Genomic DNA, 115,343 nt, shown 5'->3' on the forward strand with positions numbered 1-115,343 from the left:
ATCTTGAGTAAACTGACTAACAGCCGCTTGTAATGCCTGAAATCCGGCCTGATAGTTTTCGCTTAATGCGCTGGCACTACTTCCTTGTGCTTTCGAAGGACCTAAGTACATATCAATACTCATCGCTGTTCTCCTTGTCTGCTAGTACTCTCTTTTTTTCGTAAAATAGTTCATCTTGACGATCTTCTATTTTTCTCTGTTCTTTATGTAATTGCTCTTTTTGATCCTCTAAATGATACAATATCCCTTGCTGCTTCTGCTTACTTTGCCACTGCAGCTCTTCTATTTCATCCCTATCTTCTCCAATAAAATGATCCAAACGATCCATCAGCTGATTGCCTTGAAAGAAAAGTTCGTGATAATTTTCTTCGATCCTTTGTGTATCTCGTTGGACTTGGATCATTTCGTCTAATTCATGTTCAATTTTCCGTTCCTCTACTAATAAATCATCCCATCTTGACTGGTGTTCATTCATACATTCACCTCGATCCGCGCATCATTTTACGAATCGTTGCATCCGCTTCATCAAATTCTGCTGCCACGCTCTTTATATTATTGGCATCTGTTGCAATGGCTGCGCTGATCGTCTGTACCATAGACTGCACCTCTTTCATGGCATTTTTTGCCGCTGTATTTCCTGAAACGGTTGACTGTTCGTCTGTTACAACAGACTGCTGGCTGTTCAGGTCGTCCATCGCAGAAAAGATCCCTCTTGCGAGTTCTCCAGCAACTGCACTATTGCTACTAATCGGTTCCATCAAATCAACCCACTTTCTAAATTAATTATCATTATGATAATTATAGATTACCATAAGAGTTGTCTAAACTTTTTTCAGAAATTTCGCGATAGATAATCATTTCGTTTATATAGTAATTTTTAACGGACTCAGTAGCATTTATTCCATCTTTTCATCTGTTGAACTTCTCGAATAAAAGTGGATTTTGTTGCTTGTTCGCCTTGATTCTCGCTGTCGATTTATTTATACTTAGTGTATAGAATGGAAATAAAAAAGCTGAGTAAGTCCTGATTCAGAACATCACTCAACTTTATGACAATTTAATCTTTGGCACCTTTTTGTTTGGCTGGAACCGAACGAAAATGGTCTTGAAAACAGCAACCACTGTCCGTGCAAGTTTGCCAATAGTAAATGAATCACTAGCTTTTTTGTTGTGTCTCTTTTTGAGCGACAACTAGAAAAGAATGCTAGGTTTCTTTGAGATACTATTGACTTATTCAGGTATTGGACATTGCGCCAATGCCTTTTTTGTTTCTATTCTATGGTTGATTTTTTTCTAAAGTAACAATGTACGGAGTTAAAAATAGAAAAATAAAAAACGGCACCTTACAACCTGACTGGAATCACGTTGCAAGGCCCCGAATAAACAGCAACCACTGCTTATCCGAGTTGCCGATAGCGCGTACTGAAGTACTCGCATGTTTTATTGTACTGAATTTTGATTGATTTGACTAGGGATATTAGCAGATTCTTTCATTTTTCTGGCGATTTCATGCGTTCTTTGACGAACTATTGCACACGATGAGGCACAGATAGGTCTGATCGTTTTTTATTTTCCTGTTGGTTTTTACAAAAAAAGGAATGGATGTGTAGTGATGAGTAAAGAACAGAATTTGAAAGCAGTACCTTATCAGGATATTTTGGATGTGCGGAGTGAGTTGATCAAGCTTCGGTCTTGGCAGAAGTCGTTGGTTTATTTGGATGAGTTTTTTGATGGGAAGGTTACGAGGAATAAGAAGGATATACAGATGCGGTATTATTCTTGTCAGCAGTTGTATCAGGTATTTTCTGGGGATTTTGAGGAGGTTTTGAAGGAGAGTGAGGAGATTGTGGGGAGGATGATGCAGAGGAGAAAAACTTGAACCAGAACTCATAAAATACAAAAAAGCTGAACTTTTTCAGCTTTTTTTACTATATTTAGAAAATCTTATTTACCAAAAAAATTACATACATTCTAAAATAATTTAGACTGACAATCTTGCATTTAACATATTTATTAAACCATCTTTTATATCCATATATCTATCTAAAAGACCATAAGATTCTAAAACGCATTTATCAAAATCAATTCTTTCTTCCAATTCTAACATTGAAATTGTATCACCTATTTCGTATTTTTTTACAAAACTGAACTTATACAATATTTTTTTTACTTCATCTTCATTCAGCTTATATGGATTTAGCATCTGCATCTTTTGAATATTGTTTTTAGATAAATCTAAAGCACCTAATCCTCTACCGAAACCAGAAGCTTCAATTAAAAACAAACCAATAACTGAGTTTAAAAGTGCATGTAATAATTCTACATTATCATTTGCTTTTTTTCTATTTAATCCAATTAATCGCTGATTGATAAAGGATGGATTTTCTAACTTTGCCCAAAATAATCTTTCCCCAGGATTTAGTGAAGTTACGAACTCAGCGACAGCACCTGTTGTTCTCATTTCATACCACATCAAGTCATTAGTTTCTAAAACCTCTTTTAACGGTCTACCAACTTTATTTACTCCAAATTCAAAACGCTTAATCCAATTTATAGCTCCAAAATGCCCCAATAATTTTAATTCATTCAAAGTTTTTGAACAACAAAAAGCCATACCATCGGTGTTTGTTTCATAAGAATTAATACTTCTAGAACTTTTAAGGATTGGTTTTAAATAACAATTTTCTATTTCTGATTCATTATCGGGGTAAAATAATTCATCCCATCCTCTTCTCATTCCTCTAATAACTGAAAATACATTAGATATAGAAATTAATTGCCCTTCAAGTTCATCAATCCATGAAACATTATAGAATAATGAATTTAAAGATAAATTCATTCCCATATACTGCTCAATTTTATCTGTTGCATACTCTGTTATTTGTAGAATCTCATTTGAGGATGATATCAACAAATTATTTGATATTTTTCTGATGTCCTCGTCAGTTAGATTATCTAAATTTTCACATAATAAAGCAAATTGTACCTTATCAGTTTGTAACTCACGTTGTGTTTCCTTTTTCTCTAAAATCAGTATCGATGACATTACTTCTGCATTTGGGAACCATCTTCCTCTACCTGAAATTATAATTGCTTTTATATTATAGTATAAAGATAAAGCCTTATAAAATTTTTTTCCTGACTGAGTACCTAACCATGAATTAGAAGTTACTACACCAACTCTTCCGTTATTTGCTAATATTTTATTTAAATATAAGACTATATAAAAATAGAAATCAGATCTTCTATCTAAAATTAATTCTTTGTTAGAAAATTCATAAACTTCATTATTTATCTCATTTATGTAACTATTTTCTGATTCATCAATTATTTCAAATGGAACAAATGGAAGATTTGATACTATATTTTTGTATTTAGGTAACTCATATTCTATTTCATTTCCAGTTTCAGGAGAAACTATTTTAATTTTAGTATTTTCTGAAAGAGAAAAAACATTTTTTTGAAAAACTTTATTGATAAGATTCATAGATGTCTGAGTAGTTAGAGTCATATTGGCAACTTGTAGTGGAAAAAGCATTTTATCTGATGCCCATATTTTATCGTGTGCTTCTCGTTCTGTCATATTTGAATTAATCATTAATTCCATTAATACCTTAGGGATGATTCCAGTTCCACAACAAGGATCAATCGAATGATCTTCAATATTAAGGACTGTAGAATAAACTAATAGTTTAGCTAGTTTTTCTGGTGTCGTATATTGACCTATTATTTCTCTTTTAAATTGAGCAATAGAAGTCTCAAGTAACTTTTGTAACATTTCATGTGGTAAGTACTTACCATTCAAAAATGTATTAAATTCAATAAACCTATGCCACACATGTCTAGGTAAATATTCATTATATTTCTGCGGTTCAAAAATAGTGTAAAAATCACTTGTCTTAGTTATTCTCTTAAAAATATTATTAACTTCATCTGGATGTGTATCGAATGAAATATTTTCAAGTTCTCTAGCAATATTATGAGTTTCCATAATAATATGACCAAATATAAATCTTGTAAGCCAATTTAGAATAACATTTTTAGAATAAGCTACATATCCATCATACTCATCCATTAAATACTCATTTTTTGAATCCAACCACCAGTTTGAAATCTCTATATCAATTAACCTATTTTTTTGCGATTCACTTTTTAAATATGCAGCTACATCATTCTTAAAATCAGAAATTAGATAAGATATGACGTTTTGAGATATTTCGCTCAGTTCCCTCTCAACTATCTCACCAGAAATGTAAAAATTATTTATTTCAACTAGAAATTGTTTCAAAAAATTTTTCCATATACTTTCTTTAGTTTTAACTTCTATACGGCTAGTTATAGAATTTAGATTATTCCATTGTTTTTTCACAACCCAATTACCATTATCTTTCACATAAAGTACTACATCATGAAAATTCCATAATACTGTACTATTCAACCCTAACTTATCAGCTTTAAATTGCGCATCTTCAATATAAGCTGTATCGAATACTGAAACGTCTGGCATTTTTAATTCCCATCCCTGTAGGATTAGATTTTTGTTATCATCAGCGTATAACAAAACATCTGGAAACATAATTTTTCTAGCATCAGCACTCTGCGAATTATTTATAGTAGTTTCACCACCAGCTCTTTTTATAACTATGCTCACCGTTGAAACATATTGATTTATATTAGATATTAAATCAATAGCAGCACTTCTTTCATTTTCATTCATATTCGCAACCATTAATATTTATTCCTCCTTAAATAAATTTGCTTTAATTATACTGTCCTTTTTATCACTTGAATCTTCCAATAAATAATATGCTTCCAAAACTCTATTTTTTGCAATTTCTACATAACTTGTATTATCGTCCTTAAATCTATTACTTTCACTATCCTTATCTATTCCAATAAAATTTCGTCCTTCTTTAACAGCACTTACCAAAAAAGACCCACTTCCACACGTGTTATCTAATATTGTATCACCAATATTAGTATAGGTATTAATCAAATATCTACCTAAATCAACTGGTTTTTGAGTCGGATGATAGACATTTCCTTCCGACTCTGCCGTTTTAAAATATATAATATCTGTAGGATATCTTTGACCATCACTTTTTACTTCTGATGGAGAAAAATCCCCATAACTTCCCGTTAACTGGTTTTTTCTTGTCCCTTTATTGTAAGGGGTTCCGTTCCCCATTTGTGGATTGTATGTGGGTTGCTTCTTATAAAAAACACATATATCCTCATATTTTCTTAATGGTTGCTTTTTTGCATTTAGAAAATTTGTTGCTTTTGATTTTTCCCAAACTAGTTTGTATTTAAACATTTTAGGATTACTAAGCATCAATTCTGCGGTGAACATCCCACTAGATGTCAATACAATTGCCCCATTTTTCTTAATAATTCGGTTATATTCTTTCCATAATAAATCCAAAGAAATTACACTATCCCAATTATTTTGAGTATGACCATATGGTAAATCACATAAAACCATATCAATTGACTCGTCATCAATCTTTTTCATAACTTCTATGCTATCGCCTACTATAACGTTATTTATAAAATTTTTATTTTTCATATAAAACCTCACTATATCAATTTTTAGTTTCAAACTTAAAAAAATAAAATTTTCTATCTTGGTTTGAATCTTTTTAAAGTACTTCAAACTAAAATATACAGTTCATTCTGAATATTTACAAGTATTTTTAAAATATGATTACAAATAAAAAAAGACTTATCATTAAAATGACAATGGTATAAAAATAGCAGACTTATTTATAATAATTTCAAACAAAAAAACTCTAGCTAGCATCTTACCCTTTTTTCCAAACAATTCATATTAAACAAAATGGTTTATTCAACATTGGCAAACACCATATACTTGTTTGTGCCAAGTCCATACTACACACAATACAGTCATTCAAATTTTATTTTTAGTTTAAGCTATTTAAATTAATCTTTCATTGTTTAACATAATTTTTTATCTTGATAGGATCAGCAAAAGTGAATAGATCCTCTTCATATAGATTAGTGCCTTGAAAAATCCAAATTATGCTATGCAAATGATTAAAAAAAGGAATCAGATACTCAATTTAAATCTCTTTTCTTAAGTAATATTTCTTCGACTTTTTATTATATTTATCTAAGTCACTCTTGGCTAACTTATCAGAGATATCCATCTTGATTGAAAGAGAATATCTTTTTAAAACTGTACTTTTCTGATCACAAAATTTTAAATGACTTTCAATTATCTGCTTTATTTTAAATAATTCAGAAATATAACATGCCGAAAGTACCCGTAAGTAGATAATCTTGTTATGCATTATCGTTTTTCAATATATATAACTAGATTATTTTTTAAACTTCACTTTTTGGAAGTAACATAAAACTTTTTTCATATGAAATAAAGTTAAAGTATAAGCTTTATTATTAATCCCTGAACCTACACTTTTGGATATCTAAAAAAAGCTTAAGCTTATTAGTAGACTCTTTAGCAATACTTCAAATAGCACTAAATATATTAAAAATGAATTTGTCCATAATCTTCCAAATAAAATTATTTTAGCTTAAATCAATTCAGACAAAATAAAAAGCTAGAAACACTGTTATATCAGCATTCCTAGCCCATATTATAGGTCTAGCCAACAGACCCTTCCATCTCATAACTAATCAATCGATTCAACTCAACCGCATACTCCATCGGCAATTCCTTCGTAAACGGCTCTACAAATCCCATAACGATCATCTCAGTCGCTTCTTGCTCTGACAAACCACGGCTCATAAGATAATAAAGCTGTTCTTCTGAAATTTTCGAAACCTTCGCTTCATGCTCCAACGCCACTTGACTGTTATGGATCTCATTAAACGGAATCGTATCTGATTTCGATTTATCATCCATGATGATCGTGTCACACTCAATGTGTGAAATCGAACCAGCACTATCTTTGGCGAAGGTTACTTGTCCACGGTAGTTCACTTCTCCGCCATCTTTGGCGATCGATTTTGAAACGATCGAGCTTGATGTGTTTGGTGCGTTATGAATCATTTTTGCCCCTGTATCTTGGATTTGGTTTTCGCCGGCGAATGCGATTGATAGCATCGTGCCGCGTGCGCCTTTTCCATCTAGATAGACACTTGGGTATTTCATCGTTGCTTTTGCTCCTAGGTTTCCATCGATCCACTCAACGGTTGCACCTTCGTAAGCTTTGGCACGTTTGGTTACTAGGTTGTATACGTTATCTGACCAGTTTTGGATCGTTGTGTAACGTGTATAGGCATCTTTATGGGTAAAGATCTCAACGATCGCTGCGTGTAAGCTATTGCTTGTGTACGTAGGTGCGGTACAGCCTTCTACGTAGTGAACACTTGCGCCTTCATCCACAATGATCAACGTACGTTCAAATTGTCCTGTGTTTTCCGCATTGATCCGGAAGTAGGTTTGTAATGGGACATCTACGCGAACGCCTTTCGGTACATAGATAAAGGTTCCACCAGACCAAACAGCAGAGTTTAGTGCTGCTAATTTGTTATCTGTTGGTGGCACTAATTTTGAGAAGTATTTCTTGAATAAATCAGGGTATTCTTTCAACGCTGAATCTGTATCGGTAAAGATGATCCCTAATTTTTGGAATTCTTCTTTCATATTGTGGTAAACCACTTCTGATTCGTACTGCGCTGAAGCTCCAGCTAGGTAAGCACGTTCAGCTTCTGGTATCCCGATTTTTTCAAAGGTTTCTTTGATTTTATCTGGTACATCGTCCCAGTCACGAGCAGGTTTATCGCTGGCTCTTTGGAAATATTTGATCTTATCAAAATCGATATCTGATAAATCCGGTCCCCATTCCTGCATTTTCATTTTATTGAATTGTTCTAATGATTTTAAACGGAATTCTAGCATCCATTCTGGTTCTTCTTTTTTACGTGAAATTTCTCTAACGACTTCCTCTGTTAGTCCATCTCCCGTACTGAAGATTGGTTTCACATCATCGTGGAAACCAAATTTATATTCTTCTAACTCTGGTACGTTGCTCATTATTTCACCTTCCCTTAAATATAAGTTCGAACTAAAAGGAAACAACGTTCCTCTTGATTTGTATTTTTATTCTTCGCAGTGTAATTGTCCTGCAGTTCCTTGTCCGTCATTTTCCACTGCTTGCTCTAATGCTTTCCACGCTAATGTGGCGCATTTGATCCGTGCTGGGAATTTCGCTACGCCGCCAAGCATCGCTGCATCACCGAGTTTTTCTTCATCTGATACCTCATTGCCTTGCACCAATTGGGAGAAATCTTCCGCAAGCTGCTCTGCTTCAGTTAAGCTTTTTCCGATGACTGCATCGGTCATCATGCTGGCACTTGCGGTGCTGATCGAACAGCCGCTGCCGTTAAAGGCGATATCTTTGATGATATTATCCTGGATATCCAGCTGTAATTCGATCACATCACCGCACGTCGGATTGTTCATTTCGATTGTCTGACTTGACGCATCCAAGCTTCCATGATGATGGGGATGGCTAGAATGATCTAAGATCACTTGACGGTATAAATTATCTAATTTAGAGAGAGCCATGTTGGAAAAACTCCTTTGTCGCTAAAATTGCTTCGATCAATCGATCCGCGTCTGCTTTTGTATTATAGAGATAAAAGCTTGCTCTAGCTGTTGCTGCTACGTCTAAATATTTCAGTAATGGCTGGGCACAATGATGTCCTGCCCGAACTGCCACACCTTCCATATCTAAAGCTGTCGCTGTATCATGAGGATGCAGTCCATCTAAATTAAACGCGATCACACCTGTATGATGCGCAGGATCTTGTGGTCCATACACCGTTAAACCATCGATCGCTAACAATTTTGGCAATACATACTCTACTAATTCTGCTTCATGTTGATGGACATTATCTAAACCGATCTCGTTGAGAAAATCGATTGCGGCACCCAAAGCGATCGCGCCGCCAATATTTGGCGTTCCTGCTTCGAACTTCCATGGCAATTCTTTCCATGTACTATCATACAAATTCACAAAATCGATCATTTCTCCGCCAAATTCGATGGGCTCCATTTTCTCCAGCAATTCGCGTTTTCCATATAATACACCAATTCCAGTTGGGGCGCACATTTTATGTCCGCTAAAAGCATAAAAATCCGCATCGATGGCTTGAACATCCACCGACATATGAGGAACAGCTTGCGCACCATCGACAACTAAGACAGCACCATGACTGTGCGCTAATTCAGCTAGTTCTTTAACTGGATTGATCACACCTAAGACGTTAGAGACATGAGCGATAGAAACGATCTTGGTTTTGTCTGTGATTTGTTGTTTCGCACTTTCCATATCTAAAAAGCCGTCTGCTGTAATCTCGATATATTTCAAGGTTGCGCCTTTGCGTTCTGCTAGTTGTTGCCAAGGGATAATATTAGAGTGATGTTCCATGTAAGAAATCACGATTTCATCACCGGCTACTACTGCTAAATCACCATAGCTTTTTGCGACCCAGTTCAAGCTAGTCGTTGTGCCTCGCGTGAATAATGTTTCAGCTGTTTCTTTAGCATTGATAAAAGCTCTAACTTTTTCACGAGCCGCTTCATAATCTTTTGTTGCCCGTTCAGCTAAAGTATGCACACCACGATGGACATTGGCGTTATCATGTTCGTAATAATAAGTCAGTCTATCTAAAACTGCTTTCGGTTTTTGAGTTGTTGCTGCATTATCCAGATAAACAAGCGGCTCGTCATTTACTTCTTGAAACAAGATGGGAAACTGTTGCCGAATCTTATCTGCGTTTATCATGCATTCAACTTCCCTTCAATAACATCTACAAATTCTTTTTGGACTTCTTTGACTGGGATCGCTGTGATCACTGAGCCTAAGAAACCACGAATGACCAAACGTTCTGCTTCTTCTTTGCGTAGACCACGACTCATTAAATAGTACATTTCTTCTGGATCGACACGACCAACACTGGCCGCATGTCCTGCAGTTACTTCATTTTCATCGATCAATAAAATTGGGTTCGCATCACCACGGGCTTTGTCAGAAAGCATCAAGACACGGCTTTCTTGTTGCGCATCTGCTCCTTTAGCCCCTTTTAAGATATGACCGATTCCGTTGAAGGTCAATGTTCCTTTTTCACGAATAACTCCGTGTTGTAAAATGTGCCCTACAGAATGAGAGGCTTTATTGGTTACACGCGTATCGATTCCTTGTGTTTGTTTGCCGGCACTGATTGCCACAACTTTGACTTCTGAGTGAGAGCCTTCGCCTACTAAGTCAGAATCAAAATCAGCAACCACATCGCCATCATTCATGACACCGATCGCCCAGTCAACTGAGGCATCGCGCATGATATGACCACGACGGTTCATATAAGTCGAAAGGTTTTCACCTAATTGATCGACTGCTGAATACTTCACTTTTGAGCCAGCTTTGGCAATCACTTCAACAATGATGTTTGCCGAAACTTTTGCTTTACGTTCGCCGATCGTTTGGAATCGTTCTAAATAACTAAATTCACTATGCTCATCTGCAATGATCAAGACATGTTTGAAGAAGGGTTGTTCACTATCTGAATCTTGGATAAAGATCGATTCGATCGGTTCTTCGATCACGACATTTTTGGGTACATATAAGAACACACCGCTATTCATGAACGCTGTATGAAAAGCTGTCAGCTTGTCTTCGTCCATCTCCACAGCTTTTGTCATATAGTATTCTTTGACTAGATCACCATGTTCCTGCATCGCAGTGAACAGATCAGTGAAGATCACGCCTTGGTCAGCTAATTTTGCTGAAAGCTGTTCAAATGCTGTGATCGATCCTTGCTGTACGATGACTGGATTGTCTTTCATTGCATCAAAACTAGGGATATTCATCGCTTGTGGTGTATATTCATCTGTATTTACGTTAAACAAAGGCCAACGGTGAAATTTCACCCGTTCGATCTTTGGTAATTCTAAGTGTTCAGCTTTTTCTAAAGCCGCTGCGCGCAAGTCCGTCATCCATGAGGGTTCTTCGTTACGTGCTGAAAAAGCTTTGATGTCGTCAAGATAATTTGCTGTTGTGATATCTTTCATTTATCTTGTCCTCCTTACGCTTCTTCTTTGTATTCGATACCTAATTCTTCACTGATTCCAGCATAGCCTTCTGCTTCTAAACGTTTTGCAAGATCAGCGCCGCCTGTTTTTACGACACGGCCTTCCATCATGATATGCACCACATCAGGTGTGATGTAATTCAATAGACGTTGGTAGTGAGTGATGATCAATGCGCCAAAGTTTTCGCCGCGCATTTCGTTTACGCCTTTTGAGACAACTTTTAGCGCATCGATATCTAGACCAGAATCGATTTCATCTAAAATAGCAAATGTTGGTTCCAACATTAATAATTGTAAAATTTCATTACGTTTCTTTTCTCCGCCTGAGAAGCCTTCATTCAAATAACGTTCAGCCATTTCTTCCGGCATATTTAGTAGTTCCATTTTTTTATCTAATTTTTTGATGAACTGCATCACAGAAATTTTGTCGTCTTCATCACGTTTGGCATTGATCGCCGCACGCATGAATTCAGCATTTGTGATACCAGGAATTTCACTTGGGTATTGCATCGCTAAAAATAGACCTAAACGCGCACGTTCATCTACTTCAAGTTCTAAGACATTTTCGCCATCAAAAAGAATTTCACCTTCTGTGACTTCGTAATTTGGATTTCCCATGATCGCAGCAGATAATGTCGATTTACCTGTTCCGTTTGGTCCCATGATCGCGTGGATCTCTCCTGTTTTCATGGTCAGGTTCACACCTTTTAAAATCTTCTTATCTTCGATTGATACGTGTAAATTTTTAATCTCTAAAACGGACATGTATAATTCCCTCCAACTTAAAAATAATTATTTTATCGTTCTCATTCATTTTATCCTAATTGAGAATGATAAGCAATCTCTTTACTAGAATAATTCTTAATTACTAGAGGTTTTCTTTGTGAAAAAATGGACTTATTTAGAATCTTTCTAAAGTGAATCTCTTCTTATCGTCTATAAAACAGCTAACCCAAATCATTTTTGACAAACAAAAAAAGAAAGTTCTTCTACATTAAGCAGAAGCCCTTCCTTTTTCTTCTAAATTATTGAGGAATAATTGAGATGTATGTTCCAGTGATCTGAACTTTAGACATACTATCTATATTCGGTAACGCTGCCCAGTTAGGCACTGGTGCACGGTCAGCTTTTACATGTAAAACTGTTCCGCCAGGTAATCCTTCTGTCACGGCCATTGTCGTTTTATAAACAGGTGTTAAGCCATTCACTCTTTGAATGTTGAATGCCCAAATTTTAGTATTACCATTAAAGTAAGATTCTCTTGGTGAATAGGTTCCTTCAAAATCAAAAATCCGATCCTTCACAACATAGGCTGCTTGGATTTTTTGTGTATTTGCCGTTACATGCGCATACTGGATCTCTCCAGAATAATCAGCATAGCTAAAACCAGTTGCACTCGTTCCAGAAAATACACCAGAATAGATTCTTTTCCACTCACCCTCTGAATTAAACGTGAAGGTCGCTCCTTGATTCAAATCATATTCACTTGCCTCCGCACTTGAACTAGTTCCAACAACAGCAAAACAAATTGCCATCATCGAAACAAAAAATAAAACAATGTTGCTTTTTTTCATGTTAACCTCTCCTTTTTTATAAATGTGCACTAGATGAGACTATCATAAAAAAACATTCAAATCAACTTAAAGAACAAAATTATTATTTTAAAATAATAAATAAATTACAATAAACATGTCTTTTTTATAGAGTATTCTGAGTAGACAAAAAAAGCTGAACTACAACTTGACAGAGCGTAGTTCAGCTGTTTCTATTTTGTTTACTTATCTACAGGTTTCACTGAGCCATCCCATTTTTCAAGAATCCAGTCTTGGATTTCTTTACTATGCAAGGCGTCGACCAATTTTTTGATTTTATCACTATCTTTATCTTCTGAACGAACTGCAACGATATTCACATATGGCGAGTTATCTTTTTCAAGCAAGACAGAATCTTTCAATGGATTCAAGCCTGCACTGTATGCAAAGTTGGCATTGATCGCAACAAGGTCAGCTTCATCATTGTTATACGTTGTTGTTAAGACTTCAGGGTTGATGTTATGAATAAACTTCAAGTTTTTAGGATTTTTGTCGATATCTTCAAATGTTGCTGTTTCTAGATCAACACCATCTTTGACCGTTACTAAATCCGCATCTTGTAAAATCGTGATGATTCGGCCCCAGTCTGATTCTGAGTTAGAGGTGATGATCGTCGCGCCATCTTTCAAATCCTTGATATCTTTGATACGTTTTGAGTATAAGCCCATTGGCTCGATATGGATACCGCCCGCATTGGCGAAATCATATTTGTTTTCTTTTACTTGTAGATTGAAGTATGGAATATGTTGGAAGTAGTTTGCATCGATATCGCCTTCTGCCAAGTTTTTGTTTGGTAAAATGTAATCATCGAATTGAACGATTTCCAAATCAACGCCTTCTTTTTTAAGGATTGGTTTTACTTGCTCCAAAATTTCTGCGTGTGGAGAAGCAGATGCGCCGACTTTTAAAACAGAAGATTCTTTGTCTGATCCCGCAGTTTTACTATCATCTGTTTTACTATTTCCGCCACCACATGCTGCTAAACTAACTGCAACGACTGCCAATGCTGCTAAACCGAATAATTTCTTTTTCATCTTTATTTCCTCCAATTATTTTCTATATTAATTGCTTATCGTTTGTCTGAACGTTTTACCAATTGATCACCGACAAATTGAATGATAAACACAATCATCAAAATTAAGATCGTTGCTACAAGTGTTACTGTATTATTGTTCCGGCTAAACCCTTCTTGGTAAGCTAACCCGCCAAGGCCACCACCACCGATGATTCCGGCCATTGCCGTAAATCCGATCATCGTGATCGTTGTTAACGTGATTCCTGATAGTAATGCTGGTTTGCTTTCCGGGATCAAGACTTTAAAAATCTTTTGAAGTTTAGAAGCCCCCATCGCATCAGCAGCTTCTAATACACCACTATCCACTTCACGAAAGGCAATTTCAACTAATCTAGCATAAAAGGGTGCTGCAGATACGATCAATGATGGGATAGCCGCTTTTGCACCGATCCCTGTTCCCACTAATTTCCGAGAGAAATCCATCAACAAGATGATCAATACAATATAAGGAATCGAGCGGAAAACATTACTAACAACGGATAACACACTATAGCTGATTTTCGCTAGAGGAGACTTGTTGCGGCTCAAACTATATAACAGCAATCCTAACAAGAATCCGATAATAATGACAAAAATCATTGCAACGACTGTCATAAACAATGTATCGACCGCCGCTTGTTTCATTGACTCTGGGTTCACCCGGCTAAAATTCAAGTACTTTTCAACAAATGTTTCATTCGCCACGGTGAATCACCTCCAACCCAACTTCTTTTTCTGTGAAGAAAGCGAGTGTCTTTTCGACTTCACTTTGTTCTCCTAAAACCATGACCGTCAAGGTTCCAAAGGCGCCTTCTTTCGCTTGCTGTACTTGACCTTGAACGACATTGATGTCAACGTTGAACTGACGAATCGCTTGAGAAATCACTGGTTCATTGGCATTGTCTCCGCTAAACTGAAGCGTAACGACTAAACCTGCTGGATTTTCTTTGATCAACTCACCAAGTAGCTCTTCTGTGTCTTCTTTTGGCTCAAGTTCTTGTTGAACAAAACGTTTTGTGACAGCTTGTTGGGGATTTCTGAAGACTTCTAATACGTCTCCTTCTTCCACGATTTGTCCAAGCTCCATTACAGCTACCTTATTACAAATTTTACGGATCACATGCATTTCGTGTGTGATCAGTACGATGGTTAGATTCAATGTTTTATTGATTTCAAGTAGTAGATCCAATACTTCGTCTGTTGTTTGCGGATCTAAGGCGCTGGTTGCTTCATCACAAAGTAAGATCTCTGGATTATTTGCCAATGCTCTGGCGATCCCCACCCGTTGTTTTTGGCCACCGGACAACTGACTTGGATAGGCATCTCCTCTGCCTTCTAAACCGACTAAAGTCAAAAGCTCCTGTGCTCGCTCTTTTCTACTGCTTTTAGGCACTCCGGCTAATTCTAACGGCAACATGATATTTTCTAAAATCGTTCTTGACCATAGCAGATTGAAGTGTTGGAAAATCATGCCGATCTTCTTGCGGAACTGACGAAGTTCACGATTCGCCATTTGCGCGACATTGTGTCCTTGGATGTTTACTTCTCCTTCTGTTGGCAGTTCCAAGCCATTTAACAGACGAACCAAGGTACTCTTTCCTGCTCCAGAGTAACCTACGATACCATAAATGTCGCCCTGCTCAACAGATAAAGACACATCATTGACGGCCGTTACTTGCCCGTTTTTACCGGAAAATTGTTTTTTTACGTGTTGTAATTCAATTAGAGGCATTTTTCCCCCTCGACTTTCTTTTGTTTTGCTTGTTTAAGTATACTATATGTTTGGCTGTATGGTTAGACTTATCTTGGTGATCGAGCGTGTGTTTTAAACTATGGATACTTTGATTTTTTGATTCTAGTACCTTCAATGAAAGATTGGCTTGTTTCACTAGTAACGTAACTTCGCTCACTTTGTTCGCCAAGTATTGTTCAACATCTGCTCTGACCTAAACTGTTCTTTGTTTCACTAGTAATGTAACTTCGCTCACTTTGTTCGCCAAGTACTGTTCAACATCAGGTTACTAAGTAACCTGTGTTGAACATGCAAAAAGCTTCCGCCCTTGTGTCTTATTCGACAAAAGGACGAAAGCTTGTCTTTCGTGTTACCACCTTGATTTACTATCATTTCACAATAATAGCCTTATACAGTACTTGAATTCGTATACTGTGGTGCTGTAACGGGCACACCCGTAATAAGTTTACTCATGCTCACTTATTCTGCTCAAAGACCATCTTCCATATCAATCACGTTGCCTATTTTCAGCAAACAAGGCTCTCTTTAAAACACTTTTGACATGTACTCTTCTTTTCAAAGCTTTCAATTTATATTGATGAAATTATAGCAACAACCAAAACACTTGTCAAACATTTTTATGCTTATACTAGCTCTTCTTCGTTAACGTTAGTTAAAACAGCGATCCATGCATTCGTTTGATTAGGGTCATCAAGGACACTTGGCTCATTTTCAGCAGCTTCATTGATAGAAGCAACCGTTCCAGTTACCGGTGAACTAAATTCACTCACTGCTTTTTCTGCTTCCACTTCAATCAAGGAATCACCTTTTTTTAATTCTTGACCCACTTTTGGTAATGTTGCAAAAGTGATATTGCCTAATTCTTCTTGCGCTTCATTTGTCAGGCCTACCTTGTATCCTTCAGCGGTTTTCAAGACCCATAAGTTATCAATGATTTTTACTTCTTCAGCCATTATTGAATAGCTCCTTCGTAATCAGATTCTTTAAATCCGTTCGCTAAAAATTGATCTCCTTTAACAAAAATCGGACGTTTGATCAACATACCGTCTGTCGCTAAAAGCTCGCTGGCTTCTTTGATCGAAAAGTCATTGACTTTGTCTTTCAAGCCTTGTTCTCTATAACGAACACCGCTTGTATTGAAGAAACGACGAACAGGCAGATCACTTTGCTCCATCCAACTTGCTAACTGTTTCGCTGTTGGCGGATTTTCGATCATATCGATCGTTTCATAGTTGACCTTTTTTTCATCTAACCAAGCCTTTGCTTTTTTACATGTTGAACACTTTGGATACCAGAAAAATGTATACATTCTAACGCCCTCTTTCGTTTAATATTCTTCGATCACTGCTTCTTTTTGATATTTCATGGACATGATCAAACCTACGCCCAGCATATTTCCTAAAATAGATGAACCACCCTGACTAATAAATGGCAACGGAATCCCTGTCAATGGCAGAAGTCCAATGTTTGCACCGATATTTTCAAATACGTGGAATAAGATCATCATGATGATCCCTGTCGCAATATAGGCATAAAATTCATTATTCGTCTCAAAACAAACTTTGATCATGCGGTAAATCAAGATAAAGTATAGCAAAATAATAAAACATCCGCCAATGAAACCAAAGTTTTCTCCCACAACCGTGAAAATCATATCTGATTCTCTGACCGGCACATACACATCGCTATTATTGAAACCTTTACCAAATAATCCGCCTGAACCAATAGCAGTCAACGCAAGCGCTGGTTGCTGCGAACGATTTGGATCATGATGAAACGGCTTCATCCATAAGTCGATCCGTTCAAACTGATAAGACTTAAATCCAACCGAATAAAGAAACTCACGCCCTGCTGTCGTTGTCACAAGGTAAATCGTTCCAGCCCCAATCAAGATAGCTACTAAAAACGTCGGTAAAATAATTTTCCAAGAAATCCCTGACATCAAGAAAACGCCACTGAAAATGGCTAAGAAAACCAACATCGTTCCAAAGTCATCTTGTAGTAAAATCAAAATCAGAACAGGCAGCGTCACCAACAGCATCTTACCGATCAACCAAAAATCAGATTTCAATGTCCGATCAACGTTCTTCACATTATGCATTGTGACAATATAAGCTAGCATCAAAATAAAAGCAATTTTCATCAATTCAGATGGCTGAAATGTTGTACCACCAAAAGAAATCCAGTTTTTAGACCCTGTTTGAGACTCTAAATAAGGATCATAAAACTTGAGCAATAGACCCATCATCACAAGACCAATGGCGTAAAAAATCGGTGTCAATCGCCAAAGTAACTTCGAGTTAAAATGCATCACCACAACGATACTGATGCCGCCAACAAGGTACCATAGTCCTTGTTTCATCAACATATTCCCTATCTCAGGCCGTAACGGATCATTGCTCAATGCTACATATAATGAAAGTATTCCTATGATCGACAGAAGAAAAACAGGTAAGATCACTCCGTAGTCGATTCGATTATCTAAGTTATTTAGTAATTTATTTTTATTCATTCGTCATCCCTTTTCCTTGAATCATACGCTTTTTATTATAACTTTCTATGGATAGAAAAGAAAGTGTAGACTTGAGGATTTTGGAAAAACTTTAGAGAATCAGCTTTAAAAAAGAGCATGCGAAACAGAAGTAACTACTACACTATGCTTCGATCCTATCAGTTCAGGGATACAATTTCACTATTGTTCAAGGAACAAAATGAAGCTAGTAAAATTAATTCTACATGCTAAAGCATCACAAGTTGAAAGCTTCAAAAATAAGCTGAAATCCACAAAAATTTGTAAAACAATTTTCGTGAATTCCAGCTTATTTCTCAGAGTTGAACACTTCTGTCCCACACTCTCTCATTTTTACAAATATTTAATTAGACAAAATCTTAGATTGCCTGCAGCACCTTTCTATCCATCTCACTTAAGATGCCGTCCAGCGCATTTTCCAAATGTTCGTCCAAAAGAAGCTCTACCTGTTTCTCATTTTTTGTTTTCATATAATAGTAAAGTTTCACATGGTCTTCGATCGCATTCGCTCTTCGATCATTCGAATGCACAGATAGCTCTCTAAAATAACTTAAATAGTTCTGGATGTTTTCCCTTGTATCTCTAAGTCGAAACAACTGACTCTTAGAGTAAATAAATTCGTTGAATTCAGTGAATATTGAAGCCAACTCCTCACCGTTTTCTCCCTGCTTTTGCATGAGCGACACGATTTGTTCGAACTCTTCAAAATCACGATCATTCATTTCGTGCATTGCAGTGATCGTTGCTAATCGATCCAACGATTTTCTAATGGTGAAAATTTCATACGCATCTTTGCTCGTGATTCCTTTGACGATCATCCCGCTCCCCGGCACATATTCTAAGAGGTTTTCATCATGAAGACGTTGCAGGGCGGAACGTAAGGGTGTTCTACTGATACTCACTTTGTTGCAAAGAAATAATTCATTGATCCTCGTCCCTGCTGGAATCTCTCCATTTAAGATCGTTTTTTTCAATGCTGAATACACCACTGTTTTCAATGATTTTGTGCTACTGAAGTCTAAGTTTTCTGCAACAATTTCAGCTACATCTATCATATGTGTCATTTAGTTTGCTCCTATTTGTTTTTTAGCTTAGTTTGTTTCTTAGTACCATTGGTAGAATCCCTTGATTTCGGTAATAATCGATCTCTGTTTCTGACTCAAATCTTGCACGTACTTTAAATCCAGTCACATCGCCATTTGGGCTTGTCGCGCTAACACTAATGATGTCATTTGGTTTGATCGAGTCATCGATAATGAAGTCAAAGCTTTCCTCGCCAGTCAATCCTAAACTATCTGCATCCTGTCCCTCAATAAATTGAAGTGGTAAAACGCCCATCATCAATAGATTCGAACGATGGATTCGTTCAAAACTTTTAGCGATCACTGTATTCACACCAAGCAGCCGAACACCTTTCGCTGCCCAATCTCTAGAAGAACCCATGCCATAGTCTTCTCCAGCTAAGATAAGCAAACCAACATCCTCTTTAAGATATTTTTCACTTGCATCAAATATCGTCAAGATCTCTCCAGTTGGAAAATGTTTTGTATATCCGCCTTCTTTCCCATCGGCTAATTCATTACGTAATCGAATGTTATTCAGTGTTCCGCGTACCATCACTTCGTGATTGCCGCGTCGACTGCCGTAAGAGTTAAAAGCTTGAGGTCGCACACCGTGTTCTGTCAAATATTTACCCGCAGGTGACTGTAACGGAATCGAGCCCACTGGAGAAAGGTGATCCGTCGTGATCGAATCGCCCAATTTAGCCAATACTCGTTGATTTTTTAAAGCTTGAATCGGCTGAGCTTGAGATTCCAGAGCTTCAAAATAAGGCGGATTGGCAATATAAGTCGATTTTTCATCCCATTCATAGGTCATCGATGGTGTTGTTTCAATATTGTTCCAGTGTTGATTTGAGTTGAACACAGAACCATATTCTTCTTTGTATAGGTCTGTTTTGACATAACGATTGATCAACTGTTCCACTTCTTCATTGCTCGGCATGATGTCTTTTAGATAGACTGGCGCACCTTCTGAATCAAAGCCTAATGGTTCTGTTGTCAGATCAACATTGACATTTCCGGCTAGAGCATAGGCAATCACTAAGTGCGGTGCTGCTAGATAGCCTGCTTTTACATCGGCATGGATACGTCCTTCAAAATTACGATTGCCGCTGAGGACAGCTGAAACAAGTAAATTTTCATCTTGGATCACTTGGCTGATCGTTTCATCCAGTGGTCCAGAGTTTCCAACACAGGTCATACAGCCATAACCAATCACATCAAACCCTAGTTTTTCTAAGTACGGAAGTAATCCAGCATCTTCAAAGTAACGTGTTGCTACTTTTGAACCAGGCGACAATGATGTCTTCACGTATCGTTTCACTGATAACCCTTTTTCAACTGCTTTTTTTGCAAGTAGTCCTGCACTAAGCATGATGAACGGATTACTTGTATTTGTACAACTTGTGATCGAAGCAATAACGACTGCTCCTGTTTCGATCGTCTCTTGTGTACCATCTTCATAGTTGATCGTTGCTTGTTTCTTTTCTTCTCCTGCTGCTAAACCATACCCGCTGTTCCCATTAGGCTTCGTAAGCGAATCGATGAATCCTTGTTTGACTTTTGATAGCGGCACTAAATCTTGCGGACGTTTGGGCCCTGCTAAGCTTGGTTCGATGTCGCTTAGGTTCAATTCGATGATTTCTGTATAGTCTGCTTCTTTCGCAGCGTCATAAAATAGCTGATTTTCTTTTACATAGGCTTCAATGATCGCTCGTTGTTCAGGATCTCTTCCGCTGAAATCTAAATAGTTGAGTGTTTCTTGATCGATCGGGAAAAATCCGCAAGTTGCTCCATATTCAGGTGCCATATTTGCTACAACAGAACGATCCGATACAGTCAAATGAGCGAGACCTTCACCAAAGTATTCAATAAATTTTCCAACAACATTTTTTTCTCGTAATAGCTGCGTAAGCGTCAAAGCTAAATCTGTAGCAGTCGCGCCATTTTTAAGTGACCCAGTTAAACGAACACCAATAACATCAGGTGTCGTTAAGTAGCATGGCTGTCCTAACATTCCTGCCTCTGCTTCGATGCCGCCAACTCCCCAGCCTAGAACACCGAGTGCATTGATCATTGTTGTATGTGAATCTGTCCCCACTAAAGTATCTGGGAAAAGAAGGTTTTCGTTTTTAGTGTCTCTTTCCGTTACGACATCCACCAGATATTCTAAATTGACTTGGTGAACGATCCCGGTTGCCGGTGGAACCACTCTAAACGAATCAAAGGATTGCTCTGCCCATTTAAAGAAACTATAGCGTTCCATATTTCGCGCAAATTCCAGCTCTTCATTTTTCTGAAATGCTGTTTTTGAACCTGCAAAATCAACTTGAACTGAATGATCGATCACTAAATCAACAGGAATTTCTGGATTGATGATATTGGGATCCTGGCCAAAATCCTTCACCGCTTTTCTCAAAGAAGCTAAGTCTACGATCGCAGCTCCTCCAGTCAAATCTTGTAAAATAACTCGACCTGGTTTAAAAGGAATTTCGGTTTTTTGACTATTCGGTAAGTTCCAATCCACTAATTGATGAACGACTTTATCACCTTCCGCTGTTTCCTGACGTAAAATATTTTCCAGTAAAATTCTGATGGAATATGGCAGACGGGAAATATCGGCCCCCGTTTTTTCAGCCAATGCCTTTAAACTAAAAAAAGTGTACTCCTTGTTTTGAATTATTATTGTTCTTTTCATCGAGTGACCTCCAAAAAATGTTGTTTTAATATGAAAATACTTTATGATTGATAGTAAAGAAACAGATGAAAGGGGTATCTATTTCATGGAAATAAAAGATTTTGAGTATATTCGTGCAATTTTAGAATTTGAAAATTTGACCAAAGCAGCTGAATCTCTGTACATTACGCAGCCTTCTTTAAGCATGTATTTAAAAAATATGGAAGAGCGTCTAGGTTTTCAAGTGTTTCAGGTCATCGGTAAAAAATTTTCTTTGACCCTATTAGGTGAAGAATATCTAGCAGCCGGATTAAGCATCCTTGAAATCAAAGATAATTTCCAAAGTAAGCTGGAAACAATGTTGGAACAACGCTATGGTAAAATCCGATTAGCGATTCCTTTATTACGCAGTTCCTATTTGCTGCCTGAAATATTGCCTAAATTCAATACGCTTTACCCAAATGTTCAAATTGAATTGAGTGAGGATGCTTCTGTTGTTCTTGAGAAGAAAATACAAGATGGGCGTGCAGATATTATTATCATGAATAAACCTGACCGTTTCTTAAATATGGACTACGAAATCGTCCGTAGAGAAAAAATATTGCTGGCTGTTCCAAGATCATTTCTTACAGCAGATCTTCTTCCAGAAAAATCTCAACCCAAATATCCCTATTTTGATTTACGACAGCTTAAAGATGAGCGGTTTATTTTGCATTTTCCCAACCAAAGGACAGGTCAAATGGCCGAAAAAATTTTCCGCTATTATCAAATCAAACCCAAGAATGTATTTTACACAAAAAATATCGAAACAGCGCTCAATCTAACAGTTGCTGGATATGGAGTATCCTTCGTTTACGAAAACCATGTAGAACACCTGAATCTAAAAGAACGCCCCTATTTCTTTTCGATCAGCCAGCCAGATGAACATTTATTTTCTACAGAAGTGCTGATCGGTTATCGTAAAAATCGGATACTCCCACCCTATACACGTGAATTTATTGACCTTTGTAAAACATTAATTTAAAAATGGCAAAGGAATAGCCCCGGTCAAGATCGCGATCGCTAATTGAATGAAGTAGCTGGGGATTCCCCATTTTAAGTATTCTTTTTGGTAATCTCCAAAGCTGACTTCTGTACGATCAACTAATACGTAAAGGAACGCCACTAAAGGACTGGCAAAACGCACAGCTTGCCCGATCAGTGAAGCTACCCCAATATTTACTGGACTCGCGCCAAATGTGTACGCAATCGGTGCGATCACAGGCAAAATACCAAAGTAAAACGCATCATTCGGTAAGAAAAACAGCCCCGGTAAAGAAATCAACGCCAGTAAAAGAGGAATATAGCCGCCCATACTTTCAGGCAGTAAGGAAACGATATGCTGCGCAATTCCTTCACTCATTCCACTACCATTCAGCACACCCATAATAACACCTGCACCAAAAACTAAACTCACAGGTCCTAAAGCTTCTGAACCATTTGCCGTCAATCTTTGCGCTTGAAGCACAGGATTTTTGTAGTTAACGATCAATGCGATACTCGTTCCAACTAAGAAGAGTATTCCACCGTTGACAGTATCCAATATCAGTAACGCCATGATGAAAATCGTCAAAATAAAGTTGAACAGTAATAGTTTGGGCCGTTTCAAGCTCTCTGGATCTTCATCTAGAGAAGACATGATAGCCGTTAAATCTTCATCCGTGACAATACTTTTCTCTGCCGTATAGCCTAATCTTACACGCTCTTTTTTTCCGTAACTATAAGCCATATACGCTGTAAGGAACATCGCTCCGATCATTCCAGGAATCAAAGGTAAGAAAAATTCTTTAGGCCCAATATTCAGCACCGGCATGGCCCTAGCCATCGGTCCACTCCACGGCACTAAATTCATGATCGAATTAGGTATGGCAATCAATACTGCCAAGTAGAGCTGCCGCATCTTCATTTTTTTGAATAGAGATAAAACTGCTGCAGTAACGATCAATACAGTTGTTGTTCCGTCACCGTCTAAAGAAACGATCATCGAAATAACTGCTGTAGCTACACAAAGTCTAAGAGGATCTCCTTTTGCCCACTTGATCAAGACTTTACTTAACGGATCAAAAAGACCAACATCTAACATGATCGAGAAGTATAAAATAGCAAATAACAATAAAGTGATCGTCGGTGCGACACCTGATTTCACTTTGCCTCCGGCAAGTTGATAATATAACCCTTCATATATCCACTCAAATACATTTAAGAATGATTGCCCTGTATATCCCGCTGCAATAAACCCGAATGCCAATGGTACAAGAATCAGCCCTGCAAAAGGGGAGATTTTTTTCGAAAGTAATAGTGCCATAAATACAATAATCATCAAATATCCCAATAAAGCCAACATACTCTTTTCATCTCCTTTTTAATCTAAAAAAATACCGTACCCGTTAAAATCTTTCTTGCTGTTCTATAAGATGATATAGAACGAATGATTGCGTCACCTTCTTTTGGTTCTTCATAATCGATAGTAGTTTCGATCAAGCCATCGCCATGACCAAAGCATAATTTCGTTTGATGGTTCGACTGATTCTCTTTTTTAAGAAGCAGATTTGGAATCGTACCAGCTATCACACAAGCTGCTGCAGTACAAAGTGCGCCTGTCAAAGCAATCGTTTTGTGCGCTTTTTGCATACTCATCATTCGAACAGCTAAGTCGTAGCTATCTGATGGAATCGTTTCACCACTGACAGTTGTGTAGGTTCCAGCTTTACCCACTAAAGTCAGTTTAGGTACTCCCGGCGATTCTTTTGCGCTTTGATCTGCCGCTTTGACGAACCCTAGTTTTTCTGCTGCTGCTCCTCTGATTTTTTCCAGTAAAGCTAATCGGTCGTCACTACTATCTATTTCCGAAGCGCTTTCTTTTCCAGTCAAACCAACCCGATCTGCTTCTACAAAAACGAGAGGATTTGCTGCATCAATGATCGATACCTCTATTTCACCTAATCCTTCGATCGTTAATGTATCTACTACATTGCCCGTTGGTAATAGTTTTCCAGTCATTGAACCAGCAGGATCAATAAATTCCAACTCGATTTTTAATCCGCTCCCAGGTACTCCAGATATTTTGAAGTCGCCTTCATAACTTAATTTTCCGTCGGGCGTAGGAATATGCTCATAGATCACTTTCTTTGTATTCGTGTTATATACTTTAACGGTCGTTATCGGATCAGTCGTTTTTACTAAACCGCTTTCAATTGCGAATACACCAACAGCTGAAGAAATATTTCCGCAATTCCCAGCGTAAGAGACGATCGGCTTATCGATCGCTACTTGAGCGAATGTATAATTTACATCCCACGCTTCTTTTTCTTCAGGTGAGATGATGGCAACCTTACTTGTAGTAGAAACAGCTCCACCTAAGCCATCAATTTGTCTTACATCCGGACTGCCCATTATCTTAAGAAGAACATCATCATAGTTTTCACCAAATTCAGCTAAGTCCTTTTCAAATAAAAAGACACCTTTACTCGTCCCTCCTCTATAAATACTACAATCGATTTTTTTCAATACTATCACTCCTATCTGACATCATTATATGTTTGAAAGAATCCGAAGTACAATCAATGTTTTTGATAATAACCATCAGTGATACTTATTATCAGTTACCGATAGATCAGCGATCAAAAAACAGGCAAGTTTCATTTAATTAAGAAACCTGCCTGTCGTTATTTACAATAAATCATCTATTTACGCTTCTACTATCTCTTTTGCTTTAGCTTTTTTCATTTGACTATAGCAAATGTTCAAAACTAGTCCGATACAAGCAACAACAATTGCAACATAAAACGCATTGGTAAAGCTACCGCCGCTAGCTGAAGCCATACTAACTGCTACTCTCGGTGCAAAAAAAGCAGCTGTAGAGTAACCAATAAATACTATACCGTAATTGACTCCTTGATTGACGGGACCATAATTTTCCATAACAATCGGCGGAAAAACACCCATCACACCGCCAAAACATAATCCTAATGCAATAATTCCAATAGCAAATCCTAGCTGACTCGATAAGACAGTCAATACGATCAACGCCGCAATGATCACACTTAAAATAATATTCAATGTCTTATTTCGACCTAATTTATCAGAGACAGTTCCCCACAAAACGCGGCCAGCACAATTGCTCAATGAATATAAGCTTACATAAAAGGCGGCAGTTCCTGCACTCAAGCCAAACATCTGCTGCCCGATCACAGAAGCATTTGAAGCGATCATTAAACCAGAAAACGCTCCAGTGCATAACATAAAGAAAATCAAATAAAAATAAGGAGAGCGCAGCATTTGTTTCCAATTTTTATTGATCATTTTCCCACCACGCATCATTTCAGATGGTGTAAAGCCTTCAGGTACATAATTTGCGGGAGCCGTCTTAATGAAAAAACTGGCGATCACGATAACGATGATATAGGCAATCCCTAATGATCGAAATGCATAAAATACATCGTTGTTTTCGATAAAATAGTTACCTATCGGAGCAGCTATGATCGCTACTCCACCCATTCCCGCCGTAATAATCCCTGAAGCTAAACCTTTTTTATCCGGAAATAGCTTGATCGTATTACTAAGACAACCAGAATAGGCTAAGCCTTGACCAAAGCCGCCAATAAGTCCGTAAGTCAAATACAGCATTCCTGTACTTGTCACAAAACCAGTCAATAAGAAACCTAATCCAAATAATACGCCGCCAATAACGATCGCCCACTTGGCTAATCCTTTATCTGTAAGAAATCCGCCAAAAATCATAGGAATCGGACCTATCGCTGCATTTATCGTAAAAGCAAGCATGATCTCAGTCATCGTCCAGCCTTTTTCAACGCTTAACGGACCTGCAAAAACACTAAATGCATAGACTGCACCTGTACATAATAATACAGCTGTGGAAGCAATCAGCACTTGCCATCGATTTACTTTAGCATTCATTTTTACTCCTCCATATCTCTCATTAGGTTAGTCTGTCTGTGTATCTTTTAATGCTGTTTTTCCTGCAATTCGGCCAAATGTAAAGATATCTGTCAATGAATTTCCGCCCAATCGGTTGCCTGCGTGAATTCCTCCCGCTACTTCTCCAGCAGCATAAAGTCCCGGAATGATCTTTCCTGATTTATCTAAAACATGTGTTTCAGTGTCGATTTTTAGCCCGCCCATCGTATGATGCACTGCTGGTTTTCTTGGTGTAGCATAAAATGGCGCAACTGCTACTTTTAGATCAAATACATCTTTTCCAAATTCTGGATCGTTTCCTTGATCGACATAACGATTATAGTTATCAATAGTTTCTACAAATACAGCAGGGTCCATGCCAAGTTGTTCAGCTAATCCTTCTAATGTGTCAGAACAGAACAAGGTTCCTGCCTCTACCTGACGATCGATTTTTTCTTGTGTCGTGTTGTATGCAGTCTTTTTGATTTCATCATCTGCGATCAAGTAAAACAGTCCGCCATTGTCGATCGCTGCTTGAGTCAAGGCATCTCGGCTGCCATATTCGTTCACAAAACGTTTTCCTTTTTGATTGACCATTACAAAGTTTTGCGGCGGTACCTGCAATCCACTAAACAAAGCTCCGGTTTCCGGATCAGAGACTGGCATCATCTGAGAAAAACCCATTCCAACAAGATCTGCACCAGCACTTTGGCCTAAAAGAATACCATCTCCTGTAATGGCTGGGGAATTGGATGTTTTGATGTCATCATCGATTTCGGTCCAGTAAGTATTGTACTCTTTCAGCATTTTCGTGTTTGCCCCAAATCCTCCAGAAGCCAGCACAACAGCATCGGCATGAACTGTTACGCTTTGACCGCCAGCTCCTGAACCAATGATTCCAGTAATCTTACCATTCTCAATAATCAGTTCATCTACAGCTGTATCTGTAATAATTGTTCCACCATTCGTTTCAACAAACGATTGAAGGGCTGAAACAAATGCATAGCCTTCGTTTTTCAACGGCTTATGTCCACGGCGCCACAATGCACCAACTGGCATAGTCACATCCTCTGCATCAAATTCAACACCGATCTCTTCTAACCATTTAACGGAATCAAGGGCTTGATCTGTAAGGATTTTTACTAGATCATACTGGCCATAGATCACATTTCCTTCTTGGTCTGTTCGTTTTCCTCCAAGATAGGTCTGCATCCGATGGAAAATTGCAGAATCGAATAAATAACCTGTTTTTCCTTTATTTTCATTTAGATAGGCGTCGATTTGTTGTTTCAGTAATCGGAAATCTTCTATATATTCTGGATCGATCGACTCTTCATCGATCTCAGCCATTTCTCTCAGCGTATGGCTTTCTCCTGAAATCGCCTCAAATGTATTTTGCCATTCTGGATCAGCAGCATTCATCGGACCACCTGTACGAACGGTATTTCCACCAACTGCTGGAAATTTTTCGACAACGATGACTTTCTTTCCTTCCTGAAGAACACTTGCTGCTGCAGCTAATCCAGCTCCACCAGCACCCACGACCACTACATCAGTTGTATATTCAGCATCTTCTGCTACAGTACTTGGTGCCTTTGGACGTTTTCTAAGAACATCTGGGTTTGCTCCAGCCATTTTGACCGCTTTTGCCACACCATCGATCACACCATTACTCGTTACAGAAGCACCAGAAAGTACATCGACATTCAATGTCTGTCCTTCCAAAATCTGTGTCGGAATCCTTGTAAACACGACATCTGCAATGCCTTCTGATTCTCCAGTCGTATCAATATCGATCGACTCGATTCGATCAGTCGTCAACGTAACGACCATCGGCAGATCACCATTATGTCCCGGCGCAGTAACCGTATAGTCTCCTGGTTCAAAAGTCACATCTTCTGGAACATTCAATAAATTAGCAATTTCTGTAAAGCGCATAAAACGCCAGAAACAGCTTTCCAAGAAATCGATCGTACGCTCCTCTTTGATATTTCCTTCCACATCAAACGCTTGATGCGCACGCCCCAGCAAGAATTCAGAGCCAGGCATGACAGTCGCATTGACTCCTGGAGCATCTAAAATTTGACGTAAATGAAGCTGTGCGCGAGAAGAACCTTGCACGTCATACGATGCTCCAACGATCATCACCGGCTTCCCGTCAAATGGATGAAGATTGAAAGATAACCACTCAAGGATGCTTTTAAGGGCTGAAGGAATGGAATGGTTATGTTCTGGAGTAGCAATGATGACACCATCTGCTTCGGTAATTTTACGGTTGAATTCCTGAATGATCTCACTATTTGATTGGTCATTTGTCTCATTAAACATTGGCACGTTTGTCAATTCTAAAATTTCAATCTCTGCTTTATTACTGAAATGCTTCTGCATAAACTGTAAAAGTAGACGATTATATGATTCTTGTGCATTTGTCCCTACGATCCCGATAAATTTCATGCTTTTTCTCCCCCATCAGCAAGTTGTTCCCATGTAAATTTTCTATTTTGTTCCGTTTTAAAGCGATGATCTTTGACAAGTTGATTGGTAATTGAGACGAATAAACAAAATTCTTCAAAACATTCGTCTAATTCTTTCACTTTTTCTGAATAAATCAACTCTCCATTTTCATCAAAAGCTTGTAGAGAATGTCCTAGTAAGAACTCTGAACCAGGCATGATTCTAGCTTTCAGCTCTGGTGCATCTAAAATTTGACGTAAATGAGCTTGAGCTCTTGAAGAACCGAGTGACCCATGTGAGGCACCGACCACCATCACAGGTTTATCGATCAAGGGTCTTGTTGTATACGAAAGCCATTCGATCAAACTTTTTAATACAGCAGGAATCGAATGATCATATTCTGGCGTACTGATGATCACCCCATCTGCCTCGTTGATTTTTTCTGATAATACTCTAATTCCTTCTGGAGCAACCTTATCCTTTGGTTCATTAAACGCTGGAAAATCACCGATTTCACAAATTTCGATCTCAGCAGTTTCTGAAAAATGATTACGCATAAATTGTAGTAATTTACGGTTTGTTGATTGAGCGGAATTTGTTCCTACGATCCCAATAAATTTCATAATATACCTTCTTCCTTATTGTGAAACATTGCACATAAAAACTCAAAAAAATAAATAGTAAAAGTCAGTCATTTCAAAATGAAATAAAAATCGGTATAAAACCAAGAGAATTCCGTAAGTAAACTGTTTTTATGTGTATTTCTGTTTCTATAAGCAGTGTAAATCAGAAAAAAACATTTGTGAAATATTTATTTAATTATCAAACTATAAGTATTTTGTTATAATAAAAAGAAAAAGATCTAGGAGTAAAAAATGACCTCTATTTATTCATCGAACATGCTGCAGTATCTCGATATGCTCTTAAAACATGGAAACTATACAAAAGCAGCCAAAGATCTGTATATTTCTCAGCCTTATCTTACGCAAACGATCAAAAAGGTCGAACTAGAATTAGAGATCGATATTATTAATCGACAAGCTTCACCGTTACAGTTGACCGAAGCCGGAAAAGTTTATTATCACTATTTGCAATCGCTAGAAACAGAGCAGGACCGCTTTCGAAAAAAAATTTCAGCTTATGCTCCACAAGAACAGACCGTTATTCGAATTGGGGTTTTATCCAGTTTAGGGACCTATCTATTGCCTTTGTTTCTCCCCGACTTCTTAAAAAAGCATCCTGAAATCAGCATTCAGATCATCGAGTCTGTACCCGAACAAACTGAAGAAAAAATTATTGCTAAGGAGCTTGATTTTTTTATAGGGCAAAATCCAGAGTCGATTTCACCAAAGCTTACTGTTTATAGTAAAGGACCACACGGGTATTATGCAGTCATTCCTAAAACATCGAAGCTATATCAAAAAAATCAGACCGTACTTAAACCAAATACACTTTCGATCAAACAATTACTCCAAGAACCGCTGATTTTAACGACACGCGGCTCAGCAATCAGACGTCAAATAGATTATTTATTACAAAAATTCAAAATCAAGCCGGCGATTCTCTTAGAAAGCAATAATATTTTTACTATTTTAGAGCTAGCTAAACAAAGTGTGGGTTTGACTTTCATTCCTGAAAGTGTTCGTATTTCTAAATTAGATGGCCCTTATAACATTTATTCTATGCCTTTAGAACTCTTGTCACTAGACTATTTCATCGCTCATTCCGCTGATAAAACGATGCGTCCGATCGAAAAAGAACTAGTCGATTGCTTTTTAGATCAGTTAGCTATCGATTTAAAGACAAAATAAAAAGACCAGAACATAACTAGATATTGACAGTTAAATGCTAAAACGAAAGCTTTAACATTTGATTGTCAATATACTTAACGAGTGATGATCTGGTCTTTTGAATGACAGATCAACGATCCATCCTCTAAGATATTACGTGTTCGAGTACTCCAGTTAATCCTTGTGTATGTGCCATACGGCCATCCGTCGTGATGACTAAGCCTTCTATTTCTTTTTGCCGCGAAAGAAAAGCAATCACTTCTGCTGCTCTTTTTCCATATAAACGCGTTGTCCAAATTTCGCCATCCAGTGATAGCTTTGAAACGATCGTTAAACTAGCAAGATCCGTTTCAATGGGATAGCCTGTCTCACTGCTAAAGATATGATGATAATTTTTTCCTTGCCATTCAAATTTCCGTTCATAAATTCCTGAAGTCACGACTGACTGATCTTTGATTTTGAGCACTGCCGCATGATTTCCTCGCGGTAAAAATGGATTTTGAAGCCCAATTCGCCAATATCCATCCTCATGATGAGGTGATTCTCCAAATGTCAGAACATTGCCTCCTAGATCAATAAAAGCTGCTTTTGCCCCTTCATTTTTAAAATGATGAATGATTTGATCCGCAAAATAGCCTTTAGCTAGAGCACCAAGGTCGATCGCCATACCGGAATTTTTAAGAAAGACAGTTGTTTCAGCTTCATTCAATTCGATATTTTTGGGATCGATCAAAGAGAGTAATGCCTCAATTCTTTTATCCGATGGATGAGCAGCATTGGAAAAACCGATCCGCCATTCCTGAACCATTGGACCAATAGCAATATTTAAAAAGCTATTTTCTGCTAAGCTGTGTTGTTTTCCGATTTTTATCAGCTCAAATAAGTCTAAATCTGTTCTTACTGGAGCAATCCCTGCTTGCTGATTGATCTTCATTAAATTAGAACTTGAATCATTTGCGCTAAACCGTTTTTCATAATCCATCAATCTTTTCTGTGCCTCTTTTAAGAGCACCTCAGGATTTTCATGCTGTACCCATATTTGGATCACAGTGCCCATTAAATGGATCGTACATTTCTCTTCCCTCACCCAATCCCTCTCTTCTTATGGTCAACTCACTAAATAGCAAAATAGTGAAAACAACTTCATTTTAGACTTCACCTTTTTAACTAGTAAAAGTATACTCTTTACATAAAAGTAGAGCAATAAATACTTATATCTATCAATTTCATAAAAATTATATGTTTAGTATATCTCTTATTAAATAAACTTCAGGAAAATAATCAAAAAACAGGATTTTTTTTATTAAAAATGACTTTCCCAGCGTCTTTTCTCATGATATATTAATATTGTAAATATGTTGTTCTATCGTTTCGTATAAAAAAGGAGGAAATTATGAAAAAGAAGATGTTAGGGATTTTCTTTGGTTTTGTGATGATCGTCAGTACAGTCTGCTCAATCGATACTGTAAGCGCTACACCTATTGACAACGTAACTTATACTGTCCATGGACAGGACTATGGTTGGCAAAAACAAGTATCTAACGGAACTATGGCTGGCTCAACTGGTAAAAACAAGCGGTTGGAAGCTATGAAACTCAATGTTACTGGTGACGGCGGCATCACATACCAATTACATGGACAAGACTATGGCTGGCAAAGCTGGAAAAAAGATGGCGAGCTAGGTGGAAGTACAGGTACTGGAAAAAGAGTCGAAGCTCTTAAAATTCAATTAACTGGTAATCTTAAAAATAAATATGATATTTATTATCGAGTTCATGGACAAGATTATGGCTGGCAGGAATGGAAACGAAATGGCGAGCTTGCTGGCACAACGGGCAAAAAGAAAAAGGTAGAAGCAATAGAAATTCGTCTAGTTGCTAAGACTCCACAGGTTTACTACTCTGCTCATGGTCAAGACTACGGTTGGCAAAGTCAAGTGGGTGATGGTATCACTGCTGGTACAACTGGAAAAAATAAACGTGTGGAAGCATTAAAAATCAATACAACTGGTGATGGTGGTATCAGCTATCAAGTCCACGGACAGGACTATGGTTGGCAGACTTGGAAAAGCGATGGTGCCCTTGGCGGTACTTCCGGACAAAAAAAGCGCGTAGAAGCCATTAAGATTGAATTAACCGGGAATTTAAAGCAAACACATGATGTCTACTATCGAGTCCACGGACAAGATTATGGCTGGCAAGGTTGGAAGAAAAATGCTGAACTAGCCGGCAGTATTGGACAAAAGAAAAAGTTAGAAGCCATTGAGATCAAACTTGTTGAAAAAGAAACGATTCCTGTTACTGAAATCGACATGAGCGTCACGAAAGCAAACTTGATCGTTGGTGAAAAAACAACCGCACCTGCTTTTGTCTACCCTAGAAATGCGACAGATAAGTCTATCACATACAGCAGCAGTAACCCTGCTATCGCGACGATCGATCAGCTAGGCAACATCACAGCTGTTGGGGTAGGTTCTACAACGATCACAGCAACGTCTCACAACGGGATCAAAAAAAGTCAAACCGTAACGGTGAGCGCAAAATCAACACTCACATTTAATTACAAAGATACAGATAACAACGTTCTTCAATCTACAACTAGCGACACACAAGCAGTCGGCACAACCAAAACATATAATGCACCATCGATCAAAGGTTATACGGCGCAAGAGCCAAGTTCCCAAACAATAACTTTTACAGAAAATGATCAGCAAGCAACATTTATCTATAAGAAAAACGAAGTAGTTATGCATACGCTTACGATCAATTATGTTTACAATAACAATACCATGATTCGATTACCTGAGATCATTGAAATTCCAGAAGGCGAAACGTATACTGCTATTGCCCCTGAATTTGATGAATGTACACTCAAAGGGGATACGTCTCAAACAATTACGAATATGAGTGCCGACCAAAGCATCACTTTCACCTATCAGATGACTTTGAAAACTGCGGGTGAACAAAATATCGAACTGGTTCTAGCCTACTTGATCAATCAATATCGATTAGAGAACGGAAAAGCTGAAATGACTCATGATGCTCTTTATCAATTAGGCAACAGAAATCGAGCAAGAGAGTTATCAACGTCGTTTACTCCCCTTCGTCCAGATGGCAGATCGTTTAAGACGGTGATTCAGGAAACTGGGATCGATATGGCGAAACATAACCCAACAGTCCAAGCTATTGGAAACATGACTGATGTAGGTAAGCCTGTTGCCTCAGGACATGCCGAAGATATGGCGAAAGAGATCCTTGATTTTTGGAAGAATGATCCAACAGATAATGCTGCCCTTCTTGCAGAAGAGCTCAATGAATTTTCAGTGGGTGTCTATCTTTTACCGACAAATGATTTAGGGGCTCATTCAATGTACTTTGTGTTTATAGGTGGAGTTGGAGAATAAATTTCCATATTTTTATTTAACTGGAAAATGGAATGAAATCTTTTAATTTTACAGATAAAAAGAATCATTTCGTAATTTTTTAAATACGTACAGGTGGATCACTTTAGTAAAGTTGCTTATCTTTAAGATAACTTAATTACAGTGGTCCATTAATGTCTAACAAAATATATATTAACGATAGTTTAAAATAATTTTTTTAATATTCAAGTAGAAAAGTTTAGATAGTATGTGTAAGATTATTACGAGGAAAATACAACTTTACGATGATAATATTCGAATTTCTGTCGCTATAGTATCAACACACCAATGAAAATGAACACCTTAAAGTTAAAATTTAAATTCTTTATGTCAAACGATATGTTATAATTTATTCAATGGAATATTTCATATTAAGTATCATCATTATCTTTTTAGCTATTATTACGAATCTATAAAATATAAATTCAAATTTGAAATCGTGGAGGTTGTGCTATGGGTATTCTGGATTTTCTAAAGATAAATTCAATTAGACAGGAAAATGAAAATTTAAATAAGCAACTTGAATCGTTAAAAAATGAAAAAATGTCTTTCGAACAAATGAGTACTCTTGAATTACAAGAAAATATACTAAACAAAAAATCTACACTAAAGCTATTAGAAAACAGAATTCAAGAATTAAACACTGAACAATTAAAACTAGAACAATACATAAATGAGAAAAAAATTCAAATTGCTAATATTGAAAAAGAACTAATAAGTAGTTCTGAATATATTGAAATGGAAAGTTTTGGACTATATAAGCCTAGATATGATTTCGCGAGTTCTATTGGCTATAAAGAACGATTAGAAACTGTAAGACAATTACAAAAAATAATGATAAAAGAAAAAACTGCAGTACATTATTTTGAAGATTGGACAGTTGACGGGAGCAAAGCTAAAGGACGTAAAATGACTAATGACAATATTAAACTAATACTACGTTCTTTTAACAATGAATGTGAAGCATCAATTAATAAAATAAAGTACAATAATTTGACCAATGCAGAAAAAAGAATTTATAAATCATTTGAGCAATTAAATAAACTAAATCAATCAGTAAGAGTTTCACTGAGCGATCAGTATCTCGACCTTAAAATTCAAGAATTGCATTTAGCTTATGAATATGAACAAAAGAAGCAAGAAGAAAAAGAAGAGTTACGTGAACAGCGCGAACGTGAGCGTGAAGAAAAAGCTCTGCAAAAGGAAATACTTAACAAGAAAAAAGTAATTGACAAAGATATACAACACTATGAAAAGATGATTAAAGAACTGCAAACTAAAATATTAAGTAGCGAATTAGATGAAGAAAAACACAGTATAAATCTACAGATTGCGGATCTTGAACTACAGATATCAGAAAAAGACAAAGAAAAATCTGAATTAGATTATCGTAATGCACATGCTTCAGCAGGTTATGTTTATATTATAAGCAATATAGGTGCATTTGGTAAAGATGTAGTGAAAATTGGCGTAACACGTCGACTCGAACCTTTAGAGCGGATCAGTGAACTTAGTAGTGCATCTGTTCCTTTCAAATTTGATGTTCATGCACTTATTTTTAGTTACGAAGCTTATCAATTAGAAGCTGAGCTACATGCTTATTTTCAAGACTATAGAATAAATAAAGTCAACAGTCGAAAAGAATTTTTTAAAGTATCCATTGATATGATAGAAAACAAACTTTCTGAGTTTAAAAATTTGACTATTGACTTCCAAAAAGTAGCAGACGCAGAAGAATATCGCCAATCTCAAGCTTTCAATAAATAATTGCTAAGTTTGTTTCTTGAAGGCGAAGCATATAAAAACTTTTTTTACTTATCCTTCAAGGATCCTACTAAAAATAGTAAAAGCGAAGAAAAATAAGTTAGGTACATTCTATATATAAAAAAAGACGGATAAACCAGAGCTTTACAGCATCGATTTATCCGTCTTTTAATTAGTGCCAGCTGCAGGGATCGAACCTGTGACCTATGCGTTACGAGTGCATTGCTCTACCAACTGAGCTAAGCTGGCGACACAAACAAAATTATAAAACGAATCTGTTTTTTTGTAAAGTCTTTGGATGTATTTTCTTCAAAAATCAGACTTGTGAATTTTTTCTTCAAATGTGGTATAATAGAAGTAGTTAAGAAAGGAAGTTTTTTATAAATGTCTAATTTCGGTAACTTTAATCGCCCTGTCGTGCCTTCTTCTGAAGGGGAATTATTCACTGTTGATACTCAAGTCACTTTCTTGATGCATGGCCAACAACAAACTGGAATCATCACTAAGCAACTTAGTAATTCCGCTGTTGTAGAAATTGATGAAAACTCTGATAACACTGACTTGATGGTCAAAAGCAACGGAGTCATCGTCATCAATTACAAAAAATTACAAAAAGTCTAACTACTTCCATCCAAACAATCTTGGATGGATTTTTTTTCATAAAAAAAACCATAACAGATGTTGTAAATAAAACGAATCTGCTATGGTTTATTTTATTATTTAGTTCCGAATAAACGGTCACCGGCATCGCCCAAGCCTGGAACGATGTAGCCATTTTCATCTAATTTTTCGTCTAAAGCAGCTGTGTAGATATCAATATCTGGATGAGCTTCTTGTAACGCTTTGACCCCTTCCGGCGCTGCAACTAAGCAGACGAATTTGATGTTGCTGCCGCCGCGTTTTTTCAATGCATCGATTGCCATGATCGCTGAACCACCTGTCGCTAACATCGGATCAACAACGAATAATTGACGAACATCGATATCTTCCGGCATTTTTACGAAATACTCCACAGGTTCTAATGTATCGTGGTCGCGGTACAAACCGATATGTCCAACTTTAGCTGCTGGAATCAATTCCAAAATACCATCTACCATTCCAATACCTGCACGTAAAATCGGTACGATCGCTACCTTTTTACCAGTTAATGTTTTTTGTGTTGATTTACAGATAGGTGTCTCAATAACGACATCTTCTAACGGCATATCTCTTGATACTTCATAGGCCATCAACATCGCAATCTCATTCACGACTTCACGAAAAACCTTTGTTCCACAATCCTTATCTCTAATGATTGTTAATTTGTGTTGGATCAGCGGATGATCGATTACTTGGAATTTTCCCATGTTCATTCTCCTTCAATAATTTATTCCTTCCTATTGTAAAACAAAATCGAGCGATTGACTAGTCAATCACTCGAATCTTTTACTTATAAAGTGGATATTTTTTTGTCAGCTCACTCACAGATGCACGAACTTCTGATAGTGTCACTTCATTTTCATGATCTTTTAAGACTTTTACGATCAATTTAGCCACTTCTACACAATCATCTTCTTTGAAGCCGCGAGTTGTGATTGCAGGAGTACCGATTCGGATCCCGCTTGTTTTGAATGGGCTAAGTTGCTCAAATGGAATCGAGTTTTTGTTTGCAGTGATGTTCACACTATCCAAAATCGCTTCCGCTTCTTTTCCGTTCAAACCAAAACCAGAGACGTCGATCAATAATAAATGATTATCTGTCGAACCGCTCACTAAACGAGCTTCTGGTGCTTGATTGAAAACTTTTGTCATTGCTTTGGCATTCTCGATCACTTGTTCACTGTATTCTTTAAAGCTGATATCCAGCGCTTCTTTAAAGGCAACTGCTTTACCAGCGATGACATGTTCTAATGGTCCGCCCTGAATCCCAGGGAATATATTGCTATTGATTTTTTTAGCTAAGTCTTCATCGTTGGTCAAAATCAACCCGCCGCGAGGACCGCGTAATGTTTTATGTGTTGTTGAAGTCGTGATATCTGCATAAGGTACTGGATTTGGATGAAGGCCTGCTGCAACTAAGCCGGCAATATGAGCCATATCCACCATTAATTTTGCTCCAACTTCATCTGCGATTTCGCGGAATTTAGCAAAATCGATGATTCTAGAATAGGCACTTGCACCAGCAACGATCAATTTTGGTTGATGTTCACGTGCTAAAATTCGTACGACATTATAATCGATCACTTCTGTGGTCGGATCCACACCATAACTAACAAAGTTATAGGTTTTTCCACTGAAATTCACTGGTGATCCATGTGTTAAATGTCCTCCCGCAGACAAATCCATGCCCAACACCGTGTCCCCTGGCTCGATCAATGAAAGATAAGCTGCTGTATTCGCTTGTGAGCCTGAGTGCGGCTGTACATTCGCAAACTTAGCACCAAACAGCTCTTTTGCACGATCGATCGCTAAATCTTCAACGATATCGATAAACTCACAGCCGCCATAATATCGTTTGCCCGGATAACCTTCAGCATATTTGTTCGTTAAAATACTTCCTTGTGCCGCCATTACTCCTTTTGAAACAACATTCTCAGATGCGATCAGCTCCAAATTGTTTTCTTGACGGTCATTTTCTTTCGCGATTGCCTCCCATAAATCAGGATCAAATGTTTTATAATCCATTAAACAAGCCTCCATTTCATTCAGATGTCTCGATTGTATCATACTTAAATGCTCTCTACTCGAAAATAGAATCTTTTTTTAAAATTTTTTGGTTTGCAGCTTTTTTCAACCGGTTCATGTAAGCGATCCCTAGGCCAGTCTCCGGAAATCCCTGAGCAAAAATAACATCGATCTCTGTCTCATCCAGTGCTCTCAAACCAGCAAATAACCACTTTGTCGCTGACTCTACGGAAGGTTGCCCGAATGAAAAAGTCTCATTGACTTTTTTGGTCTCAACGATGATCTGATCATCTGCAAAAAGGCCAACTCTTTTATGGTTCTTGAATGCCCAATCGATTGCTTGATCAAACACCTCTAAACCGCCCTCAATGATCCAAACAGGTACATCTGGAGAATAATGCTTGTATTTCATTCCAGGAGCTTTAGGTGCTTCATTTTCGCTGATCAAGTGCTGATCGATCGCCACCTGTCCAATGACTGCTTCCAACTGTTCTTTCGTGACTGCCCCGGGTCGGAGTATCACTGGGACGCCGTCAGAAGAAGTCAAATCTAAAACAGTAGATTCTACCCCGATTTGAGTGGGTCCATCATCTAATATACCAGCAATTTTTCCTTCAAGATCATGATAAACATGATCGGCAGTTGTAGGACTTGGTTTTCCAGAAGTATTGGCACTTGGTCCAACAATAGGCACACCTGCTTTTTTGATCAAATTGACCGTCTGCTGATTATTCGGCATACGAAAAGCAACGGTCTGCAATCCGCCTGTAACTGTTTTTGAAAAGGCAGCTGGTTTTACATTGAAGATCATCGTTAGCGGTCCCGGCCAAAAAGCGTTTACTAATGCTGCCGTTTGCTTTGGAAAATCAGTGACGTACTCTTTGACCATCTCAAAATCACTGACATGGACGATCAGCGGATTATCACTGGGACGCCCCTTGACAGCATAAACCTGTTTGACTGCTGACTCATTCAAGGCATTGGCGCCAAGACCGTAAACGGTCTCAGTCGGAAAGGCAATGAGCTCCCCTTGGCGAAGCAAATTTGCCGCTTGCTCTATTTCATCAACTGTAAATAGTTTTGTTTCCACATTTTCACCCCGCTTTTTCATCTGGTGTGACTGCTACCATTCGATCATTACCAGATAAGTCTTTAAGTACTCGAACGACATGTCCAGGAAAAGCCTGCTGAAATAATTCTTTCACTGCTTTCCCTTGCTGGAATCCGATTTCTAAATATATTTTCCCTTTAGGTGCTAAAATCTTCGGTACTTCTTGTGCCAAACGCTGATAAATAGCCAAACCGTCCTGCTCTGCAAAAAGAGCTGTTTTAGGTTCAAACGTGCGGACACTTTCATCCATCAAGCGCCACTCATCATTACTGATATAAGGCGGGTTTGAGATCAAAAGATCAATTGCTTTTCCATCTAAAGGTTTTAGAAGATCCCCTTGTAGAAAATCCACTGCTGCATGTAATCTCTTGGCATTTCCTTCAGCAACTCTTAAAGCTTCAACAGAAATATCAACTGCTAGGATTTGCCAGCTTGGACGATTTGCCTTCAAACTGATTGCGATTGCTCCTGTACCTGTACCGATATCTACAACGGTCAGCGGCTCATCAGGGTTCTCTTTTAGACAAAGTTCAACGAGTTCTTCTGTTTCCGGTCTAGGAATAAGTGTATGTTCGTTTACAGAAAAACGCTGTTCATAAAAGTCAGCATAGCCTAATAAATATTGAGCTGGATAATGATCTGCTAACAAGGCTAGGTCTGTCTCAAGCTGCTGCTCTTCTTCTTCAGGCATTTCATCTTTTAAATGGATCAGCCAATCTGTCTTGCTCCAGTTTTTCCGCTCTAAAAAGACAAAAAGGATACTTTGACCTTCAATCCCTTGTTCTTCCAAAAAAGAAGAAGCCCGTTCAAGGACTTCAAAATAACGGTTACCCATTTTGCATCTCTTCTAGTTTTGAGGTTTGATCATACAGTACTAATGCATCCACGATTTCATCCAGCTTTCCAGCTAAAATTTGATCTAATTTTTGGATCGTCAAACCAATTCGGTGATCTGTTACACGGTTTTGCGGGAAATTATAGGTACGAATACGCTCTGAACGATCGCCTGTCCCCACAGCAGATTTCCGATTTGCATCGTACTCATTTTGTGCTTCTTGTTGAATTTGGTCATACACTCTGGCACGTAAAATTTTCATTGCCTTTTCACGGTTTTTGATTTGAGAACGTTCATCCTGCATTGCTACAGCAATTCCTGTTGGAATATGAGTCAAACGAACAGCAGATGCTGTTTTGTTGACGTGCTGACCACCTGCCCCAGAGGCATGGTAAATGTCCGTACGAATATCCTTGTCTTCCAGCTCAAGTTCGACTTCTTCTGCTTCTGGCAACACCACTACTGTCGCTGTAGATGTATGGATTCGTCCTTGTGATTCCGTTGAAGGGACACGTTGTACACGGTGTGCACCACTCTCATACTTTAATTTAGAGAAAACGTTCTCCCCAGAAATCATCATGATGACTTCTTTATAGCCGCCGATCCCAGTAATACTCGCTTCCATAACATCTGTTTTCCAGCCTTGGGATTCTGCATATTTTTGGTACATGCCGAATAGATCCCCCGCAAATAATGCGGCTTCATCTCCACCAGCTGCTCCGCGAATTTCCATGATAATATTTTTATCGTCATTTGGATCTGTTGGTAGTAGTAAAATCTTGATTCGTTCTTCAAGCACTTCTTTTTCTTTTTTGAGTTCTGAAAGCTCTTCTTTCGCCATTTCAGTCATTTCAGCATCCATTTTTTCACCTAATAACTCTTCGGTGTCACTGATTCCTTCGATGACTTGCTTATAACGGCGGTAGACTTCTACTGTTTCACGAGTATTCGCCTCTTCTTTTGATAGCTGCATAAAGCGTTTCGTATCACTAATGACTTCAGGGTCACTTAGTAATTCGCCCAGCTCTTCATAGCGATCTTCGATTGATTGTAACTGATCGTACATAGTCAACTGCTCCTTTTTTGTTTGATAACATTTTTATTCATTTATTTATCGTTTACTTTCCTTCTTGTTCCCCATCGATCGGCGGATGAAAGTAGTGATTACGGCAGACTGGATAATAGGCTTCATTGCCGCCAATTTGAACTTGTGTCCCTTCATAAACGGGCTTACCATCGATGTAATGCAAGTTCATCGTTGCTTTTTTGTGGCAGAACCAGCAAATCGTTTTTAGTTCTTCTAATTTGTCTGCATAAAGCATTAAATATTTAGATCCTTCAAAAAGCTCATTACGAAAATCATTTTTCAACCCGAACGCCATGACTGGAATATTCAGCTCATCAACTACACGGGCAAATTCGATCACGTGCTGTTTACCTAAAAATTGAGATTCGTCCACTAATATACAATATGGTCGATAGTCTAATTTTTGGATCAATTCATAAACATTGGTCTCTTTGAAAATCGGGATCGCTTCTCTTCTAAGGCCGATACGACTTGAAACGACACCAACGCCATCTCTAGTATCTAGTCCGCTTGTCATGATCACAACAGGTTTGTCCTGTTCTTCATAATTGTGAGCTACTTTTAAAATTTCAATGGTTTTGCCGCTGTTCATTGCGCCATATTTAAAAAATAATTGTGCCATTTATCCGTCGTCACCTTTCGTTTTGTTCCTCTCGTATTTTACTATAAAACTGGAGTTTTTTACAGTGGTAAATTTAAGGCATATCGAACAAGAGATTTTTTTCTGCAAATTTTCTCTTCCTTCTCTCCTTTGTCTCTTTTAATAATATTGGGAAATCTAAAAACTGTAGACCGATTTTACATAAAAATAGACAATAAAGAATCGATCTATCGAAATCAATTTCTTTATTGTCTATTGCATGCTGTCTTTTATTTTTCCTGTGTTCTTTTTCTAAATAATAAAATGATTGCTGTTACTGCCATTATTATCATACCAAGAATATTGAGTGTTAAGTGATCGGTTTCGCCTAATGCTGGCAGTGCATCTTTAGTCGTATCATTCTTTTCGTATCCTTGACCATTGTTCGAAGGACTTTGTGGTTTAGGTGTTGGGGAAGAAATATTCTCTTTATTTTTTGTATAGATATATGTCACTGTTTGAACCTGATTCGTGAATGTACCAGCTGTATTTCCTTGAGCTTCTTTAAATGTATAACCAGTGATTTCTTGTTTTTCTGTCGTATAGCCTTCTCCTATCTTACCTGATTTCACGATTTCATCCGCAATTGGATGGCCAGTCGTATCGACATACTTAACAATGACATCTCCAGCAGATTCAGTATTCTTTGTATAAACATATGTCACTGTTTGCAATTGATTCGTGAACTTACCGATCGCATTTCCCTGCACTTCTTTAAATGTGTAACCAGCGATCTCTTGTTTTTCTGTTGAATAATCTTCTCCTATACCGCCGGACATTATGATCTCATCCGCAATTGAGTTGCCTTCTGTATCAACGTACTTGACAATGACATCCCCACTGATCTCCGGCAAAATCGTTACAAAGACTTCAACCGGCTTAGCATTTGCTCTAGAGTCGATCGTTGAAGATAACTTTGTATCGAGCTGTACTGTATATTCTCCAGGTTGATTAAAATCAACGTTTTCTGAAAAGTTACTCGTTATTATTACATCCGATTCTACAGGTAGTTTTGCTGCATATTCGGCATGGATATCTGAAAGAAACGTTGCTTCAGAAATGGATGTATTCGCATGATATGAAATTTCCGAATCTGCTTCAATCACAAAATCACCATAAACTGGTACGTTAAAATTGACCATCGTAAAGTAATATTGTATTTTCCATTCATTATCTGCAAAGTAAAGTTCATCAATTAGGTTATTGCTAGGGACGACAATCGTTCCATCAGCGATTTCTGTAAAAAATATCCCATTCTCTTCGTCATAGAAAATATCTGATGAGGGTGCATCAATACTCAGTTCTTGGCTCTCAGCCCCTTCTCGATCGATAAACGGATTTGCAATTGCATATTTATATGATGGTATATAAGCAGTAACATCTAAATTCATAAAGTTGACGTTTAAAGGAAAGCCATTATCTAATAGTTCATTAAATTGAGTCAAATCAACACTTGATTTTTGGGATGTGCCATTCGGGACTAGTGTATGTTCATTCCCGCCACTACCATCATACGTTAGCGTTTCAAGCTGCTTCAAAGGCAGTAGATACTGAACATCGTTCTCAGGATGACCGATTCCAGTGAAAATGACTAATTCAGTAAGATTAGTCAAATATTGAAATCCTTCCCAACCACTGGCAGATGCTCTTAATGTTGTGATTGTATCTAATTGTTCTTTCGTGACTTCATCGGTTGGAAGAATACCTAAATTTCCACTGATATCAGCTACAGCCTCTGGGTTTTTAGGAATCAATTGTTCCAAAGTCCCTAAAGAGTCTGCTAAGCCTTGAATCACGTTTGACTCCTGGGCATCAGCTGCTTTTTCTATTTCGTTTTTATCATCAACTAACGTTTGAGTTGAGTCTGCTAAAGGATTTTCTGTTTCATTGACTTCATTCTGTGTTTCTTGGTTTGTCTGTTCTTCAACACGCTCTGATTCCATGATCGGCTGATCAGATAAGTCTTGCTTTGGATTTATCATCATTTCTTCACTATTTTCATTATATAACGTTGAAGTATTTGATTGATTCAATGTCCCTGCTTCCATAGAATATGAAATCATCGGTGCTAATTGAGTCGTGCATAATAATATTGTTCCAAGTAGTACTAAACTTTTTCTTTTCTTCACTATTCATCACCTTTACTTGATCTACTTAATTATTTGTACCTTTTCCGCCTTTTAAAGTCTCGTCGAAGAATTTGTCATTGCTGTCTGATATTCCTTCTTCTTTTTGAAATTTAGTTTCAGATACATTCATTCCAGAAGATGATTTGATCCTATTTCCCCCAGCAATCGGCAATTTTTCTAAAATAACAGGATTCATTCCAGCATCTTTCGCTTGTAATGCAGCTGTCATGCCTGCACCACCAGCGCCAACAATTACAACATCAAGTTGTCTTTCAATTCACTGATATCTGTATCACCATTTGCAGAGGCACCTGAGGTCACTTCTTCTGTACTTTCTTTCGACGTTTTATGGCTCATCTTTTTCTCTTGATCACTGCTGCAGCCAACTGCTAAGCCCGCAAACAGTCCTAAAGAAACGAAGCTCAAGACGATTTTTTTTATTGTTTCCTCCACCTCATCTTTTTTAGACAATAGATCGTTTTTTAGTGAAACGAATCACAATAGAAAGCAAATAGTAATCAATTAAAATAATATTTTAACGAATAAATTAAACAATCTAACTTTTTTCACAAATTAGAACGACTATAAATTGTCTTTTGATAAAATAACATGTCTTTTTTCATTTGTCTTGTTTTTCTATTTTTTTTTAATCAATTTTTTATCTATTCTAAGAAATTTTTCTTTATTTGCCCATCTTTCATTTTCTGATATACTTATCTTAATGACAGTTGGGAGGTTCGTTATGAATCGAAATCGGCTTATATGGCTGGCACAGCGAAAAGGGAAACACTTTTCAAACCATTTCTCTTCCATTCAAATTATTGTTTCATACTATATTATTATGACAGTCATCTCGTATATTCTTTTTTGCCTACCTTTTTTTAGAGAAAAGGGCTCGCAGGTTCATTTTATAGATATGCTGTTTATGGCGATCAGCACTGTTAGTGTGACAGGGTTATCTACCTTTGATATCAATTCTGTTTTTAACGACCGCGGAGTAGTATTATTGGAAATTCTTTTTCAAATCGGTGGACTCGGGATCATGATGATTTCGACAGCTTTTATCATCTTGTCAAAACGCAAGATTTCATTAAGACAGCGTCAGTTGATCATGACAGACATGAATCAACCTAAATTGAGTGGAATTGTCCGACTGATCCGCATCACGTTCTCTATTATTTTGTGGTTTCAAGTTATTTTCGGTACATTTTTTTCGATCTACTTTTATTATGCAGGGTATTATAAAACATGGTCGAAAGCGATTTTCTTTGGCTTTTATCAATCCATTTCGGCTGTAACAAACTCTGGATTCGATGTAACAGGGGATTCGATCATTCCTTTTGCGAATGATTATTTATTTTTGATGCTCATCATGTTTTTGATTTTTATCGGCGGGATCGGTTTTCCTGTATTGATGGAAGTTCGAGAATGGATATTTTTTAAAAAGAAAAAGCGGGGATTGCCGTTTCGATTCTCTCTTTTTAGTAAAATCGCTCTACTGGCCTTCGTGATTCTATTTGTCGGTGGAACATTACTGATTTATTTGCTGGAAAAAGATCATTTATTTATCGAGATGGACGAAGTGCAACGCTGGATCACCTCGATGTTTTATTCTATGACCACTCGAAATGCTGGTTTACAGATCAATGATTTAGGCGATTTTCAGGTGACAACGCTCATTGTTTTTTCTTTATTGATGTTTATCGGCTGTAGTCCCAGTTCTGTTGGCGGAGGGATTCGGACGACTACTGTAGCGATCATCGGCCTATACTTATACTCTTTCTTAAAAAGCGAAGATAAAATCAACGTTTTCGGACGAAGGATCGATGAGGATGATGTCAGAAAATCGATCGTTGTTTTTATGCTTTCATTAACGATGTGTTTCTTTGCCGTCTTATTTTTGACCGCAACAGAGGACCATCCGCTGATCGCAATCATCGTTGAAGTTGCTTCTGCCTTTGGAACGACTGGTCTTTCGTTGGGGATCACTTCTGATTTAACGACCGTTGGCAAACTAATGATCGCTTTATTGATGTTTATTGGACGAATCGGTATGTTGTATACATTGATGCTTTTCGTGCCAAAAGAAACACGTGATATCGGCTATGAATATCCTTCTGAAAAAATCATTATTGGATAAAAAAAGAGGGACTGGGACATAACTCTAGGAGTTACGACCCAGTCCCTCTTTAAAACGAATAAACAGTGATAAAAAAGCAACTACTACGCTTCCATCTCAACCTTTTTGTTTAAATCAAGATATTCACGATCAGATACACTAAAAACAACCCAGAGATCAGCCACATTGGTAATGACAGTTCGCTTTTCTTTCCAGCGATCCATTTTGTTAACGGATAAGCGACAAATCCAAAAGCCATTCCATCAGAAATGTTCATAGTAAAAGGAATCAAAACGATCATCAACATTGCGGGAAAGTAATCACTAAAATCACTAAAATTTAATGACTTGACTTGCTGGATCATTAAAAATCCTGTGATGATGATTGCTGGAGCTAACGCAGAATCAGGGATATAGGAAAGAAAGGGTAAAGCTAACAAGGCTAAAAAGAAACAGATTCCGCTCGTAATGGCAGTCCAGCCTGTTCTTCCACCTTCTTCGATCCCAGTCGCACTTTCTGCTGCTGCAATAGTCGGGCTCGTTCCAAATAGACTAGACAGCAGTGTAATCAAGCCTGTGACGCGATAAGCACGCAAATACTTATCCTCATCTGCTTCTGGCATCAAGCCTTTAAGAATCCCCATCGATTCAAAAATCAGGATCATCGATAAGGCAAATACACCGAGTAAGAAACTTTTTGACAGCATCGAACTGAAATCAAGTTCTAGAAAAATTTGAGAAACATTTTTTAAACTGCCTAAAGAGAAATGTTCTGTTGGATCCACTAATCCTAAAAGATTAGCAACTGCCGTCACAACAACGATCCCTATAAAGAAGCTGCCTTGTATCCCTTTGATAAAAAGAAATACAGTCAATAATAGTGAAAATAATGTCAAAATCGTCAAACTGTCATTCAGCGGCGCTAATTGTGTAAAGGTATGCTCCCCTCTTAAAATCAAATGTCCCTTTTCTAATCCAATCAGCACTAGAAAAAAACCGATACCAACTGTTATTCCAGCTTTCAACGTTTCAGGAACGACTTCTGCGAATAACTTACTCAACTTCGTAAAGGCAACGATCAAGTAGACGACCCCTGCACAAAAACTAACAGCTAATGCTTCCTGCCAGCTCAGCCCCAAAGAAAGAACTAACGTGTAGGTGAAAAATGAATTTACGCCCATCCCTGTCGTCAGTACAATTGGTGCATCTGCTATCAATCCCATCAAAATCGAACCAATGATCGAAATGAAGATCGTCCCAAAAATCGTCAGTTCCTTCGGCATTCCCGCTTCAGACAAAATGACTGTATTCACCATGATAATATATGAAATAGCAAAAAACGATGTTGTTCCCGCAACTATTTCACGTTTTAGCCCTTCTTTAGTCAGCTTTTTTATTCGAAACATATAACTCCTCCTCATAATCCATAAATCAAATCTCTATGTATCAATATAATTTGGTATTTTTTACTTAAATGATCGAACATAAGGATAACACAATGGAAACGTTTTTTTCAGGTTTCTGATAAATTTTTTATTTTTGGCAAGAAAAAAGGAAGAGATAAAAATCACTGAAGAATCTGACTCTTGGTCATTATTCATTAAAAATTAAAGTCCGGGCAAAACTATTTTCTAGTTTTGTCCCGGACTATTTGGTCTTCAGTTGTACGAAGCTTTATTTCTTGATCTGGCTCACTAATTTTACATAGTTTTCTGAGCGGTCTTCCGCGTCTTCCTTTGTTTTCGTCAAAAGATGCTCAACTACTTCTTGATTATCTTTGATCGTGTGTAACGCAGAGAAACGAGTTTGTTTTTCAAGGAAGTCTCTCATCTTACTGAAATCAGCTTTTTTGTAATCGATGATCATTGGATCTTTGCCCTTTTCGATCAGTTGAGGATTGTAGCGATACAATTGCCAATAACCAGATTCAACTGCTTCTTTGGCTAAAGATAACGTTTCGATCATTCCGCCTTTCACTCCATGATTGATACAAGGAGTGTAACCAATGATCAAAGATGGACCCGGATAACGTTCTGCTTCATCGATCGCTTTGATCGTTTGCATTGAATTTGCACCCAGTGCGATTTGCGCAACGTAAACATTGCCATAGGTCATTGCCATCATACCTAAATCTTTTTTAGAGGTTTGTTTTCCTCCAGCAGAGAACTTCGCAATTGCTGCAGCCGGCGTTGCTTTAGAGGTTTGTCCGCCAGTATTCGCATAAACTTCATTATCCATGACAAAAATATTGACATCCGCCCCGCTAGCTAATACATGGTCGATTCCGCTGAACCCAATATCATACGCCCAACCATCTCCACCGACGATCCATTGGCTTGTTTTGACGAACAAATCACTTTGCTTATAGATTTGTTCTAATAATGGATCTGATCGATATTCTTCACTCAACACAGCTGCAAGTTTCGTTGCGCGCTGCTGTGTTCCTTCACCTTCTAAGTAATGCTCATGCCAATCTTGAAGTAACGCTTGAAGATCTTCCGAGCCTACCTTCTTATCGATAGCCTCTTGAACTTGGTCAGCTAGATATTGACGCTTCGTGTTATTTGCCACATACATACCGTAACCATATTCTGCATTATCTTCAAATAATGAATTGCTCCATGCTGGTCCTTGCCCGCATTCATTTGTCGTATATGGTGTAACAGGCGAAGAACCACCCCAAATAGAAGAACAGCCTGTAGCATTGGCCATCATCATTCGATCACCGAACAGCTGAGTCAATAACTTGATATATGGTGTTTCACCACAGCCTTCACATGCCCCGGAAAATTCCATCAGCGGTTGATTGAACTGTGAACCTTTTACAGATAATTTGCGGACAGGATTTTCTTTTTGCTGTAACGTCATCGCAAAAGCCCAATTGATTGCTTGTTCTTTTTGTTCTTCGTATGGTTTCATCAGGATCGCTTTTTCTTTCACTGGGCATGCTTGAACACACAAGCCGCAGCCTGTACAGTCCTCTAAAGAAACTTGAATACGGTACATCAAGCCGTCAGCGCCGCGCATTTCTCTCGCTACGAAGCCTTCAGGTGCCTCCTGCATTTCTTCTTCATCTGCTAAAAACGGCCGGATCGCAGCATGTGGGCAGACAAAGGCGCACTCATTACACATCGTACATTTATCCATTTGCCACTCTGGAACTTCTAATGCAATGCCACGTTTTTCGTAGGCTGCTGTTCCCATTGGCATCTCTCCAGTTTTCATGCCGTTATCGATCAAATCTCCAACAGTCAAGTCATTTCCTTCTTGACGATTGATCGGTTGTAAAATATTCGTGATATATTTTGGCAGCGTTGGATCGACTTTTTCTGGTTCAACTTCGATCGTTGCCCATTCTGCCGGAACCTCTACTTTTTGTAAAGAATCAAACGTACCATCGATCGCTTGGTAGTTTTTCTCAACGATCTCCATTGATTTTTTACCATATGTTTTTTTAACTTCTGCTTTTAATAATGGTAGATATTCGTCGCGTGACATCAAATCTGTGACTTCAAAAAATGCGGTAGACATCACCGTATTGATGCGCCGTCCCAACCCAACTTCACGAGCTAGCTCCACCGCATTAATGATATAAAACTGAATATTGTGTTCTCCAATATATTTTTTCAGTTTAGCTGGTAATAAACGATAGACTTTTTCCTTATCCCAAATCGTGTTGAGTAAGAAAGTCCCGCCATCTTTTAATCCTTTAAGCAAATCATAGTTATGGATATAAGAGGCATTATGACAGGCGATAAAATCAGCCTGCTCTACTAAATAAGTGGATGTGATCGGTTCTTTACCAAACCGTAAATGAGACATGGTCAATCCGCCAGATTTTTTTGAATCATAACTAAAATAAGCTTGGGCATATAAATCGGTATTATCACCGATGATCTTGATTGCTTGTTTGTTCGCACCCACCGTTCCATCTGAACCAAAGCCCCAGAATTTAGCTTGGAAAGTTGTTGGAGCCGTTAAATCTAACGTTTCTCCCTGCGGTAATGAACGATATGTCACATCATCAACGATCCCGATTGTAAAACGTTGTTTTAAATCGGCAAATGGCAACAATAAATGATCATATACTGCCTTGATTTGATTTGGTGTAACGTCTTTCGAACCTAACCCATATCGTCCGCCAATTACGATTGGACGACTTTCATGTTGATAAAGCGCACTTTGAACATCTAAAAGCAATGGTTCGCCATCTGCACCAGCTTCTTTAGTTCGGTCTAGCACAGCTACCTTTTGAACGGTCTTCGGTAATTTTTCTAATAAGTTTTCTGTTGGGAATGGGCGGTATAAGTGAATATTGATAAAGCCGACTTTTCTGCCTTGCCCATTTAGATAATCAACTGTTTGCTGGATCACAGGTGAAGCCGACCCCATTGAAATAATAACTTCAGTCGCATCTTCTGCACCATAATAATCTGTCAAATCATAAGAAGTGCCTCTTATTTCGTTGATTTGCTTCATATATTTTTGAACGATCGCCGGCATCGCTTCATAATTTGCATTAACAGTTTCACGTTGTTGGAAATGGATGTCTGGATTTTGAGCCGTTCCTGAAACAGTCGGATGATTTGGATTCATCCCTCTGCGGCGGAAACGATCAACAGCATCTTGGTCCAGCATTCCTTTTAAGTCATCGTACTCAAGAACTTCGATTTTTTGTAGCTCATGACTCGTTCTAAAACCATCAAAAAAGTTAACGAACGGCAAGCTCCCTTCGATACTCGCTAAATGAGCCACGGCAGATAAATCCATTACTTCTTGGACACTTGATTCTGCCAGCATACAAAAACCAGTTTGACGAGTGGCCATAACATCCCCATGATCACCGAAAATACTCAATGCACTTGTGGTGATCGCTCTAGCTGCCACATGGAAAACAGAGGGTAAAAGTTCTCCTGCGATCTTATACATGTTAGGGATCATCAGCAGTAGCCCTTGTGAAGCTGTATAAGTCGTTGTCAATGCTCCTGTCTTCAATGATCCGTGAACCACACCGGCTGCACCAGCTTCTGACTGCATCTCGATGACCTGAACTTTTTGTCCATATATATTTTTCAACCCATTTTCAGCCCATTCATCTACTAATTCTGCCATTGTAGAACTGGGTGTGATTGGATAAATCGCTGCCACTTCCGTAAATGCATAGGAAATGTAAGCTGCTGCTGTATTCCCATCCATTGTTTTTGTTCTTTTCATGTCTTTTCACCTTTTATCTTTCCTCAGACTTTTGTTGTTGCGGGTATTTTCTTTTGTTCCTGGACATATTTATCCATTTGAACTGCGGCAACTTTTCCGGCGCCCATCGCCAAAATAACTGTTGCTGCTCCTGTCACGATATCTCCGCCGGCAAAGACGCCGGGAATCGATGTTTCTCCCGTTTTTGGATCCGCTTCAATATAACCCCATTTCGTCAACGCAAGTTCTGGGAAAGTGGATAACAACACTTTGTTGGATCCTTGACCGATTGCCTCGATCACTGTGTCAGCTTCGATAATAAATTCACTATTTTTGATTGGAACTGGTCTGCGTCGGCCTGATGAATCAGGTTCGCCTAATTCCATTTTGATACATTTGACCCCTATTAGGTTTCCATTGTCATCACTTAAATATTCGATTGGATTAGTAAGCCAGTGGTAATTGATTTCTTCTTCAACAGAATGGTGATATTCTTCGATACGTGCTGGCAGTTCTTCTAACGAACGACGATAAACGATACTGACATTCTCTGCACCCATCCGTTTAGCTGACCTTGCTGCATCCATCGCAACATTTCCCCCGCCGATAACAACAACATTTTTCGACTTTTTGATCGGTGTATCATATTTAGGAAATTCATAGCTATGCATCAAGTTGATTCTTGTTAGGTACTCACTAGAAGAATAGACGCCGTTTAAAGAGGTTCCAGGAATCCCCATAAAATTAGGAGCCCCAGCGCCTACCGAGATATAACACGCATCAAATTCTTCCATGATCTCATCCATCGTGATCGTTTTTCCAACGACAACATTTGTTTCGATTTTGACCCCTAATGCTTCAATACTTTCGATTTCTTTTTTTACGATTCTTTTTGGTAAACGAAATTCTGGAATGCCGTAGGTCAACACACCACCTGCATCATGGAGTGCTTCATAAATCGTAACCTCATAATTCAGTTTAGCTAAATCACCTGCTACAGTAAGCCCTGATGGTCCTGAACCAATCACCGCAATTTTTCCGATGATCGGTCTATCTTTCGATGTCTGCTTTGAAAAATCTTGATTTTCCAAAGCCCAATCAGCAACTAAACGTTCTAATTTTCCAATAGCCACAGGTTCAAAATTTTTCGCTTTGCCTAATTTACAAACTTCCTCACATTGTTTTTCTTGAGGACAAACACGACCGCAAATTGCTGGTAGGTTCGTATATTTTCCTAAAACGTCTGCAGCTTCCTGCATATCACCTTCTTTGATCGCTAGTATAAATCCTGGAATATCGATCATTACAGGGCAACTGGCAATACATGGAGCATTTTTACATTGAAGGCAACGCTCTGCCTCTGCTTGACCTTCTTCGATCGTATATCCTAAACAAACTTCCTCAAAATTCGTTTTGCGAATTTCCGGTGCTTGTTCTGAAATAGGTGTTTTTGTTCTGCTTTTTCTCGCCATTAGTTTGTCACCTGCGCTTTTTCATAATCCGCCAGACACGTTTCTTCTTCTGCTTTATATTGTTTCATGCGATTGATGAATTCATCCCAATTGACTTCTGTTCCTTTGAACTCTGGTCCATCGACACAAGCAAATTTGATGCTATTATCCACCGTAACACGGCAGCCTCCACACATCCCCGTTCCATCGATCATGATTGGATTCAGGGAAACATAGATAGGCAGGTCATGTTTTGATGCGGTTAGCGTACAAAATTTCATCATCAAACTTGGTCCAATCGCCCAGCTACAATGAACAGGCTCCCTTCTAATCACTTGCTCCATCGCTTCAGTGACTAGACCTTTCATACCTAAAGAGCCATCGTCTGTCGTAATGATCAACTCATCCGAAAACTGTTCGCACTCATCTTGTAAAATCACTAATTCTGCTGTTTTTGCGCCAAGAATCGTAATCACACGATTTCCAGCTTTTTTCAGCCCTTTAACGATTGGAAAAATCGCTGCAATCCCTACACCGCCGCCAACGATCATCACTGTCCCATAATTTTTGATCTCTGTAGGCATGCCTAGAGGACCCGTTAAGTCTAATAAACTATCACCAGCTTTTAATTTTGACAGCTCGGCAGTCGTCTTGCCAATGACTTGAAAAATCAGACGGATCAGTCCTTTTTCTGAGTCTGTATCTGCAATCGTTAAAGGAATTCTTTCACCGACTTCATTGATGCGTAAAATCACAAACTGACCAGGTTGCGCTTTTGAAGCGATTCGTGGCGCTTCGATCCAAAAATCAAATTCATTTGTTGAAAGTACTTCACTTTTGGTTATCTTATACATATGCTTTACCGTTAATGAATGAATTCATTCATTTTTCCTTCTTTCATATGATTTACAAGCTTTATAAACCTGCTGTCAATTCAGTGACAAACTTCTTCAATGCTTCGACATCTTCATCTTCAGCGTTATTTTCGATTTCGACTGTTTCTGCTACTTTTTTTGCGCCTGCTTTTTCCAACGCTTCAACGAAATCATGAGCGGATTTACAGAACAAGTCCCCATATTCCCGATCTCCCGAACCAACGACCCCAAAGATTTTTCCTGATAAGTCTTTATCTTCCAGTTCATCAAAGAAATCTTCAAACTCAAATGGTAATTCTCCATCTCCATAAGTATACGTCGCGATGACACATGCATCTGCGTCATCAAAGAAGTCTACATCTACCTCTGAGCACTCTTCTCTTTCAACCTCAAAGCCTGCGTCCTGAACAGTACTTTCCAAAATTTCTGAAATTTCCTCAGTGTTTCCTGTCATACTTGCATAAACGATTTTTACTAGTGCCATATTTGCTCATCCTCTCATCTTTTTTACAAAATATTTTAAAGTATAAAAGCTGAACGAAACCCCTTTCATTTCTCTCATACTTATTATCAAAAATATGAATTATTCTACTAGCTTTCAATCAAATTACCTTTTTCACATAATTAAAAATTCAAATAAAACGCTTTCTTTTTTGAAGACGGAAAGAATCAAAAACTTCACTTATACTATACCATAAACTCAACGTTTAAAACAATAATTTTTAGGTAAAAAAAATAATTTTTAGATAACAAGATCAATTCTTAAAAGTGATGTCAAAAAGAGCGTCTCTACAGCAACTCCTTTTGACGTCCTATCAACAGAATTGCATCTAAAACAGCGCCGCCTAATGCTCGTGCTTTATCTGAAATAGTATAGCAATCGACCTCTTCTGTCTCTCTCGGGTCGACATCTGCACATTTTAAACCTTTTTGACAAATTACTTGATCAGAAATCAAGCCTCTTAAAACACCTTTTAATGGTGAAAATACTGGCTGATCCCCAACATAAAATAAAAGTTCATCCTTTTGAACGTTGTCTCCAATTTTTTTTATATGCTTTACTTGACCAGAGGCTGGGGAATGAATCACTCGCTCAGCACTTTTTCCGCCAATTTCACCTGGAATGCCCGTATTTGCTAATGCACTTCCTTCAAAATAAAGTCTTCCTAAGTAATGACCTCTCATCGTCTCTACAACTACATCAACATCCTCTGATGCAGAAAAACCAGGACCTAATGCAATCGTGATCGGCGCCATCGATCGATTCGTTCCGATATTTCGTTTCGCTAAAATAGCATCAACTAAAATCAACGGTTTTAACTCGTTCAAAGATTCCGCTTTTGTATCCACTAATACAGGTAAATAGCCATTTTTCCAACACTCATGACATTCATTTTTTGATTCAACTAGCACGGCTTTCATATCTTCAACTTGCTGTTCTTTTTGAAAAACTGCATTACACAAAGCTACAGTTCGTCTAATTGCCAAGGGTTTTTCCGTTTCCAAGATAACGACCTTGAATCCTGCATGGTACAATTTTTGAATGACACCAGTAGCAAGATCGCCACCGCCACGCACAGCAACAAGGGTTTCAGCAAATTTGTCTGTCACTTTTCCCATAGTACGACTCCTTTTCCAGATTGAACATTACAGGCGATAACTTTAGTCAGCCGCTTCATCAACATGCACGGCAGCAAGGATAAAACTTTTTTCGCCTGATCTAACTGTTCTGAGGTTTCTACCTGATTGATACATAAAATACGATGACCGCGACTCTTTGCCCAGAGACCTTTGGGACTGGAAATAACCTCAGCTAATGTCTCCTCGCAAATCACCTCTCCTGTTTTAGTTCCAGTAGCTCTCAAAAATAAGGGCAAGCGATGGACAGTTGTCTCATCGATTTTTTGATTTAAAACAGAAATCGGAATCAGCCCGATCGTCACAGTGGTCTCAGGGATGACCACTGGCTCAAAGGTTTCCCAGCCTTTCAAAGGCAATTGTTTTGAGCCGTCTGCTTCTAGAAAAATTTTATCGAAGGACGGAAAGCTTTGCTGAACTATACTGGGCGGCGTACTTAATTTATGTGCACCCAGCATATGTGTTCCAGCTAAGGTGATCCCTGTACCATCAGTTCCTACTTTAGAGAAATCTTGACAATAGAAAAAGTCGTACAACTGATGAAGCGGATAGCCAATTTTCGTCGTCGTACTGACTAACACTTTTTCGTGACGATAGCAGTCCGCTAAATACCACATCAAGCTTGTTTTACCGCCGCTTCCAATCAGTGAGATCACTTGTTTCCCCTGAAATGCAAAGCAATCGCTCAATCGTTCCATTCCCTATAGCTCCTTTCGTTATTTTGCTCTTCAATGATAAAAATTTTTTCAATCGGTAAGTCAGCCTGTGATAAACACTGTCGTCCTTTTTCAACATAAGAAGCGTCTAGTCGTAAGCAGATCCCGCAAAAATCACCCAGACTTGTCGGCAACGCCATAACAGAAACTGGGATCTTATGTGTGTCCAACATTTTTTCACTATGGACAGCATAATGCGTATTTTGAAAAGTCAAAAGGTATTCCATCTTTACACCTCTTTTACTAAAAGTTGATCACTTTTTTTGCTTGAGCCATCACTTCTGTGATTCCATACATATTAGTGATTTCACCGATCGCTAAGCTTTCTTTGATTTGATAAAAGTCCAGACAAGCACCACACGTGCTGATCTGCGTTCCTTTCTCTTCCAGTCTATGCAGATCCTTCAAAGCATTTGACCCTTTATTTGTCAGATATGCTCCACTATTGAAAAACAGTAGATGTTCTGGTGGTGTCTCTAGTTCTGTCAGTGAGTAGATAAAATTTTTAAGTAAAATTTCGCCAAGATCAGGATCTCCTTCACCCATCGTTTTTTTTCCAAAAGCAATCACAAGCTCCTGGCCGGGCTGCTCTGAATCTGCTTGTATTTGTTTTTTAGGTACAGCAATTTGAACAGTCCATTCTGCTTCGTTCACCTGTTTGATCTTAGCCTTCAATTTTAGGCCGTGGACCATTTTTTCTATATTTTTAACTGCGACCTCGTTATCGACCAGTATTTCGATCGATCCACCTTCTGCTTGAATTTCCCGAATGGCCTTTTTGGCTTCAATGACTGGAATTGGGCAGGGTTTTCCTAAAGCATTGATTTTATTCATTTTGTATCCTTCTTTCTTATAAAATAAGCAACGGCTGCTCTGTGACTCTTTCACAGACTTCCCCAATAATGGCAGCAACTGGGTCTTCTTTTTGGATAGCAGCCAAGCAAGCCTCTGCTTGTTCTGGCGCTACGCTCAACAAAAGTCCTCCGGATGTTTGCGGATCAAATAATATCTCTTGAAAAGCTGGTGTAACAGCGGTTAGATCAATTTTACCAGCCATAAACTGGCGATTTCTTTGTCCAGCAGCTGTCGCTAAAAATTCTTCTGCATAATGATACGCTTCCGGCAATAACGGCAGTTGCTCTGTGTCTATGACGAGTGTTACATGTTTGTCTGCCATCTCTGCAGCATGAACTAATAGACCAAAACCAGTGACATCCGTGCAAGCGTGGACTACAAAATCCTGCATTTTTTCTGCAGCATATTTATTCAGCCGTTCCATCGAGTCAATAGCCGCTTGCTCTGCTTTCTTTGAAGCAACCTGTCCTCTTACAGCTGCTTGTATCAAGCCTACACCCAATGCTTTGGTCAAAATCAAGATATCTCCGGGTTCTGCTGTGTTGTTGCGGATGATTTTTTGTGGATCGATCCTTCCCGTTACAGCCAAACCATACTTCGGTTCATGATCATAAATCGAATGTCCTCCTGCCAAAGATGCTTGTGCTTCCTTCAGTTTTTCGGCTCCACCATATAGAATGTCTGAAAGCATCTGCTTGTCCATCTTTTCAGGAAAGCAAACCAAATTCAGAGCAAACAGCACCTCACCGCCCATCGCATACACATCACTCATAGCATTTGCTGCGGCGATCCGGCCAAAGGTTTTAGGATCATCGACCATTGGAGAGAAAAAATCAACTGTAGAAATCAGTGCCGTATCTTCCGAAATTTGATAAACTGCCGCGTCATCAGATGAGTCAAAGTCCACTAATATGCGTTTGTCCGTAAATGTTGGTAAATGATTCAAAAAGCCAGCTAATTCGTTTGGTCCGATTTTAGCTCCGCAGCCTCCTGATGTACATTGTGATAAAAATTCCATCGGTCTCTCCTTACTTTCTATCATTGAGATAAAATTTTTTCTAATGCTGATAATGCATAATCGACTTCTGCTAGCGTTGTCTCCCAGCCAAAGCTAAAGCGGACAGCTCCTGTCTCGAGTGACCCTGCTGTTTCATGAGCCAATGGTGCACAATGCAAGCCTGATCTCGTAACGATTTGAAACTCATCAGCTAATCGTTGAGCAAGCTCACCGCTATCTATTTGGGGACTAACGAGGGAAACAACAGGGACTGACCGTTCTGCATCTTGGCATCCCAAGATTTCAACCGGCATTTCTTTGACGCCATCTAAAAATTTTTTCGTCAACAGTCGTTCATGCATTAAAATTCGGTCTAAACCAAGCCGCTGTATTTCTGTGACAGCACTTTTCAAGCTAATGATCCCAAGCATATTCAAGGTGCCCGGCTCAAATTTATCTGGTAAAAATTCCGGCTGTGTCAATAAATGAGAAGCACTGCCCGTTCCCCCTGTCAGCCAAGGATCGATTTTCTTTTCTATGTCTTTTCCTAAAACAAAACCACCGATTCCAGACAGTCCCATCAGGCTTTTGTGTCCTGTAAACGTTAAAATATCTATTGACTGCTCTTTCATATCAAGCGGTAAAAAGCCGGCCGTCTGTGCACTATCCAAAACCGTGATGATCCCGTGCTTTTTGGCTTTTTCAAAACATTCTTTAATAGGAAGTATCGTTCCTAAAACATTTGAGGCATGGGTCATAACCAGCACCTTCGTTTCTCCTCGAATAGCCATTTCGATCTGCTCAGGATCAAAGCTACCATCTTTCGCACATACTAAATGTGTAACAGCAACATTTCGTTCCGTCTCAAGAAGATGCAGTGGTCTGGTTACTGCATTATGCTCCACCATTGTTGTCAATACATGATCCCCTGGTTTTAGTAAGCCATGCAATACCATATTCAATGCCATCGTCGCATTAGATGTAAAAATCACATGCGCTGGATCTGGGGCCTGAAAAAAATCAGCAAGTACTCGGCGCGCATCAAAAAGTGCACCAAGATCGCCTAAAGCATTGACGCTGCGGTTTGTATTTGTACTATTATTTTCTTTTAAATATGCACAAAGCTCATCGATCATTGTGTCAAATTTCTGGTTAGAGGTTGCCGCATAATTTAGATAGACAGGTAGTTTCATGATCGTGTCCTTTCATCTACTTTATTGGCGATCAGCTTTTGATAATCGCTATATGTATCAATGTCCGCTAACCGGTAAGGTTCGTCGACTGGCACCTGATGCCACGCATCAGGATACTTATTTCGGACCTCACGACCGCCAGTACTGCCTGAAACCTGTAATAAATCTGTCCGAAATCGCTTCCCGAAAAAGATTGGACTACTTGGTTTTCCTTCTAATGTAACTGGAAAAACAATGTTTTCTGTGGTATATGCTGCTAAAAGCGGTGCAAATAAGCTTTCATCCAACAAAGGCTGATCTACGGTCAGATAAAGGTAACCAGCTCCAGAAGCAAATTGTGTCCCTAAACGTACGCTGGTGCTTTGACCTTGGTCAGCATCGTGGTTCAATACAACTTTGACGCCTTCAGGTAAAGATATGCCTGCTAGATTTTCAGGTGAAATGACTAGAATTTGTTCAAAAAAGCCAAGCTTCTTCGATAACAAAAGAACGTGTTCCAAAAAAGTTTTCCCCTGATATTCAAGGAATAGTTTATTGGTGCCCATTCTTTTTGAAAAACCAGAGGCCATAATGATCGCACTGATCTTTAGCATCACTTTTGCTCCTTTACGTCTGTTTTACAAAAAAGAAAAAACGCATCCAACTCTTTCAAATAGATGCGTTTTTTCGCCTGTTATGAGCGATTTTCCCAGCACATCACAGTATTACTTTTTTACTTTTTCTTTTTTTGATAGAAGGTATCTTCCATTGGTAATGTCGGACGCAGCTTACCGTCCAGTGCATAATAAGCACCCGCTAATGCAGGAGCCGTCGGAATCGTTGCCAATTCTCCAACTCCTTTGATTCCGTAGGCCAAACCGTCATGAATATTATCAGCTTGAACTAAGATCGTTTCGATCGGCGGTACTTGTGCCGCGTTCAACAAACCTAATGTGGCATATTTTGCTTTTACGTACCCATCTTCCATCGCAAATTTTTCTGTCAGCGCATAGCCCATGCCCATGACGATTCCACCTTCGATTTGTCCTTCCGCAGCTTTAGGATTCACAACTTGTCCCATGTCATAAGCAGCAACAAATTTCTCGACTTTCCCTTTTTCATCTAAAATCGCCACTTCAGAAGCATAGCCATAGCCAGCATGACTAACAGGATTCGTCTTATCATTGATCAATGGATCTGTTTTAGCAGAATATTCACCATAAAATTCTTGCCCTTCTAAATCTGATAACGAACGTCCCATATCCAGCTCATAACGTAACTGCATGGCAGCTCTTCTTGTCGCTTCACCTGTAAATAAAGACTGACGAGAAGCAGTTGTTGTCCCGGAATCCGGTGTACGACGAGTATCTGGTGCTTCTGCTATGATCATTTCCGGTGGTAGATTCAGTGTCTCACAGGCCACTTGCGTGGTAACTGTCGCCATCCCTTGTCCGATACATGCTGCACTCGTTCTTACATGGACTTTACCGTCTTCTACTGAAACAATACAACGACCAACATCGGATAAGCCAACACCGATCCCGCTGTTTTTAAAGAAGCAGGAAATACCAGCAATTTCTGCATTTTCGTATGCTTCTTTGACTTCCAATAAGGTCTCTTTTAATGCAGCATTATTTGACACAAGCTGTCCATTTGGTAAGGAGTCTCCTGGTGCTACAGCATTTTTATAGCGGATATCCCATTGCGAAATCCCTACTTTTTCTGCCAATAGATTTAAATTACTCTCAATTGCAAAGGCCGTCTGACAAACACCAAAGCCGCGGAACGCTCCGGCTGGCGGATTATTCGTGTATACGGCAAAACCTTCAACATCGATATGTTGATATTTATAGGGACCTGCCGCATGAGTGCATGCTCTTTGCAAGACTGGACCACCCAACGAAGCATAGGCTCCAGTATCTGAATAGATAACAGCTTTCATTGCCGTTAGATTTCCTTCTTCGTCACAGCCAGTTGTAAAGTCCATCTCCATTCCATGACGCTTCGGATGAACCATCAAACTTTCTTGGCGACTAAGCAAGACTTTCACAGGTTTCTGTAAACACCAAGCTGCAAGTGACGCATGATGCTGGACGCTCATATCTTCTTTTCCGCCAAAGCCGCCGCCGACTAATTTTGCTTGGACATGAACTTTTTCTTTTTCTACTCCAAGCATTCTTGCAACTTCTCGTTGTTCATCATAAATACTTTGCCCAGCACTATAAAGTAAAATTCCGTCTTCACCTTCCGGCATTGCAATCGCACATTCCGGCTCCATAAATGCATGTTCATTGATCGGTACAGAATAATGTTGGGTGACGACATGAGCAGAAGCAGCTAGCTGTTCATCTGCATTTCCACGAACAAGGTGCTCATGAGATAGAACATTGCCTTTTTCATGGATCAATGGAGCTCCTTCAGCTAATGCTTCTTCACAGGTGACCATCGGTTTCAGCTCTTCATACTCAATTTCGACAAGCTCTTTGATTTCTTCTAATGCTTCTTTGTCTTTAGAAACGACTAACGCTACTGCATCCCCCACATAACGTGTGATTTCTCCTTCTGGAATCATTACATCCCAATCAGATATAAATTCCAAGTGACCGATTTTATTATTTCCCGGTACATCTTTAGCAGTCAGTACCGCTTCACACTCAGGATGCTCTAAAGCTTTGGATGTATCGATGTTCAGGACTTTTGCTCTTGGGTATTTACTACGGATCGCAGAAGCATGCAGCATACCTTCGACTGTGATATCATCTACATAAAGCCCCGTACCTAAAGTCTTCTCAACCGCATCGACACGTTTGAAGTCTTCACCAAGTTTGCCCGTTGAAGCTTCTTCTGGTATGCTCAAATCTTCACGAAACATTTTAGCAGCTAATTGGATCGCTTCGATGATTTTAACATAGCCAGTACATCGGCAAATATTCCCTCTAATTGCTTTACGAACCTCTTCATCGCTTGGTTCTTCTTTTTTGTTCAGTAAGCCTTGCGCTGAGATCACGATTCCCGGTATACAATATCCGCACTGAACTGCGCCCATTTTCGCAAAAGCATATGCGTAAACATCTTTTTGTCTTTGACTGATTCCTTCGATCGTGATGATTTCCTTACCTTCAAGCTTTTCCAAATTGAATAAACACGCTTTGGAAACCCTTCCATTAATCAGCACTGAACAAGCGCCGCATGAGCCTTGGTTACAACCATCTTTCGTTCCGGTCAGCGATAGATCTTCCCGTAGAAAGTCCATCAATTTTTTGTTTGTGCTGCAGGTTTCAGGTTTGCCATTTACTACAAATGAATACATTTTTTCTTTACACCCCAATTTCTATTATAATATAGCTTTTTATCACTATGATTATAACACAAATTGTTAAGCTAAAAATTATTTTTTAGCAAAAAAATAATTTTATTTAATTCTGCTGCAAACCGATTTGAGCTGCGCCGATCGCTCCTGCATATTGCGAAAGCTCCTGATCGTAATAGACCGCCATCTTCGTATACTGTTCAATCAGTTTTGCCATCGTTTGACTATGAGATAAGCCCCCGGAAAAAAAGATCGGTCCTGTTTCTGGATTTACTTGCCTTAATTGATTGCTGATTCGGCTGGCGATCGAATGAAGAACACCTAAAGCAATATTCTCTCTTTTTTCACCTTTTCCGATCAAACTGATCACTTCAGATTCTGCGAAGACAGTACACATGCTGTTGATTTTTACTGGTACTGCATGCGCGACAAATGGATCGATCTGCTCAATTTTTTCACCTAACGTTCTCATCAGCACTTCTACAAAACGTCCAGTGCCAGCCGCACATTTATCATTCATACTAAAATCCAGCACCTTGCCAAACTGATCCATTCGAATCGCTTTACTGTCCTGACCGCCAATATCGATCACATTTTTGATGTCGTCTCTCAAATAAGCGGCTCCTTTTGCATGACAAGTGATCTCTGTTACAATTTTGTCTGCCTGGATCAATTTCCGTCCATAACCTGTTGTAACAATAAACGTTTCTGGTGTATTACCTAATTCCGTAAAAATTTTTTCACTAGCTACTTTGGGATCACCAGATGTTGATACGAGTTTCTTTTTTTGAAGTTTACCATGTTCAAAAAGAACGCCTTTAGTAGTTGTAGAGCCGCTATCTAGACCAATCACTCGCATAGCTCTATTCCTCCAGCATTTCAATGAATGCGGTAACACGTGTATTGATTTGCTCAATATCTGCTGTCGAATAGTCCGTTTCCAAATAAAGATATGGAACATTCTTTTCTTCTTGGCAAAAACGGCGAACTTTCAATGATTCAATGGAATAGGGATGACATGACTGTAGTACCATATCCAGCACGCCGTCAACTTGATATTCATCGATCATTCGATCCAGCAAATCAAAACGACTTGTATTATTCGACATACAGGCACAGCCGATATCGATATACTTTTCAGCTAACGCTTCATAGACATCTTCTTTTTCTTCATCGACTAATTTTTCCACTGCTTTGGCTACTGTACAATTTTCAAATCCTACGATCGTTCCACCGTTCTCCTCGACTGCACGGATAACTTTTTCAGTTACTCCGCCCATGGGAGAGCCTGTGATCAAAATGCGCGGCTTGCCTTGCGGCTGGTGTTTTTCAAGATACTGATCTTGAATAGTATTCGTTGTTGTTGTCAGTTTTTCGATCAATCCCTCTTTTTCAAATGTATAATTTGCTCCGTACATCACCTTGAAAATTTCTGATCCTTCAATTGCTGGCGGATTTAATTTCCCTAGACCGTAAAAATTTTTGCGTGCTTCACGTTCTCTGTTTTTTAAACGGATCGCCTGACGAATTTGTTCCTCCGTAATTTCTACATCAAGAAATTCCTCCAGCTTTTCTTTAAAACGAACGATTTCATCTTTCCATAAATTGAAAGAAGCAGCTGAATTACGCATATTTGGTAATTGCATCAAATATAGTGGTTTAAATTCTTCCATATATTCATACATTTTTTTCTTGCCATCACATGTCGTTTCACCCACAACTAAGTCAGAAAAGTAAAAGAAAGGACATTTATCTGTTTTCCCAAAACCGTAACTTGATTTGATCAATGGGCAGAGATTTCTTGGTAGATCTTCCTCTGCTGCTGCGATGGTTTCATCTGAAGTAGAACATAAGCTGATTTGAACGGCATTTGCTGCTAAGACTATTTCTTCCGGCATAAATGTACAGTAGACACCGATCACAGGAATTCCTTGTTCTTTTAATTCTTTGACTTGAATGAATCCTTGACGACGTGCTTCGTCAAATTCAGTAAAAATTTCTGGGAGTTCTGTTTTGATCTGCATTTTTTCCTCCTTACATAGATGCTATTGAGCGTTTTCTAAGACTGCTGATATCTGATCATTTGTCGGTTTTACATGATAAAATAGTTCATAAAACTCTGCGACAGCTTGCTTGATATCAAGCTGATATTGCTCTAGATAAATCAATTGACCTAGCCATTGGATCCCGATGATTCGATTGACTGAAGGTGGCGAACCTAAGAAATTATATGGCGCTGTCGGAATTTGGTACACTCTATTTTCTTTGACAGCAGTCAATTCTTTCCAAGACTCCTCTGTGGTGATCTGCTTATAAACATCCTTTGAATCTGCAAGAATATAATCTGGCTGCCATTGGATCAATTGTTCCATCGAGACAACACTTCCAGCACCTTTAGAAACAATATCCACACCGACTGCAGCATTTTTAGCGCCTACCTCATCAATGACCTGAGCATGAAAAGAACCTTCAGCATTTGTATTTAAACCAGCATTTCCAGAAGCGTAATAAACACTTTTTTGATCTGCAGCTTTCAAGCTTCCTTTGACTTCCTTCGCTTGGGCCAATACTTTTTCACAATATGCACTTAACTGATCTGTTTCTTCTGTGTTGCCGAGTAACTCACCGATTTTTTTATAAGCTTCAGGTAGATTACTCAGATTTGCCTCAATAAATATCGTAGGAATGTCTAACTGATCCTGTAATTTATCCATATCTTCTTTGACCGTTTTTTTAGCTTCACCGATATCGATCACAACATCTGGTTCTGCCGCACTAAGGGCTTCCATATTCAGACTGGCATTTTTACCGTAAAATTGACCAAACTCAGGTAAGGACTGGTATTTTTGATCAATAAATTCCTTTGATTCAGTTGAAAAGGGACTCGCCAATCCAACTAACAAATCTGGTGAACTTGTATATAAAACAAGTTGTGCTAATGGACCAGAAGGAGCGATTTTTTCGATAGTATTTGGTATTTCCACGTCTCTTCCGGCAGAATCAGTAAATATTCGGGTCATCTTTTCTGACTGTGAACTGCTACTTTTACTGTCATTTGTTTGATCATTCTTGCCTGCACACCCTGTTATTACTACCGAGAGTAGCATAAGGACAACTAGCTGAATTGTTTTCTTTTTCATTCTTTCTACGCCTTTCTTTTTTCGATCATGATGGCATGACCGTATTTACTGAGTGGTAATCGCTCAGATGATTTTTTCGCTTGTAATTCAGTCAGAGTATTTTCATAAATAGTTCCTGCCAGTATGTCTATACCATGGTTGAACAAGCTGTTACTCAAAGGACAGCTGGAACCAACTAAAATGGTTTGTGCGTGTTCTGATAACTCCAATAGTCTAGGCAATGTTTTATTGATGATCGTTGAAGCGGTGATGTAAACAGTCGTCATCTTAGGAAGTAAGAATTCACATGCACTAGCTGGATAATCACCCATTCTAGGCTCTAATTCAAAGATGCTGATATTTTTGCTAAGTTCTGGATAACGATCGACAAATGGAAAATGGCCGATCATACCGATTTTTTGCTGATTGGGGTTTTCGATCAATCGATCAAAAGCATCTTTATGGTAGATTTTCTCTGTCTGAAACTGCTTTTTCACTTGTTTATTATCATTAAAAAAGCTATTGATTGCCGCTAATCCAAAACTGGCCTTTTCAAAATCCCAGGACTTAACAAGTGCTGCAACTTCTTGTAACTCCATCTGCTGATAGTATTCAAGATCCTGGTATTCTTTGGAAAACTTCATCGCCGTTCCAATCGTTTGATCATTGACCGCAAATGTCCAGCGCTCAGTTTGCGCTAGATCAGAAATCTTGATTCCAGAAGGAATGGCTTCAATCAATTCATCATATAGTTTCCACATGGTTTTCTCTCTTTCTAGTTGATCATTCTCTTTTTAGGCAAACAAATTCGTTGCTGCTCCATTTCCAGCTCTCTCACAATGACTGGCACCTGATAAATTTCCTCCAATCGTTGGCTCGTCAATACCTCTTTTGGTGCTCCTTGAACAAGCAACTTTCCTTCTTGTAAAATCAATACCTGATCCCCATACTGCAATACATGATTAGGGTCATGGGTGGCCTGAATAATCAAATAGCCTTTTTTGCTAAGGGTTCGAATCATCTCCAGCACCATGATCTGATTGCCATAATCCAAATTTGCACACGGTTCATCCATGATGATGATTTTACTCTGCTGAGCAACTGAACGGGCAATGATCACTAATTGTTGTTCGCCTCCGCTGATTTCAGAAAATAATTTCTGCCTTAAGTGCGTAATGTTCAAATCAACTAATGCAGCTTCTGCCAAATCATATTCCCTTTTTCCAGGTTGCTGAAAATGGTTCAAACGAGAGGTCGTTCCAAACAATACCATTTCAAAAACGGTAAATCCTGTTTGTCCATTTTGCGTCTGAGGAATATAAGATATGCACTTAGAAAGTTGACTTCTTGAGTAATTCTGAAGCTTTTTTCCTTCTATCTTGATCACTCCCGAGGTTGGTTTTACTATGTTCAGTAAGCATTTAAACAATGTACTTTTCCCAACCCCGTTCTTTCCTAGTAAACAAACGGATCGTCCGTAGTCCAACTCAAAAGAGATGTTCGTTAATATTTTTGATTTTCTATACGAAAAATTTAGGTCTATCACTTGCAGCATATCGATTCCTCCAAAATCAAGCGTTAACAGCACGACTACTTTTAGCAATCAGAATAAGAAAAATCGGTGCACCAATAAACGAAGTCAGTATCCCGATCGGAATTTCACTTGTCGAGAGCAAGCGAGAAAAATCATCAACAAACAACAAAAATGTACCGCCTAAAATAGCACTCACAGGAATGCTATAGCGATGATCGTTCCCTATAACTAGACGTGAAAAATGAGGAACGATCAAACCGACCCAGCCAATCAAACCGCTAACAGAAACTGCAGCCGCTGTGATCAGTGTTGCCGCTGTAATCAAAATAATTCGTAATTGTCTACTGTTAACACCTAGGCTCAAGGCCTCTTCCTCCCCTAATGAAAGGACATTCAAACGCCAGCGCAGGAGAAAAATCGGTATCATACCAACTAAAATAAGCGGCACAGCAAAATGAAGATCCTGCATTTTGATTGCAGATAGACTGCCCATCAGCCAATAAGTGATTGCAGGAAGTGTGTTGGTTGGATCACCGACCAGTTTTAAAAAAGAAACAGCAGACGAAAACAACGAACCAATCATCATCCCAATCAAAACCATGTTCAATACAGACTTACTTTTTAGCCAGCGGTTCAATAGCAATACAACTGCGACAGCCAGTAAGCCAAAGAGAAACGATAAAGAAATCACTTGTTCATAGGTCAATGAAAAGAACAATCCGACTGCAGCACCAAAGGCTGCCCCTTGTGAAGCACCCAAAATGTCTTGTGATATCATAGGATTTTGGAACAAAGCCTGATAGGTCGCACCAGCAACTGAAATGCCACTGCCGATCACTGCCGCCATAATAATTCTAGGAAAACGAATCTTAAATAAAATGGTTTCCACTTGAGTACTCCAAGTCTGCTCCAGCGGAATTATCTTATTGATCACTGCGCGCAAAAAATCAGTCAGTGTGATCGGATATTTCCCCAGTAAAAAGGAGACGATCAGTACAATAAAAAAGAGAAGGATCGTTCCCAAAAGTATGATTTTTTTGTGCTTAGATAATGATTGTCGCATCTCCACTGTGTCCACTCCCAAAAGAGGCGTTTATTTTTCTGCCCGCTTGATGATCAACTCTCCAGCAACACTTATTGCAAGCTCTGCCGGTGTTTCTGCTTTTATTTTTAAGCCGATCGGCATATCGATCCGATCAATCTCCTCAGTCTCGAATCCACATTCTTTCAACCGTTTGATCTGTATTGCTATTTTATGCTTGCTTCCCATCACACCGATATAGTATGCGTTTGTCTTCAAAACTTGCTTCGACACTTCAAAATCGAATTGATGCCCTCTTGTCATAACAACAACATAATCTTCCTCGGTGATCTCGACCTTATCCATGATATTTTTTAGATCGAGTACAACACATTGGTCTGCTTCCGGAAAATATTCTTTTGTTAATAATTCGGGGCGATCATCCAGTACAACACAGTAGAAGTCTACTGTTTTCAGTACAGGAACCAACGCTTGTGCAACATGTCCACCGCCGAATATATATACTTTCCCAGTGTTTATAAGAGATTCGACTAAAAATCGCTTGTCTGAATCAGAAACGATCGTCATTCCTTGTTTAAACGTAAGCTTCTGAAGTTCTTTCGATTCCCCATTATAAAATCCTGTTTCACGACTATAAAAAGTTAAATGATTCGACGATTGTTCACCTAATTCAGAAATCAGCCAACACGGTCGATTCTCTTGGTAGTGCTGGTTAAACTTCTGACAAATGACACTAACACTTGGTTCCTGGCAATCAATAAATTGAAAAAGTACTTCTACATTGCCGCCGCAAACCATGCCTAAGTCTGCAACATCGTTCGGCGCTAAAATAAACGTCTCAATTTTTGCTGCTTTCGTTTTCAGTACTTCCTTTGCCAGTTGTTCCGAACGGAATTCAACAGCACCGCCGCCGATCGTTCCTGCAACCCGCCCGTTTTTATCGACCAGCATTCGTGCCCCTTCTCCTCGTGGTGTTGAACCAGAACTTGCAATGACTGAAACTAAAACAGTATCATTTTTATTTTTGATTGCCTGAGACAATCGGTCAAAAATCTCCTTCATGCTTTTTCCTCCAACTTTTCTAAATCCTCACTGAATATTTCATTAAAGTATTGATTCGTGATATGATAGGTCTTTTTTTGAAAAAGTAAAAATTTGGCAGTCAAGCGTTTTCCTTCTCTTGTTACTACAGACCCTCCGCCATTATTTCCTCCGACACTTTTATGCACCAATGGATAGCCTAATTCTTCTTCCGCTTTTTGAATCATTCGCCACGCTTTGTTGTATGACATTTTCATCTGTTTGGCTGCGGTATTCAAAGAGCCGGTTTGAGAGATCCTCTGGAGCAACTCGACAACGCCTGGGCCAAAAAATATCCGATTCGTACGCAACTTCAAATTAAGTGTGTAATTGAATTTTTCTTTTTCCTCCATATCGTCTCCTCCTTTTTTGATCATTTTCGTTATCCTCAAGAAAGATAACGGCTAGCAAAAAAAATTACTCTTTCAAAAAAAGACGTAGCTTAGCTTCTAGTGAGTGTTGATTCTCTCGCGTCAATGACATGATTTTTCCATTAGCTTTAATAATTTCTTGTTTTAATAATTCTCGTTGATGACTGATTTCAAGTTTCTCTAGTGTATGCTGCTTTTGGTTTTGATAATTTTTTTCAGACTTAAATACCCCTAGAATTTTTTTAGACCGTTGAATCGTTGTCAGCAACTCTTTAGTGAATTTGTCTGACAAGAGCTCTATTCCACCGATTTCATCTAAAAGTATTACTTGCTCTGATCGTCTCGCTTTACGGAGCAATTCGCAGCCAAATTCCTCAAAAACCGTTAGATTATGATAACGTTTTCCATCTTTAGTATAAATAAAATAATGATCCTCATTGCTTTGAGAAAGTTTTACAGACGTAGATAATTCCATTGCTGCCCTTAGTTCAAAACCAGTAATGTTTCCCAGTGCATCCCATCTTCGCTCGACATAGAACCCGCCGACTGGAATCGCCATTTCTTGTAATACTTTTTGCAGCATCGTCGATTTCCCGATAAATTTATCCCCCTGTAGAAAAAAATGTCTCATTCTTTCCTCCCTTTATATGCCCATTATTCCAATTGGTATTGAGGCAAAAATCAACTTTTCGCCTCAATCCATTTATTACCTTTAAGGAGAAAATCCTTACAGTTACTCAAGCGCTACTTCTTTTTCTTCTTTCAAAAGCACATTTAAGAGCACTGCAACGATCGTTGTTAAAATAACTTCTGAATTGCCAAAAATCGTTGTCACCCAAGGCGGAAATCCGCTCAAGCTACCAACAGATAATGTCACACCTATTCCAAAAGCTAAGGCAATTCCGACGACACCTGTATTTCTTGGTGTTAATTCTTGAGAGGAAATCATCCGAATACCTGTCATTGAGATCGAAGCGAAAACAGAAATCGTTGCCCCGCCGATCACAGCATAAGGAATCGTTGTCAAGATCGAAGCGACTTTTGGAACAAATCCTGCGACCAACAGAATGACAGAAGCAAAAACCATCACATATTTATTGATCACTCTTGTTACAGTTACTAACCCAACATTTTGACCAAAAGTAGCGACTGGAACTGAACCGAAAAAGCTGCCGATAAAGTTCGAGAAACCGCTTCCCATAATTCCACCGGAAAGCTCTTTATCCGTTGGCTCGCGATCCATTGCACCAACAGTCGTAGCTGTAAACTGACCGATCGCCTGCACGGCATCGACAATAAACATGACCACTAAAGTCAAAATTGGAACGAGTTGAAAATCAAGCCCAAAATAAAGCGGTGTGATCACCTGAAACACTGATGCTTCTTGTACAGGGCCAAAATCGACCATCCCTAAAACTAACGATACGATATAACCAATGATCATTCCATTTAAAATGGACGACAATTTTAGAAAACCTTTAGAAAAATAATTAAAATAAAAGACTACTGCAAATGTCAGTAACGCCACCAGCCAGTTTTGAGCAGAACCAAAATCAGGACTGCCGGCACCACCAGCCATATACTTGATCGCTACTGGAAATAGAGATAATCCAATACTCAATATAACTGTACCAGTAACTAGCGGAGGAAACAATATCCGAATTTTTTTAATCGATAAACCAACTAAAATAACCAAGATACTGCCGACTAACTGTGACCCAAATATTGCGGCAATACCGAAATCTCCCCCAATAGCCATTAGAATCGGTACATAAGCAAAACTCGCTCCCATCATCACAGGCAGTCTAGAACCAACCTTCCCAAAAATCGGAAATAGCTGGATCAACGTAGCAATTGCTGAAAAAATCAGCGATGTCTGAATCATGATCGTTGTATCACCGGAATCTAGATTACAAACTTTGGCAATCATGATCCCTGGTGTAACGATCCCGACGACTGCTGCTACGACGTGTTGTAAGCCCATCGGAACAGCTTCTTTGATCGATAACTTGGCATCGTATTCGAACAATGCCTTTTCTTCCTTTTCACTCATAGGCAAGTTTCCTTCTTCTCTTTTTATTTTAAAAAGGACTGCACTTAACGAGTCTCAAAAATCCGCAACCCTTTTCTTTACGAAAGTCTTTTAAAAATCAATTTTTGACTGCGATTGCTTCTACTTCAAAAAGTCCGTTCTTTGGTAACTCACATACTTCTACACACGAACGAGCAGGAAGAGTGTTTGAGAAGTATTTTCCATAAATGTCATTTATTTTAGCAAAATCTGACATATTCTTTAAAAAGACCGTTGTTTTTACCACATGGTCATAGGTCATACCTGCTTCTTTAAGAATAGCTCCTAGATTCGTTAGTGCTTGTTCTGCCTGTTGTTCAACTGTTTCCTTCATTTCACCACTTACAGGATCAAGTCCTAACTGTCCGGAAATGTATTGTGTCTGTCCTGCGAATACAGAATGTGAATACGGTCCTACTGCTGCTGGTGCATTTGCTGAATTGATCATTTTATTTGTCATCTACTTCACTCCTATTCCTATTTGAATTCGTTAGTTTCTTTATTGTTGAATGGTTGTTCCTGTCTTACCAAGAATCCCATCTTTCGCTTTTTCTAAAAGAGTGATCAACGTTTTACGTCCTGGTTTTGATTCCGCAAATTGAATCGCTGCTTCAACTTTCGGCAACATCGATCCAGGTGCAAACTGACCATCTTTGGCATGTTGCTTCATTTCATCGATCGTAACATTCGTTAATTCTTTTTGTGTTGGTTTACCAAAATCGACACATACTTTTTCAACAGCTGTCAAAATGATCAATAAATCAGCATCTACCAATTCTGCTAGTAATTCACTACAAAAGTCTTTATCGATCACTGCTGGAACACCGCTCAAATGATTGCCTTCCTTAACAACTGGAATTCCACCGCCGCCACAAGCAATCACTGTTTGGCCAGACTTGATCAATGATGTGATCGTTTCAACTTCAATGATTTCTTTTGGTTTTGGTGAAGCAACGACTTGGCGATAGCCTCTACCTGAATCTTCAACGACTGTTACGTGTTTCTCTTTCACCAATTGATCGGCTTCTTCTTTAGACATAAAACGTCCGATCGGTTTTGCTGGACGCTCAAAAGCTGGATCTTTTGGATCTACACCGACTTGAGTGATCACCGTTGCTACAGGCTGTGTGATATCACGGCTTAGCAATTCTTCCCGAAGAGCATTTTGTAAATCATACCCAATATAGCTTTGACTCATGGCTACGCAGACCGATAATGGAACTGTTGGATATTTTTCAGGATTGCTTAAGGAAAGTTCTTCCATCGCTAATTGGATCATCCCAACTTGAGGACCATTCCCATGTGATAAAATCACTTCATATCCTGCTTCGATCAAATCCGCGATTGCTTTTGATGTTTCTTTGACTGCGGTCATTTGTTCTGTTAAATTATCCCCTAAGGCATTTCCGCCAAGGGCAACGACTACTCGTTTTACCATTCAATCATCCACCTTATCGTTTCGATATTTTAGTAAAAAAGTAAGATGCTTTCTCTTCAATAAATCCTGTCAATGAGTGTTAAGAAAAATCTGAATTGTGCATGAAGTGGTCAGAACCTGTGGACAGCAGATTCGTCTCAAAACAACTTTTTCTTAACCGATAGCCAATATAAATGGACTTGGAAAGGTCTTATTATCATTTCAATGGTATTTCTAAAAGAGAGCAAATTATTTTACTAATAACTATCATCATTGATAGAAAAAGCATCTCACTTCATGCCAATGATCTTTACACCGTTTATTTTACTTCTCTCGGTGTCGCTTTTTGTTCAAGCTCTTTCAATGTTTGTTGCGGGCTCTTCACTTTACTTAAGAAGATCATTGCCGCAATGATATATGGTTTGTAGCTAGCTTCTTTGTATAGAGGAACACGATAACGATCAAAGACAGAGGCAGCTACTTCTCCTTCTTCACAGCTAACACCAGTGATATCAGCAGGCAAGCAGTGCATATATAATGCTTTGCCGTCTTTTGTCGTTTTCATCAATTCTTCCGTACATTCCCAATCTTTATGGTTGGAATTATCTGCTAATAATTCTTTTTCTAACGCATCGATTCCAGCTTGATCGCCTTCACCGTATAATTGTGTGCGTTTTTCCATCGCTGCAAATGGTGCCCAGCTCTTAGGATAAACAACATCAGCATCTTTGAACGCTTCTGCCATGCTGTTTGTTTTCGTAAATGAACCTCCTGATTCAGCAGCATTTTTCTTCGCCACTTCTTCTACTTCCGGCATGATCTCATAGCCCTCTGGATGAGCTAAAACAACGTCCATCCCTAAACGTGTCATCAAACCAACGATTCCTTGAGGAACTGATAATGGTTTGCCGTAAGATGGAGAATAAGCCCAAGTCATAGCGATTTTCTTGCCTTTAAGGTTTTCAACGCCGCCAAATTCATGAATCAAATGAAGTGCGTCTGCCATCGCTTGTGTCGGATGATCGATATCGCATTGTAAATTGACTAATGTCGGACGTTGTTCTAATACGCCATCCTTATGTCCTTCTTGAACAGATTCAGATACTTCATGCATATAGGCATTTCCTTTACCGATATACATATCATCCCGAATCCCAATGATATCTGCCATAAATGAAATCATGTTTGCTGTTTCACGAACTGTTTCACCATGAGAAATTTGACTTTTTCCTTCATCTAAATCTTGAACTTCTAATCCTAAAAGGTTACAAGCAGATGCAAAACTAAAACGAGTTCTCGTTGAGTTGTCACGGAATAAGGAAATTCCTAATCCGCTATCGAAAATTTTCGTAGAGATATTGTTTTCACGTAAATAACGTAGCGTATCAGCTACTGTAAAGACTGCTTCTAGTTCATCACGTGTTTTTTCCCAAGTTAAGAAAAAGTCATTTTCGTACATTTTATCAAATTCTAATTTGTCCAATTTTGCAATATATTCGTTAAAAGTTTCCATGTTATTTCTCCCTTTTGATTAGTAATAGCGAAAGGACCGCCCTGATGTCCTTTACTCATCAGGACGATCATTCGATGATTCCTATTATTTTTTTTGAGACTCACTTTCTTGCGAGATAATTTAGTTGTTTTCGCAATAAACACTTGACAATGCAGCATAAACTGCTGCACAACGAACCAAATCGTCTTTCCATGTTTTTTCATTTGGCGCATGTGCTTGTGCTTCGGCACCAGGTCCGAATCCAATACATGGAATGCCGTTACGGCCCATGATCGATACACCATTGGTTGAGAAGGTCCATTTATCAAGAAGCGGACGAGCTTTACGCATTTCAATAGTTTCTTTTGAACCTTCACGTTCTTCCCCGTAAAGATTTCTGTGTGTTTCCATCAATGCTTTCGTTACGCCATGGTCTTCTGGGATCACCCATGTTGGGAAGTAACATTCGATCGGATAAGACAAGCCTGTGTAAGATGGACGATCATAGTCATACATTGATACAACAACATCATCACCATATTTTTTAACTGCCGGTAATTGACGAATCTCTTCTAGACAGCTTTCCCATGTTTCGCCTGCAGTCATACGGCGGTCTAATGAAACAGTACAACCATCAGCAACTGCACAACGGCTTGGAGAAGAGTGGAAAATTTGCGAAGCTGTAACGGTTCCGCGACCTAAGAAACGAGCTTCTTTCCATTCTGGATTGTATTTTGGATCAAGCATGCGAACTAAACCTCTGATTGCTGTACTTTCTGTGTCGCCATTGTTATTCAATGCACGCACATCTTGTAAAATATCTGCCATTTTATAAATCGCATTGTCTCCGCGTTCGGGTGCAGAGCCATGACATGAAACACCTTTAACTTCAACTTTGATTTCCATACGTCCACGTTGCCCACGGTAAATTCCGCCATCTGTCGGTTCAGTCGACACAACAAATTCTGGACGAATGTTGTCTTCTTTGATGATATATTGCCAACATAAGCCATCGCAGTCTTCTTCTTGCACAGTCACTGTAACTAGTGCTGTATATTTTTCAGATAATAGACCTAAGTCTTTCATGATTTTTGCACCGTAGATAGCGGAAACGATTCCGCCCTCTTGGTCAGAAGTCCCACGACCACCGATTTCTGTATCTGTTTCGTATCCGTCATATGGATCAAATTCCCAGTTGCTCATTTCACCGATTCCAACTGTATCCATATGTCCGTCAAAAGCAATTAGCTTTTTACCAGTTCCCATATATCCTAATAAGTTTCCTTGAGGATCAACTTCGACTTTATCAAATCCTAGTTTTTCCATTTCTGCTTTCGCACGATCCATTTTTGCGCCTTCTTCAGCACTTTCTCCCGGAATCTTTACAAGATCACGTAAGAACTTGATCATGTCTGCTCTGTAACCTTCTGCTGCTGCGTTAATTGCTTTGAAATCCATTTACCATTACCCCCATAAGATTTTTTTATAATTATCTGGATCTGTATCGCCTTCTGTTGAAAACATCAAGACGGTAGAATGTTCATCCAGTTTCAAGACATCACGTAATTCTTTGTACTCAGGATCTTTCATAGCAGTTGCTACTAAGCCCATTGCTACAGCTCCTGATTCTCCTGAAATCACTTGCGGATCACCTTTTAATGGCGCTCCGAGCATTCTCATTCCTTTTTCTGAAACCCAATCTGGTGCTGAAACAAAAACAGACGTGTGATTTTCCAAAATATCGAATGAAATCGTATTTGGTTCACCGCAGGCAAGCCCTGCCATGATCGTTTGTAAGTCTCCTTCAACAAAACGAATCTTGCCGTCTTTTTCGATCGCCGATTTATATAAACAATCTGCAGCTTGTGCTTCTACAACGACCATGGTCGGAGGATTATCCGGATACAAATTGGCGAAATACCCAACGACTGCCCCAGCCAAGCTTCCCACACCTGCTTGAACGAATACGTGTGTTGGACGCTTATTTCCTACTTCTTCTAATTGTTTAGATGCTTCTAAAGCCATTGTTCCATAGCCTTGCATGATCCAGGTCGGGATTTTCTCATAGCCGTCCCACGCAGTATCTTGGACCATGACACCGTTTTCAGTTTCTTCAGCCATTTTGTTAGCCATCCGAACGCACTCATCATAATTGACTTCTTCGATCGTGACTTTGGCGCCTTCTTTTTCAATGTTTTCCTTCCGTGTTTGTGTTGAACCTTTCGGCATTAGCACAACTGATTTTTGCCCTAATTTATTTGCCGCCCAGGCAACACCACGCCCGTGATTTCCATCAGTTGCTGTAAAGAATGTTGCTTGATCGAATTCATCACGTAGCTTGTCAGAGGTTAAAACATCGTAGGTCAGATCAGATACATCTTTCCCTAATTTTTCTGCAATGTAATTTGCCATCGCAAATGAACCGCCAAGTACTTTAAAGGCATTCAATCCGAAGCGATAGGATTCATCTTTAACAAAGAAGTCTTTTAATCCTAAATACTCAGCCATATTTTTTACTTCAGCCAATGGCGTTTGGCTATATTGCGGAAAACTCTGATGAAAAGCCAACGCTTTTTCAATCGAATCCTTCGACATCAGTGATAAATACTGATCATCTGTTTTAGGCATTTCATTTGCCGTCCATTTTATTTTTTCCAAAAATGTTCCCCTCCGTATTTATTATTTAAATCAACATGGGTTGATTGATTCCATTACTTATTTTGACCGATCGTTCTAAAAACAAATCGACCTTTTTTCTCATTGATCATCTGCCCCTCTTCAGCAACTTTTTGTCCTCTAAGATAGACAGAACGAGCAGCTCCTTTTGTTTCAAAACCGTCATAGGGGGTATAATCCACATTTTGCAGCTGTGTTGCCGCAGAAATCACACCCGATTTTTCTGGATCCCAAACAACGATATCTGCATCACTGCCTTGTTGGATCACACCTTTTTGCGGATACAATGCAAACTGCTTAGCAATGTCTTCTGAAAGAAGTCCCACCATACGTTCTAGGGTGATTTTATTTGCTGCTACACCATGGGTATAAATCAGTTCCGGCCTTGTTTCTACACCAGGCATCCCATTTGGAATTTTACTGAAATCAGTTCTTCCGATCGTTTTTTGTCCTTCGAAATTAAAGCTGCAATGATCGGTAGAGATCGTATCGACTGTCCCTTCAATAACACCTGTCCATAAAGCCGCTTGATCTTCTATCGAACGTAATGGCGGTGAGCAAACGTATTTAGCTCCCTCAAAATCCGGACCATCATACAGATGTTCGTCCAAAACTAGGTATTGCGGACAAGTTTCAACATACACTTTTTGCCCTCTTTCACGGGCCCGGCGAACAGCTTCCAGAGAACGTTTTGTGCTAAGATGCACAATATTCACTGGCAAATCTGCTAGATCAGCAATCATCAGATAACGCTCTACCGCCTCTGCTTCAACAGAATCTGGTCTCGTTAGCGGATGATAATGAGGACTTACTTTTCCTTCTGCTACAAATTTAGCAATCATTTCATTGACCATGTCGCCATTTTCACAATGGATACCAAGCATGCCGCCAAACGTTCGAATTTCCTGCATTGCTTCAAAAATTTCAGCATCCTTTGTTCGTAGATTATCGTAAGCCATATACATCTTGAAAGAAGTGATTCCAGCATCGATCATCTCTTTGATCTCTGCTTTGATTTCAGGATTCCATTCAATGATCGACATGTGATACGTATAATCACATGAACTATTTCCTTTAGCTAAATGATCCCAAGCAGCCAGGCAGTCTTTCAACGAACTGCCTTTGCTTGGTGTGGCCATATCGATAACGGTCGTTGTTCCCTTGGCAACAGCGGCTTTACTGCCTGTGTAAAAATTATCAGCTGTCCCCATCGAACCTTTTCCATTATTCAATTCTAAATGTGTATGCGCATCGATAAATCCCGGTAGTAAAAAACATCCTGTGACATCTTCTACCTCGGACTCACCTATTGCTAAATTTGTTCCCATTTCAATGATCGTTTCACCGTCCAGCCTGACATCCAGCTGGCGACGATCTTTTGCGGAGACTACAACTCCGCCTTTCAAAAGAATAGACATATTTTAACCTCCATCGATTCAGAAGTTGTTTTTTGGGCAACTCATGTCTTTTTACATTTGCATACAATAATCATAGCTTTCGATCATCGTATCCATCAATTCAATTAAGTCTTCCGGAATTTCTAGGTCAGCCTGATCCAAACGAATAGTTGAAACATTGCCCCATAAACGAACCAGGCAAGCTTTTTCTCTCGGATCGATCACATAGAATCCGGAGTTTGTACTATCGTTGAAATCAGCTTCCGTATTAAACAATGTGAATTTGTCCTTGTATGGTGCACTTGCGTAAGGACAGAAGGTTTCACAGTTACCACATTCATTACACATCCGATCTACATGGACGATCTGCGGTTGCCCTTTCACTGTTACAACGATATTGGCGCGGTTTGGACAAACATCCATACAAGATTCACAAATCGTTGAACATTCCAAGCAATTTGAAGCTTGGCCGCACAGTGCTTCATTTGGTTCAAGAATGCCGCGTTTATTGCGAACTGAAGCAACATCGCTGTTCAAATTTGTTTGCTCATAATGTTCATTATGGATTTGGCAAATATTGCTGGCAGCTTTTGTCGCATCTGCAATTGCTTCGACGATCGTTGCCGGACCTAAATTCGCATCACCGATCACGTAAACATCTTTTAAATTTGTTTCAAGTGTTTCTTGATTTGAAACAACCTTTCCATACTGATCAGTTGTAATACCGATCGATTGGTAAAAATCAGTATCGACTTTTTCACCCACTGCCGCAATCACTGTATCTGCTGGAACCTCTGTCAATTCACCTGTACTGACTGGTCTACGACGCCCCGAAGCATCACGTTCACCTAAACGCATTTTTTCACAAGTCAGTAGACCGTTCTCCAATTTGATTGGGGACAACAGTTCTAAAAATTCCACCCCATCTTCCAAAGCAAAGTACAATTCTTCTTCATCCGCTGGCATGTTTCGTTTGTCACGACGATAAACGACAGAAACTTTTTTCACGCCTGGCAACGTAGTGGCTGCTCTTGCGCAGTCCATCGCTGTATTTCCTCCACCGACAACGACGATTTGTTCACCGTATGGATTGACTTGCGTGTTTTCTCTATTTGCTTTTAAGAATTCAAGTGAGTTTATTGCCTCTCCTGATTCAAGTCTCAATTTGCCATGTTTCCAGGCACCGATCGCATAAATGACATTCGTGTAGCCTTGTGCTCTCAATTCTTCTAAACTTGGTGCCGCTTGCCCTGTTTTAAATTCTGCGCCCATGAATTTCGCCATTTCAACATCATTTTGAACAGATTTCATTGAAATTCTGAATTCTGGAACGATCTGACTACAAACACCGCCGATCGTATCAGCTTTTTCAAAAACGGTTACCGGCATTCCTTCACGAGCAAGTAAGAAGCCAGCCGAAATTCCAGCAGGTCCCCCACCGACAACTGCCGTTTTAACAGCATTTTCTTTACGAACGGGTTTCGTCATCGAAGCCATCAATTCATCATAAGCATGCTCAGCAGCTTCCAGTTTTGCTTCACGGATCTTGATCGAGCCTTCATAGAATTGACGTGTACATTTCGTCATACATGGATGAGCACAAATCGTTCCAGTGATGAATGGTAACGGATTCTTATCAACGATCACTTTCAGTGCTTCTAAATAGTTGCCTTCGCTCACATAACGGAGGTAAGCAGGAATATCCTGATTGATTGGACAGCCGCCATCACTTCGACATGGAGCTGTATAACAGTTTGTCAATGGAACAGTTGTCCGAAGCTTAGGGCTTTCTGGTAATTTAATCGATTTTTTATAGCGACTTTGCGTTTTTGCTTTCTCAACGATTCGCCCTAATTTTTCCAAGTTTACTTGCACATCCGTTGGATAATCCGAATCACCCAATAAATTGGCCACCTGATTCATTCGTTGATAACCGCCCGGCTTTAATAATGTCGTTGCCATCGTGATCGGCCAAATCCCAGCATCAAAAATGTCTTTGATATTAAAAATATCTGCTCCGCCAGAGTATGAAATTTGCAGTTTGCCATCAAAGGCATCTGATAATTTTTTGGCAAGAGAAATACTTAACGGGAATAATGACCGCCCGGACATGTACATTTCATCTCCTGGAAGCTCATCTTCTGCGATCCCCACAGGAAAAGTATTCGTGATTTTCACACCAAAGTTCAATCCTTTGCTGTCTGCTAATTTTTGCAGTCGTTGCAGCATCGGCACTGCATCTTCAAACTGCAGATCTTCTAGGAAATGATGATCATCAAACACCATATAATCAAAACCTAAATCGTCCATTGTTTGACGTGTGTATTCATAACCAAGCATCGTTGGATTACATTTGATGAATGAATTAAGACCTTTCGTTTCCAATAAATAGGTCGTGATTCGCTCGATCTCATCTGATGGACAACCGTGCAATGTCGATAATGTGATGGAACGACACACGTTTGAACTGATGCTGTCAATGTATGCTTTATCAATATGCTTGAACTGCGGCAAATATTTATAGGCAGCTTCAATACACTCTGCCCAAATCGGTGTGCCTTGAGCATCTTGCATATCGGTAATATATTTATCAATTTTCGGAGACTGAATTCCTGCTAAGTCATATCCAACACTCATGTTAAAGATAAACCCGTCCGGATCGCCCAATCCCAATTCTTTACTCAACAGTTTTAAAATAAACCATGCTTTGACATATTCATCATACGCTTGCGGTACTTTTAATTCTGTCGACCATTCGACGTTATAACACTCATCAGCCGCAGTAATACAGGGTTTACTAACAGGCAAATCCTCTCCGTCGATGATCTGTACTGTTTTCACTTCAAAAAAACGTGAACCAGTTAAATAAGAAGCAATGATGTTTTGTGATAATTGCGTATGCGGTCCAGCAGCAGGACCACACGGTGTCTCCATTTTTTCACCAAAAAGCGGAATTGTTTTAGTAGGGTCTGCTTTGTAAAACTTTCGTACACCGAAAATAGTTGATTCATTTTTATATTCGTTTAAAATCCAGTTCAATAACCCATCGACCGAGATCGGATGCATGATGTCACTCATGTGTGTCACTCCTTTTTTAGTTTTCTGCTTTGTTAAGATCAGCTTGAACAAAGGGCTCTCATTTAGCTAATTGTCTCAGTGTTCAACCTGAAAAGAGTTTCTACGCTAATTCATTATTAACGATCAATCGTTGATTCTGTTCCAAAGGCTTTGTGCTTGCGCTTGTGCATCATGCCAAATTTTTGCTTCGTCAACCCCTTGAACTTCACGATTTCTCATACGAATCTCGCCATTGATGATCGTATCTGTTACAGCTCCGCCATTCATTCCAAAAAGAATATGAGAATTGTAATTATCTTTTGTCATCGGTGTCGGGCCTTTATAATCTAAAACGATCACGTCTGCTGCTGCACCTGTTTCTAAAACCCCTAGTTTCTTTTCAAAGTAGCGATTCGCCATTTTAGGATTATTATTGAAAAGCATTTCAGGAATTTCTGCCCAGGCAGCATTAGGATCTGCCAAATGATGCTTATGGATGATATTGCCTACTTTATAGGATTCAGTGACATCATTCGTATAGCCATCTGTTCCAAGCCCCATTAAAATACCATAGTCATTAAACATCCGCATTGCTGGCGGACACCCAACTGCATTGCCCATATTTGACTCTGGATTCGTCACAACCATAGTGTTTGTGTCTCGTAAAATTTCCATTTCATGAGGACCGATATGAATACAGTGACCTGCCATCGTTTGTTTGCCTAAAATGCCAAGATCGAAGAGACGATTGATGATCGGTTTCCCATGTTTTTTCAATGAATCATAAACATCTGCAATATCTTCTGCGATATGGATATGATACCCCACGCCTTCTGGAGTATTGGCAGCACAGTGTTCTAACGATTTATCTGATAAAGTGAACGCTGCATGCATGCCCATCATTGCTTTTTGCATATCATCGTTTCTAGCAGCACTCGCTTTGATAAAATCAGCATTCTCTTTTACAGCTGCTTTCATCTTCTCTTCCCCATCTCGATCAGAAACTTCATAGCATAAACAAGTTCGAACACCTAATTCATCTGCTGCGTTTGATAGTTGTGTTAAGCTTCCTTCAATCGCACCATAGCTTGCATGATGATCGAAAACCGTTGTGACCCCATTTTTGATACTGTCCAGATAGGCAATTTTTGCACTATGATAAGAGTCATCTAAATTCAATGTACGATCGATCCGCCACCATTGTCCTTCTAATATATCCATAAAATTCTTTGGATGATACCCGTTGATTCTCAAGCCTCTTGCAAATGTGCTGTAGATATGATTATGCATATTGATAAATCCTGGCATGATCACGCCGCCTTTGGCATCTATGAATTCAGCCTCTGGAAATTCTTTACGCAGATCAGCTGTTGAGCCTACTTTTTTGATCGTCGTTCCCTCAAGTGCTACACATCCATCGTCATAAAAAGTTCCTTGTGCATCTCTGGCAATCAACCGTCCATTTCCAACTAATAACATCATTGCTCCTCCTATAAGTTCAATTTTTTAATTTTCTACAAATAAGTAATCGCTTACAAAATAACTAGTTCAACTATTCACGAAAGTATAAATAGTTGGCTGTTCGATTTTTTTCTGTTATTCTAAAAACAGATGAAAGCGTTCGCATCATTGCTTTCAGCAAACTATTTCCTCTAACTCGAGTAAATTATACCACTTAACCTAAAAAAAAACAATGCTACCTAAAAAATATTTTTTAGTGCATCGTGACCATTGTCTTGTATTATAAATTGGCGCATGATATTATTACAAACAGAAACTGATAAAAGACTTTCCTTTGTTTATTGGAGTACATATATTCGTTCTTGATTTTCGTATCTAGGGCTTATAAATCAAAGAACTATCTTACTTATCGAGTTTTATTATTTTATACACATTAGAAAGGAGAACCTCATGCTTTCAGATGAAAAGTTAATTTTTCTTACGCAAGTTGCCAAAGCCTTGGCAGGTCAGTTTGGCGAAAACTGTGAAATAGTGATCCACAAAATCAATGAAGACAATGTAAACAATACGATTGTATCCATTGAAAACGGTCATGTTTCTTCCCGTCAGCTTGGAGATGGTCCTTCTCAAGTCGTTCTTGAGGCGTTGAAAAAAGATCCAGCTGATTTAGTTGACCACATCAATTACCTAACAAGAACCCACGACGGACGAATCTTAAAATCAAGTACCATTTATTTTAAAGATAAATCCGGAAGCTTAGACGGAATTTTTGCGATCAATTATGATATCACCTCTTTGATCGCGGCTGAATCTACCTTAAAATCTTTGATTTCAATTGATGAACAAGAAGACAGCAACAAAGAGCCAGATTATATTCCTCAAGACATCAACGAACTTTTAGATGACCTGATCGAAGAATCTGTTAAATTAGTGGGCAAGCCTGTTCCGCTTATGACCAAAGATGACAAAGTAAAGTGTATTCAATTTTTGAATAATAAGGGCGCATTTTTAGTCACAAAGTCTGGAGATAAAGTCGCTAATTTCTTTAATATTTCCAAATACACGTTATATAGCTATATAGATGCGAAATAATCAAATCTGGTGGCTGGTAGATTCCTTTTTTAAAGGAACGACCAGTCACTTTTTTTATACGTTAGTGTAAATTCTTTATATTATAGTAAGAAAAAGCAAAAGGAATTAATTTTTTTTTTCAGTTGTGTTATTATAGATTGAGTTTATTGTTGTCTTTAGACACGAATAATTGAGACAAATTGGAGGTCACTTTATGGGAATCAGAAGCCATGCAGCGATTTTTGCTGGAAAAACTTCTCAATGGTTATTACAAACATTTTTTAAAGGCGGCAGCAGCTACCCTGGAAAATTAGCATTAAAAATCGATCCTAAAATTTTAGATACATTAGCAAAAGACTATGAAATCATCGTTGTCACAGGAACAAACGGAAAAACATTGACGACAGCTTTGACTGTTAATATTTTAAGACAAGAGTTCGATCATGTTTTAACGAATCCAACTGGGGCAAATATGGAACAAGGCATCGTTTCAACCTTTTTATCTGCCAAAAATAAAGGAGCAAAACAAAAGTTTGCTGTTCTTGAGATCGATGAAGCCAGCTTAAGCCGTGTAACTAAATATATTGAACCAAAACTATTTTTATTTACAAATATCTTTCGTGATCAAATGGACCGCTATGGCGAAATTTATACAACGTACAAATTGATCGTTGATGGTGCTGCGCAAGCACCAAACGCACCGATTTTATGTAATGGTGATTCACCGATCTTCAATTCCATTGAAACAATCAATCCTAGAAAATATTATGGCTTCAATCACCAGCCAGATGAAGAACAGATGGCGCATTATAATACAGACGGCTTGCTTTGTCCTAAGTGTCATCATATCTTACACTACAAAATGATCACGTATGCGAATTTAGGAAAATATTATTGTCCAAATTGCGACTTCCATCGTCCAGAATTAGATGTTCAATTAACTGAGATGGTTCGAATGGATAACGTTTCTGCCGATTTTGTGATCGATGGCGCAGAATACAACATCGCAGTTGGCGGAATGTATAATGTGTATAATGCTTTAGCAGCCACAGCAGTAGCTGAACACTATGGTGTTGCACCTGAGAAAATCAGAGCAGGCTTAAGCTATGATGAAAAAGTTTTTGGCCGTCAAGAAGTCATCACCATCGAAGGAAAACAATGTACCTTGATTTTGGTGAAGAATCCTGTAGGTATCAATCAAGTTATCGATATGATGGGGCTTGCCCCTTACTCCTTCTCACTGGTCTCATTACTTAATGCGAATTACGCAGACGGAATCGATGTGAGCTGGATCTGGGACGGAGATCATGAAGCATTGGCTACAATGGACATTCCAGAGGTGATTGCAGGTGGCGACCGCCATCAGGATATGGCTCTGCGTTTAAAAGTTGCGGGCATTCCAGAGGATAAATTAAGAGAAATCCCTGCGATAGATGATGTAATTGCTGCGATCAAAGAGCTGCCAACAGAACATGTTTACATTTTAGCAACCTACACAGCAGTTTTACAGTTACGAAAATCATTAGCTGCTCAAGGCTATATTCAAGGAGGAATGAATGGTGCCTAAAGAATTAGTTGTTTGTCATTTATACGGAAATTTACTGAATACCTATGGTGATAATGGAAATTTGTTGATGCTTAAATACCTTTCTGAAAAAATGAATGTAACTTTTCGTTCGGAGATCGTCAGTGTTTATGAAGATTTTGATCCAAAAAAATATGATTTAGTCTTTATTGGCGGAGGTCAAGATTTTGAACAGCTGATCATCTCGGATGATATTCAGACAAAAAAAGAGACATTAACAGAATATATCGAGAATGATGGCGTCATGCTGGCGATCTGCGGCGGCTTCCAATTACTTGGGCATTATTATATGGGTGCTAAAGGGGAAAAAATCCACGGTATTGGTGCCTTAGATCACTATACATTAAGTCAAGACAATAACCGCTACATCGGGGATATCGTTATTCATAATGAAGAATTCAACGAAACATATTATGGTTTTGAGAATCATAATGGCCGAACCTTTTTAGGTAAAGGTGAGCGTCCGCTTGGAAATGTTGTTCAAGGAAAAGGCAATAATAATGAAGACGGTTCTGAGGGTGTCATCTACAAAAATGTCTTTGGCTCATACTTCCATGGTCCGATCTTGGCTAGAAATGAAAATCTTGGTATCCGATTGATCAAGACAGCTTTGGAAAAAAAGTACGGAGAACCTTTTGTCATTCCTGAGGAAATGATTCTAGCTTAATAACAACCACCATAGGATCGATCCATAAAATACAAGAATTTTTATTAAATTTTGAGCTGTAAGCAACTGTTATTAAGAAGATAACAACTGCTTACGGCTCTTTTGTGTGCTGTGATTATACTTCGATCGCCTGCACTCATTCGCTCAGCTTGAGTCGATATATTTTACATTCCTCTACTGATCCTTTTTATAACAGCCAGTTCTTTTAGTCTTACTAACCATAACGCGGTCAACGTAATTTCTAAGATAAAGTATCCTATAATGCCTATGACAAGAACAGCTACAACTCCATTTTTGAAAGATAGTCTCACAAGTCTACTTGAAATTCAAACATTCTACCTCATCCCTATTTTACTATAGCTAATCATTATACATATAGCTTGTTTTTTTGCCATAAAAGTGTTCCCCTTTATCCCTGTGGCTAAGTGGTGCAGTAAAAGTCGTAATATGCTAAAGTTAAAAGAGCGAATGAGAATTATAAAAAAAGAACAAATTATCCTCACAGAACACTCATACATTTGCGACTGGTATCTAAATAAATCAACTGGAGGTAACGATGATGAAGAACTCATTTTTTTTGCTAATTGGGATTGTTGCTGTTTTTACATTTGGCACAATTAGTGCTTCATCTGAAGAGGTAGTCATCGAGTCTCAAGCTACCATTGAAGATGAAATAACTGAAACGACAACTAGTGAACAAGTAGTACAGAGTACGGAAAGTACTACGGAGCCTACAGCTACCAGCTCTGAAAGTACGACCACATCCGAACCAGAACCTACAGCAGAAAAAGCAGCGCCAATGTCTCTCACTTATTCAATTTATAATGAACAATCAGGCTGGCAAGCTGTACAAAACAATGGCGCGATCGCAGAATACCCTAATAGCAGAATTGAAGCTTTCAAAATAACTCTCGAAGGTGCTTCTGCAGAATTAGGTACTGTGCAATACCGTGCTCATGTAGCAGATATCGGCTGGCAAAATTTTGCTGATGCCGATAGCATTAGCGGCGTCTCTGGAAAACGGATGGAAGCAGTCCAAATCCAGCTAACTGGGACACTCAAAGAAACCTATGACATTTACTACAGACTACAGGTTCAAAATTTTGGCTGGCTGGATTGGGCAACGAATGGACAAAATGCTGGTACGACCGGTTTTTCTTATGATATCAAAGGACTCCAGATTCAACTAGTAGAAAAAGGACAAACGGCACCTGGTACAACAACCCGCCCCTTTGTTCAATATAAAAAGCCAAATATAAAATACCAAAGTCATATCCAAGATATCGGCTGGCAAGGCGTCAAAATGAATGGTCAATTGAGTGGAACAACTGGTCAATCAAAGCGTATGGAAGCGATGAAGATCGCAGTAGACAATCTGCCTGTTTCAGGCGGGATCGAATACCGCAGTCATGTGCAGGATATTGGCTGGCAAGGGTATGTTGCCAATGATGCAATGACTGGCACGATGAAGCAGTCGAAACGAATGGAGGCCTTGAGTATTCGTTTGACTGGAGAAATGGCTCAGCACTTCGATGTTTATTATCGAGTTCATGCAAAAAATTTTGGCTGGTTGGACTGGACCAGTAACGGACAAAATGCTGGTACAGCAGGTTTCAGCTATCAATTAGAATCCATTGAAATCCAATTGGTCAAAAAAGGGGCCGCTTCACCTGGTCCAGTAAAACGGCCCTTTGTTCAATACAAACAGCCTACAGTTTCTTACCAAAGTCACGTTCAAGATAAAGACTGGCAAGCGCCAAGTATGAATGGCCAAACAAACGGCTCTATCGGTCAAAGCAAGCGTGTAGAAGCAATCAAAGTAAACGTCAGTAATGCCCCAGTATCTGGCGGTATCGAATATAGAACGCACGTTCAAAACATTGGCTGGCAAAAATACGTAGCGAATAACCAGCTAAGTGGAACCACAGGTCAATCGAAACGTGTAGAGGCTTATGATGTGCGTTTGACTGGAGAATTAGCCAAACATTTCGATGTCTATTATCGAGGGCACCTTGAGAAAATAGGAAATTCTGGCTGGAACAAAAACAGTGGGATTGTCGGCAGTTCAGGATTTAGTTTGCGTTTAGAAGCTATAGAAATCCAACTCGTGCGAAAAGAACAAAAAGCTCCGCCACTTTCTAAAAGCTTTTGGGAAAATAAATCGGCAGAATTGAATGTACCATTCATCAACCAATACGCTTCAAATGCGCCTATGGGGTGTGAAGCAGCCTCTTTATTGCAAGCTCTCAAAACATTAGGCTATGCCAAAAACTATACTTTAACAGCATTTCTTAACGAAATGCCGATCTCATACAATAATGACCCTAATAACGGATTTGCTGGAAACCCATATATAATTATGACAAATGGCGTTTACCAATCGATTTTTGCACAACCATTAACAACTTGGGGCAAAAAATATGGCAACGTACAGAATATTTCTGGCAGCTCTGCTTCTGATTTGAAATTGCAGCTAACTTTAGGACGTCCGATCGTTGTGTATGTCACTTATAATTTTGAATCTCCAACTTACGGCTACTATTTTTGGGGCAAAGGAGTAGACAATGCCCATATCATGACCTTAGCAGGCTATAACAGCAAAACCAAGAAATATTTAGTTTCAGATCCAGCTAAAGGAAAATATTGGGTCGACTATGCTGTTTTTGAAAAAGCATACAATCTTACTAAAGGAGCCGTCGTTGTTCGGTAATATTCAAAGCAACTAGTATAATCAAGTGGAACAACTCTAAATTCTTTTGCTGCTAGTTCTAAAAGAAAGTCCTATATGCATGACTTTCTTTTTCTTTATGCTAGATCATCATGTAATATATTAGTACACTATCTGGTTGAAAATAAGAATAGGAATATTAGTGAGGAGAAATGAAATGAACTATCAGTTAAGCGGATCAATGTTAGAAACAAAAGAACAGAAACATCACGGAATAATTCTACCCATTTTTGCATCCTTAGTGATGATCATGATAGGTGATTTTATTCTTATGGGGTTCGGTTTTTCCGAAGGCGCTACTGAACCATCAATGGGAGAGAACTTAGCTAGCTTATATATTGATATTGTACCGATTATTCTAGTTTTACTTTTCTGTCAACTATTTGAAAAGAGATCACTTTCTTCACTAGGTCTTCAAAAATCAGGAATTCTACAAAAATATGGTTTAGGCATGCTTATTGGATTCTTAATGATTGGCGCAACATTTTTAAGTAATGTCCTTTTAAAGGGTATTGAGATCAGCGATAATTTCGACCATATAAACTGGCTGTTTGTTCTTTTGATATTTGTCGGCTATACTATCCAAGGTTTAAGTGAAGAGTTGATTTGTAGAGGAATGTTGATGAATGGAATTGCTGCCAAAAAAGGTGTTTGGGCAGGTGTGATCGGGAATTCGTTATTTTTTGCAGTGTTGCATTTGCTAAGCCCAGGTGTCACTGTGATCAGTTTCATGAATATTTTATTTTTTGGCTTACTATTCTCGTATATTTTTTATAAGACAAATAATATATTCGTTGTTGCAGCTCTTCACTCGGTATGGAACTTCTTCCAAGGTATCATATTTGGCTCTGAGGTTAGTGGATTGTCTTCATTCTCTTCTATCTTTAAATCAATACCCGTAGCAGGAAAAGATTTATTGAGTGGCGGTTCATTTGGTTTTGAAGGTGGAATAGTCACCACATTTGTATTGATTGCTACATTTATCATTTTTAAGATAGTCTATAAGAAAAGATAACGTGATACATATTGAATTACTTTTCGATTGATTTTCTTACTAAGACGAAGCTAAAACTGAGAAGCTATTACAAAAAAATTCATACTAGTGGTCATAAAGAACCTGCCTATGTAAACACAGGCAGGTTCTTTATATATTTCATCTATTCTAATGATTCAAACATTTCTAAACAATCCCAAGATACCTACGCATTCTCACCAGGCTCAGACGCAATGATCGTAACATCACCTTCAATACGCCATTTTTTTATATCACTTGGTAGGATAAAACTGCTGCCTTTTTTCAACTCATAGCTTTCAGCTTTCATTCCATCTTCATTTTCGATGACCAAATTTCCAGCACCATCAATGACCGTAGCCAAAGTGTACGGCGCATTTTTCGTTAACTTCAAGATACCTTTCACTTGCCATTCATAGACATTGAAAAATGCTGTCTTTAAATAGGTAACGACGCTTGATTGTCCTTGATTTTGCTGCTGAATAGTTAATTGCGCATCTTTCGCCGGAACTGTGGTCACGTCTACTGATTGCTGAATATGCAATTCACGCGTCTGACCTTGATCATCTTTTCGATCATAGTCATATACACGATAAGTCGTATCACTACTTTGTTGTGTTTCTAAAATCATGATGCCTTTACCAATCGCATGGATCGTTCCGCTTGGGACATAGAAAAAATCTCCTTTTTTTACAGGAACCTTCCGCAATAAATCATCCCAGCGACCTTCTTTGATCAATGTTTCAAGTTCTTCACGAGTCTTCGCGTTGTGACCATAAATGATCGTTGAACCTGGTTCTGCATCGATAATGTACCAACATTCTGTTTTCCCTAATTCTCCTTCATGAGCCAAACCATAGGCATCATCTGGATGAACTTGTACAGATAAATCATCCTCTGCATCTAAAATCTTCGTCAGTAAAGGAAATACATCTCCTTTAGCATTACCGAATAATTCACGATGGTTGGTCCATAGATCATCAAGTTTCTGTCCTGCAAATTCACCATTTTTCACGACACTTACGCCATGAGGATGCGCACTGATCGCCCAGTCCTCTCCAATTTTGTTACTAGGCAGATCAAAACCGAATACGGTATGTAAACGATCCCCACCCCAAATTTTTTCTTGAAAAACAGGTGTTAAAAATAAAGGTTGCTGCATTGTTTGAGACTCCTTCCATTTTTGCTCGAATTTATTATACCACTAAAAAGAAAGCGATTCATCTTTGCTTGTTATTTTTCTTTTAAATATATTTGAATCAGTTCATCGCGCTTTTGAATATAGTCTGCTCTTCGATCGATTGGATGAACACGATTTGAAAGAAAAATAAACGCTTCTTGCTTTAGGACATCAATCAATAAAAAGGTCCCAGTATACCCTGTATGGAACAATAACGGTCGCTTCTCCTTGTCATCTTTTAAATCCCAACCTAGTGAACGGTGTCCTTTTTTATCGGGTGTTTGATTCGATAAAAGTGAGACAATCATTTCTTTTTTCAACAATCTTCTAGAACCAGCCACCCCTTGTCTCAGATACATGCCAACAAATTTTTTTAAGTCAGCTAAATTTGTAAATAATCCAGCATTTCCAGCATGTTCAGCTAAAACCAACGCTTTGGGATCGTGAGTTTGGCCACGTATAAGTCCTCTAACTGGATGCTTTTCAGTTGGGACTGTTTTCAAAGCCTCTTTTGGTAAAAAGCAACTGTCATTCATTCCCAAAGGCTCTAACACTCGCTCTTTAAAGATAACGATAGCATCCTTACCTAACAAATGTTCCAACATGAAGCCTAGAAGTATCGTTCCAGTATCTGTATAGGCTACTTTTTTTCCAAGCTGATCACCGGACCGAACATGATAGTATGCTTCCCGCAATTCTTCTTTGGATAATTCGTCACGGTTCTCGATGTAGCTTTGGATATCTGATGTATGAGTCAATAAATGTCTGATCGTTATTTTTTCATCATCGAACACTGGTAAATAGTTGATAAATGGTTGATCTAGATCGATCAGACCTTCTTCCAATAATTGAAGAACAACCGTTGTAGTACAAATGACTTTCGTCAAAGAAGCCACATCAAAAAGCAGTGAAGGCGTAAGCGGCTCTATGCTTGGAATGACTTGAGCACTGCCCCACGTATGATCTTCACTGTAGCCGTTTATGATAAATGAAAAGCTCGCACCTGAAAACGTTCCTTGATTCATGAGCTGTGTGATTTTTTCTTTAGTTCTATCGTACATCTTATTTTCCCTCTTAGTTTCTTACAAACCACCATTCAATATTACTTGGATCATAAATAGTTAATATCGTTCGTTTATTATCGATAAAAAATGCCTGATTTTGTTCTTCCAAGTGCCCTTTCAAGCGGATCATTTCATCTTCCTGATCAACATTCAGCACAAAGAAATCGATCCCTAAAGTATCTTTTGTTGTTGCTTTTTTGTTTGACTGTTTTGAATGCTCCAAATGAATAAAAAAATTATGATCATTGATCGCTAATGTATCTTCACTATCTGATTTAGGAACCATCCCTAAAACTTCTTGATAGAAATGATAGTGTTCTGACTTATCATCAACATATAATTTCACTCGATCCAATCTGACTTCTGGAGACAGATTCGTGTATAATACTTTACTAGATTTGATTAAATGCTGAATATCCAGTTCCTGCAATGACGTTTCCGTTTGCTTCGTTTCATCATTATACGTAATGGCGATATCATTTCCTTCAGGATCACTTAAAAAAACACTTTTTCGACCATTTTGCTGAATGGCGCATGTAATTGGATAATCATGAACCGTAATTCGCCGCAAAAGACTGCTGAACTCTTCCAATGTTGGAATCAACAAAGAAAAGCAGACAGACTTCTCAACTACTTCCACCTGTTCAGATTCCGTTTCTTCTAATATAAGTAATCGACTGTCTCTTTTCAGAGAACCAAAAATAGACAAATTATTTTCTTCTAATTTTAACACAAAACCCAACACATTCTTATAAAAGCTGACCATCGTTTCTACATCTTTTATCCGAATTGCAACCGTTTCTACATAGACATCTTTCGATAGTATAAATTTCTCCATTCGACTTCCCCCTCCGAATGTCTCCTAGAGTTTATTTTATACGTGTCTCCTGATTTCAGCAAGCAAATACGCTTATCAATAAAGGTCGTACAAAAAGCATTTTTAGCACTAAACTACTTGCTCTATAAAAAATGAACTTGCCTAGTCATGTTTTTTTATGCACTCTTCGACGATGTGAGCTAAACTCTTCACAACACAATCAAATGGCTGGTTTGCATCTATAATGAAGTGTTGAGGATAATGGATGATTTTTTCTTTATTTTTGATTTCTTGATCATATAAAGCAGAACGTTCCTTAATGACTTCAGGCAAATCTCCTCTTTCCTGTAATCGAGTCATCACATTCTCTTTAGATACATCTAAAAAAATCGGAACCACCATCGGTTTAAACAGCTTTTCGATCGCCTCAAATCCCTGAAAGGTTAAAACATCATATGCACAATGTTTCGTTGTTTTACGCAGCAGTTCATCAATGCCCACTCCATATTTTTGTCCATTATAGGTATCATATTCTGCTAAAGCATTTGACTGAATCAAGTTCTGGAACTGTTCTTGTGTTTCAAAATAGTAATCGACTCCCTCTTGTTCTCCCAGCCGCTTTGGTCGGGTCGTGTGAGAAATCACTTTATAATCTTTTGGAAAAACAGCTTCTGCAACCTTTGTTTTTCCAGAGCCGCTTGGACCGATAATAATAAAAAATAGATGTTGTAATGAAGGGTTTGTCATTGGTTTTCCTCCTTTGAAAACTTAGCACAACTATACAATAACTGAACGATTGCTTCAACTAAAAAAAGCAGCCGACCATAACTTGAAAAGTTACAGTTCAGCTGCAAGAGTATCAATTTAGATCCTGACCATTTGTTTCAATGACTTTTTTATACCAGTTGAACGATTTTTTCTCATAGCGATTCAATGTTCCTTCGCCATTATCATCTAAATCTACATAAATAAAGCCATAACGTTTGCTCATTTCACCCGTCGATGCACTAACAAGATCAATACATCCCCAAGGCGTATAGCCCATTAGATCAACACCATCTTTTATTGCATCAGACATCGCTTCAATATGGCGACGCAGATAATCGATACGATAATCATCTTCTACATAGAAGTTTTCGTCAACCTTATCGATCGCTCCTAAGCCATTTTCAACGATAAATAGTGGTTTTTGGTAACGGTCATACAATTCATTCAATGCAATTCTCAAGCCTTCTGGATCGATTTGCCAGCCCCATTCACTTGCTTCTAAGAATGGATTACGTACACCACCTAGTAAGTTTCCAATCACTGTGTCTTCTTCTTCAGCTGTCTCATTGACTGCTGATGACATATAGTAACTGAAACCAATATAGTCTACTGTATATTTCTTCATCAATTCCAAGTCATCTGCGCCCATTTCTAATGCAGAAACACCATATTTTTCAAACATACGTTGTTGATAAGCAGGATATTCACCGCGAACTTGTGCATCCGTACAATAGAAGTTGAATTCCTGATTTTGAGCTAAGGTCGCCATTTGATTGACAGGATTAGCATCGATACTGTAAGTAGTTGCATAAATGATCATACATCCGATTTGCATATCTGGATTGATTTCGTGTCCGATTTTCACTGCTTTAGCACTTGCTACAAACTGATTATGCCATGCTTGGAAAACATTTTGATAATCGCCGGCTCCAGTCGCTTTGACCATTCCCTGGCTAAGTGCTGGAAAATGGAAAGCAGAGTTGATCTCATTGAAGGTCATCCAATATTTTACTTTTTTACCATAACGATTCAATACGACCGTTGCATATGTTTCAAAGAAATCGATCAACTTACGGTTCTTCCAGCCGCCATACTCTTTAGCTAAATGTAATGGCATTTCGTAGTGAGAAATAGTCACAACAGGCTCAATCCCATGCTTCAAACATTCTTCGATCACTTGATCATAAAACTTCAAGCCAGCTTCATTTGGCGTAGACTCGTCTCCTTTAGGAAAAATTCTAGCCCAAGCGATAGAAAAGCGATAACATTTGAACCCCATTTTTGCAAATAGTGCGATATCTTCTTTATAGCGGTGATAATGATCGATGCCACGATGATTTGGGTAAATATATTTATCCTCATCGATCTCCCAATTAAAGGTATCACTGCCTAACACTTGAAAACGCTGCTTGCCACCAGGCATCGCATCTGCAACAGATAATCCTTTACCATCTGAAAGATAGGCTCCTTCTAACTGATTCGCTGCTGTTGCACCGCCCCATAAAAATCCCTTTGGAAATGCAGTAGTTTTGTTTGACATATAATCTTCCTCCTTAAATTTATAAGCCTGACAAGCCCATTTGATCCTCGTTAGAAAAAATAGAGCCGCTTTCAGCTTGACTCTATTTTTATCCGGTTTTCCTTGATACTACTTCAAATAGCCAAAAATCTTTTTAACGAACCACTGCCAGGAAGTCTTCACCATGAAGCACTTCTGTTTGGTTCATATCTAATACATCAAGAAAATCAGCACTATTTGTTACAACGATCGGCGTAACAACTGGATGTCCAGCTTCTTTGATTTTATCGATATCAAATTTGATCAATAAATCACCTTGTTTCACTTTATCCCCTTGTTTTGCAAGTATTTCAAAGCCGTCACCATCCATTTCAACAGTGTCCATGCCAATATGCATCAGCACTTCCGCTCCATCAGTGGTAGTAATACCAACTGCATGCCCTGTTGGGAACAACGTAGTGATTTCTCCATCTGCCGGAGCATAAAGTTCACCGACTGTTGGTTCAACTGCAATTCCTTTCCCTAAAGCGCCAGATGAAAACACTTGATCTTCTACTTTCTCTAAAGGAACGATTGCACCCGTTAATGGACTGGATAAAACAATTTTATCACCTTTTGCAGCTGTTTGACTTTCTTTTGTTTCTTGTGTTCCAGCTGCTTCAACTTTGTCATCAAATCTCAAGATAAATGTTAGAACAAAGGCAACTACAAAGGCGATAGCCGTTCCGATGATCGCTGCGATCATACCTGATGTATCTTTTGTTTCTTGCGGAATAAATCCTGGTAAGCTCAACAAGCTGATCAACCCAAAGACAAAGTTTTGAACATGACTAAAACCAATATATGCACCGCCGATCGCACCACCGATACAAGCGGCAATAAATGGTTTTTTCAAAGGAAGCGTTACACCATAAACAGTTGGCTCAGTAATCCCAAAGACAGAAGTCATTGCAGATGATAATGCTAAACCTTTCAATTTTACATTCTTTGTCATGAAGAACACGGCTAAAGCTGCACCACCCTGTGCTAAAACAGCTGGTAATAACATTGGCGCCATTGTATCAACACCACCGCCTGCTTCAGATAAGTTTAGCATCATGATCGGCACAAAGCCCCAGTGCATCCCAAACATTACGAATACTTGCCATAAACCACCCATTACAGCACCTGCAATAATTGGACTAAAACCATAAATACCATTGTAGCCTTTACCTAATAGATCACCTAAAATTGTACCGATCGGACCGATCGCAATAAATGTTACTGGCGCCATTACCAAGAAAACTGCCAATGGAACACAGATAATTTGCAAGAATGATGGAATAACTTTTTTGAAAAATCGTTCAACATAGCTTTGTACGAACACAGCCAAAATAATTGGAATAACTGAAGACGTATACGCACTTGCACCGATAATCACTGGAATTCCAGCAAAGCTCAAAGTATTACCTGCTAGTGCCGAAATACTTGGATGAACTAACGCCATCGCTAAACAGACTGCCAAAAATTCATTTGTCTTAAATTTCTTCGCCGCCGTGAATGCTAGAAGAATCGGTAAGAACGTAAAAATACCATCAGCGATAGAAAAAAGCACTACATAGACACCAGATTCTGCTGTCAACCAATTCAATGTGAGCGCTAAAGTCAAGAATCCTTTTAAGACCCCAGCTCCTGCCATTGCACCTAAAAATGGTGTAAAGATAGAAGAAATAATATCGATCAATTGATTAAAGATATTTCCTTTAGGTCCTTCATCTTTAGAATCACTATTGTCCCCTAAACCACTATGAGCCATCAATTCCTTATAAACATCACTAACATGACTTCCGATAACGACTTGATATTGTCCGCCGCTTCTAACGACTTGAATGACATCTGGATCTTGATTTAGCTTATCAGTCGCTGCTTTCTCCTCGTCTTTCAATTTGAAACGTAAACGAGTCGCACAGTGTACAACGCTATTTACATTCTCTTCTCCGCCAACCATCGATAACACGCGTTCAGCGATTTCTTGATTTTTACTCATAATCATTTTCTCCCTTGCTTATTTTTATCAGGCTAAGTGCTCTTTCTCATTAAATGAAAAGAGAACCGTCCATATTTTTGATTTTTTTATATAAAAAAACCTAAACTGAAAAAACAATACTCGCCTATACATAAAGAAAAGATACGTATAGATGAATCCTTTGTTTTTTCAATCTAGGTTTTGCCTGCTAATCAGTAACAATCCGCTATGATTGAATGTCTTTGATGAAACTACTTTTTATCTCCAACCACTCGTTGGATATGTATGGTTAGATAAATTTGTTCAGCCTTATCGATCGGCTTTTGATATGTCTTAACTAGATAATCATTGATTCTTTGTACCGATTGAAATGCTTTCGGATACTTACTTTGAATCAATTCATAGAGAAAATCATCTTCTTCATCGTGCGCTTCATTTTGCAGATAGCGTTGTGCAAAATACTGCAGATGTGTCACGATTCGTTGATAATTCAAGGAATCTTCGTCAAATGGTTTCCCAAAGTAACGGCTAATGATCGTCAAGATATCCCGTACCATCTCAGTAGCTGACATGGTCACTTCCATATTTCCGTTTGCTTGTTCACTGTTGACGATATGAAAAGCAATGAATCCTGCTTCACTCTCAGAAAAATCAACAGCTAATTTCTCTTTGATCAACTCTACACCTTTTTTAGCGATCGCAAACTCTTTAGGATAAAACTTTTTCGTCTCAAACATCAATGGATTGGGCATCTCCAATCCTTCTTTTGCCCGCATGATCGCATAATGGATATGATCCGTCAACGTTAAGTAGATATTTGAAGAGAGCTCGATCCCTAAGTCAGCTTCTGCCATATCAACGATCTTTTTAACGACCTCGACTTCCTCCATAGGAATATCTGCAAATAATTGCTGAAATTGTCCTGAGGTAACAGAATCTTTTAGAACAAACTCTTTTTCAATAAAGGTTGGATCGATCAAGTCTCCAACTTTTTTTTGAAATGCTAATCCACGGCCCATACAGACAATTTCTTCACCTGATTCATTTTTTGTCATAACGACATTGTTGTTTAAAATTTTTTCAATATACATGATGAACCTCACTTTTACAAATACAAATGAAAAAAACCTAGAATCCACCCACTACTACAAACTTATGGAAGATTCTGGTTTTGCCTGCCGAACAGTAACAATCCTTAATGCATGCTTAGCATACCATTATTTTAAAATAGATGCAACCCTTTTCAAAAAAGGAATTGAGAATTTTTTTAGAATCGAATAAAAAATGCGATGTTCCATCTAAGAATATGACTCCAAAAGAGATCATCCACAAAATAAAGATTTATGGCTGCTCAAACACTCGATGTTTTTTTTCAAAAAATCATATACAAACAATTTTTATATAATTTTCGCAAAAACATTGATTTTCTTACTTTTTATTAGTAAAATAAGTCTTGTTTACAAATAAAGATACTTAGGTATTTAAAGGAGATTTTATATGTCAAAATTATTAGTTGTCAAAGCACACCCGCTTACAAAAGAAGAATCACGTTCTGTACGTGCATTAGAAACTTTTTTAGAAAGCTATAAATCAGAAAATCCAGCGGATGAAATCGATGTTCTTGATGTTTATGCTGATTATGTTCCTGAAATCGATGAAGAATTATTATCTGGTTGGGGAGCATTACGTACTGGTACAGAATTTACAGCTTTAAACGAAAGCCAACAATCAAAAGTAGCACGTTTCAACGAGTTGACTGATCAATTCTTAGCTGCTGATAAAGTTGTTATTGCAAATGCCTTATGGAACTTAAACGTACCTACTCGTTTGAAAGCATGGGTCGATACGATCAACGTTGCCGGCAAAACGTTCAAATATACTGAAGAAGGACCAAAACCTTTAACAGAAGGTAAAAAAGCTCTACACATCCAATCAAATGGCGGCTTTTATGAAGGACAAGATTTCGCGTCACAATATGTTAAAGGGATCTTAAACTTCATCGGAGTTTCTCAAGTCGATCAATTATTTATTGAAGGAATCGACCATTTCCCAGATAGAGCAGAAGAATTATTAGAAACAGCAATGAACCAAGCAACGACTTTAGGTAAAACTTTTTAAAATAAAAGAAGAGCGTGGGACAAAACTAAAAATCAGTTTTGTCCCACGCTCTAAATTCGAATAAACGGCGAGAAAAAAGCAGCCCCTTCTTATTGCTTTAAAACACAACGAAGAATGAGTTGATGCTGCACAGTACCTACTTGGTTCTCGGAGCTAAACACTTTTATCTCAGCCTCTTCTTTTATTCTTCTTGATTTTGTCCCTCTTCTTCATGATACAAACTTGATACATCTTTATACCACTCAAAAATATGGGTAATGATAACTTTGGCCGCAGCATAGACTGGAATACCTAAAATCACTCCTACCACACCAAAAAGCTTCCCAGAGGTCAATAAAACCACTAAAATCGTTACTGGATGAATATCCAGCTGACTACCTAAAACAAGCGGTGAAATCACACGACCCTCGATCGTTTGTTCAATAACAAAAACGACCAAAACTTTTACTAACAGAACAGGACCGCCTACGATCCCCAAAAATATAGCCGGAATCATTGCTAAAAATGAACCAAGATATGGAATCAAATTCAAAAATCCAGCTGTGATCCCTAACGTGATCGCATAATCAAGCCCGATGACCGAAAACCCTATAATGAACATCACCGCAACTGCGAACGCAACCGTCAACTGCCCGCGAATATAAGATGACACTTGTTCATTCACTTCACTCAAGACCCTCAATGTTGGCTTACGCATTTTATTCGGTAAAAATTTCATAAGATAAGGTGCCAACTGTTTGCCGTCCTTTAGAAGATAGAACAAAATGAATGGCATCGTAACGATTGCCACAAAGACAGTTGCTACAGCGCCCACAAAACTTCCTAATCCTTGAACGGTAAACGTAGAGATATTGCGGATCACATCTCCTAATGAATTAGTCAATTTATCCCCCATATCCTCTAACTGTGTACGGAATTGCGCGAAAAGCGGATCACTTAAAATTTCCTGCATCTTTTTATCGATCGTTTCGATATATTGAGGGAAATGATTTGCAAAGCTAATGGTTTGCTCTTGTATTTTTGGAACAATTACAACTAATCCCCAAATGATCAATGCAACAACGATAATAAACAAGCCAATGATGCTCCAAATCCTTGGAATCTGCTTCTTTTCTAAGAAATCAACCACTGGATTCATTAAATAATACAAGATACCTGCCATGATCAATGGTAGGCCGACGACACCAATAAATTGCCAGACTGGTGTAAATAGGTAGGAAACCTTAGTAAAAACCAAAATGATCAATAAAATCAGCAATACGATCAATAAAGCTGTGACCACCTGATTATTCAAGAACCAACGCCAAAACCACGAAAGGCGTTTTTCTTTGACCTTTTCATTTTTCATTTAATCACACTCCAGAAGACACATAGTCAATTGTTGTACCAATCTGAATCTTCGGAAGGGTTGTTGGATCAAGATATAAACCATTGACAATCGGATCTTCCTCGGGTATATCAGTAAAAACTAAAGTGACATGGGCAATGCTGTTTAAATTTTCATTCGCATATGACCCCACATAACGAATCGTGTATTCCTGTTCGTCAATTTTTAGTCGGTCTCCTTCTTTCATTTTCAATGATCGTGTTTCTTGAAATTTTTGAATTACGGAATATTCTTTTAGTCCTTCTGTGGCACTTTCACCAAATAGAATGATCATTGGTTCTTTTTCATCCAAGGCTTTTGCACCAATTTCGGTAACTATTGCTTTCATCACATAATCTTCCCTTCATCTAGTATTCACTTTTAATTATAACATAGAACATTTTTTCTAAATCACTATTTTGAACTAAAACACGATTCTTATTTTCTTATCACTTTTTATCTAAAACGAAAAAAAATCACCACAAACAAAACGTTTGTAGTGATTCATTATCAAGATTTAAAAAAGTCTAGAATATGAGCCCAAATTTCTTCTTTAAATACATCTTTAGGATTTCCTCCACCGATCACACCGTAACCGATCATCGTACCGGCAACAAATAAAATGATCACTAAAGAAATCACAACTAAGACTTTCAACAAAGTCACTATTATATAGCGTGTCGAACTCATATTTTTTTCCCCTTTTAAAGAATTGCAGATAGATTTTTTTCAACAACTTTTTCGTCATTGACACGTTCCACTTTTGCTCCAAGTTTTTGAAGTTTTTCATGGAATTTATAATAACCGCGGTCTAGATACTCTAGATGAGAGACACGAGTGATCCCTTCAGCACGTAAACCAACTAAAATCAATGCTGCAGCTGCACGTAAATCTGTTGCTTCGACAGCAGCTCCTTGTAAGCGTTGTGTCCCATTGATGATAGCAACATTTCCATCGATCTTCACGTCTGCATTCATACGTTGCATTTCTTCAAGATGTTGGAAACGATTTTCAAAAACAGTTTCAGTGATAACACTTGAGCCATCCGCTACCATTTGCATCGCTGTCATTTGTGCTTGCATATCTGTTGGGAAACCTGGATGAGGTAAAGTTTTAACATCAGTTGGTTTGATCACTTTAGGACCAACAACACGTAAACCGCCTCTTTCTTCACGAATCACAGCACCCATTTCAGTCAATTTAGAAATCAACGGACGGTTGTGTTCCGGAATAGCTTCTTCGATCAGTACATCCCCTTGTGTCATTGCCGCAGCTACCATGAAAGTACCTGCTTCAATACGGTCTTGGACGATCGAATGTTCAACAGCATGAAGTTTTTCAACGCCTTCGATACGCATCGTTTCAGTCCCAGCACCAATGATTTTCGCACCCATTTTATTAAGGACATTAGCTAAATCAACGATTTCAGGTTCTCTAGCCACGTTTTCGATGATCGTAGTACCTTTTGCTTTAACAGCCGCCATCATGATATTTTGTGTTGCACCAACACTTGGAAAATCTAAATAAATCGTGTTTCCTGTTAATTCTTCAGCAATGGCTTCAATATATCCATTTTTCTGGATGATCGTCGCACCCAATGCTTGAAATCCTTTTAAATGTAAATCAATTGGGCGTTTACCGATGGCACAGCCACCAGGCATTGCTACTTTAGCATGCCCATTACGAGCCAATAATGGCCCCATAACGACGATCGATGCTCTCATTTGGCTAACATATTCATAATTTGCTTCAATGCCTAACGGTTGAGTCGCATCTATTTTAACTTGGTTTAATTCTTCATTGAAATCAATATCTACATTTAAATGTTTAATTACTTGGTTCATTGTAAATACATCAGAAAGAATCGGTACATTATTTAATGTCGTTGTTCCTTCTTCTGCTAATAGGGTCGCTGCTAAAATAGGTAATACTGCATTTTTAGCCCCTTCGATCTTCACAGTTCCTTTTAATTGGTTACCACCATGAACAATAATTTGTTCCATTTTGTTCCCCCCAAAAAAATTAGAATTGGACGTCTCGATCCAAAATCTTTTCTATTATACCACTATTTTATAAAAAATAGTACCTTTTCTTTTCATTCTTCATTCTTATTGGAAAAATACTATGAATAAATTACGGCACAACGCAATAAATTCTAAGAAGAATGAACTGACTGTATAACCGATCACAATTGAAAATAACACAATCAGCAAACGCACCTGATTCGTCAAATGCGCTTTAAAAAACTGCTCGATCCGAATAGACTGCATTGCCCAAAAACTTACATAAATAAACAGCATGTGACAAATGATCCGAATCAACGCATCGATTCCATAAAATTGCATAATATACTCCTTAAATTAAAAGCGGAATGAGCCCGTTTAGTCTCGACTAGAAAATAGGAAAACATGACTGAGGCGCTTTTGGCCACATTCAGGTTTTATCTTTTTCTCGAGAGACTGGCTCATGCAGCTAGATAACGATAAAAGCGGAACAAATCGCTTAATCCTGTAGAAAATTAGGAAATTGACTTTGAGACGCTTTTTGTCTCACTGGCAATTTATCTATTTTCCTAAGGATTGATTTGTGCAGCTGGATAACAATAAAAGCGGAACAGGCTTGCCCAGCTCTGACAGAAAAATAGGAAATATTGATTGAGGCGCTCTCTGACTCACTCAATATTTATCTTTTTTCCGAAGAGCTAGCCTGTGTAGCTAGATAACAATAATGATCAACACTTTCTTACGAAAGTCTTGTACTGTTCATCATCAACTTAAATACTTTCGTTGTGATTCTCAGCAAAAGCGGAACAGTCTCATTCAGCTCTGACTGAAAAATAGAAAAACATGCCTGAGGCGCTTTTACCTCATTCAGGTTTTATCTCTTTCTCGAGAGATATCGAGCTTTTTCCCACAAAAAATGTTCATCACTAACTTTATTTTTTAATAATATGTATCTCTCTAACTAAGTAACATAAAACCAGTTTATCACAAATCAGCAAAAACAAAAAATAATGTTTCTTATTTTTTAATTAATTACTTTTTATCTCTCAAATCTATGTATACTTTTAAAACAAGAAAAAGTCTGAGACAAAACTAGAAAACAGTTTTATCCCAGACCTTTATTCTTAATGAAGAATATGCTATTACGTATGTTTAGATACATTGATCCGATTGATCGCTCGATGTAAAGCAACTGTTGCTCGGCGCAATTCATCTGTATTAGCATTTTCTTTCGCTTCTTGGATCATTCGTTCAGCACGCTGTTTTGCTCTCTCAGCACGGCTAACGTCAATGTCTCGTTCACGTTCCGCACTATCTGCGATGATCGAGATAACGTCATCACGAACTTCCATGATACCGCCATTTACTGCGATCCAATCGACGTGAGTGTCGGAATCTGTTCTTTTCACACGAACCTCATCTATCGCTAAAGGAACAATGATCGGCGCATGTTTTGGCAAAATACCGATCTCACCATCCGTCGTTTTAGCCACAACGATCGTTGCTCGGTGATCATAAACTAAACCATTAGGAGTAACCACATTTACAGTTAAACAGTCCATCTGTGTTCCCTCCTTCTAGTAATTCAACGTTTTCGCTTTTTCAATGACGTCTTCGATCTTGCCGACGCTACGGAATGCTTCTTCTGGTAGATCATCATATTTTCCATCAAGAATTTCTCTAAATCCTCTAACGGTTTCAGCAACTGGCACATAAGAACCTGGCTGACCAGTGAACTGTTCTGCTACATTGAAGTTTTGTGATAAGAAGAATTGAATTCGACGTGCGCGTCCTACCAAGATTTTTTCTTGATCAGATAATTCATCCATCCCTAAAATAGCGATGATATCTTGCAATTCACGATAACGTTGAAGCACATGCTGCACTTCTGTTGCAACTGCATAATGCTCTTCACCAACAACTTCCGGCGCTAAGGCACTCGATGAAGAAGCCAACGGATCAACCGCAGGGTAGATTCCTTGCTCCGTCAAACGACGTTCTAAGTTGGTTGTTGCATCCAAATGGGCGAAAGCAGTTGCTGGAGCCGGGTCAGTATAGTCATCGGCTGGCACATAAATCGCTTGGATAGATGTAATAGAACCCTTTTTAGTTGAGGTAATACGTTCTTGCAATTGACCCATTTCAGTAGCTAACGTTGGTTGATATCCTACAGCTGACGGCATCCGGCCTAACAAGGCAGACACTTCTGAACCCGCTTGTGTGAAACGGAAAATATTGTCGATAAACAACAATACGTCTTGTCCTTCCACGTCACGGAAATACTCAGCGATCGTTAAACCGGTCAGTGCTACACGCATCCGTGCACCTGGCGGCTCGTTCATTTGTCCAAACACCATCGCTGTTTTTTCAATAACACCGGAATCTTTCATCTCAAAATAAAGGTCGTTCCCTTCACGAGTTCGTTCACCTACACCCGTAAATACTGAAATACCGCCATGTTCTTGGGCAATATTGTGGATCAATTCTTGGATCAAGACGGTTTTACCTACTCCGGCACCCCCGAAAAGGCCAACTTTCCCCCCTTTTAAATAAGGAGCCAACAAATCGATTACTTTGATCCCAGTTTCCAAAATTTCATTACTTGTGCTAAGTTCATCAAAAGCAGGCGCTTTTTTATGAATACCGCTACGTTCTGCTTCTTCAGGGAATGGTGCTTCCAAATCTATAGTGTCACCTAACACATTAAACACACGTCCTAATGTTTCTTTTCCTACAGGAACTGAAATTGGTTTACCTGTGTCGATAACTTCCATTCCACGTTGCAGACCATCTGTTGATTCCATAGCGATCGAACGGATAACACCATCGCCCAATTCCAAAGCAACTTCTAATACAACTTTTTGTTTTTGTTCGCCGTTTTTATAAACGACTAATGCATTATTGATATCTGGTAAGGATTGATCTAGTGAAAATTCCACGTCGACAACGGGACCAATAACTTCAACAATCTTTCCTGAACTCATGTCTTTTCCTCCGTTTCGTTTATAGAGGTCATGAAACTATCACTTTGGCAAGAGCAGTTGGAGCACATGATAACTAGCCGCTTTTTGGCTATTTAGCTTATGTGAACTGTCGAAGCGCCTGATAGTTTTATACCGTTTATAGAGATAGTGTTTCATCCTACTTATTCTAGTGCTGCTGCACCAGCCACGATCTCTGTGATTTCTTGAGTGATTGCTCCTTGTCGAGCTCGGTTATATGAAATCGTTAAATCACTAATAATATTTTGAGCATTATCCGTTGCCGTTTTCATAGCAGTCATACCAGCAGCATGTTCAGCTGTTTTGGCATCGATAATGGCTCCATAAATCAAGCTTTCCGCATATTGAGGCAATAAATTATCAAGGATCGCTTCTTTTGAAGGTTCCAATATATATTCTTGCTCATAAGTTGTTGCTTCTTCCGGATCTAAATCTGAAATCGGCAGCATCTTTTCTACTCGAAATTGGCTTGTCAGTGAATTGATATGGTGATTATAACAAACATATAATTCATCAAAAACTTCGTTTTCATACATTGATGTTGCTGCTGAAACGATTTTTCTGACCTCATCAAATGTTGGTTGATCAGTCAGTCCGCGCAATTCATACGCAACATTGATGCCGCGAGCCTTGAAAAAATCAGCTCCAGTTCCGCCAATTGCGATCAAAACAAATTCTTCTTGTGAGTCGTGATCATCACTCATCATTTTCATCGTTTGTTTTAAGATCGAACTATTATAACCACCAACTAATCCTTTATCAGAGGTGATAACGATGTAGCCAGTCTTTTTCACTGGACGTGCTTTTAACATCGCATGATAGTTCAGATCCGAAGAATCTTCAGAATCAAAGTTGTCTAGATCATCAAGGTCATTCAACTGTGATGCAACAAGATGAGTAACGATCGAACGGATTTTGGACGCATATTCTTGAAAGCTTCTAGAAGCCGCTTCTGATTTCGTCAGCTTTGCTCCTGAAACCATCTGCATCGCATTTGTGATTTGACTGGTTTTTTTAGTAGAAGCTATGCGTTGTTTGATTTCATTTAATGAAGCACCCATTTCCTGTCACCTCTCTTATGCGTTTTGAATGGATTCAAGGGTATCTTTTGCTGTTGAACCCTCAGAATTAGCAGCGCTGAAGATTTCTTTGTATTCATTTATTGCAGCATCTAAATCTTTTGACTCTGGAAGGTCTTTGGTTGTTCGAATGGTTTCAAAAATTTCTGGATGTTTACCATCTAAATAATCAAATAATTCTGATTCAAAATCTAAGATTTTTGCAACACTGATACTATCTAAAAATCCGCGAGTCAGCGCGTATAAAATCACGACTTGTTTTTCCACTGCTAATGGTGCATGTAATTTTTGCTTCAAGATTTCGACTGTTCGACGGCCACGGTTTAATTTTGCTTGTGTCGCCGCGTCTAAATCAGAACCAAATTGAGTAAAGGCTTCTAACTCACGATAGCTGGCTAAATCTAAACGAAGTGTTCCGGCAACTTTTTTCATTGCTTTGATTTGTGCTGAACCACCAACACGTGAAACGGAAAGACCCGCATCTACGGCTGGACGAGTCCCAGCATAGAACAAATCGCTTTCTAAGAAGATTTGACCATCTGTGATCGAAATTACGTTTGTTGGAATATAAGCAGAGATATCTCCCGCTTGTGTTTCTACAAACGGTAAAGCGGTCATTGAACCGCCGCCTAATTCATCACTTAATTTAGCTGCACGTTCTAATAAACGTGAATGTAGGTAGAAAACATCCCCAGGATAAGCTTCCCGACCTGGCGGACGGCGTAATAGTAAAGAAAGTTCACGGTAAGCAACAGCTTGTTTAGATAAATCATCAAAAATGATCAACACATGCTTGCCGTTGTACATAAACTCTTCACCCATAGCAGCACCTGCATAAGGCGCAATATATAATAATGGTGCTGGTTGAGAAGCACCTGCAGTGACAACGATCGTATAATCAAGTGCACCAAATTTTCTCAAGGTTTCGACTTGGTTACGAACTGTAGATTCTTTTTGACCGATCGCAACATAGATACAGATAACATCTTGCCCTTTTTGGTTGATGATCGTATCGATCGCAATCGATGTTTTCCCAGTTTTACGGTCACCAATGACTAACTCACGCTGACCGCGGCCGATCGGTACAAGCGCATCGATCGCTTTTAGTCCTGTCTGCATTGGTTCATTAACGGATTTTCTTTGCATAACGCCTGGAGCTGCTGCTTCAACAGGACGTGTTTTATCTGTTTTGATTTCACCCAGCCCATCGATCGGCTGACCTAAAGGATTAACGACACGACCGATCATTGCTTCTCCAACAGGAACTTCCATGATTTTTCCAGTACGTGTTACTTTATCCCCTTCACGAATGGTTTCAAAATCACCTAGAATAATGATACCGACATCATTTGTTTCCAAGTTTTGCGCCATTCCATATGAGCCATTGGAAAATTCAACTAATTCTCCGCTCATCGCATTTTCTAAGCCGTGTGCACGGGCGATCCCATCACCGACATATGTGACAGTCCCAACTTCTTCAACTGCTAATTCTTGTTGATAATTCTTGATTTGTTCCTTAATCAAGGCACTGATTTCTTCTGCTTTGATAGCCATTCAATTCACCTCTTTATTGTGCTGAACGTTATTTTACTAACAATTCTTGGATTCGTTCTAGTTGTTTTTGGATACTGCCGTCTATTACTTTATGATTCGCTTCGATCACGACACCGCCAATGATTGCCGGCTCGATCAGATTGATCAGATTTGCTTGTTCGTAGCCTAAAAGTGCTGCGGCTTTTTCTTCCATCCGTTGATGTTGTTCTTTTGATAAAGGAACAGCCGTTAACACGGTTCCAAGTAAAAGACTCTTATGCTCATCATATCTACGTTCATACTCATCGATCATCAATAACAGATCATTCATACGTGAGTAATTATAAACCACGTACAAAAAGTTTTTCATTGTCCCATCAAATCCGCGGATCAACTGATTCATGATCTCATCTTTTTCATAAGGTTCAAGACGAGCATCGCTTAAAATCTCACCTAAATCAGGAACTTCATGGAAAATTTCCCTTAACGTTAGTAAATCATGATAAACATCATCGGCTTCTTGCTTTTCAATTGCCAACTCGAACAAAGCTTTGCCGTAACGTTTACCTACTGTATATTTATCTAACTTCATCTGACTTACCTAAGCCTTCAATATAGGAATCGATCAATGCTTCATGAGCATCTGGCGTCAATTCTCTATTTAAAATTTTCTCTGCAATTTGTAAAGATAGGCTCGCTACTTCATCCTTTACAGAAGCTAACGCTTCATCATGTTCTTGAGAAATATCTTGACGTGCTTTTTCTCTTAAACGTGAGACTTCATTATTGGTTTCTGTTAAGATTTTTTGGCGGTTCTGATCTCCACTCTCTTTCGCATCTTTGATGATTTCTGCTGCTTCGGATTTAGAAGAAAGTAATTTTGCATGACGTTCTTCTTCCATCTTAGCTGCTGCTAGTCGAGATTGTTCTGCAGAATCTAAATCGTTGGCAATTTTATCTTCACGTTTTTTCAACATTTCGGTGATTGCTTCCCAGGCAAACTTCTTGATCAGAAGCATCAAAATAAGGAAAGCACCACTTACGACGATCATGGTTCCAAGTGTTGTACTCGGGGTCGCTTCGCCGATAACTAAATGGTTCAGCATGAAGTATCAACTTCCTTTCTCTGCAATTCTCGGTGGTGATTGTGTTTTACTTTAAACTGACTTGCACTTTACCTAAAACACATTTTATTGAATTTTATTAATAGCTCATTTGTACTTTTGTTATTAATAAATAGTTATTATCGTTTTATTCGTCAGCTGCTTAGTCCCATACTTTTTATTTGTTCGTAGTTCTAAGCTTTCTGATTCCTAATTGTATCTTGGAAAACGGTAGGTGAATTCTAGTGAGGCTACTTTGCTTACCAAGGACAACTCAACAATAGTTTTGATTTAGCAATCGCTGTGAGTCCTAGTTTGGTGACTTCGCTTACCTTCGTTCGCCAAGTGCTGCTCATCATCTGTCCTGTCTGCTAAAGCAACCAATCACAGTGATTCAGTAGTTTGGTGACTTCGCTCACTTTCGTTCGCCAAGTACTGCTCAACATCTGTTCTGTCTGCTAAAGCAACCAATTACAGTGATTCAGTAGTTTGGTGACTTCGCTCACTTTCGCTCGCCAAGTACTGCTCATCATCTGTTCTGTCTGCTAAAGCAGCCAGTCACAGTGTTTCGCAGCAAAGAAAGCAGCACGCATTCTCTCAAACTTTGTGCGCCCTGCCTTCTAAGAAATTATTTGAACACTAATAACAATGCAATAACTACACCTAGAATTGGAACCGCCTCGATTAAAGCTACCCCGATAAACATTGTTGTTCTTAATTGGCCAGCCATTTCTGGTTGGCGTGTCATTGATTCAAGTGTTTTAGAGATAACCTTTCCGTTACCATATGCTGCCCCGATTGCTGCTCCGAAAACTGCGATTGCAGCTGCGATATAATTTAATCCATCCATGTTGTTTTCCTCCTAAAAATGATTGTTTTTATTATTTATTCTTCGACTTCAACTTTATGAGCCATGTAAACCATTGATAATGTAACAAAGATAAATGCTTGGATCGCTCCGATAAATATTGAGAATGCCAGCCAGATCATCTCTAGCGGTATCGCTAAGGGAATTGCCCACAGACCTGTACTTGAAACAATACTTGCGATCAATCCCAGTAAAACCTCTCCGGCAAAAATATTACCGTATAGACGTAATGCCAATGTTAATAAGTTCGTAAATTCTTCCATGATCTTGATCGGCATCAAAAATGCTACTGGACTCAAAAAGCTATTTTTAAAATAACCTTTCAATCCAAATCGACTCACACTAAAGAAATGAGTCAATACGATCATGATCAATGCTAAGGTCAAGGTAACTAATGGATCGGCCGTTGGGCTCTTCCAATACGTATAATCACCAATCACAACTTTTGTCACCAGGCCAATAATATTGGCAACCAAGACAAACATAAACATTGTAAATGAAAGTAGGTGAAAATTCGATACTTCTTTACTTGGCATATTGTCGGTAATGATCCCCCGAACAAAATCAATGAGATACTCAATCACATTTTGCTTGCCTTTTGGTTTCATTTGAAGGTTTCTTGTGCAGAAATAAACGATCCCAAAGACAATGACACATGTCAACAGTACCATTAAACAAATGGTGCCATCAAACCAAATCGGCCCAATTTTGAAGAGTAGTGTCTTCTCTTCCAACTTATTTCACCTCTTTTCCAACAAACTTATAAGAAGCGTCCTTTGCTTCTCTTTTTTAATCACACGTATCATACCACCATCAATGAATAATATCAAAAAAAATCTATGAAAATAAGACACTTCTTTTGATCTGACAAAAGATTAAAAGAATAGGGTCCTAATGGTATCTGACGGCATGAAGACGAGTTACTGAAAAAACGATGAAAACTCATCAGTGCCCTTACACTCTATCAAATTTTCCGCATAAGATAAAGCAAAGAAATGAAATATGCGAAAAAGAATAAAATAACCACTTAAAAGCACTTTTTCTATCAAAAAACAACAAAAAATTTAATCATTTATCGCAAATTATTTTTTAATGTACGATCGATTTCCCGATTGATTTCTTTGCGTTTTAAGTCTTCTCGTTTGTCATATTGCTTTTTCCCTTTAGCAAGTCCGATCAAGACTTTCGCATAGCCGTTTCGAATGTAAACTTTCAATGGAATGATTGTGATTCCAGTGTTTTTCGTTTCCGTCGTCAATTTCGCGATTTGCTTTTTATGCAATAATAGTTTTCTCGTGCGCAAAGGATCGTGATTAAAGATATTTCCCTGCTCATAAGGACTGATATGCACATTGAGTAAATAAGCTTCGCCATTTCTGATACGTACGAAACCATCTTTCAAATTGATGCGGCTATTGCGGATCGACTTGATTTCGGTTCCTTGTAAAACCATTCCTGCTTCCATTGTATCAACAACAGTATAGTCATGCCTAGCTTTTCGATTTTGGGCAATCAATTTGCCTTCTCCTTTTGGCATAGCTGTACCTCCAATTTCTTATTTTTTCTTCGCTTTTTTGCCTTTACCTTTTTTCTTAGCAACTTCTTTATAAAAAGGTTTCTTACCTTTTTTCTTGTTTTTCTTTTGGGTAAATGGTTTCTTATCACGACCACGCTCGCGATCTTTACGATCATCATGTCGTTTACGACCATCTTGCCGTTTCTTTTGTTTAGGTGCTTCCAGTCTCTCGACTTCTTCTGCTTCTAAGAATTCAAAATCGATCTCACGTGTTTCCGGATCGGCCTTTTCTACTCTAACCTTAACTTTTTGACCGATCTTCAAGGTCATACCTGTCCGTTCACCAACCAGCGCCATGTGGTTTTCGATATAATGGAAATAATCTTGTTTCAAATTGTTGACGTGAATCAAGCCTTCGATCGTATTTGGTAATTCAACGAAGAAACCAAAGCGAGCGACTGAACTGATGATCCCTTGATATTCTTCACCGATCTTATCTGCCATAAATTCAGCTTTCTTCATTGCATCGACTTCGCGTTCCGCTTCAACTGCGCGTCGCTCCATCTTTGAACTATGGTCTGCGATATCAGGTAAATGTTGTTCCCATTTTTCTTTTAGTTTTTCAGAAACATTTCCTTCATAGCTGCGGATCAAACGATGGACGATCAAATCTGGATATCGTCTGATCGGTGACGTAAAATGCGTATAGTATTCGGCTGCTAGACCATAGTGTCCATAATTATCCTCAGAGTAACGTGCTTGCTGCATACTGCGCAACAGCATTGTATTGATAACTGCTTCTTCGGGTTTATCTGCTACTTGCTCTAATACTCTTTGAAGATCCTTTGGTGTGATATCTGTTTTTGTTCCCTTGACTAAAATTCCTAAAACTGCTGCAAAATCGAAGAATCGCTGCATCTTTTCTTCTTTCGGCTGTTCGTGGATCCGATAAATAAATGGTAATTTAAGATCATGGTAGTGCTTCGCCACTGTTTCATTAGCAGCCAGCATGAAGGACTCGATCAAACGCTCACCAATACCACGTGTTCGCAATAAGATGTCTTGTGGATGCCCCTTGGCGTCAACCAATACCTTAGCTTCACGATCTTCAAATGAAATCGCTCCTCGCGTCTCCCGCATTTGTTCAAGTATTTGGTGAAGTTCACCCATTTCCTTAAACATAGGAACTAACTCTTTGTAGCGCTCCATTGTTTCAGGATTTTGTTCCTCTAGAATCTCATTGACTGCTGTATAGGTCATTCGCTCGGCAGTTTGAATCACACTTTGGAAAATATCATGTTTGACTACATGACCTTCCGGCGTGATCTCCATTTCACAGCTCATCGTTAGACGAGGAACATGTGGATTCAATGAACAAATACCATTTGATAATCGCTGAGGAATCATCGGTACTACACGATCTGTCAAATAAACACTTGTTCCACGTTCATAGGCTTCAATATCAAGTTCGCTGCCTTCTGTTACATAATAAGAGACATCAGCGATATGAACACCTAAGAAATAATTCCCGTTTTCTAATTTTTGAACAGTGACCGCATCATCTAAATCTTTTGCATCTTCTCCATCGATCGTTACGATCAATTGATCACGCAAATCTCTGCGTCCCTTTATATCATCCTCTGAAATAGCATCTGGTACTTTATCTGCTTCGTCAATGACAGGATCTGGAAAGCTTGTTGGAATTCCATGGGCAACAACGATCGATAAAATATCCATGCCTGGATCGTTTTTATGTCCAACGACTTTTTTGACCAATCCTTCCAAACTTCTTGGGTATTCTTTCTCAGGATAATGTGTCACTTCGACGATCACAATGCTGCCGTCGACTGGTTTGATTCCTTGGGCTGCAATATTGAAGGTTAGTCCTGCCATCTTTTTATCCTTTGGCACTGCATAACCATACAGATCGGTTTCACTGACTTCTTTGTCATCATAAGCGATAAATTCGCCTACGACTTGAGTGATCGCTCTTGTTTTGATCTCGACGATTTTGCCTTCTGCTCCGCGATCAGAAAAAGGATCAGCAGTTTGAACAATATCGATCGCTACAGTGTCCCCATCCATTGCAAAATTGACTGCTTCTTTTGGGATATAGACATCCGCTTCCTCCGGATCGATCGTCACAAAACCAAAGCCGCGTTCATTCGCACGAAAAACGCCTTCGACTGTTATATCCTTTTGCGGCAACTTGATTTTGCCTTTTTTAGTAAATTCTACGGATTTTTCCCGTTCCATTGCTGCGACTGTTTGAACCAGCAGTTTAAAATCTGCACTTTTTTGCAGCTTAAGTCCCTCCGCAATTTCTTCCATAGAAAAGCTTTTCTTACTATGATTTTCCATGAAAAACAGGATATTCTCCTTGATTGTTTGTTTTGTCATTCGTTCTCCTCATTCCAAGACAGTGTGTTTAAAAATGCTGCCACGTCTTGTTCTAATTGTTTATGTTCTGGTCCAACTGTTACAGCATGTCCACCGTTTGGATACCAGTTTAATGTAAATCGTGTTTGTGTGAGTGCTTCAGCACTTTGATAGACACCTGTTGCATCAATCATTTCATCATTACCAGCTTGAGCCATAAAAAATGGCACCTCTACTTGATTCAATTTTTCAGCTGTTTTAGTGGAAAACTGTTCAATATCTGCTAGCTGTTTGTGAGAGTCAGCCTTGATGTTGGTT

General features: G+C 38.7%; 98 protein-coding genes, 1 tRNA gene, 1 pseudogene and 1 other annotated feature (1 of these 101 running past the window's edge). Of the genes and pseudogenes, 13 read left to right on the forward strand and 87 right to left on the reverse strand.

The window, feature by feature from the left end; genetic code table 11:
• Positions 1-112: 112 nt before the first annotated feature.
• Complete coding sequence (locus tag H3T55_RS00005) at positions 113-475, reverse strand: DUF3958 family protein (protein WP_225533220.1); 363 nt, start codon at positions 473-475, stop codon at positions 113-115.
• A 4-nt stretch (positions 476-479) separates the two neighbouring features.
• Positions 480-758, reverse strand: a complete 279-nt coding sequence (locus tag H3T55_RS00010) for a TIGR04197 family type VII secretion effector (RefSeq protein WP_225533219.1) — start codon at positions 756-758, stop codon at positions 480-482.
• A gap of 854 nt (positions 759-1,612) precedes the next feature.
• Between H3T55_RS00010 and H3T55_RS00015 the strand changes: the two genes are divergently transcribed.
• The gene (locus tag H3T55_RS00015) at positions 1,613-1,879 is read left to right on the forward strand and encodes a hypothetical protein (protein WP_225533218.1); all 267 of its coding nucleotides are present in this window, start codon (positions 1,613-1,615) and stop codon (positions 1,877-1,879) included.
• Between the two features lie 102 nt (positions 1,880-1,981).
• Here H3T55_RS00015 and H3T55_RS00020 read toward each other — a convergent pair whose 3' ends face one another.
• The 16 genes from H3T55_RS00020 to acnA all read right to left on the reverse strand — a co-directional run bounded on the left by H3T55_RS00020 (position 1,982) and on the right by acnA (position 21,770).
• Complete coding sequence (locus tag H3T55_RS00020) at positions 1,982-4,729, reverse strand: N-6 DNA methylase (protein ID WP_225533217.1); 2,748 nt, start codon at positions 4,727-4,729, stop codon at positions 1,982-1,984.
• 6 nt (positions 4,730-4,735) lie between these two features.
• Positions 4,736-5,569 carry a DNA-methyltransferase gene (locus H3T55_RS00025; RefSeq protein ID WP_225533216.1) on the reverse strand — a complete coding sequence of 278 codons (834 nt, stop codon included), beginning with the start codon at positions 5,567-5,569 and terminating at the stop codon, positions 4,736-4,738.
• A gap of 1,059 nt (positions 5,570-6,628) precedes the next feature.
• Positions 6,629-8,023 (reverse strand): Fe-S cluster assembly protein SufB, encoded by a 1,395-nt coding sequence (sufB, locus tag H3T55_RS00030; RefSeq protein WP_086444234.1) that lies wholly within the window; start codon positions 8,021-8,023, stop codon positions 6,629-6,631.
• 66 nt (positions 8,024-8,089) lie between these two features.
• Positions 8,090-8,557, reverse strand: a complete 468-nt coding sequence (sufU, locus tag H3T55_RS00035; protein ID WP_087639821.1) for a Fe-S cluster assembly sulfur transfer protein SufU — start codon at positions 8,555-8,557, stop codon at positions 8,090-8,092.
• Complete coding sequence (locus H3T55_RS00040) at positions 8,544-9,779, reverse strand: cysteine desulfurase (protein WP_225533215.1); 1,236 nt, start codon at positions 9,777-9,779, stop codon at positions 8,544-8,546. The genes sufU and H3T55_RS00040 overlap by 14 nt, the downstream gene beginning before the upstream one ends.
• On the reverse strand, positions 9,776-11,062 hold the full coding sequence (gene sufD, locus H3T55_RS00045; protein WP_225533214.1) for a Fe-S cluster assembly protein SufD: 1,287 nt from the start codon (positions 11,060-11,062) through the stop codon (positions 9,776-9,778). The genes H3T55_RS00040 and sufD overlap by 4 nt, the downstream gene beginning before the upstream one ends.
• Positions 11,063-11,076: 14 nt before the next feature.
• Complete coding sequence (sufC, locus tag H3T55_RS00050) at positions 11,077-11,847, reverse strand: Fe-S cluster assembly ATPase SufC (RefSeq protein WP_086279110.1); 771 nt, start codon at positions 11,845-11,847, stop codon at positions 11,077-11,079.
• Between the two features lie 260 nt (positions 11,848-12,107).
• Positions 12,108-12,656, reverse strand: coding sequence for a hypothetical protein (locus H3T55_RS00055; RefSeq protein WP_225533213.1), 549 nt, complete (start codon positions 12,654-12,656; stop codon positions 12,108-12,110).
• A 200-nt stretch (positions 12,657-12,856) separates the two neighbouring features.
• Positions 12,857-13,708 carry a MetQ/NlpA family ABC transporter substrate-binding protein gene (locus tag H3T55_RS00060; RefSeq protein ID WP_225533212.1) on the reverse strand — a complete coding sequence of 284 codons (852 nt, stop codon included), beginning with the start codon at positions 13,706-13,708 and terminating at the stop codon, positions 12,857-12,859.
• Between the two features lie 35 nt (positions 13,709-13,743).
• Positions 13,744-14,373 (reverse strand): methionine ABC transporter permease, encoded by a 630-nt coding sequence (locus tag H3T55_RS00065; protein WP_225533231.1) that lies wholly within the window; start codon positions 14,371-14,373, stop codon positions 13,744-13,746.
• A 49-nt stretch (positions 14,374-14,422) separates the two neighbouring features.
• A complete protein-coding gene (locus H3T55_RS00070; RefSeq protein ID WP_225533211.1) occupies positions 14,423-15,460 on the reverse strand; it encodes a methionine ABC transporter ATP-binding protein in 1,038 nt (345 codons plus the stop codon).
• 343 nt (positions 15,461-15,803) lie between these two features.
• Positions 15,804-16,049, reverse strand: a binding site (T-box leader).
• Between the two features lie 55 nt (positions 16,050-16,104).
• Positions 16,105-16,437 (reverse strand): glycine cleavage system protein H, encoded by a 333-nt coding sequence (locus tag H3T55_RS00075; RefSeq protein WP_318652959.1) that lies wholly within the window; start codon positions 16,435-16,437, stop codon positions 16,105-16,107.
• On the reverse strand, positions 16,434-16,790 hold the full coding sequence (locus H3T55_RS00080) for an arsenate reductase family protein (protein ID WP_225533209.1): 357 nt from the start codon (positions 16,788-16,790) through the stop codon (positions 16,434-16,436). The genes H3T55_RS00075 and H3T55_RS00080 overlap by 4 nt, the downstream gene beginning before the upstream one ends.
• Positions 16,791-16,808: 18 nt before the next feature.
• Complete coding sequence (locus H3T55_RS00085; RefSeq protein WP_087639812.1) at positions 16,809-17,993, reverse strand: FtsW/RodA/SpoVE family cell cycle protein; 1,185 nt, start codon at positions 17,991-17,993, stop codon at positions 16,809-16,811.
• 377 nt (positions 17,994-18,370) lie between these two features.
• A complete protein-coding gene (locus H3T55_RS00090) occupies positions 18,371-19,075 on the reverse strand; it encodes a GntR family transcriptional regulator (protein WP_225533208.1) in 705 nt (234 codons plus the stop codon).
• Between the two features lie 22 nt (positions 19,076-19,097).
• On the reverse strand, positions 19,098-21,770 hold the full coding sequence (acnA, locus tag H3T55_RS00095; protein WP_225533207.1) for an aconitate hydratase AcnA: 2,673 nt from the start codon (positions 21,768-21,770) through the stop codon (positions 19,098-19,100).
• Positions 21,771-21,855: 85 nt separating this feature from the next.
• Between acnA and H3T55_RS00100 the strand changes: the two genes are divergently transcribed.
• Positions 21,856-22,773: a LysR family transcriptional regulator gene (locus tag H3T55_RS00100; protein WP_225533206.1), complete on the forward strand. Its 918-nt coding sequence runs from the start codon at positions 21,856-21,858 to the stop codon at positions 22,771-22,773.
• Here the strand turns inward: H3T55_RS00100 and H3T55_RS00105 are convergent.
• The 5 genes from H3T55_RS00105 to H3T55_RS00125 all read right to left on the reverse strand — a co-directional run bounded on the left by H3T55_RS00105 (position 22,765) and on the right by H3T55_RS00125 (position 29,782).
• On the reverse strand, positions 22,765-24,132 hold the full coding sequence (locus H3T55_RS00105) for a CitMHS family transporter (RefSeq protein WP_225533205.1): 1,368 nt from the start codon (positions 24,130-24,132) through the stop codon (positions 22,765-22,767). The genes H3T55_RS00100 and H3T55_RS00105 overlap by 9 nt on opposite strands.
• A gap of 23 nt (positions 24,133-24,155) precedes the next feature.
• A complete protein-coding gene (locus H3T55_RS00110; protein WP_225533204.1) occupies positions 24,156-25,304 on the reverse strand; it encodes a 2-methylaconitate cis-trans isomerase PrpF family protein in 1,149 nt (382 codons plus the stop codon).
• Positions 25,305-25,475: 171 nt separating this feature from the next.
• Positions 25,476-26,705 (reverse strand): OFA family MFS transporter, encoded by a 1,230-nt coding sequence (locus H3T55_RS00115; protein WP_225533203.1) that lies wholly within the window; start codon positions 26,703-26,705, stop codon positions 25,476-25,478.
• A 27-nt stretch (positions 26,706-26,732) separates the two neighbouring features.
• Positions 26,733-29,159 (reverse strand): flavocytochrome c, encoded by a 2,427-nt coding sequence (locus tag H3T55_RS00120; RefSeq protein WP_225533202.1) that lies wholly within the window; start codon positions 29,157-29,159, stop codon positions 26,733-26,735.
• On the reverse strand, positions 29,156-29,782 hold the full coding sequence (locus H3T55_RS00125) for an NADPH-dependent FMN reductase (RefSeq protein ID WP_225533201.1): 627 nt from the start codon (positions 29,780-29,782) through the stop codon (positions 29,156-29,158). Before H3T55_RS00125 ends, H3T55_RS00120 begins: the two co-directional genes overlap by 4 nt.
• A 252-nt stretch (positions 29,783-30,034) precedes the next feature.
• Here H3T55_RS00125 and H3T55_RS00130 point away from each other — a divergent pair, with 252 nt between their 5' ends.
• Positions 30,035-30,970: a LysR family transcriptional regulator gene (locus H3T55_RS00130; RefSeq protein WP_225533200.1), complete on the forward strand. Its 936-nt coding sequence runs from the start codon at positions 30,035-30,037 to the stop codon at positions 30,968-30,970.
• Positions 30,971-31,094: 124 nt separating this feature from the next.
• Here H3T55_RS00130 and H3T55_RS00135 read toward each other — a convergent pair whose 3' ends face one another.
• Entirely contained in the window at positions 31,095-32,036 is a 942-nt protein-coding gene (locus H3T55_RS00135) for an FAD:protein FMN transferase (protein WP_412523556.1), read from the reverse strand.
• A gap of 306 nt (positions 32,037-32,342) precedes the next feature.
• On the opposite strand from H3T55_RS00135, the gene H3T55_RS00140 reads away from it, so the two are divergent.
• Entirely contained in the window at positions 32,343-34,352 is a 2,010-nt protein-coding gene (locus tag H3T55_RS00140; RefSeq protein WP_225533199.1) for an Ig-like domain-containing protein, read from the forward strand.
• A 471-nt stretch (positions 34,353-34,823) separates the two neighbouring features.
• Positions 34,824-36,137, forward strand: a complete 1,314-nt coding sequence (locus H3T55_RS00145) for a DUF4041 domain-containing protein (RefSeq protein ID WP_225533198.1) — start codon at positions 34,824-34,826, stop codon at positions 36,135-36,137.
• Positions 36,138-36,310: 173 nt separating this feature from the next.
• On the opposite strand, the gene H3T55_RS00150 is transcribed toward H3T55_RS00145, so the two are convergent.
• A tRNA-Thr gene (locus tag H3T55_RS00150) sits at positions 36,311-36,383 on the reverse strand.
• Positions 36,384-36,518: 135 nt separating this feature from the next.
• On the opposite strand from H3T55_RS00150, the gene H3T55_RS00155 reads away from it, so the two are divergent.
• On the forward strand, positions 36,519-36,755 hold the full coding sequence (locus H3T55_RS00155) for a hypothetical protein (protein WP_087639801.1): 237 nt from the start codon (positions 36,519-36,521) through the stop codon (positions 36,753-36,755).
• Positions 36,756-36,850: 95 nt separating this feature from the next.
• Here the strand turns inward: H3T55_RS00155 and upp are convergent, their stop codons facing one another.
• The 8 genes and pseudogenes from upp to H3T55_RS00195 all read right to left on the reverse strand — a co-directional run.
• Positions 36,851-37,480, reverse strand: coding sequence for a uracil phosphoribosyltransferase (upp, locus tag H3T55_RS00160; RefSeq protein WP_087639800.1), 630 nt, complete (start codon positions 37,478-37,480; stop codon positions 36,851-36,853).
• Between the two features lie 79 nt (positions 37,481-37,559).
• Positions 37,560-38,798, reverse strand: a complete 1,239-nt coding sequence (gene glyA, locus H3T55_RS00165; RefSeq protein WP_087639799.1) for a serine hydroxymethyltransferase — start codon at positions 38,796-38,798, stop codon at positions 37,560-37,562.
• Positions 38,799-38,853: 55 nt separating this feature from the next.
• Positions 38,854-39,888 carry an L-threonylcarbamoyladenylate synthase gene (locus H3T55_RS00170; protein ID WP_225533197.1) on the reverse strand — a complete coding sequence of 345 codons (1,035 nt, stop codon included), beginning with the start codon at positions 39,886-39,888 and terminating at the stop codon, positions 38,854-38,856.
• Between the two features lie 4 nt (positions 39,889-39,892).
• The gene (gene prmC, locus H3T55_RS00175) at positions 39,893-40,744 is read right to left on the reverse strand and encodes a peptide chain release factor N(5)-glutamine methyltransferase (RefSeq protein WP_225533196.1); all 852 of its coding nucleotides are present in this window, start codon (positions 40,742-40,744) and stop codon (positions 39,893-39,895) included.
• On the reverse strand, positions 40,737-41,810 hold the full coding sequence (gene prfA / locus H3T55_RS00180; protein WP_087639797.1) for a peptide chain release factor 1: 1,074 nt from the start codon (positions 41,808-41,810) through the stop codon (positions 40,737-40,739). Before prfA ends, prmC begins: the two co-directional genes overlap by 8 nt.
• 52 nt (positions 41,811-41,862) lie before the next feature.
• Entirely contained in the window at positions 41,863-42,453 is a 591-nt protein-coding gene (locus H3T55_RS00185) for a thymidine kinase (protein WP_225533195.1), read from the reverse strand.
• Between the two features lie 248 nt (positions 42,454-42,701).
• A complete protein-coding gene (locus tag H3T55_RS16695; protein WP_225533194.1) occupies positions 42,702-44,600 on the reverse strand; it encodes a MucBP domain-containing protein in 1,899 nt (632 codons plus the stop codon).
• 28 nt (positions 44,601-44,628) lie between these two features.
• Positions 44,629-45,041, reverse strand: a pseudogene (locus H3T55_RS00195) (FAD-binding protein); the annotation flags it as partial.
• 301 nt (positions 45,042-45,342) lie between these two features.
• Between H3T55_RS00195 and H3T55_RS00200 the strand changes: the two are divergent.
• Positions 45,343-46,740, forward strand: a complete 1,398-nt coding sequence (locus H3T55_RS00200; RefSeq protein ID WP_225533193.1) for a TrkH family potassium uptake protein — start codon at positions 45,343-45,345, stop codon at positions 46,738-46,740.
• Between the two features lie 109 nt (positions 46,741-46,849).
• On the opposite strand, the gene H3T55_RS00205 is transcribed toward H3T55_RS00200, so the two are convergent.
• The 31 genes from H3T55_RS00205 to ssnA all read right to left on the reverse strand — a co-directional run bounded on the left by H3T55_RS00205 (position 46,850) and on the right by ssnA (position 83,660).
• A complete protein-coding gene (locus H3T55_RS00205) occupies positions 46,850-48,124 on the reverse strand; it encodes an NCS2 family permease (protein WP_225533192.1) in 1,275 nt (424 codons plus the stop codon).
• A gap of 268 nt (positions 48,125-48,392) precedes the next feature.
• Positions 48,393-51,932 (reverse strand): pyruvate:ferredoxin (flavodoxin) oxidoreductase, encoded by a 3,540-nt coding sequence (gene nifJ / locus H3T55_RS00210; protein WP_087639793.1) that lies wholly within the window; start codon positions 51,930-51,932, stop codon positions 48,393-48,395.
• Positions 51,933-51,955: 23 nt separating this feature from the next.
• Positions 51,956-53,383: an NADPH-dependent glutamate synthase gene (gltA, locus tag H3T55_RS00215; protein WP_225533191.1), complete on the reverse strand. Its 1,428-nt coding sequence runs from the start codon at positions 53,381-53,383 to the stop codon at positions 51,956-51,958.
• Positions 53,383-54,216, reverse strand: coding sequence for a sulfide/dihydroorotate dehydrogenase-like FAD/NAD-binding protein (locus H3T55_RS00220; protein WP_225533190.1), 834 nt, complete (start codon positions 54,214-54,216; stop codon positions 53,383-53,385). The genes gltA and H3T55_RS00220 overlap by 1 nt, the downstream gene beginning before the upstream one ends.
• A gap of 61 nt (positions 54,217-54,277) precedes the next feature.
• Positions 54,278-54,721 (reverse strand): flavodoxin, encoded by a 444-nt coding sequence (locus H3T55_RS00225; protein WP_087639790.1) that lies wholly within the window; start codon positions 54,719-54,721, stop codon positions 54,278-54,280.
• A gap of 305 nt (positions 54,722-55,026) precedes the next feature.
• Complete coding sequence (gene yqeB, locus H3T55_RS00230; protein WP_225533189.1) at positions 55,027-55,857, reverse strand: selenium-dependent molybdenum cofactor biosynthesis protein YqeB; 831 nt, start codon at positions 55,855-55,857, stop codon at positions 55,027-55,029.
• Complete coding sequence (yqeC, locus tag H3T55_RS00235; protein ID WP_225533188.1) at positions 55,845-56,573, reverse strand: selenium cofactor biosynthesis protein YqeC; 729 nt, start codon at positions 56,571-56,573, stop codon at positions 55,845-55,847. Before yqeC ends, yqeB begins: the two co-directional genes overlap by 13 nt.
• Positions 56,561-56,818: a DUF3343 domain-containing protein gene (locus H3T55_RS00240; protein WP_225533187.1), complete on the reverse strand. Its 258-nt coding sequence runs from the start codon at positions 56,816-56,818 to the stop codon at positions 56,561-56,563. Before H3T55_RS00240 ends, yqeC begins: the two co-directional genes overlap by 13 nt.
• Positions 56,819-56,834: 16 nt before the next feature.
• Positions 56,835-57,425 carry a sulfurtransferase-like selenium metabolism protein YedF gene (yedF, locus tag H3T55_RS00245; RefSeq protein WP_225533186.1) on the reverse strand — a complete coding sequence of 197 codons (591 nt, stop codon included), beginning with the start codon at positions 57,423-57,425 and terminating at the stop codon, positions 56,835-56,837.
• 16 nt (positions 57,426-57,441) lie between these two features.
• Entirely contained in the window at positions 57,442-58,464 is a 1,023-nt protein-coding gene (selD, locus tag H3T55_RS00250; protein ID WP_225533185.1) for a selenide, water dikinase SelD, read from the reverse strand.
• Between the two features lie 20 nt (positions 58,465-58,484).
• On the reverse strand, positions 58,485-59,636 hold the full coding sequence (sclA, locus tag H3T55_RS00255) for a selenocysteine lyase SclA (protein ID WP_225533184.1): 1,152 nt from the start codon (positions 59,634-59,636) through the stop codon (positions 58,485-58,487).
• Positions 59,633-60,229: an NTP transferase domain-containing protein gene (locus tag H3T55_RS00260; protein ID WP_225533183.1), complete on the reverse strand. Its 597-nt coding sequence runs from the start codon at positions 60,227-60,229 to the stop codon at positions 59,633-59,635. The genes sclA and H3T55_RS00260 overlap by 4 nt, the downstream gene beginning before the upstream one ends.
• 119 nt (positions 60,230-60,348) lie before the next feature.
• Positions 60,349-62,925, reverse strand: a complete 2,577-nt coding sequence (xdh, locus tag H3T55_RS00265; RefSeq protein WP_225533182.1) for a selenium-dependent xanthine dehydrogenase — start codon at positions 62,923-62,925, stop codon at positions 60,349-60,351.
• Positions 62,926-63,031: 106 nt separating this feature from the next.
• Positions 63,032-63,784: an acyl-CoA dehydratase activase gene (locus H3T55_RS00270; protein ID WP_225533181.1), complete on the reverse strand. Its 753-nt coding sequence runs from the start codon at positions 63,782-63,784 to the stop codon at positions 63,032-63,034.
• A gap of 4 nt (positions 63,785-63,788) precedes the next feature.
• Entirely contained in the window at positions 63,789-64,949 is a 1,161-nt protein-coding gene (locus H3T55_RS00275) for a double-cubane-cluster-containing anaerobic reductase (protein ID WP_225533180.1), read from the reverse strand.
• Between the two features lie 21 nt (positions 64,950-64,970).
• Positions 64,971-66,065 (reverse strand): ABC transporter substrate-binding protein, encoded by a 1,095-nt coding sequence (locus H3T55_RS00280; protein ID WP_225533179.1) that lies wholly within the window; start codon positions 66,063-66,065, stop codon positions 64,971-64,973.
• Between the two features lie 5 nt (positions 66,066-66,070).
• Positions 66,071-66,805, reverse strand: coding sequence for a Rossmann-like domain-containing protein (locus H3T55_RS00285; protein ID WP_225533178.1), 735 nt, complete (start codon positions 66,803-66,805; stop codon positions 66,071-66,073).
• A 14-nt stretch (positions 66,806-66,819) separates the two neighbouring features.
• Complete coding sequence (locus H3T55_RS00290) at positions 66,820-67,599, reverse strand: ABC transporter ATP-binding protein (RefSeq protein WP_225533177.1); 780 nt, start codon at positions 67,597-67,599, stop codon at positions 66,820-66,822.
• A 16-nt stretch (positions 67,600-67,615) separates the two neighbouring features.
• Positions 67,616-68,641: a FecCD family ABC transporter permease gene (locus H3T55_RS00295; RefSeq protein WP_225533229.1), complete on the reverse strand. Its 1,026-nt coding sequence runs from the start codon at positions 68,639-68,641 to the stop codon at positions 67,616-67,618.
• A gap of 30 nt (positions 68,642-68,671) precedes the next feature.
• Positions 68,672-69,682 (reverse strand): XdhC family protein, encoded by a 1,011-nt coding sequence (locus H3T55_RS00300; protein WP_225533176.1) that lies wholly within the window; start codon positions 69,680-69,682, stop codon positions 68,672-68,674.
• Positions 69,679-70,053: a winged helix-turn-helix domain-containing protein gene (locus tag H3T55_RS00305; RefSeq protein WP_087639775.1), complete on the reverse strand. Its 375-nt coding sequence runs from the start codon at positions 70,051-70,053 to the stop codon at positions 69,679-69,681. Before H3T55_RS00305 ends, H3T55_RS00300 begins: the two co-directional genes overlap by 4 nt.
• Before the next feature lie 64 nt (positions 70,054-70,117).
• A complete protein-coding gene (locus H3T55_RS00310) occupies positions 70,118-70,702 on the reverse strand; it encodes a nucleoside-triphosphatase (RefSeq protein ID WP_225533175.1) in 585 nt (194 codons plus the stop codon).
• A gap of 102 nt (positions 70,703-70,804) precedes the next feature.
• On the reverse strand, positions 70,805-72,124 hold the full coding sequence (locus H3T55_RS00315) for a nucleobase:cation symporter-2 family protein (RefSeq protein ID WP_087639773.1): 1,320 nt from the start codon (positions 72,122-72,124) through the stop codon (positions 70,805-70,807).
• Between the two features lie 97 nt (positions 72,125-72,221).
• Positions 72,222-72,602: a RidA family protein gene (locus tag H3T55_RS00320; protein ID WP_087639772.1), complete on the reverse strand. Its 381-nt coding sequence runs from the start codon at positions 72,600-72,602 to the stop codon at positions 72,222-72,224.
• Between the two features lie 39 nt (positions 72,603-72,641).
• Positions 72,642-73,580 (reverse strand): carbamate kinase, encoded by a 939-nt coding sequence (gene arcC / locus H3T55_RS00325; RefSeq protein WP_225533174.1) that lies wholly within the window; start codon positions 73,578-73,580, stop codon positions 72,642-72,644.
• Between the two features lie 298 nt (positions 73,581-73,878).
• Positions 73,879-75,072 carry a knotted carbamoyltransferase YgeW gene (ygeW, locus tag H3T55_RS00330; RefSeq protein WP_087639770.1) on the reverse strand — a complete coding sequence of 398 codons (1,194 nt, stop codon included), beginning with the start codon at positions 75,070-75,072 and terminating at the stop codon, positions 73,879-73,881.
• Between the two features lie 120 nt (positions 75,073-75,192).
• Entirely contained in the window at positions 75,193-76,509 is a 1,317-nt protein-coding gene (locus H3T55_RS00335) for a YgeY family selenium metabolism-linked hydrolase (protein ID WP_225533173.1), read from the reverse strand.
• A gap of 6 nt (positions 76,510-76,515) precedes the next feature.
• Entirely contained in the window at positions 76,516-77,709 is a 1,194-nt protein-coding gene (dpaL, locus tag H3T55_RS00340) for a diaminopropionate ammonia-lyase (protein ID WP_225533172.1), read from the reverse strand.
• A 53-nt stretch (positions 77,710-77,762) separates the two neighbouring features.
• Positions 77,763-79,145, reverse strand: a complete 1,383-nt coding sequence (gene hydA / locus H3T55_RS00345; RefSeq protein WP_225533171.1) for a dihydropyrimidinase — start codon at positions 79,143-79,145, stop codon at positions 77,763-77,765.
• Between the two features lie 51 nt (positions 79,146-79,196).
• On the reverse strand, positions 79,197-82,202 hold the full coding sequence (ygfK, locus tag H3T55_RS00350; RefSeq protein WP_225533170.1) for a putative selenate reductase subunit YgfK: 3,006 nt from the start codon (positions 82,200-82,202) through the stop codon (positions 79,197-79,199).
• Positions 82,203-82,325: 123 nt separating this feature from the next.
• Entirely contained in the window at positions 82,326-83,660 is a 1,335-nt protein-coding gene (gene ssnA / locus H3T55_RS00355) for a putative aminohydrolase SsnA (RefSeq protein ID WP_225533169.1), read from the reverse strand.
• 432 nt (positions 83,661-84,092) lie between these two features.
• Here ssnA and H3T55_RS00360 point away from each other — a divergent pair, with 432 nt between their 5' ends.
• The 5 genes from H3T55_RS00360 to H3T55_RS00380 all read left to right on the forward strand — a co-directional run bounded on the left by H3T55_RS00360 (position 84,093) and on the right by H3T55_RS00380 (position 90,708).
• Positions 84,093-84,734, forward strand: a complete 642-nt coding sequence (locus H3T55_RS00360) for a transcriptional regulator (protein ID WP_087639764.1) — start codon at positions 84,093-84,095, stop codon at positions 84,732-84,734.
• Between the two features lie 193 nt (positions 84,735-84,927).
• Positions 84,928-86,280, forward strand: a complete 1,353-nt coding sequence (locus tag H3T55_RS00365; RefSeq protein WP_225533168.1) for a Mur ligase family protein — start codon at positions 84,928-84,930, stop codon at positions 86,278-86,280.
• Positions 86,270-86,965 carry a type 1 glutamine amidotransferase gene (locus H3T55_RS00370; protein ID WP_225533167.1) on the forward strand — a complete coding sequence of 232 codons (696 nt, stop codon included), beginning with the start codon at positions 86,270-86,272 and terminating at the stop codon, positions 86,963-86,965. The genes H3T55_RS00365 and H3T55_RS00370 overlap by 11 nt, the downstream gene beginning before the upstream one ends.
• A gap of 559 nt (positions 86,966-87,524) precedes the next feature.
• Positions 87,525-89,675 (forward strand): C39 family peptidase, encoded by a 2,151-nt coding sequence (locus H3T55_RS00375; protein WP_225533166.1) that lies wholly within the window; start codon positions 87,525-87,527, stop codon positions 89,673-89,675.
• 175 nt (positions 89,676-89,850) lie between these two features.
• Positions 89,851-90,708, forward strand: a complete 858-nt coding sequence (locus H3T55_RS00380; protein ID WP_225533165.1) for a CPBP family intramembrane glutamic endopeptidase — start codon at positions 89,851-89,853, stop codon at positions 90,706-90,708.
• 184 nt (positions 90,709-90,892) lie between these two features.
• On the opposite strand, the gene manA is transcribed toward H3T55_RS00380, so the two are convergent.
• The 7 genes from manA to licT all read right to left on the reverse strand — a co-directional run bounded on the left by manA (position 90,893) and on the right by licT (position 99,149).
• Complete coding sequence (gene manA, locus H3T55_RS00385) at positions 90,893-91,867, reverse strand: mannose-6-phosphate isomerase, class I (protein ID WP_225533164.1); 975 nt, start codon at positions 91,865-91,867, stop codon at positions 90,893-90,895.
• A 71-nt stretch (positions 91,868-91,938) separates the two neighbouring features.
• Positions 91,939-92,946 carry a serine hydrolase domain-containing protein gene (locus H3T55_RS00390; RefSeq protein ID WP_225533163.1) on the reverse strand — a complete coding sequence of 336 codons (1,008 nt, stop codon included), beginning with the start codon at positions 92,944-92,946 and terminating at the stop codon, positions 91,939-91,941.
• Between the two features lie 13 nt (positions 92,947-92,959).
• Positions 92,960-93,787, reverse strand: a complete 828-nt coding sequence (locus H3T55_RS00395) for a VOC family protein (protein ID WP_225533162.1) — start codon at positions 93,785-93,787, stop codon at positions 92,960-92,962.
• 141 nt (positions 93,788-93,928) lie between these two features.
• The gene (locus H3T55_RS00400; RefSeq protein WP_225533161.1) at positions 93,929-94,513 is read right to left on the reverse strand and encodes a guanylate kinase; all 585 of its coding nucleotides are present in this window, start codon (positions 94,511-94,513) and stop codon (positions 93,929-93,931) included.
• Positions 94,514-94,625: 112 nt separating this feature from the next.
• Positions 94,626-96,074, reverse strand: coding sequence for a glycoside hydrolase family 1 protein (locus tag H3T55_RS00405; RefSeq protein ID WP_225533160.1), 1,449 nt, complete (start codon positions 96,072-96,074; stop codon positions 94,626-94,628).
• 133 nt (positions 96,075-96,207) lie between these two features.
• Positions 96,208-98,079 (reverse strand): beta-glucoside-specific PTS transporter subunit IIABC, encoded by a 1,872-nt coding sequence (locus tag H3T55_RS00410; protein ID WP_225533159.1) that lies wholly within the window; start codon positions 98,077-98,079, stop codon positions 96,208-96,210.
• Positions 98,080-98,309: 230 nt separating this feature from the next.
• Entirely contained in the window at positions 98,310-99,149 is an 840-nt protein-coding gene (licT, locus tag H3T55_RS00415) for a BglG family transcription antiterminator LicT (RefSeq protein WP_087639755.1), read from the reverse strand.
• 406 nt (positions 99,150-99,555) lie between these two features.
• On the opposite strand from licT, the gene H3T55_RS00420 reads away from it, so the two are divergent.
• The gene (locus H3T55_RS00420; RefSeq protein ID WP_087639754.1) at positions 99,556-100,176 is read left to right on the forward strand and encodes an FMN-dependent NADH-azoreductase; all 621 of its coding nucleotides are present in this window, start codon (positions 99,556-99,558) and stop codon (positions 100,174-100,176) included.
• Positions 100,177-100,357: 181 nt separating this feature from the next.
• Here H3T55_RS00420 and H3T55_RS00425 read toward each other — a convergent pair whose 3' ends face one another.
• From H3T55_RS00425 to H3T55_RS00500, 16 genes are all read right to left on the reverse strand, one after another.
• On the reverse strand, positions 100,358-101,524 hold the full coding sequence (locus H3T55_RS00425) for an AI-2E family transporter (protein WP_225533158.1): 1,167 nt from the start codon (positions 101,522-101,524) through the stop codon (positions 100,358-100,360).
• Between the two features lie 4 nt (positions 101,525-101,528).
• Positions 101,529-101,891: a PTS glucitol/sorbitol transporter subunit IIA gene (locus tag H3T55_RS00430; protein ID WP_087639752.1), complete on the reverse strand. Its 363-nt coding sequence runs from the start codon at positions 101,889-101,891 to the stop codon at positions 101,529-101,531.
• 161 nt (positions 101,892-102,052) lie between these two features.
• Positions 102,053-102,232 (reverse strand): DNA-directed RNA polymerase subunit beta, encoded by a 180-nt coding sequence (locus H3T55_RS00435; RefSeq protein WP_087639751.1) that lies wholly within the window; start codon positions 102,230-102,232, stop codon positions 102,053-102,055.
• A gap of 14 nt (positions 102,233-102,246) precedes the next feature.
• Positions 102,247-103,545 (reverse strand): UDP-N-acetylglucosamine 1-carboxyvinyltransferase, encoded by a 1,299-nt coding sequence (gene murA / locus H3T55_RS00440; protein WP_087639750.1) that lies wholly within the window; start codon positions 103,543-103,545, stop codon positions 102,247-102,249.
• Positions 103,546-103,650: 105 nt separating this feature from the next.
• The gene (locus H3T55_RS00445; protein ID WP_087639749.1) at positions 103,651-103,887 is read right to left on the reverse strand and encodes a DUF1146 family protein; all 237 of its coding nucleotides are present in this window, start codon (positions 103,885-103,887) and stop codon (positions 103,651-103,653) included.
• An 800-nt stretch (positions 103,888-104,687) separates the two neighbouring features.
• Entirely contained in the window at positions 104,688-105,107 is a 420-nt protein-coding gene (locus H3T55_RS00450) for a F0F1 ATP synthase subunit epsilon (RefSeq protein ID WP_087639748.1), read from the reverse strand.
• 15 nt (positions 105,108-105,122) lie between these two features.
• Positions 105,123-106,529, reverse strand: coding sequence for a F0F1 ATP synthase subunit beta (gene atpD, locus H3T55_RS00455; protein ID WP_087639747.1), 1,407 nt, complete (start codon positions 106,527-106,529; stop codon positions 105,123-105,125).
• A 161-nt stretch (positions 106,530-106,690) separates the two neighbouring features.
• On the reverse strand, positions 106,691-107,608 hold the full coding sequence (locus H3T55_RS00460) for a F0F1 ATP synthase subunit gamma (protein ID WP_087639746.1): 918 nt from the start codon (positions 107,606-107,608) through the stop codon (positions 106,691-106,693).
• Between the two features lie 15 nt (positions 107,609-107,623).
• Positions 107,624-109,180 carry a F0F1 ATP synthase subunit alpha gene (atpA, locus tag H3T55_RS00465; RefSeq protein WP_225533157.1) on the reverse strand — a complete coding sequence of 519 codons (1,557 nt, stop codon included), beginning with the start codon at positions 109,178-109,180 and terminating at the stop codon, positions 107,624-107,626.
• A gap of 28 nt (positions 109,181-109,208) precedes the next feature.
• The gene (atpH, locus tag H3T55_RS00470) at positions 109,209-109,751 is read right to left on the reverse strand and encodes an ATP synthase F1 subunit delta (RefSeq protein ID WP_087639744.1); all 543 of its coding nucleotides are present in this window, start codon (positions 109,749-109,751) and stop codon (positions 109,209-109,211) included.
• A complete protein-coding gene (gene atpF / locus H3T55_RS00475) occupies positions 109,738-110,265 on the reverse strand; it encodes a F0F1 ATP synthase subunit B (protein WP_087639743.1) in 528 nt (175 codons plus the stop codon). Before atpF ends, atpH begins: the two co-directional genes overlap by 14 nt.
• Positions 110,266-110,890: 625 nt before the next feature.
• Positions 110,891-111,112, reverse strand: a complete 222-nt coding sequence (gene atpE / locus H3T55_RS00480; protein WP_086331600.1) for a F0F1 ATP synthase subunit C — start codon at positions 111,110-111,112, stop codon at positions 110,891-110,893.
• A gap of 35 nt (positions 111,113-111,147) precedes the next feature.
• Positions 111,148-111,864, reverse strand: coding sequence for a F0F1 ATP synthase subunit A (gene atpB / locus H3T55_RS00485; protein ID WP_069664116.1), 717 nt, complete (start codon positions 111,862-111,864; stop codon positions 111,148-111,150).
• 338 nt (positions 111,865-112,202) lie between these two features.
• The gene (smpB, locus tag H3T55_RS00490; protein WP_087639742.1) at positions 112,203-112,667 is read right to left on the reverse strand and encodes an SsrA-binding protein SmpB; all 465 of its coding nucleotides are present in this window, start codon (positions 112,665-112,667) and stop codon (positions 112,203-112,205) included.
• Positions 112,668-112,685: 18 nt separating this feature from the next.
• Positions 112,686-115,046: a ribonuclease R gene (rnr, locus tag H3T55_RS00495; RefSeq protein ID WP_225533156.1), complete on the reverse strand. Its 2,361-nt coding sequence runs from the start codon at positions 115,044-115,046 to the stop codon at positions 112,686-112,688.
• Positions 115,043-115,343 carry the 3' end of an alpha/beta hydrolase gene (locus H3T55_RS00500; RefSeq protein ID WP_225533155.1) on the reverse strand. It continues 464 nt past the right edge of the window, so 301 of the gene's 765 nt are visible here — the last part of the coding sequence; its start codon lies beyond the right edge, outside the window; the stop codon is at positions 115,043-115,045. The genes rnr and H3T55_RS00500 overlap by 4 nt, the downstream gene beginning before the upstream one ends.

Origin of the sequence: Enterococcus sp. S22(2020) (assembly GCF_020295385.1) — a bacterium.
In the GTDB taxonomy this organism is placed as follows: Bacteria; Bacillota; Bacilli; order Lactobacillales; family Enterococcaceae; genus Enterococcus_L; species Enterococcus_L dunnyi.

What these genes read in the sequence shown, in the direction of transcription:
- H3T55_RS00370 (WP_225533167.1), top strand. Translation starts at nt 86,270, where the DNA reads ATGGTGCCTAAAGAATTAGTTGTTTGTCATTTATACGGAAATTTACTG.
- xdh (WP_225533182.1), bottom strand. Translation starts at nt 62,925, where the DNA reads ATGTATTCATTTGTAGTAAATGGCAAACCTGAAACCTGCAGCACAAAC.
- licT (WP_087639755.1), bottom strand. Translation starts at nt 99,149, where the DNA reads ATGTATATTGAAAAAATTTTAAACAACAATGTCGTTATGACAAAAAAT.
- yqeC (WP_225533188.1), bottom strand. Translation starts at nt 56,573, where the DNA reads ATGGAACGATTGAGCGATTGCTTTGCATTTCAGGGGAAACAAGTGATC.
- H3T55_RS00240 (WP_225533187.1), bottom strand. Translation starts at nt 56,818, where the DNA reads ATGGAATACCTTTTGACTTTTCAAAATACGCATTATGCTGTCCATAGT.
- H3T55_RS00015 (WP_225533218.1), top strand. Translation starts at nt 1,613, where the DNA reads ATGAGTAAAGAACAGAATTTGAAAGCAGTACCTTATCAGGATATTTTG.
- H3T55_RS00375 (WP_225533166.1), top strand. Translation starts at nt 87,525, where the DNA reads ATGAAGAACTCATTTTTTTTGCTAATTGGGATTGTTGCTGTTTTTACA.
- H3T55_RS00100 (WP_225533206.1), top strand. Translation starts at nt 21,856, where the DNA reads ATGGAAATAAAAGATTTTGAGTATATTCGTGCAATTTTAGAATTTGAA.
- H3T55_RS00260 (WP_225533183.1), bottom strand. Translation starts at nt 60,229, where the DNA reads ATGCTAAAGATCAGTGCGATCATTATGGCCTCTGGTTTTTCAAAAAGA.
- H3T55_RS00225 (WP_087639790.1), bottom strand. Translation starts at nt 54,721, where the DNA reads ATGGCACTAGTAAAAATCGTTTATGCAAGTATGACAGGAAACACTGAG.
- H3T55_RS00360 (WP_087639764.1), top strand. Translation starts at nt 84,093, where the DNA reads ATGCTTTCAGATGAAAAGTTAATTTTTCTTACGCAAGTTGCCAAAGCC.
- H3T55_RS00420 (WP_087639754.1), top strand. Translation starts at nt 99,556, where the DNA reads ATGTCAAAATTATTAGTTGTCAAAGCACACCCGCTTACAAAAGAAGAA.
- H3T55_RS00200 (WP_225533193.1), top strand. Translation starts at nt 45,343, where the DNA reads ATGAATCGAAATCGGCTTATATGGCTGGCACAGCGAAAAGGGAAACAC.
- H3T55_RS00140 (WP_225533199.1), top strand. Translation starts at nt 32,343, where the DNA reads ATGAAAAAGAAGATGTTAGGGATTTTCTTTGGTTTTGTGATGATCGTC.
- ygeW (WP_087639770.1), bottom strand. Translation starts at nt 75,072, where the DNA reads ATGGAAACTTTTAACGAATATATTGCAAAATTGGACAAATTAGAATTT.
- prmC (WP_225533196.1), bottom strand. Translation starts at nt 40,744, where the DNA reads ATGGGTAACCGTTATTTTGAAGTCCTTGAACGGGCTTCTTCTTTTTTG.
- H3T55_RS00295 (WP_225533229.1), bottom strand. Translation starts at nt 68,641, where the DNA reads ATGCGACAATCATTATCTAAGCACAAAAAAATCATACTTTTGGGAACG.
- H3T55_RS00055 (WP_225533213.1), bottom strand. Translation starts at nt 12,656, where the DNA reads ATGAAAAAAAGCAACATTGTTTTATTTTTTGTTTCGATGATGGCAATT.
- gltA (WP_225533191.1), bottom strand. Translation starts at nt 53,383, where the DNA reads ATGGCGAGAAAAAGCAGAACAAAAACACCTATTTCAGAACAAGCACCG.
- H3T55_RS00125 (WP_225533201.1), bottom strand. Translation starts at nt 29,782, where the DNA reads ATGAAATTTATTGGGATCGTAGGAACAAATTCCGCTCAATCAACAAAC.
- H3T55_RS00005 (WP_225533220.1), bottom strand. Translation starts at nt 475, where the DNA reads ATGAATGAACACCAGTCAAGATGGGATGATTTATTAGTAGAGGAACGG.
- H3T55_RS00120 (WP_225533202.1), bottom strand. Translation starts at nt 29,159, where the DNA reads ATGAAATTTATCGGGATCGTAGGGACAAATGCACAAGAATCATATAAT.
- H3T55_RS00010 (WP_225533219.1), bottom strand. Translation starts at nt 758, where the DNA reads ATGGAACCGATTAGTAGCAATAGTGCAGTTGCTGGAGAACTCGCAAGA.
- atpD (WP_087639747.1), bottom strand. Translation starts at nt 106,529, where the DNA reads ATGAGTTCAGGAAAGATTGTTGAAGTTATTGGTCCCGTTGTCGACGTG.
- H3T55_RS00155 (WP_087639801.1), top strand. Translation starts at nt 36,519, where the DNA reads ATGTCTAATTTCGGTAACTTTAATCGCCCTGTCGTGCCTTCTTCTGAA.
- rnr (WP_225533156.1), bottom strand. Translation starts at nt 115,046, where the DNA reads ATGACAAAACAAACAATCAAGGAGAATATCCTGTTTTTCATGGAAAAT.
- glyA (WP_087639799.1), bottom strand. Translation starts at nt 38,798, where the DNA reads ATGGATTATAAAACATTTGATCCTGATTTATGGGAGGCAATCGCGAAA.
- H3T55_RS00310 (WP_225533175.1), bottom strand. Translation starts at nt 70,702, where the DNA reads ATGAGACATTTTTTTCTACAGGGGGATAAATTTATCGGGAAATCGACG.
- sufC (WP_086279110.1), bottom strand. Translation starts at nt 11,847, where the DNA reads ATGTCCGTTTTAGAGATTAAAAATTTACACGTATCAATCGAAGATAAG.
- nifJ (WP_087639793.1), bottom strand. Translation starts at nt 51,932, where the DNA reads ATGAAAAGAACAAAAACAATGGATGGGAATACAGCAGCAGCTTACATT.
- arcC (WP_225533174.1), bottom strand. Translation starts at nt 73,580, where the DNA reads ATGGTAAAACGAGTAGTCGTTGCCCTTGGCGGAAATGCCTTAGGGGAT.
- hydA (WP_225533171.1), bottom strand. Translation starts at nt 79,145, where the DNA reads ATGTCTATTCTTTTGAAAGGCGGAGTTGTAGTCTCCGCAAAAGATCGT.
- acnA (WP_225533207.1), bottom strand. Translation starts at nt 21,770, where the DNA reads ATGAAAAGAACAATAATAATTCAAAACAAGGAGTACACTTTTTTTAGT.
- H3T55_RS00020 (WP_225533217.1), bottom strand. Translation starts at nt 4,729, where the DNA reads ATGGTTGCGAATATGAATGAAAATGAAAGAAGTGCTGCTATTGATTTA.
- H3T55_RS00090 (WP_225533208.1), bottom strand. Translation starts at nt 19,075, where the DNA reads ATGACACATATGATAGATGTAGCTGAAATTGTTGCAGAAAACTTAGAC.
- H3T55_RS00395 (WP_225533162.1), bottom strand. Translation starts at nt 93,787, where the DNA reads ATGGAGAAATTTATACTATCGAAAGATGTCTATGTAGAAACGGTTGCA.
- murA (WP_087639750.1), bottom strand. Translation starts at nt 103,545, where the DNA reads ATGGAACAAATTATTGTTCATGGTGGTAACCAATTAAAAGGAACTGTG.
- H3T55_RS00400 (WP_225533161.1), bottom strand. Translation starts at nt 94,513, where the DNA reads ATGACAAACCCTTCATTACAACATCTATTTTTTATTATTATCGGTCCA.
- H3T55_RS00425 (WP_225533158.1), bottom strand. Translation starts at nt 101,524, where the DNA reads ATGAAAAATGAAAAGGTCAAAGAAAAACGCCTTTCGTGGTTTTGGCGT.
- H3T55_RS00410 (WP_225533159.1), bottom strand. Translation starts at nt 98,079, where the DNA reads ATGAGTAAAAATCAAGAAATCGCTGAACGCGTGTTATCGATGGTTGGC.
- manA (WP_225533164.1), bottom strand. Translation starts at nt 91,867, where the DNA reads ATGCAGCAACCTTTATTTTTAACACCTGTTTTTCAAGAAAAAATTTGG.
- sclA (WP_225533184.1), bottom strand. Translation starts at nt 59,636, where the DNA reads ATGAAACTACCTGTCTATCTAAATTATGCGGCAACCTCTAACCAGAAA.
- atpF (WP_087639743.1), bottom strand. Translation starts at nt 110,265, where the DNA reads ATGCTGAACCATTTAGTTATCGGCGAAGCGACCCCGAGTACAACACTT.
- H3T55_RS00185 (WP_225533195.1), bottom strand. Translation starts at nt 42,453, where the DNA reads ATGGCACAATTATTTTTTAAATATGGCGCAATGAACAGCGGCAAAACC.
- H3T55_RS00300 (WP_225533176.1), bottom strand. Translation starts at nt 69,682, where the DNA reads ATGAAGGAGATTTTTGACCGATTGTCTCAGGCAATCAAAAATAAAAAT.
- prfA (WP_087639797.1), bottom strand. Translation starts at nt 41,810, where the DNA reads ATGTACGATCAGTTACAATCAATCGAAGATCGCTATGAAGAGCTGGGC.
- H3T55_RS00130 (WP_225533200.1), top strand. Translation starts at nt 30,035, where the DNA reads ATGACCTCTATTTATTCATCGAACATGCTGCAGTATCTCGATATGCTC.
- ssnA (WP_225533169.1), bottom strand. Translation starts at nt 83,660, where the DNA reads ATGTTATTAGTTGGAAATGGACGGTTGATTGCCAGAGATGCACAAGGA.
- atpE (WP_086331600.1), bottom strand. Translation starts at nt 111,112, where the DNA reads ATGGATGGATTAAATTATATCGCAGCTGCAATCGCAGTTTTCGGAGCA.
- H3T55_RS00430 (WP_087639752.1), bottom strand. Translation starts at nt 101,891, where the DNA reads ATGAAAGCAATAGTTACCGAAATTGGTGCAAAAGCCTTGGATGAAAAA.
- H3T55_RS00025 (WP_225533216.1), bottom strand. Translation starts at nt 5,569, where the DNA reads ATGAAAAATAAAAATTTTATAAATAACGTTATAGTAGGCGATAGCATA.
- H3T55_RS00270 (WP_225533181.1), bottom strand. Translation starts at nt 63,784, where the DNA reads ATGCGAGTGATTGGTCTAGATAGCGGCTCTACAACTACTAAAGGCGTT.
- H3T55_RS00220 (WP_225533190.1), bottom strand. Translation starts at nt 54,216, where the DNA reads ATGTATAAGATAACCAAAAGTGAAGTACTTTCAACAAATGAATTTGAT.
- H3T55_RS00105 (WP_225533205.1), bottom strand. Translation starts at nt 24,132, where the DNA reads ATGTTGGCTTTATTGGGATATTTGATGATTATTGTATTTATGGCACTA.
- H3T55_RS00070 (WP_225533211.1), bottom strand. Translation starts at nt 15,460, where the DNA reads ATGCCTCTAATTGAATTACAACACGTAAAAAAACAATTTTCCGGTAAA.
- H3T55_RS00275 (WP_225533180.1), bottom strand. Translation starts at nt 64,949, where the DNA reads ATGCAGATCAAAACAGAACTCCCAGAAATTTTTACTGAATTTGACGAA.
- H3T55_RS00460 (WP_087639746.1), bottom strand. Translation starts at nt 107,608, where the DNA reads ATGGGTGCTTCATTAAATGAAATCAAACAACGCATAGCTTCTACTAAA.
- H3T55_RS00040 (WP_225533215.1), bottom strand. Translation starts at nt 9,779, where the DNA reads ATGATAAACGCAGATAAGATTCGGCAACAGTTTCCCATCTTGTTTCAA.
- H3T55_RS00405 (WP_225533160.1), bottom strand. Translation starts at nt 96,074, where the DNA reads ATGTCAAACAAAACTACTGCATTTCCAAAGGGATTTTTATGGGGCGGT.
- upp (WP_087639800.1), bottom strand. Translation starts at nt 37,480, where the DNA reads ATGGGAAAATTCCAAGTAATCGATCATCCGCTGATCCAACACAAATTA.
- sufU (WP_087639821.1), bottom strand. Translation starts at nt 8,557, where the DNA reads ATGGCTCTCTCTAAATTAGATAATTTATACCGTCAAGTGATCTTAGAT.
- ygfK (WP_225533170.1), bottom strand. Translation starts at nt 82,202, where the DNA reads ATGAGTGACATCATGCATCCGATCTCGGTCGATGGGTTATTGAACTGG.
- H3T55_RS00115 (WP_225533203.1), bottom strand. Translation starts at nt 26,705, where the DNA reads ATGAATGCTAAAGTAAATCGATGGCAAGTGCTGATTGCTTCCACAGCT.
- H3T55_RS00290 (WP_225533177.1), bottom strand. Translation starts at nt 67,599, where the DNA reads ATGCTGCAAGTGATAGACCTAAATTTTTCGTATAGAAAATCAAAAATA.
- H3T55_RS00315 (WP_087639773.1), bottom strand. Translation starts at nt 72,124, where the DNA reads ATGAGTGAAAAGGAAGAAAAGGCATTGTTCGAATACGATGCCAAGTTA.
- H3T55_RS00335 (WP_225533173.1), bottom strand. Translation starts at nt 76,509, where the DNA reads ATGGATTTCAAAGCAATTAACGCAGCAGCAGAAGGTTACAGAGCAGAC.
- H3T55_RS00060 (WP_225533212.1), bottom strand. Translation starts at nt 13,708, where the DNA reads ATGAAAAAGAAATTATTCGGTTTAGCAGCATTGGCAGTCGTTGCAGTT.
- H3T55_RS00305 (WP_087639775.1), bottom strand. Translation starts at nt 70,053, where the DNA reads ATGGAGGAAAAAGAAAAATTCAATTACACACTTAATTTGAAGTTGCGT.
- H3T55_RS00065 (WP_225533231.1), bottom strand. Translation starts at nt 14,373, where the DNA reads ATGAAACAAGCGGCGGTCGATACATTGTTTATGACAGTCGTTGCAATG.
- H3T55_RS00145 (WP_225533198.1), top strand. Translation starts at nt 34,824, where the DNA reads ATGGGTATTCTGGATTTTCTAAAGATAAATTCAATTAGACAGGAAAAT.
- yedF (WP_225533186.1), bottom strand. Translation starts at nt 57,425, where the DNA reads ATGAATAAAATCAATGCTTTAGGAAAACCCTGCCCAATTCCAGTCATT.
- H3T55_RS00285 (WP_225533178.1), bottom strand. Translation starts at nt 66,805, where the DNA reads ATGTGGAAACTATATGATGAATTGATTGAAGCCATTCCTTCTGGAATC.
- yqeB (WP_225533189.1), bottom strand. Translation starts at nt 55,857, where the DNA reads ATGGGAAAAGTGACAGACAAATTTGCTGAAACCCTTGTTGCTGTGCGT.
- H3T55_RS00445 (WP_087639749.1), bottom strand. Translation starts at nt 103,887, where the DNA reads ATGCAATTTTATGGAATCGATGCGTTGATTCGGATCATTTGTCACATG.
- H3T55_RS00280 (WP_225533179.1), bottom strand. Translation starts at nt 66,065, where the DNA reads ATGAAAAAGAAAACAATTCAGCTAGTTGTCCTTATGCTACTCTCGGTA.
- H3T55_RS00435 (WP_087639751.1), bottom strand. Translation starts at nt 102,232, where the DNA reads ATGAGTTCGACACGCTATATAATAGTGACTTTGTTGAAAGTCTTAGTT.
- H3T55_RS00450 (WP_087639748.1), bottom strand. Translation starts at nt 105,107, where the DNA reads ATGGACTGTTTAACTGTAAATGTGGTTACTCCTAATGGTTTAGTTTAT.
- H3T55_RS00380 (WP_225533165.1), top strand. Translation starts at nt 89,851, where the DNA reads ATGAACTATCAGTTAAGCGGATCAATGTTAGAAACAAAAGAACAGAAA.
- sufD (WP_225533214.1), bottom strand. Translation starts at nt 11,062, where the DNA reads ATGAAAGATATCACAACAGCAAATTATCTTGACGACATCAAAGCTTTT.
- H3T55_RS00085 (WP_087639812.1), bottom strand. Translation starts at nt 17,993, where the DNA reads ATGAATAAAAATAAATTACTAAATAACTTAGATAATCGAATCGACTAC.
- atpH (WP_087639744.1), bottom strand. Translation starts at nt 109,751, where the DNA reads ATGAAGTTAGATAAATATACAGTAGGTAAACGTTACGGCAAAGCTTTG.
- H3T55_RS00390 (WP_225533163.1), bottom strand. Translation starts at nt 92,946, where the DNA reads ATGTACGATAGAACTAAAGAAAAAATCACACAGCTCATGAATCAAGGA.
- atpA (WP_225533157.1), bottom strand. Translation starts at nt 109,180, where the DNA reads ATGGCTATCAAAGCAGAAGAAATCAGTGCCTTGATTAAGGAACAAATC.
- selD (WP_225533185.1), bottom strand. Translation starts at nt 58,464, where the DNA reads ATGGAATTTTTATCACAATGTACATCAGGAGGCTGCGGAGCTAAAATC.
- H3T55_RS00320 (WP_087639772.1), bottom strand. Translation starts at nt 72,602, where the DNA reads ATGACAAATAAAATGATCAATTCAGCAAATGCACCAGCAGCAGTAGGA.
- H3T55_RS00365 (WP_225533168.1), top strand. Translation starts at nt 84,928, where the DNA reads ATGGGAATCAGAAGCCATGCAGCGATTTTTGCTGGAAAAACTTCTCAA.
- smpB (WP_087639742.1), bottom strand. Translation starts at nt 112,667, where the DNA reads ATGCCAAAAGGAGAAGGCAAATTGATTGCCCAAAATCGAAAAGCTAGG.
- sufB (WP_086444234.1), bottom strand. Translation starts at nt 8,023, where the DNA reads ATGAGCAACGTACCAGAGTTAGAAGAATATAAATTTGGTTTCCACGAT.
- H3T55_RS00080 (WP_225533209.1), bottom strand. Translation starts at nt 16,790, where the DNA reads ATGTATACATTTTTCTGGTATCCAAAGTGTTCAACATGTAAAAAAGCA.
- H3T55_RS00205 (WP_225533192.1), bottom strand. Translation starts at nt 48,124, where the DNA reads ATGTTTCGAATAAAAAAGCTGACTAAAGAAGGGCTAAAACGTGAAATA.